A 113,892-nucleotide genomic window follows, 5' to 3' on the forward strand; every position below is an offset into this window, starting at 1 on the left:
GGCGGCGATCTCCGGATCGGTGACAGGCCGGGACTCGATCAGCATCGCCCCACGCTAGAACGGGTGGATTTCGCGGAGGTTTCCGGAAATCAACCCGGTCACAGAGCGCAACGAACTACTCGGCGTCGTCCTCGTCGTCGAGGTCGTCGAGGTCGTCGGACGCGTCCGCGCCGACCTCGTCGGCCGACCGCACCCGGCGGGCCTTACGGGCGGCGAGCCGGTCCGCCGCCGAGGCCCGGTTCGACTTCTCCTCCAGGCGGACGTCTGTGCCCCGGTTACCGGGTACGAAGTCCACGCCGGCGAACAGCGTCGGCTGCCAGTCGAACTCGCGCGCGCCGATCCGGACCAGGTCACCGGGCTGCGCGCCGGCCTTGGCCAGCTTGTCCTCCACCCCGAGCCGGGCCAGCCGATCGGCCAGGTAGCCGACCGCCTCGTCGTTGTCGAAGTTGGTCTGCTTGACCCAGCGCTCGGGCCGGACACCGCGCACGGTGAAGGAGCCGTCCGCCTCGGCCGTGATGGTGAAGCCGTCGTCGTCCACGGCCATCGGACGGATCACGATCCGGGTCGGCTCGGCGGGCGGCGCGGCCTTGCGCTCGGCCTCGACCAGGTCGGCCATCGCGTAGGTCAGCTCCTTGAGCCCCTCCCGGGTGGCCGCGGACACCTCGAACACCCGGTAGCCGCGCTCCTCCAGGTCGGGGCGCACGATCTCGGCGAGGTCCCGGCCGTCCGGCACGTCGACCTTGTTCACGGCCACGAGTCGCGGGCGGTCGGTGAGCCCGCCGTACTGGCTCAGCTCCGCCTCGATGGCGTCGATGTCGGCGACCGGGTCACGCCCGGGCTCCAGGGTCGCCGAGTCGATGACGTGCACCAGCACCGCGCAGCGCTCGATGTGCCGCAGGAACTCCAGGCCCAGGCCCTTGCCGGTCGCCGCACCCGGGATCAGACCCGGGACGTCAGCGACGGTGAAGGTGTGGTTGTCCATCCGGACCACACCGAGGTTGGGCACCAGGGTGGTGAACGGGTAGTCGGCGATCTTCGGCTTGGCCGCGGAGATCACCGAGATCAGCGACGACTTGCCGGCCGACGGGAAACCCACCAGGCCCACGTCGGCGACGCTCTTGAGCTCCAGCACGATGTCCAGCTGGTCGCCGGGCTCGCCCAGCTCGGCGAAGCCCGGAGCCTTGCGCTTGGCGTTGGCCAGCGAGGCGTTGCCCCGCCCGCCGCGCCCACCGCGGGCCACCTCGAAGGTGGTGCCGGCGCCGACCATGTCGGCCAGCACGGTGCCGTCGGTGGTCTGCACCACGGTGCCGTTGGGCACCTTGAGCACCAGGTTGTGACCGTTGGCCCCGTCCCGGTTCGACCCGGCGCCGCCCTTGCCGTTGTCGGCCTTGACGTGCGGGTGGAAGTGGAAGTCGAGCAGCGTGGTCACCTGCGGGTCGACCACCAGCGACACGCTGCCGCCGTGCCCGCCGTTGCCGCCGTCAGGCCCGCCGAAGGGCTTGAACTTCTCGCGGTGGATCGAGGCACAACCGTGCCCGCCATCGCCGGCCTGCAGATGCAGAACGACCCGGTCAACGAACGTTGCCACGGCGTCAATCCTTCCAGCGAGGTCCAACCCCGCACTTCGAAAAAAGCCAAACGGGCCGGGACCCGTAGGTCCGCGGCCCGCTTGGCTCGAGAACTACTGCTGCGGAACGATGCTGACGGTCTTGCGACCGCGCTTGGTGCCGAACAGGACCGCACCGGCCGACAGCGCGAACAGCGTGTCGTCGCCGCCACGGCCGACCAGGTCACCGGGGTGGAACTTGGTGCCACGCTGCCGGATGAGGATCTCACCGGCGCTGACAACCTGACCACCGAAGCGCTTCACGCCGAGTCGCTGGGCCGCGGAGTCACGGCCGTTACGCGAGCTGGACGCACCCTTTTTGTGAGCCATTGGAGGACGACCTACTTCCCGCTGGAGATGCCGGTCACCTTGACCTGGGTCAACGGCTGGCGGTGACCCTGGCGCTTGTGGTAGCCGGTCTTGTTCTTGAACTTGTGGATCCGGATCTTCGGGCCCTTGGTGTGCGCGGCGATTTCGCCGGACACCGCGACCTCGGCAAGCTTCGCCGCGTCGGTCACCAGGTCGTCACCGTCGACGAGGAGCACCGCGGTGAGCTTCACCGCGTCACCGGGGGCACCGGTGAGCTTCTCGACCTCGATCACGTCGCCCTCGGCGACCTTGTACTGCTTGCCGCCGGTCTTGACGATCGCGTACATCGGAGGCGGACTCCCTGTCGTTGAGGCTGCTGGCGGTCGTCCCCGCAGCGGCTCGCCGGGTAGCAGTGCACGGCGGCGCGGGCACACGGGAACTCGGCACACCAAAGGTGGGCCGCAGGCAAGAGTACGCCATTGCCGGCCCCGACCCCAAACCGGCCCGCCCTGGTCAGCGCGCGCAGAGCTGGTCGAGACGCTGCTGGAGCCGGTCCAACTCAGTCTCGTCGATCGACTCGACGTCGACGCTGAGCGCGGCCACCTCGGTGCCGAGGTCCGTGAGCAGAGTCTTGAGCTGCGGATCGGTGGCCTGTTCCGACTGCTCCCGCAGCTCGGTGCGCCAGCCGTCCAGTGCCGCCTCGGCCCGCCCACGGGCGGCCTCGGCCGTGCTGCTGTCCCCGGCGCCCACCGCCGCGACCATCCGGCCCAGCTCCGCCACGTACGTCCGTACGGCGGTGGTGCTGGCCTGCTGGGCGGCGACGCAGACCTTCGTGCCGCCGCCCGCCGCAGCACCGCTGGCCGGAACACCGCTCGGCCCGGAGGCCGAGCCACCGGTGGTCACGGCGGTCGGACCTGGCCCGACGCTCCCAGGCCGGTCGGCGGAGCAGCCAGCCAGCACGGTGACCAACGCGGTGACGGCGAACAGACGACGCATCTTCTTCTCCTGACCCGGGACGACCGATCCTGGACCGGGGTGGCCGCAACGGCGAGGTCCCTCCCCCGTCACATTGCCGGGGAAGGGACCTCGTCAAACACTTGGCCGGTCAGGCGGTCAGGGGCGCGTCCGCCGGCGGGCGCCACCCCGACGTGAACGGCGTCGGCCGGCGCCACCCTCGGTGGCGTCCTCGTCGCCGTCACCGTCGGCGAGCGCGTCCGGGTCGTCCGCCGCCGCCAACCGAGCCGACTCCCCCTGCTGGCTGTCGGAGATCGCCGGCGCGGCGGCGGTGTCCGACTCGTAGCGGGACAGGTCGTAGCCCATGGTGTCCTGGTAGTCGGCGTCCGGTTCGGCGCTGGTGTCGGTGTCGACGACCTCCACGACGGCCCGCTCGGCCGGGGCGTTCTTGCGCGCCCGGCGGCGGGACGAGGTGGTGGCCTGCTCGGCGGCCGGGGCGGGGGCGGCCACCGCGGAGGCGACCGCCTTGACCTTCTCCCCCGCGCCGGCAGGGCGCGGCTTCTCCGGCACCGGCTCGGTGTGCATGATGACGCCTCGACCCTTGCAGCACTCGCAGGTCTCGCTGAACGCCTCCAGCAGGCCCGCGCCGATCCGCTTACGGGTCATCTGCACCAGACCGAGCGAGGTGATCTCGGTGACCTGGTGCTTGGTCCGGTCCCGGCCCAGGCACTCGGTGAGACGGCGCAGCACCAGCTCACGGTTCGACTCCAACACCATGTCGATGAAGTCGATCACCACGATGCCGCCGATGTCGCGCAACCGGAGCTGGCGGACGATCTCCTCCGCCGCCTCCAGGTTGTTGCGGGTGACGGTCTCCTCCAGGTTGCCCCCGGAGCCGGTGTACTTACCGGTGTTGACGTCGACGACAGTCATCGCCTCGGTGCGGTCGATCACCAGCGAGCCACCGGAGGGCAGGAAGACCTTGCGGTCCAGGCCCTTGATGATCTGCTCGTCGATCCGGTACTCGGCGAAGACGTCGCTCGTCCCGACGTGCCGGCGCACCCGGTCCACCAGGTCCGGAGAGACGTGCGACAGGTACGACTCGACGATGTCGTACGACTGCTCGCCCTCGATCACCAGCTCGCGGAAGTCCTCGTTGAACAGGTCACGGACCACGCGGATGACCAGGTCCGGCTCCCCGTAGAGAAGCGCCGGGGCGCCACCCTCGGCGGCCTTGGCCTGGATGTCCTCCCACTGCGCCTGGAGCCGCTTGACGTCACGGGCCAGCTCGTCCTCGGTGGCGCCCTCGGCGGCGGTGCGGACGATGACGCCCGCGCCGTCCGGAACGAGCTTCTTGAGCACGTCGCGCAGCCGCTTGCGCTCGTTGTCCGGCAGCTTGCGGCTGATCCCGGACGCGTTGCCGTTGGGCACGTAGACCAGGTGCCGGCCGGAGAGCGCGATGTGGCTGGTCAGCCGAGCGCCCTTGTGCCCGATCGGGTCCTTGGTGACCTGGACCAGCACCGAGTCGCCGGAGCGCAGCGCCTGCTCGATCGAGCGGGCCCGCCCCTCCAGGCCGGACACGTCCCAGTTGACCTCGCCGGCGTACAGCACCGCGTTGCGGCCCCGGCCGACGTCGACGAACGCCGCCTCCATGCTCGGCAGCACGTTCTGCACCTTGCCCAGGTACACGTTGCCGGCCATGGTGCCGGAGGAGTTACGGGTGACGTAGTGCTCGACCAGCACGCCGTCCTCCAGGACGGCGATCTGAGTACGGTCGCCGCGCTGGCGGACCGCCATCACGCGATCGACGGCCTCCCGGCGCGCCAGGAACTCCGACTCGCTGAGGATCGGCGGTCGGGTACGCCGCTGCTCCCGGCCGTCGCGGCGGCGCTGACGCTTGGCCTCCAGGCGGGTCGAGCCGGAGACGCCCTGCACCTCGTCGACGGTCCGGCGCGGCTCGCGGATCTTGACCACGGTCGGCACACCGTCGTCCGCGGCACCCTCCGTGTCGCCCGCACCACGGCGGCGACGACGCCGGCGACGACGGGTCAGGCCATCGCCGCCCTCGGTCTCCTCGTCCTCGTCACTCTCGGCCTCGACCTCTGCGGTCTCTTCCTCGTCGGCCTGCGCCGCCTCCTCGGACTCCTCGTCCTCGGCGTCGTCGGCCCCGCCCTTGCCGCGGCCCCGGCCCCGGCGACCACGCCGGCGCCGACGGCGCGCGGCGGCGCTGTCCTCGTCGTCCTCATCCGTCTCGGCGGCCTCGTCGGCCTCCTCGACCGGCTCCTCCTCGGCTTCGATCGCCTCGACCGGCTCGACCGGCTCGATGTCGCGGCGACCACGCCGGCGGCGGCGGGACGGCTCGGCGGCCTCCTCCACAGCCGGCTCCTCGGCGACCGGGGCCAGCTCCACCGGCCGGGTCACCGGCACGGCGTCCGGCTGGGGTGCCATGAACAGCACTGTGGGCGCCGAGAGGGCGGCCCTCCGACGACGGGTACGCGGCTGCTCCGGCTCGGCCTCGGCCGGCTCGGTGGGCTCATCGGCCACAGCGGGGACGGCCACACCCGGCGGCACCTCGCCCGAGCGCTCCTGCGCGCCACTGGTCCAGGCCAACTCGGCGGCGCTCGCCCTCGGGAGGGTGTCGGTGTCGTTCAGCTCGGCCTCGGCCTCGCGCAGGTCGGACTCCGCCGGCTCCTCGTCGACAACCGGTTCCTCGGCGACGACCGGCTCCTCGATCGAGGGCTGCTCCTCGACGGCGGCCGGCTGCTCGGTGGCGGGCGGCTCCTCGACGGCAGCCGGGGTGGCCTTCTTGCGCCTGGTGCGGGTCACCTTGACCGGCGGGACAACCTCGGCCGAGGCCGCCTCTGCGGAGGCCGCGACCAGCGGCTCCTCGGCGGTGGTCTCGACGGGGGTGGCCTTGCGGCGGCGCCGGGGGGTCTTCGGTGCGACGTCCTGGTCACCGGAGACCGGGGCGAAGACCTCCGCCTGCGGCGACTCGACGCTGCCGGATCCACCCGTGGACGCCTCGATCGGCGCGTCGGTCTGCTCCGGCTGGTTGAGCGGGGCGGCCCGACGACGGGTCGTCCTCGCACGCCGCACCGGCGCGGCAGGCTCAGCCGTCTCCGCGCCTGCCGGTTCGACCGAGGCCGAGCCGACTGCCGTGGTGGGGGTCGCGACGGCGGCGCCGTCGGTCGTGGTGCTCTCGTCGGCGGTTTCACCGGCCGGCTGTGAACCGGTCCGTTCGCCGCCCTCGGGCTCGTTCTCGAGCATGGACGTTCTCCAGTTCTGGCTAGCCCGGGCGCGGGTGAGCGCTGCCACGCAGGGTCGCCGCAAAAGTGTTTCCGCCGGGCGCGCGTGGTGCGCGACCGCCGAAGTCTGCCTGCCAGAACACCGACCGTCGGTCAGTGCCCAACGATGGCTGCCCCGTCGCGGTCCGCATCCAACGGATCCACGATCGCACCCTGCGCGGTCAACGTGCCCTGAGCCAGCCGGGTCACCCTCGGCGAAACCGGCGGCTCCAGGTCGGCCACCACGCGGAGGCCGGAAAGGACGTCATCGGGCCGTACGGACGGGGTGACCTGCCGCACGACCAGTTCGAGTATCGCACACGGTACGGCCGGCGCCCCGGAAGGCGTCGGTGCCGGCGCCGGGGCATCGATGGATATCACGGCAGCGCGGGCGTCGAACGTGCGTCGGCCCTGCTTGGTCATCCGCTCCACCAGCACCTCGTCGGCCGCGACGAAGGCGTCCACCGCCGCGCGCAGCACCGTCGGGTCGACCTCGGGCATCTCGATGTACCAGCGCGACGCCTCGATCCGGTCCGGGAGACTGCCGCCCTCGGCGATCACGGCGTCCAGGACGTCCAGCCCCGGTGAGAGCGCGGCGTCCAACGCGGCGCGCAGCGCCTCCGGGTCGACCTCCGACTGGAGGGCGATCTCCAGGTATTCCGCCTCGCTCGCCACCCCGGTGGGGGCGGCGCTGGCGTAGGAAATCTTGGGGTGCGGGTGGAAACCCTGGGAGAAGGCGATCGGCACGGCGGCCCGGCGCAGCGCGCGTTCGAAGGCGCGGGCGAAGTCCCGGTGCGAGGTGAACCGCAGCGGGCCGCGCTTGGCGTATCGGATGCGGACGCGCTGGACGACCGGTGCCTGGCCGCCCTCGGGTTGAGGCTTCTTGGCGATCGTGGGCTCCTCGGGGGTACCTGCGTGTGCACCCATCCTGGCGCAGGGTCCGTGACGGTACGCAGCCGGGGCGGTCGCCTCGCTCCGGCGAACCGGGTGAAACCGGTCGACAGGGCCATGATCAGCCGTCCAGGACGCCGATGGCCGGCCGGTGACACGCAGGTCACCCGGCCGGCCATTGGCGATCAGGACCGGTTTTCGCGCCCCGGTGGAGCCGACGGGCCCCCGCCAGGCGGGCCGTAGCCCGGCGGCTGCGGCGCGTAGCCGGACGGTGGGGCGTACCCGGACGGTGGGGCGTAGCCCGGGGGTGCGGGGTAACCGGGCGGCGGGGCGTAACCAGCGCCGGGTGGGGCGTACCCGTCGGTGGCCACCTGGTCGAGCAGGTCGTCCGGCAGGTCGGCCGCCAGGGCCGCCTCACGGCGGTACCGACGTCGGTTCCAGATCAGGAACACCGCCAACCCCAGCAGCAGCACCAGCACCACGGCGATGCCGATGACGACCACCATGACCTGCTGGTCGGTGGGGCCACCGCGGTCGCCGTGCTGGGTGACGTCGAACTCCTCGGCCGCGTCCGCTGTCCGAGTGGGTGCCGGGTTGGCCGCGGCGGCCGGGTCGAGCAGCGGATTGGCGCTGACCGGCGGCACGTTCGCGCTCAGCGCGGTCACCGGGTCGATCAGGCCGAACCCGTACTGCGGATCCCGGCCGGCGGGGCCGGAGTCCCGGGCAGTCCGGATGATCCGGTTGATCACATTGGCGGCGTCGAGGTTCGGGTACTTCGATCGGATCAACGCGGCCACACCGGAGACGATCGCCGTGGAGTCGGAGGTGCCGTCACCCCAGCCGTAGCCCTTGTTGCGGCCGGCGTTGTAGATGTCATCGCCGGGTGCGGCGACCACCGCCTCGGGGCCCTGGACGGAGCCGGACCAGAATTTGCCGCCCCGGGTCGTCCCGGTCACGGCGATCACGCCGGGGACGCTGGCGGGAGCCTCGACCTTGACGCTGCCCTTGGCGGTGTTACCGGCGGCGACCACCACGACGACGTCGCGCTCCAGGGCGTACTGGATGGCGCTGACCTCTTCGGGGGTGACGGCCGACGGCTTGCCCAGTGACACGTTGATCACCTTGGCGCCACCGTCGACGGCCATCCGGATGCCGCGGCTGACCGTCACTTCGTCGTACGGCGCGTCATCCGCAGAGGCGTCGAGTCTGATGGGCAGGATCTTCGCGCCGGGGGCGATGCCGTCCACGCCGTCGGCGCTGGCGTTCGTCGCCGCGATGATGCCGGCCATGTGCGTGCCGTGCCCCTGCGCGTCGGCCCGTCCATCTCCGCTGCCGCCGTCGCTGCGGCCACCGGCCAGCACCTGGCCCTTGAGATCCGGGTGATTCGCGTCGACGCCGCTGTCGACCACGGCCACGATCACGCCCTGCCCGGTGGACAGCTTGTGTGCCTGCGCGATCCGGAGCTCATCCAGATACCACTGCTCGGCCCGCCGAGGCGCGGCGGCCGCCGGTTGGGCGGCTCCCAGCACCAGGAGACCCGCCAGCAGGGAGGCAGTCACCGGTCGGAGCGCTGCAGCATTCACCCTCATCCGTCCGTCCTCATCGAAGGACGCCCGGGGACGCCCCGTCACCAGGGCCCCACGGATCGTCATCCTCAGTCAACCACGACGAGTGTTCGGAGCCGGTGCCACCGCCGTGCCCGGCACCGCCCGCGCCGCCCATCATGCCGCCGCCCATCATCCCGGCGCCGCCCATCCCGGTGCCGCCACGCGTGCCGCCCGGCATGCCAGCACCACCGGCACCTGCGCCAGCGGCGGTACGCAGGGCGTTGGCCGCGCTCGTCACCGGCGGAATCTTTCCGTTGCCGCCACCCACCATGCCGGGGATACCGCCGACACCGATCCCGCTGGCGGCACCCAGACCACCGCCGGACCCGAGCCCGCCGCCCGCGCCGCCACCGAAACCACCGCCGGCTCCACCGAGACCGGCGCTGCCGACCCCGGTGCTGCCGAGGCCACCACCCACGCCACCAATGGTGGTGGGCGCGGCGCCGGCCAGGCCGGTGCTGTAGCCGCCGTCGCCGTCCGGGTAGCCGGAACCGGTGGTCGGCGGTGCGAATGGGCCGGGTCCTTCGAACGAGGGGCCGCCACCGGGGCCACCGGTCGTCGTCGGGTTGAACGGGGCCACAGTGGACGTGGGGCCCCCGTTGATGTCGCTGATGCCGGGCGGCCTGCTGCCGATGGACGGGCCACCGCCACCACCACCGCCACCGCCACCACCACCGCCGCCAATGCCGCCGGTCTCAGGCAGCCCCTTCGGAGGCACCCGATCGTCCGGTCGGTAGTCGTCGAAAGAGCGTCCTGGGTCGCCGACCACCAGCTTTGGACGCTCGGTGTACACCGCCGGGGGCAGCGGTGACATCGCCGTGTTCGCCGCCTGCTGATTGTCCCGGTACCAGTTGTCCAGATGGGCCTTGGTGTCCCAGAAGCCGCCCCGCTTCTGATCACCGGCCTGGCCGTCGACCTTCATTGTCGCTTCGAGGTCGTCGGCCTTGTCGCGGAAGGCCCCGTCGGCGTACGACGCGGGGTTGCTCTGGTAGTCCGCGCGCAGCGCGGCGAGGAAGCCCGACGAGCTCTCACCGTCGCGGGCGTCATCGAGCTCGGTGCCGTTGGGCAGGCTCCACTCGTTCCACCCGAAGTCGTCCCCCAACGGGATCGGGATCGTGGCCACCACCTTGCGGATGTCGCCCTCGATCCGCGTCAACGCGCCACTGACGTTGCTCGCGTCGGTGATCAGATCCTCGATCTGCTTGCCGATCTTGCCGAGGTGCTCGCGGTACGCGTCACCGCCGCTGCCCTTCCAGCCGGCGAGCATGCCGGGCAGACCACCCACGTGCGGGCGCTCCTGACCCGTCGCGATCGGGCCGACGAACGACCGACCGACGAGCGCGTCCCGCAGATGGCCCAGACCGGCGGAGAGGTTGCTCCACCCCATCCCGACCGAGCCGACCGTTTCCGGGTCCGCGGAGAGCGTCACCTCGCGGACGCACCGCTCCCAGGTTCCTCCAGCCATGACGTCCCCCTCAGGCCGTGTGCGGGTAGGTGGGCGTGCCGCCGGCAGGGGGCGGCGGAGCCGCCGACTCCAGCAGCCGCTCGATCTCCTTGCCGTTGGCGCCGTTGCGCGCCTCGGCGTCGCGGAACGCCTTGGCGATGTCCTCGGTGCCCTGCTTCAGCGCGGCGAGCTTCTGGGAGAGCGTCTTGAGGTGCATCTCCATGTTGGTCGTGGAGGTCTCCAGCGTCCGCCACTGCAGGCGGGCGTCCTCGAACGCGCCGAAGGGCGTGCCGTTCGGAACGGCCTGGGCGTTGTTGCTGTCGCCCTTCATCCGCTCCTTGATGCGCTCCATCTCGTAGCTGAGAGTGTCCTCGACATACTCCTTCAGCCGTTCGACGTACGCGGCGGCGGCGTCCAGGTCCTCGACGCTGACGTGCAGATCGCCGGTGTTCGGCGGCGGCAAGCTCCCCATGCGGTTCCTCCCCCGTTTCCGACCCTCGGGGTCGGTCCATGTCAGACGCAGCGTATCGAAGTCTGGCCACGTCGGGGCAGCCCTGGTCGCCGTCCGAACGAACCGACAGTTGTCGATCTCGTGTGCGGGGGGCGTCAGGAAGCCCGACCAACACCAACGGGTCCGCGAGGAGCGGACCCGTTGGGTGATGTCGGAAGTGGAGAGTAGTGGGTCAACGCCGCCCGGCGCTGCCCCGCAGGCGCCTCAGTGTGAGTGGCCGGAGGCCGGCACCTTCATACCGTTGCCGCCCAGCGGGGTCAGCGGCAGCAGCTTCTTACCGGTCGGGCCGATCTGGATCTCGGTGTCCATCGACGGGCAGACGCCGCAGTCGAAGCAGGGCGTCCACCGGCAGTCATCCTGCTCGAACTCGCTGACCGAGTCCTGCCAGTCCTGCCAGAGCCAGTCCTTGTCCAGGCCCGAGTCCAGGTGGTCCCAGGGCAGGACCTCCAGCTCCTCGCGCTGCCGGGTGGTGTACCAGTCGAGGTCCACCCCGAACGCCGGCAGCGTCTCGGCAGCCGCGTCGACCCAGCGCTGGTACGAGAAGTGCTCGCTCCAACCGTCGAACCGGCCGCCGCCCTCCCAGACCTTGCGGATCACCGAGCCGACCCGGCGGTCACCCCGGGAGAGCAGTCCCTCGATCAGCGACGGCTCGCCGTCGTGGTAGCGGTAGCCGATGGCGCGGCCCAGCGACCGGTCCGAGTTGATGGCCTGCTTGAGGATCTTGAGCCGGTGGTCGATGACCTCCGGACGCTCCATCGAGGCCCACTGGAACGGGGTGTGTGGCTTCGGCACGAACCCGCCGATCGAGACGGTGCACCGGATGTCCTTGGAACCGGTGGCGGCCCGCCCGGCCTTGATCACCTCGTGGGCCATCTCCGCGATCTCGAGGACGTCCTCGTCGGTCTCGGTGGGCAGGCCGCACATGAAGTAGAGCTTCACCTGCCGCCAGCCGTTGGTGTACGCGGTGACGACGGTGCGGATCAGGTCTTCCTTCGTCACCATCTTGTTGATGACCTTGCGGATCCGCTCCGAACCGCCCTCCGGAGCGAAGGTCAGGCCGGTCCGCCGCCCGTTGCGGGACAGCTCCTGGGCGAGGTCGATGTTGAAGGCGTCCACCCGGGTCGACGGCAGCGACAGCGACACGTTGGTGCCCTCGTACTGCTGGGCGAGGCCCGAGCACATGTCGCCGATCTCGGAGTGGTCGGCCGAGGAGAGCGACAGCAGGCCCACCTCGTTGAAGCCGGAGAACTCCAGGCCGTCGCGGACCATCTGCCCGACCGTGGTGATCGACCGTTCCCGGACCGGACGGGTGATCATGCCCGCCTGGCAGAACCGGCAGCCCCGGGTGCAACCCCGGAAGATCTCCACCGCGTACCGCTCGTGGACCGTCTCGGCCAGCGGCACGAGGGGCTTCTTCGGGTACGGCCAGGCGTCCAGGTCCATCGTCGTGCGCTTGTGCACCCGGAACGGCACGTCCGCCCGGTTCGGCACGACCCGCTGGATGCGCCCGTCCGGGAGGTAGTCGACGTCGTAGAAGCGCGGCACGTAGACGCTCTCGGTGCGGGCCAGCCGCAGCAGCAGCTCGTCGCGGCCGCCCGGGGAGCCCTCGGCCTTCCACTCCCGGACGATCGCGGTGATCTCCAGGACCGCCTCCTCGCCGTCGCCGAGCACTGCGGCGTCGATGAAGTCGGCGATCGGCTCCGGGTTGAACGCGGCGTGCCCGCCGGCCACGATCACCGGGTCGGCGTCGGTGCGGTCGGCGGCCAGCATCGGGATGCCGGCCAGGTCGATCGCGGTGAGCATGTTGGTGTAACCCAGCTCGGTGGAGAAGGAGATGCCGAACACGTCGAAGCTGCGTACCGCCCGGTGCGCGTCGACCGTGAACTGCGGCACGCCGTGCGTGCGCATCAGGTTCTCCAGGTCCGGCCAGACCGCGTACGTCCGCTCGGCGAGGGTGTCGGGCAGCTCGTTCAGCACCTCGTAGAGGATCTGCACGCCCTGGTTGGGCAGGCCCACCTCGTACGCGTCGGGATACATCAACGCCCAGCGCACGGCTGCGGCATCCCAGTCCTTAGTCACCGCACCCAGCTCGCCCCCGACGTACTGGATGGGCTTGGAGACCTGGGGCAGCAGTGGCTCGAGCTGGGGCCAGACCGAATTGGTCGCGGCCGCGCGCGGCGTCGTGGACGGGGCACTCATGATGGCCAAGGGTACGCGCCCGTCCGACGGTGGCGACGCGGTACTAACCTCGGACCGGCGCGAGAGGAGATTGCCGCGATGCCCGAGCCCCAGACGGGAGCAGGGCCGGCCGACGGGAACACCCCGGGCGCGGAGCCGGACCGGGATCCGGCGGCCGCCGACGAGCCGACCTCCCCACCCGTACCATCGGACCAGCCTGAGCCCTCGGCGCAGCCCCCAGCTGCGGACCAACCCGAGCCGTCGGGCCAGCCCGAGTCGACAGCCACCGCGGACGTTCCCGCGCCCCGGTGGAGCGGCTCGGCCCCGGTGCCGCCTCCGTCGCCGCGCCGACCCGCCTGGGGCGAGTCGGCCGAGCCGACGCCGCCGCAGGCCGTGCCCGTCGGGCCGCCGGAGCACCAGACCCCGGTCGACCCGTGGGCCGGCGTGGACACCGGCGGCTGGGACCTGCCGTCCGCCGAGCTGCCCCCGCTGCCTCCGACGATGCCCTACCCGTCGCCGCCGTCGACCCGGCAGTGGTCCGGTCCGCCCGCTCCCCCGGTCGGCCCGCACCCGCTGCCGCCGCAGGCCGCCCCGGTGCCGCCACAGGCCGCCGGGCCCACGATGCCGAGTCGGCCGATGTCGCCGCCCGCACCTCCCCCGACGCCGGCCCGACCGCCGAAGCAGCGCCGCGGCCGGCGGTCCGACCCGCCGCCACCGGCGCCACCGCCGGACTGGCAGGCCCCCAAGGGGTACGTTCCGGTGCCGGTCCGCCGACGTCGCCGCTGGCCGTGGCTGCTGCTGCTCACCCTGGCCTGCTGCTGCGGGTGCCCCGCCTACTACGGGTTCCCGATCTCGGCCCAGTACCCGGCCCGCGTGGCACTGCCCGTCCAGATCGAGGACCTCAGCCTGCGTCAGGACAGCCGCAGCGCGGAGACCGCCAAGCAGTTGGAGAACGAGGTACGCCAGGAGCACTGGCTGGCCGAGGACACCTTCGCCGGCGTCTACTCCACGAACAACGGCAAGCGGGTGACGGTCTTCGGCGGCACCGGCTTCCGGCTGAGCCCGGAGTCGGACGCGGAGGCGGAGATCAGCCGGCTCACCGACCGCTACGCGCTGAACGCCCCGGAGACGGTGGACACCGGCGTACGCGGCCGGCATGAGCGTTGCGCCGTCGGCCGGGCGGACGGCAGCGACGTGGTGGTCTGCACCTCTGTCGACCACGGCAGCATCGCCACCGGAGTGTTCACCCGGCTCTCCGTCGGTGACAGCGCCACCCTGCTGAACACGCTGCGCGCCCAGATCGTCCAACCCGAGCGGGGCTGAGTGCCCACCCACCCAGGTTGATCAAGAGACTTCTTGATCAACCTGGGGCGGGCCGGGGGTGCGGGGGGCGGTACGGGTCAGGCTTCGCGGGTCGGGTCCGGGTGGGCGCGCGGCGGGGCGTAGCGGGGCACGTACTCCTGGCCGGTGAGCTTCTGGATCTCACCCATCAGCTCATCCGTCATCTGCCGCAGCGAGGTGCGGTCGTCCGGCCGGCCGGTGAAGTCCAGCGGCTTGCCGAACCGGACGGTGATCTTGGCGGTGCCGGGACGCGGCACCCGGGCACCGATCGGCTGCGCCTTGTCCGTGCCGATCATGCCGACCGGGATGATCGGCACGCCGGCGGAGATCGCCAGTCGGGCCGCCCCGGTCCGCCCTCGGTAGAGCTTGCCGTCCGGCGAGCGGGTGCCCTCCGGGTAGACCACCACCAGGTCACCGCCCTTGAGCGCCGGGATCGCCGCGTCGAACGCGGACAGCGCGGCCCGACCGCCGGCCCGCTCGACCGGAATGGCGCCCAGACCGGTGAGCACGAACTTGGAGATCGCACCCTTCACACCGGCGCCCTTGAAATACTCCGACTTGGCCCAGAACGCGAGGTGGCGGGGCACGACCGTGCCGAGGAACAGCTCGTCGGCCACGGAGAGGTGGTTGCCGGCGAAGACCGCGCCGCCGGTCGCCGGCACGTGTTCCAGCCCCTCCACGGTCGGGCGGAACGCCAACCGCAGCGTCGGCGCCACGGTGAGCTTGCCGATGGTGTAGAGCAGGGGCACTGGTCCTCCGGCAGATGAGGTGCGAACAGGCGGTGTCACGGTAGCGGACGCCTCCACACTCCGCCGACGGAGGTGTGGAGGCGTCCGTACCGTGCCTACGAACGGCGGACGGTGACCGTCACCCGCTCGCCGTCGCCGACCTCACCGGCGAAGCCGTCGATGCCCTCGGCGAAGTCCACCGAGTCGGCCAGCACCTCCCGGGAGACGAAGTCGACGTACGCCGCCACTGCCGCACGCACCTCGTCGGACGCCGACACCGACACGACGATCCGGTCGGAGACGTCCAGGTCGGCGTCACGGCGGGCCTGCTGTACCACCCGCACCACGTCGCGGGCCAGCCCCTCGGCGGCCAACTCCGGCGTCACGTCGGTGTCCAGCACCACCACGCCCTCGCCGCCGGGCAGTGGCGCCGAGTGTTCGGCGTCGGCGGCGACCAGGCGCAGCTCGTACTCACCCTCGGCGAGGGTGACGCCGGCAGCCACCGGGGCGCCGTCGACCAGCTCCCAGTCCCCCGCCTTGACCGCCTTGATCACCTGCTGCACCTGCTTGCCGACCCGCGGGCCGAGCGCCCGGGGCACCACTGTCAACACCTGCTCGCAGTACGCGGACAGCTCCGCGCTGAACTCCACGGCCTTCACGTTGACCTCGTCGGTGAGCAGGTCGGCGAACGGCCGCAACTGCTCCGCCGCCGGCGAGGCCACTGTCAGCTTCGACAGCGGCAGCCGCACCCGCAGACCCTTGGCCTTGCGCAGCGACAGCGCCGCCGAGGCGACCGCCCGGGTGGCGTCCATCGCGGCGACCAGGTCGTGGTCGGCCGGGAACTCGGTCGCCTCCGGCCAGTCGGTCAGGTGCACCGACCGCTCCCCGGTCAGGCCACGCCAGATCTCCTCCGCGGTCAACGGCGCGAGCGGCGCCACCACCCGGCAGAGCGTCTCCAGCACGGTCCAGAGCGTGTCGAACGCGTCGGCGTCACCGGACCAGAACCGGTCCCGGGAGCGGCGCACGTACCAGTTGGTCAACGCGTCCAGGTAGGACCGGACGGTGGCGCAGGCGCCCGAGATGTCGTACGCGTCCATCTGCGCGCCGACCGTGGCCACCAGCTCGTTCGTCTTCGCCAGCACGTACCGGTCGAGCAGGTGCGTCGAGTCGGTACGTCGACGCGCCTGGTGCCCGTCGGCGTTGGCGTAGAGCGTGAAGAAGTACCAGACGTTCCACAGCGGCAGCAGCACCTGCCGGACGGCGTCACGGATGCCCGCCTCGGTGACCGCCATGTCACCGCCGCGCAGCACCGGCGAGGACATCAGCATCCACCGCATCGCGTCCGAGCCGTACGCGTCGAAGACGTGGTAGACGTCCGGGTAGTTGCGCAGGCTCTTGGACATCTTGCGCCCGTCCGAACCGAGCAGGATGCCGTGGCTCAGGCAGTTGCGGAACGCCGGCCGGTCGAACAGCGCGGTGGCCAGCACGTGCATCGTGTAGAACCAGCCGCGGGTCTGCCCGATGTACTCGACGATGAAGTCACCCGGGTAGTGGTGCTCGAACCAGTCCGCGTTCTCGAACGGGTAGTGCACCTGGGCGAACGGCATCGAACCGGACTCGAACCAGCAGTCCAGCACCTCCGGCACCCGGCGCATCATCGACTGACCGGTCGGGTCGTCCGGGTTCGGGCGGACCAGGTCGTCCACCGCCGGCCGGTGCAGGTCGGTGAGGCGTACGCCGAAGTCACGTTCGATGTCGGCGAGCGAACCGTAGACGTCGAGCCGGGGGTAGTTCGGGTCGTCGGACTTCCACGCCGGGATCGGCGAACCCCAGAACCGGTTCCGGCTGATCGACCAGTCCCGGGCGTTGGCCAGCCACTTGCCGAACGAGCCGTCCTTGATGTGGCCGGGCGTCCAGTTGATCTCCTGGTTCAGCTCGACCATCCGGTCCCGGAACTGCGTCACGGCGACGAACCACGACGACACCGCCTTGTAGACCAGCGGGGTGTCGCAGCGCCAGCAGTGCGGGTACGAGTGGGTGTAGGTGTCCTGCTTGAGCACCACCCCCCGCTCCTTCAGCTCCCGGATCACCGGCTTGTTGACGTCGAAGACCTGCTCACCCTGGTACGGCGGGACCAGCGCCGTGAACCGGGTGTGGTCGTCCACAGTGACGATGGTCGGGATGCCGGCGGCGTTGCAGACGTTCTGGTCGTCCTCACCGAAGGCCGGGGCGAGGTGCACGATCCCGGTGCCGTCCTCGGTGGTGACGAACTCCGCGCCGAGCACCTGGTAGGCGTTCTCCCCGGCCTGCTCGACGAGGAAGTCGAACAGCGGCGTGTAGCGGCGTCCGACCAGGTCACGGCCGTACACCGTGCCGACCTGCTCGAAACCGTCCAGCTCCTTGGCGTACGCGGCCAGCCGCGCCGCGCCGACCACGAACCGCTCCCCGTCGCGTTCCAGCACCGCGTACTCGATGTCGGGGCCGACGGCGAGCGCCAGGTTCGACGGCAGGGTCCACGGCGTGGTCGTCCAGACGCCCAGCTTGACCGGCCCGCGCAGCAGCTCCGGGGCGGACTCGTCGGCGGTCAGCCCGAACCACACCGACAGGGTGGGGTCGTGCCGGTCCCGGTAGACGTCGTCCATCCGGGTCTCGGTGTTCGACAGCGGCGTCTCGCAGCGCCAGCAGTACGCCAGCACCCGGAAACCCTCGTAGATCAGACCCTTGTCGTGCAGGGTCTTGAAGGCCCACATGACGCTTTCCATGTAGTCCAGGTCGAGGGTCTTGTAGTCGTTGGCGAAGTCGACCCAGCGGGCCTGCCGGTTGATGTACCGCTCCCAGTCCTGGGTGAACTCCAGCACCGAGGCACGACAGGCGTCGTTGAACCGGGCCACGCCCAGGTCGATGATCTCCGCCTTGCTGGTGATGCCGAGCTGCTTCTCGGCCACCACCTCGGCGGGCAGGCCGTGGCAGTCCCAGCCGAAGCGCCGCTCGACGTGCCGCCCCCGCATGGTCTGGTAGCGCGGCACCACGTCCTTGACGTACCCGGTGAACAGGTGGCCGTAGTGCGGCAGGCCGTTGGCGAACGGCGGACCGTCGTAGAAGACGTACTCGTTCTTACCGTCGTCGCCGGCCGGGCGGGCCTCGACGCTGGCCTCGAAGGTCTTGTCGGCCGTCCAGTGCTCCAGGACCCGGCGCTCGACCGCGGGCAGGTCCGGGCTCGCCGGGACACCGGCGGCGGTCGGGTCGTGCAACGGATAGGCCATCGGGGGTCGCTCTCCTCATGCAGCTCACTCAACGTGGGTCTGCGAGGACGAACCGTCCGGGGTACGCCTCGAACGGCGCTCCCGGGTGGTCCGCGGTACCACCCCGCTTGGCGGTCAGGATCGACCGCCCGCTCATTGCCGGCTGTGACGGGCCGCACCCGTCCGGTTCTACTGGGTCGGTTGCCCGACTGTTCTTCCGGAGGCTCACCGGTGATGGCCGGGTCATCGCCTTACAGCGCTCAACGATACAAGACCCAGCCGCCGCCCCGCCGCCGAGTAAACGCTCGCGCCGACACCTAGGCTTACCGCGTGATCCGGATCGAGTTGGATGAGTCGACGCTGGCCCGCACCCGGATCGCCACCAGTCCGCTCTGGGAGGTTCTGACCAGCCTGCTGGTGCTGCGCCGCCATCCGGGAGAGGCGCCCTGGCCATACACCGCCTGGGCGCGGCACGCCCGGCGGGTCCTCGACGAGGTGCCGGCGACCGCGCCGGTCCGGCTGCTGACCGCAGGCCTACCGGCACCGGATTTCCTCAGTCCGATTCCCCCGTCGGCCGCGTCGATCCTGGCCGAACAGCTCTCCGAGCTGCGCGCGACGCCGGCTGAGGTGATCGCCGAACAGATCCCCCGCTACTACCACCCGGACGACGTGCCGGGGTGGCTCGGCCCGTTCGTCACGGACCGGCGGGCGACCCTGGACCGGCTCGCCGACGGCATCGAGGCGTACTGGGACGCCGCCATCGCGCCGTGGTGGTCGGCGATGCGGGCGGCGCTGGACGAGGAGGTGCTGCACCGCGCGCGGGTGCTCGCCGCGCACGGTCCGGACGCGTTGCTGGCCGACCTGCACGAGCGGGTGCGCTGGGACAAGCCGGTGCTGACGCTGGTGAAGCCGTCGGAGCAGCAGTTCGCGGCGGTGAACCAGCGACTGCTGCTGATCCCACTGATCTTCGCGCAGGAAGCACTCGTCTGCGCCACCGACCATCCGGAGGTCATCGCCGTCTCCTATCAGGCGCGCGGGGCGGTGGTGCTCGCCGAGGGTGGGTCCGCCTCGGCGCCCCGGACGACACCGGCCACGGATCGGCTGGCGGTGCTGGTCGGGCGAGGTCGCGCCCAGGTGCTGCGGGCGCTGGCGAGACCGGCCACCACCGCTGGCCTCGCGGCCACCCTGGGGCTCGCCCCGAGCACCGTGTCGGAGCAGCTCTCCGCGCTGCTGGCCGCCGGGGTGGTGCACCGCCGCCGGGTGGGCCGGCGGGTGTTGTACGGCCTGGAACCGGCCGGCCTGGCACTGGTGCAGCTCGTCGGTGACGAGCCGGTGAGCGCCTCGGCCTGAGCATTCGGCTCGATCCGAATTCGTTTTCGACCGTCCCGGTCGCTCCTAGCCTGCGATCACGCGCGAACACGCGATCAAGGCGGTCGGGGGTGGGGCGCACGTACCGCAGCCGCAGGGAGGGCTACGACCGCGGCGTCAGGAGGCTAGGCAGTCCGCGGCGTCAACCTGGCGGTTGGCAACGGGGAGCTGTTCGGCCTGCCAGGGCCGAATGACGCCGGCAGAACCACAGCCATCAACCTGCGGAAGAGCTGCTCCATCCCGACCGCCGGAGGGGCCCGGATCTCGACCTGACCAGTCCGCCGCCCTCAGCCCCGTCGATCATGAAGTTGTTGCCCGCCGTGACGGCGTGTCGCGACAACAACTTCATGATCAACGCGCGCCGCAGGGTCAGGGGGCCGGGAGGGTTGTGGTCCAGAGGCAGGCGCCGTCGCGGTCGCGGAGGTGGACCGTGAGGGCCTCCGACTCACCGTCGATGGTGACCTCGCCGAAGTGCTGGAAGCCCTCGGCCGGGGAGGTGTTGGCGCGCGGTGGGGCGTGCACGAAGGCCGCCTGCGGGCCGAACGTGCCGTCCAACGCGTTGGGGCCGAACGCACCGGCGTGCGCCGGGCCGGAGACGAACTCCCAGAACGGGGTGAAATCGCCGACCGCCGCGCGGGACGGGTCGTACTGGTGCGCGGCGGAGTAGTGCACGTCGGCGGTGAGGAAGACCATGCCGGTCACCCCGGCCCGGTGCGTGGCCCGCAGCACCTCGGCGAACTCCAGCTCACGACCGAGCGGCGCACCGGGGTCGCCCTGCGCGACACCCTCCTGCGCACCCGGACCGTCCGGCACCACCACCCCGATCGGCAGGTCGTTGGCGACGACCTTCCAGGTGGCAGTGGAGCGCTTGAGTTCCCGGATCAGCCACTCCCGCTGCTCACGGCCGAGCAGACCGCGCTTCGGGTCGGCGTACGTGTTGCCGTCGTTCGGGTCCTTGTGTGTCCGCATGTCCAGCACGAACACGTCCAGCATCGGCCCGTACGACACACGCCGGTACATCGGCCCGTCGACCGGCACGGGCAGCCACTCGTTGAACGCCTGCCGCGCCCGGGCGGCGAGCACGTCCACCCGCTGCTCGGTGTAGCGCGGGTCGTCCAGGATCTCGCCCGGGTACCAGTTGTTCAGGACCTCGTGGTCGTCCCACTGGTTGATCTGTGGCACCTCGGCGGCGAACTCCCGCAGATGCCGGTCGAGCAGGTTGTACGCGAACTGTCCCCGGTACTCGGTCAGCGTCTCGGCGACCTTGCTCTTCTCCGGGGTGACCAGGTTGCGCCAGATCCGCCCGTCCGGCAGGGTCACCGACTCGACGAGGGGGCCGTCGGCGTACACGGTGTCGCCGCTGCACAGGAAGAAGTCCGGCCGGGTCTTCCGCATCGCCCGGAAGATCGACATCCCGCCGAAGTTCGGGTCGATCCCCCAGCCCTGCCCCACGACGTCGCCGGTCCACACGAACGACACGTCACGCCGCCGGTGGCGACCCGGCGCGGTGGTCAGTGACCCGGTCAGCGGCTCGCTGACCACCCCGTGCCGCTCCAGGCTCTCCACCCGGACCCGGTAGTGCAGCCGTTCGGCATCCGGCAGGCCGCGCAGCCGGACCTTGCCGGTGAAGTCCCCGCCTGGGCCGAGGACCGGGCCACGCAGTTGCCGCGCGCCCCGGAAATCGGGTCGGCGGCTCACCTCGACCAGCATCCGGCCCGGCCGGTCGGCCCGCGTCCAGACCAGTGCCGAGTCCGCGGTCACGTCACCGCTCTGCACGCCGTGGGTGAGCACCGGGCGTCCCGCGGGGCGCCAGGCCGGGGCGGCGAACGCGCCGGCACCGCCCAGCAGCGCGCCGCCGGCGGCTCCGGCGCCGGCCACCAGGCCGGCCCGCAGCAGGGTACGTCGATCAAGCTCGGTCATGCTTCCTCCCGTTCAGGGTTGACCCCGACGGTCTACCGGGCGGAGATGACCGTGATCGGCGGTCCGGGTGACGTGGGTCGGAACGCCGGTTGTCCGGACGGCACGCGCCGCCGGTTGCGAGTGGACGTGGCCGCTTGACGCCGGTGGGGCGTTCACGCAAACTTCGCCGGTGCGTTCGCTTCGGTACGACGAGTTCCAGGCCATGCGTCGGTTCCCCGCCCTGGACGGGCTGCGGGCGGTGGCCGCGATCATGGTCTTCGCCTTCCACTACGGCGGCCCGTCGTGGAAGTGGCTGACCGGCTGGATCGGCGTACACCTGTTCTTCGTCCTCTCCGGCTTCCTCATCACGACGCTGCTGCTGCGTGAGGAGCACCGCTACGGCAAGGTGTCGCTGCGGGCGTTCTATCTGCGGCGGTTCTTCCGGATCATGCCGGTCTACCTGCTGGTGCTGTTCCTGACCTGGGGGCTGGCCCGGCTGAGCGGCAGCGCCGAGACGATCGAACGCCTGATGAAGTACTACCTGCTCTTCCTCAACGAACTCCTGCCCGGGACCGCGCCGTACCTGCACTCCTGGACGATCGGAATCGAGCAGAAGTTCTACCTGTTCTGGCCGGCTATCGCGTTCGTCCTGGTGACCGCCGCCTTCCGCCGCCGGCTGGCGGTCACGGCCGGCCTGCTCGTGCTCTTCATCGCGATGATCCCGCCGGACATCGCCTGGCTGAGCTGGCCGATCCACTACGTCGCCATCCTGCTCGGTTGCCTCGTCGCGGTGGTCATGCACCACCCCCGGGGGTTCGCGCTGGTCCGACCCCTGACCCACCCGGTGACTGCCACCGCCGTGATCGTGGTCTTCATCGCGTTCCAGGCGTCCGTGCAGTACTGGCCGATCCGGTTCGGCCAGGAGGCGCTGATCGGCACCTACGCCGCCGCCGCCGCGCTGCTGCTGCCGCCCCTGCTCTCGCGCAGCGTGCTCGCCCGCGGCCTGGGGCTGCGTCCGCTGGTCTTCATCGGCGAGCGGTCGTACTCGATGTACCTGATCCAGTCCATCGCGGCACGTGTGGCGATCGGGCTGCTGCCGGCGCTGGGGCGGCGCAGCACCGGTGTCTTCCTGGGCGCGGTGGTGGTGGCGCTGATCGTCGCGGACGTGCTCTACCGCTGGGTCGAACTGCCGATGATCGAGGTGGGACGCCGGCTGGCCGCCCGGGTGACCCGGCGCGGGCCGAGCGGCGGCGACGGCACGACGCCCACCCCGCCCGCCGCCGAAGACGTCGAGAGCCCCCGCCCGCGTGAGGTGCTGGCCGACACCGTCCCGGCCGGGCGCGGCTGAGCCACCCGGCGCCACCCGCATGACCCGGATCACAGCCGGGGCTGTCACGGTTGGCCCCGGTCGGTCCGTCGTCACGGTGTCGGAACCGATCAGGGAGGTAGTCAGTCATGCAACGGATGAACACCGCCGAGGTCATGCCGCAGGGATATAGGGCTGTGCTGGGCCTGGAGAAGTACGTCCAGTCGAACGTCGACAGCACCGTCCTGGAGCTGGTGAAGCTGCGCGCGTCGATGCTGAACGGCTGTTCCTACTGCGTCGACATGCACAGCCGGGACGCGCTCGGCGCTGGCGAGTCGAGCCGTCGGCTCTTCGCGGTGGCCGCCTGGCGGGAGGCGCCCTTCTTCGACGAGCGGGAGCGGGCCGCGCTGGCGCTCACCGACGCGGTGACCCGCCTCGGCGACCACGGCGTACCGGACGACGTCTGGGACGCCGCCGCGAAGGTGTGGTCGGAGAAGGAGCTTGCCGACCTGGTACTCGCGATTGCCACAATCAACGTGTGGAACCGACTGGCGATCACCACTCGCACGGAGCCCCCGGCGCAGGTGTGACCACCGAGGCGGCGCAGGCGGCCGGTGCGCTCCAGGCGCACCGGCCGATGCTGCTCGGGCTGGCGTACCGCCTGCTCGGCAGCCGGCACGACGCCGAGGACGTGCTCCAGGAGGCATACCTGCGGTGGCTGGGTGTGGACCGCTCGACGGTGGCCGAGCCGCGCCGCTACCTGTCCCGGGTCGTCACCCGGCTGGCCCTGGACCGGCTGCGGGCCAGGCAGGCGACCCGGGAGACGTACGTCGGGCCGTGGCTGCCCGAGCCGGTGCCCACCGAGCCCTCGCCGTTCGGGCCGTTGGACCGCGCGGAGCTGCGCGACTCGCTGTCCACCGCCCTGCTGCACGTGCTGGAGCGCCTCACCCCGCCGGAGCGGGCGGTCTACGTCCTGCACACCGCGTTCGACCTGCCGTACGCCGAGATCGCCGAGATCCTGGACCGGACACCCGAGGACTGTCGGCAGCTGCACCACCGGGCGGCCGCCCGGGTACGCCAGGAGCAGCGACGGTTCACCGCCACCCGCTCGGAGCGGGAGCGGTTGCTCGACGCGTTTCTCGCCGCCGCCCGCGACGGTGACCTGGCGACGCTGACCGGGCTGGTCGCCAAGGACGCCACGGCGTGGAACGACGGCGGCGGCCGGGCGCGGGCCGCCCGCAACCCGGTCATCGGGGCAGACCGGATCGCCCGCTTCTTCGCCGGGATCTACGGTCCGGGAAGCCGGAGCTGGACGCTGCGTCGGCTGGAGTTGAACGGCGAACCCGGCGCCCTACTCGTCCGCGCGGACGGCAGCCGCTACACGTTGACCGTCACGGCGGCCGACGGCCGGATCACCGGGGTCTACGTGGTGGGTAACCCGGCGAAGCTGCCGTCGGTCGACTGAACCCGCCGCCCGCCAACCCCGTGTCGACGACCCCTGGTCAGCCGAGCTCGGGGAACCAGAGCGCGATCTCGCGCTTGGCGCTGTCCGTCGAGTCGGAGGCGTGCACCAGGTTCTCCCGGTTGGACAGCGACAGGTCACCCCGGATGGTGCCGGCGGCGGCCTTGCGCCCGTCGGTGGCGCCGACCAGACCGCGGACCACGTCGATGACCTGGTCGCCCGAGAGCACCAGGGCAACCAGCGGGCCGCCGGTCATGAAGTCCTTCAGCGGCGGGTAGAACGCCTTGTCGACGTGCTCGGCGTAGTGCTCGTCGGCGAGCGCCGCGTCCATCGTCCGGTGCGCCATCGCGTCGATCCGCAGCCCCTTGCGCTCGAAGCGGGAGAGAACCTCGCCGACCAGGCCGCGGCGGACCGCGTCGGGCTTGATCAGAACGAGGCTGCGCTCATCCGGGCTGTTGCTGGACACGCTGGGTTCCTCCTGTACGCGTTGAACGCTCGAGATCGGTACGGTCAGCGTAGCGACCCGGTCCCGGCGCCGGCGCGGCGGCCGGTCTTTCCCCCGGTGGCCGATCCGGCCTAGCCTGGCCCTGACCCCCGGGAGGTCCACTGTGGCGAATGGCGGGAGCCGGCCCATCGCGCCGGTACGCAAACTGATCGGCACGGTGCTGGGCACCGTGGCCACGTTCGTCGTCCTCTTCGGGCTGGGCATGACCAGTTGGGCCATCGTTGCCCTCGGCGTCGCCCTGCTGGTGCTGGCGATCGCGCTGGCGACCGTGCGCGGCGGCGGGCGCACCTGGGTGGTCGGCGTCGGGCACGTGCACAGCGCCTCCGAACCACCCACCCAGTACGCGTTCGGTCGCTGCGAGCTCCAACTGGTGATCGACGCGCCCGGCCTGCCACCGCGATCCAAGAAGATCATCGAACCACGGGTGCCGGTCTCGAAGTGGCCGTCGCTGGGCCAGACCCTGCCGATCCGGGTCGCGCTTGACGACCAGCGGCATGTCAAGGTCCTCTGGGACGAGGTGCCGACCCACGCCGAGACGGCCGCCGCCGTCGCCGACCTCCCGCCGGAGTTCGCCGACGTCGACGCGGTGGACGAGGTGTTGATCCAGCAGGACGCCCCGCCGTGGGCCGACCGTGGGCCGGACGACGATTTCCGGGACGACCTCCGCGACCCGCTCGGCGACCCGTTCCGCGACCCGCTCGGCCCCGACCCGGTACGCAGCGATCACCTGCGCACCGACCCCCTGCACGACGATCCGCTGCGCGACGACCCGGGCATCGTGCCCGAGGAGCGCGAGCCGGTGGTGATGCACCAGAGCCCGGGCGGCCCGGTGGTGTTGGAGGGCGTCCTCGTCGAGCAGCAGGCCAGTGGTGGGCTGCCCCGACGGGCCACCCCGGCGCCACGCTCACCCGTGGAGGAGCGCTTCGACGAGCCCGACGCCGACCGGTTCGACCTGCCGGAGGACGACCGGGCGACCCCACCTCCCGCTGACCCCGTCGACCCGTCCAGGGCGCAACGCGCCGACCCGCCGCCCGCGCAGCGCTCCGGGCCGGGCGCGACCGACCCACTGGACCCCCTCGACCTCCCGCTGGACGACCCCACCCCGGCCGGGGTGGGCCGCGAGACGGTCACCGACGAGGAGTTGGACCAGGCGATCTTCGGGTTCGACTCGGACGCGACCGCGGATCCGACCGCGCCGATCAGCGGGGTGGGTCTCACCCTGCTGGTGACCGACCTGTCCCGCTCGCTCGGCTTCTACCGCGACGTGCTCGGCTTCACCGAGGTCGACCAGGGCGCCCACAACGCCATCCTCGCCTCCGGCACGACCCGGCTCGTCCTGCGCGAGGTGACCGGGGCGGCGCCGATCAGCCGCCGACTGGTGCACGTCAACCTCGAGGTCAACGACATCGAAGCGGCGTACGAGCGGCTACGCGGGTCGGGCGTCCGCTTCACGTACGCGCCCCGGGTGGTAAACCGCGGCACGAAGCTGGAGGTGTGGGCGGCGGCGTTCCGTGACCCGGACGGCCACGGCATCGCCCTCACCCAGTGGCGTGAACGCGCCGACGCCTGACCCGGCCCGTCCCGCCTCGGGCTGACGGCCGACGGTCGGCCGTCAGCCGAGGATGACCCGGCGGACGTGCAGCGCGTACGCCCAGACCAGGGCGAAGATGATGCCCAGCCCGAGCAGCGACCAGTGCAGCAGACCGCCCAGCATCAGCAGGCCCTGGAGCACGGTGCCGGCATTCCACGCCCACGGGCGGCGCATCATGCCGGCGAGCACGATGGCAGCCACCGCCAGTGCCACCACGACACCGATCGCGGCGCCGCTCAGGTCACCGCCGACCACCCGGACCGGCTGGATCGCCAGCAACAGCACCAGCGCCTCCAACCCGAGGGTTCCCGCACCCAGGCCGCGTACCGCCGCCTCCGGGTTACGCAACCCGGAACGCCGCGGCTGCCCGGCGTCGGGCCCGTCCTCGGGTCGATCGGCCGGCGAGCCGGGTACGGCCTGACCAGCCGGGACGCCGGCCGCGGCCTGATCAGCCGGCGAGCCGGCCGGGGCCTGGTCGGTGGGGTCGTCGGTGACGTGCGGGTCCCGCTCCGGGCCGGTCATCGCTTCAGCAGCCGGCGGGCGTCGGCGACCGTCACCACCGAACCGGTGACCAGCACCCCGACCCCGCTGAGCTCACCGGGAACGTCCTCCTCGGCCAGCGCCACCGCCAGCTCGATCGCGTCCGGCATCTCCTCGGCCGTCGACACCCGCTCCTCACCGAAGATCTCGGCGGCCAGCGCGGCGAGGTCGTCGGTGGGCATCGCCCGTGGCGAGCTGTTGCGGGTGACCACCAGCTGGTCGATCACCGGCTCCAGCAGCTCCAACAGCCCTTCCGCGTCCTTGTCGGCGAGGACCCCGACTACCGCCACCAACTTGCTGAACGCGAACTCCTCCTGGAGCGCGGTGACGGTGGCGGCCATGCCGTGCGGGTTGTGCGCACCGTCCAGCAGGATGGTCGGGGCGTTGCGCACCCGCTCCAGCCGACCCGGGAGCTGGTCGAGGAGAAGCCCTCCCGGACCGTCTCGACGTCGAGCTGCCGCCGACTCCCGGCGCCGAGGAACGCCTCCACGGCGGCGAGCGCCACAGCGGCGTTCTGTGCCTGGTGGGCCCCGTGCAGCGGAATGAACACGTCGTCGTAGACGCCGCCCAGGCCCTGGAGGCTGAGTACCTGGCCGCCGACGGCGACCGCCCGGCTCAGTACGCCGAACTCGCCGCCCTCCCGCGCGATGGTGGCCCCGACCTCGGCGCACCGATCGAGGAGGGGGCCTGCCGCCTCCTCGTCCTGCGCCGCCGCGATGACTGTGGCGCCCGGGTGGATGATGCCGGCCTTGGCCAGCGCGATGTCCTGAATGGTGTCGCCGAGCCACTCGGTGTGGTCCAGGCCGATCGGGGTGATCACGCAGACCCCCGCCTGGATGACGTTGGTGGCGTCCTCGGCACCGCCGAGGCCCACCTCGACCACCGCGATGTCGACCGGCGCGTCGGCGAACGTGGCGAACGCCAGCGCGGTGGTCATGTCGAAGTACGTCAACGGCTCGTCGGACCGCGCGTCGATCAGCTCGGCCAGTGGCTTGATCTCCCGGTATACCGACGTGAACCGCTCCTCGCTGACCGGCTCACCGTCCAGGCTGATCCGCTCCCGGACGGTCTCCAGGTGCGGGCTGGTGTACCGCCCGGTGTGCAGCCCGTGCGCCCGCAACAGCGAGTCGATCATCCGCGCGGTGGAGGTCTTGCCGTTGGTGCCGGTCAGGTGGATCGCCGGGTAGGCCCGCTGTGGGCTGCCGAGCAGGTCGAGCAGTGACTCGATCCGGTCCAGCTCGAAGACCATGCGGGTGAAGCCACGGGCGTTCAGCTCGGCCTCGACGGCGGCGAATTCGGTACGGTCGGTCACGAGGAAAGTGTCTCCAGAGCAGCGTCGATCCGGACCAGGTCGGCCTCGGCGGTGGCGAGCCGGTCGCGGATCTTCGCGACCACCGGCTCGGGGGCCTTGCCGATGAAGGCGGGGTTGTCGAGCTTCGCCCGGGCCTGCGCGACCTCCTTCTCGGCGGCGGCGCGGTCCTTCGTCAGCCGGGCCCGCTCGGCGGCCAGGTCGATCGACCCCCGGGTGTCCAACGCGACACCGACCGCCCCGGGCATGGCCAGCGTGGCGCTGGCCTGGAAGTCGTCCCCGGCCGGGTCCAGCCGGACCAGCGAACGGATCAGGGGCTCGTGGGCGGCGATGCCCGCACCGGTCAGCCCGTCCAGCCGGGCGGCCACCCGCTGCGTCGGGCGCAGCCCCTGGTCGGAACGGAACCGGCGGATCTCGGTGACCACCCGCTGCACACTGATCAGCTCGGCCTCGGCGGCGTCGTCGATCAGCGCACGGTCGGCCACCGGCCAGGCGGCGTTCTGCACCGTCTCGCCGCCGGTCAGCGCGAGCCACAGCTCCTCGGTGACGAACGGGATGACCGGGTGCAGCAGCCGCAGCAGCTGGTCCAGCACGTGCCCGAGCACCCGGCGGCTCGCCTCGGCCCGCTCACCGCCCTCGCCGAGCACCGGCTTGCTCAGCTCGACGTACCAGTCGCAGACGTCGTCCCAGGCGAAGTGGTAGAGCAGGTCACACACCTTGGCGAACTCGTACGCCTCGAACTGTTCGTCGACCTCGGCGGTGACGTGCGCCAGCCGGGACAGGATCCACCGGTCGACGGTGGAGAGCTGCTCGGCGGGCGGCAGGTCGCCAGTGGTGTGCGCACCGTTCATCAGGGCGAAGCGGGTGGCGTTCCAGAGCTTGTTGCAGAAGTTGCGCGAGCCCTGGCACCACTCCTCGCTGACCGGGACGTCCTGCCCGGGGTTGGCGCCACGAGCCAGCGTGAACCGGGTGGCGTCGGCCCCGAACCGGTCGATCCAGTCCAGCGGGTCCACCACGTTGCCGAACGACTTGGACATCTTCTTGCCGTGCTCGTCGCGGACCATGCCGTGCAGGGCCACCACGTCGAACGGCTGCTTGCCGTCCATCGCGTACAGGCCGAACATCATCATCCGGGCGACCCAGAAGAAGAGGATGTCGTAGCCGGTGACCAGGACGCTGGTCGGGTAGAACTTGGCGAGGTCCGGGGTCTGCTCCGGCCAGCCGAGAGTGGAGAACGGCCAGAGCGCGCTGGAGAACCAGGTGTCCAGGACGTCCTCGTCCTGCCGCCAGCCGTCGCCGGTCGGCGGCTGCTCGTCCGGGCCGACGCAGACGATCTCGCCCTGCGGGCCATACCAGACCGGGATCCGGTGCCCCCACCAGAGCTGGCGGGAGATGCACCAGTCGTGCATGTTGTCGACCCAGGCGAAGTAGCGCTTGGACAGCTCGGCCGGCTCGATGCGCACCCGACCGTCGCGCACCGCGTCACCGGCGGCCTGGGCCAGCGGGGCGGTGTTGACGAACCACTGCAACGACAACCGCGGCTCGACTGTCGTCTTGCACCGCGAGCAGTGCCCGACCGCGTGCACGTACGGCCGCTTCTCGGCCACGATCCGGCCCTGCTCGCGCAGTGCGGCCACGATCGCGGGCCGCGCCTCGAACCGGTCCAGTCCCTCGAACGGGCCGGGCACGGTGATCACCCCACGCTCGTCCATCACGGTGAGCGCGGGCAGGTCGTGGCGCTGGCCGATCTCGAAGTCGTTGGGGTCGTGTGCCGGGGTCACCTTGACCATGCCGGTGCCGAACGACGGGTCGACGTGCGCGTCGGCGACGATCGGGATGCGACGGCCGGTGAGCGGCAGCTCGACCTCGGTGCCGATCAGGTGCTGGTAGCGCTCGTCGTCCGGGTGCACCGCCACGGCGGTGTCGCCCAACATAGTCTCGGCCCGGGTGGTGGCCACCACGACCTCGTGGCTGTAGCGGATCGAGATCAGCTCACCGTCGTCGTCGGTGTGCTCGACCTCGATGTCGGAGAGGGCGGTGAGGCAGCGTGGGCACCAGTTGATGATCCGGTTGGCCCGGTAGATGAGCCCCTCGTCGAAGAGCTTCTTGAAGATCGTCTGGACGGCGCGGGTCAGCCCCTCGTCCATGGTGAAGCGCTCACGGTCCCAGTCGACGGAGTCGCCGAGACGCCGCATCTGCCCGAGGATCGCTCCACCGGACTCGGCCTTCCACTGCCAGACCCGCTCGACGAACTTTTCCCGGCCGAGATCGTGCCGGGACAGGCCCTCGGCGGCGAGCTGGCGCTCCACCAGGTTCTGGGTGGCGATACCAGCGTGGTCCATGCCGGGCAGCCACAGCGCCTCGAAGCCCTGCATCCGCTTACGCCGGGTCAAGGCGTCCATCAGCGTGTGCTCGAACGCGTGGCCCATGTGCAGCGAGCCGGTGACGTTCGGCGGCGGGATGACGATCGTGAAGGGGGGCTTGTCGCTGTCGGCGGACGCCCGGAAGTGCCCGTCGGCTACCCACTGCTCGTACCGTCGCTGCTCTACCTCGCCGGGCTGGTACTGGCCGGCAAGGGTCGGGGCTGCGGGGCGGTGGGCATCCAGTCTCTCGGTCACCTGACAAGTCTACGGAGGGCTTCCGCAGACCTGACGTGCGCCACCTGTGGTTCGCGTACGGTGTCGGCTATGTCCGACGCACATCTCACCGAGCGTTCGCTCGACGGCGGTCGCGAGCCGGTCGAGCTGACCGAAGAACCGATCCAGCTGAGCACCCGCGACTCCGGTGGCGACCCGGACGAGCGGTCGGGCGGCTGGTCCCGCCGGCGCAAGATCGCTTGGACTGCCGCCCTGGTGGTCGGCCTCGCCGGCGCCGGGGTGCTGGGTGTCGGTGGGTGGCGGATCGCACAGCAGAAGGACACCCAACTGACGTCGCCCGACCAGGTGGCGGGTCTGGCCCGCGACGACAGTGAGCGGGCGAAGAGCACCGCCGACTACCTGCGCAGCGGTCTGGCGGCGGACATCGAACTGGACCGCAGCTTCGGCACCGTCTACCGGGACCCGGCCGACGACAAGCGCTCGGTCCTCATCTTCGGAGGCACCACGCTGCTGTGGCAGCCGGAACGCGACCTGGACAGTCTCTTCCGCCTCATGTCGGATGAGACCGGTGCGGTGAGCGGCCTCCGCGAGGTACCCGCCGGTGACCTGGGCGGCGTGATGAAGTGCGGCAGCACCAGCGGCGAGGGCGGCGACTTCGCGGTCTGCGGCTGGGCCGACCACGGCAGCGTGGTGATGGCGATGTTCCCGGGACGGTCGGTCGGCGACGCCGGCGGCCTGCTGCGTAACCTCCGCAACGGCATGCAGACCCGGGCCTGACGCGGCCCACCGGCCGCGCCATCGGTTTTCCTGGTGTCGGGCTGTCGAGTGGCCGCGGATCCCACGGTTTTCTGGGGAAACGCAGAAAGAGCCACCCGATAACGGGTGACCCTTTCTGGAAAGATTGTCCGGCGGCGTCCTACTCTCCCACACCCTCACGAGTGCAGTACCATCGGCGCTGGAGGGCTTAGCTTCCGGGTTCGGAATGTAACCGGGCGTTTCCCCTCCGCCATGACCGCCGTAACTCTATGAACATGTCAAACAACCCCGGCACAAAAATCACGGGTGTTCGCTTGTTCAGAGTTGCACAGTGGACGCGTAGCAGCTTAGTAGTCAAGTCCTCGGCCTATTAGTACCGGTCAACTGAACCCGTTACCGGGCTTACATTTCCGGCCTATCAACCCAGTCGTCTAGCTGGGGGCCTTACCCCACCAAGGTGGGTGGGATACCTCATCTTGAAGCAGGCTTCCCGCTTAGATGCTTTCAGCGGTTATCCCTTCCGAACGTAGCTAACCAGCCGTGCCCTTGGCAGGACAACTGGCACACCAGAGGTTCGTCCGTCCCGGTCCTCTCGTACTAGGGACAGCCCTTCTCAAGTATCCTACGCGCACGGCGGATAGGGACCGAACTGTCTCACGACGTTCTAAACCCAGCTCGCGTACCGCTTTAATGGGCGAACAGCCCAACCCTTGGGACCTGCTACAGCCCCAGGATGCGACGAGCCGACATCGAGGTGCCAAACCATCCCGTCGATATGGACTCTTGGGGAAGATCAGCCTGTTATCCCCGGGGTACCTTTTATCCGTTGAGCGACACCGCTTCCACTCGCAAGTGCCGGATCACTAGTCCCGACTTTCGTCCCTGCTCGACCTGTCAGTCTCACAGTCAAGCTCCCTTGTGTACTTGCACTCAACACCTGATTGCCAACCAGGCTGAGGGAACCTTTGGGCGCCTCCGTTACCTTTTAGGAGGCAACCGCCCCAGTTAAACTACCCACCAGACACTGTCCCTGAACCGGATAACGGTCCGAAGTTAGATACCCAAATCAACCAGAGTGGTATTTCAAGATTGCCTCCACCCATACTGGCGTATGGACTTCACCGGCTCCCACCTATCCTACACAAACTAATTCGAGTACCAATGTCAAGCTATAGTAAAGGTCCCGGGGTCTTTCCGTCCTGCCGCGCGTAACGAGCATCTTTACTCGTACTGCAATTTCGCCGGGCCTGTGGTTGAGACAGTGGGGAAGTCGTTACGCCATTCGTGCAGGTCGGAACTTACCCGACAAGGAATTTCGCTACCTTAGGATGGTTATAGTTACCACCGCCGTTTACTGGCGCTTAAGTTCTCCGCTTCGCCCCGAAGAGCTAACAGGTCCCCTTAACGTTCCAGCACCGGGCAGGCGTCAGTCCATATACATCGAATTACTTCTTCGCATGGACCTGTGTTTTTAGTAAACAGTCGCTTCCCCCTGCTCTCTGCGGCCATACAACGCTCCACCCGCGCGGGGCTTCACGTCTCCGGCCCCCCTTCTCCCTAAGTTACGGGGGCAATTTGCCGAGTTCCTTAACCACAGTTCGCCCGATCGCCTCGGTATTCTCTACCTGACCACCTGTGTCGGTTTGGGGTACGGGCCGCTAAGAACTCGCTAGAGGCTTTTCTCGGCAGCATAGGATCACTGACTTCACCTGAATCGGCTCGGCATCACGTCTCAGCCTTAAATGTGTTGCGGATTTGCCTACAACACGGCCTACACGCTTACCCCGGCACAACCACCGGCCGGGCTCAGCTACCTTCCTGCGTCACCCCATCGCTTGACTACTACCCATCAGGTTCCCAGCCTCCCCGACATCCGTCCGAAGACATCAGTCAGTTCAGGTGGTTAGCACAACGAGGTTCATCAGGGACGCTCTTTCGCGGGTACGGGAATATCAACCCGTTGTCCATCGACTACGCCTCTCGGCCTCGCCTTAGGTCCCGACTCACCCAGGGCGGATTAGCCTGGCCCTGGAACCCTTGGTCATCCGGCGGAAGGGTTTCTCACCCTTCTTTCGCTACTCATGCCTGCATTCTCACTCGTGCCGCGTCCACAACTGGGTCACCCCGCTGCTTCACTCGCGGCACGACGCTCCCCTACCCATCCACACACCTGCACAAGGAATCAAGTCCAAGCGAGGTTAAAATGTGAATGCCACAGCTTCGGCGGTGTGCTTGAGCCCCGCTACATTGTCGGCGCGGAACCACTTGACCAGTGAGCTATTACGCACTCTTTAAAGGGTGGCTGCTTCTAAGCCAACCTCCTGGTTGTCTATGCGACCCCACATCCTTTTCCACTTAGCACACGCTTAGGGGCCTTAGCTGGTGATCTGGGCTGTTTCCCTCTCGACTACGAAGCTTATCCCCCGCAGTCTCACTGCCGCGCTCTCACTTACCGGCATTCGGAGTTTGGCTGATTTCGGTAAGCTTGTGGGCCCCCTAGACCATCCAGTGCTCTACCTCCGGCAAGAAACACGCGACGCTGCACCTAAATGCATTTCGGGGAGAACCAGCTATCACGGAGTTTGATTGGCCTTTCACCCCTAACCACAGGTCATCCCCCAATTTTTCAACATTGGTGGGTTCGGCCCTCCACGCGGTCTTACCCGCGCTTCAGCCTGCCCATGGCTAGATCACTCCGCTTCGGGTCTAGGACACGCGACTGAATCGCCCTATTCAGACTCGCTTTCGCTACGGCTCCCCCACACGGGTTAACCTCGCCACATGCCACTAACTCGCAGGCTCATTCTTCAAAAGGCACGCCGTCACCCCGCAAGGCTCCGACGGATTGTAGGCGAACGGTTTCAGGTACTATTTCACTCCCCTCCCGGGGTACTTTTCACCATTCCCTCACGGTACTTGTCCGCTATCGGTCACCAGGAAGTATTTAGGCTTACCAGGTGGTCCTGGCAGATTCACGGCAGATTTCAGGGGTCCGCCGCTACTCGGGAACACCCACAGAAGGTCAGCAACTTTCACCTACCGGACTTTCACCGTCTACGGTCAGCCATTCCAGACTGTTCGACTAGCCACTAACTTTGTAACTTCTCGAACAAGTGTCAGCTTGTTCAGCAGGGTCCCACAACCCCGACCACGCAACCCCTGACAGGTATCACACGCAGCCGGTTTAGCCTCGATCCGCTTTCGCTCGCCACTACTCACGGAATCACTAAATTGTTTTCTCTTCCTACGGGTACTGAGATGTTTCACTTCCCCGCGTTCCCTCCACACACCCTATGTGTTCAGGTGTGGGTGACACCACATGACTGGTGCCAGGTTTCCCCATTCGGACACCCTGGGATCACAGCTTGGTTGACAGCTCCCCCAGGCCTATCGCGGCCTCCCACGTCCTTCATCGGCTCCTGGTGCCAAGGCATTCACCGTTCGCCCTTGACAACTTGACCACAAAGATGCTCGCGTCCACTGTGCAATTCTCAACAAACGACCAACCCACAACCCGATCCGCCCCACACCAAACCCAGCCCCTCAGGACCAGCGGTATGTGGAGCCAGGCCATGCCTGGCAGACTCCCAGCCCCCACACCGGAGGGCTGGCCAAGTCTCTGAAACAACAACCAATGGTTGTTCCTTCAGGACCCAACAGGGTGCTCACATCTCTTCTCAGCCGCACCAGAAGCATCCGTTCCCACCACCGAAGTGGCTGTACTAGGCGCCGCCGGCCGTTGCCAGGGCAAAACTTGCCAGTGTCTCCGCCATCTGAGCACCCCACCACCACAGTCGGGCAGTGCGGGCTCCTTACCGACTTTCGTCGGAAGGTGCTCCTTAGAAAGGAGGTGATCCAGCCGCACCTTCCGGTACGGCTACCTTGTTACGACTTCGTCCCAATCGCCAGCCCCACCTTCGACGGCTCCCTCCCACAAGGGGTTGGGCCACCGGCTTCGGGTGTTGCCGACTTTCGTGACGTGACGGGCGGTGTGTACAAGGCCCGGGAACGTATTCACCGCAGCGTTGCTGATCTGCGATTACTAGCGACTCCGACTTCACGGGGTCGAGTTGCAGACCCCGATCCGAACTGAGACCGGCTTTTTGGGATTCGCTCCACCTCGCGGTATCGCAGCCCATTGTACCGGCCATTGTAGCATGCGTGAAGCCCTGGACATAAGGGGCATGATGACTTGACGTCATCCCCACCTTCCTCCGAGTTGACCCCGGCAGTCTTCGATGAGTCCCCGCCATAACGCGCTGGCAACATCGAACGAGGGTTGCGCTCGTTGCGGGACTTAACCCAACATCTCACGACACGAGCTGACGACAGCCATGCACCACCTGTGACCGCCCCCGAAGGACCTCACATCTCTGTGAGTTTTGCGGCCATGTCAAACCCAGGTAAGGTTCTTCGCGTTGCATCGAATTAATCCGCATGCTCCGCCGCTTGTGCGGGCCCCCGTCAATTCCTTTGAGTTTTAGCCTTGCGGCCGTACTCCCCAGGCGGGGCGCTTAATGCGTTAGCTGCGGCACAGGAAACCGGAGAGGTCCCCCACACCTAGCGCCCAACGTTTACAGCGTGGACTACCAGGGTATCTAATCCTGTTCGCTCCCCACGCTTTCGCTCCTCAGCGTCAGTATCGGCCCAGAGACCCGCCTTCGCCACCGGTGTTCCTCCTGATATCTGCGCATTTCACCGCTACACCAGGAATTCCAGTCTCCCCTACCGAACTCTAGCCTGCCCGTATCGACCGCAGGCTTGGGGTTGAGCCCCAAGTTTTCACGGTCGACGCGACAAGCCGCCTACGAGCTCTTTACGCCCAATAAATCCGGACAACGCTCGCACCCTACGTCTTACCGCGGCTGCTGGCACGTAGTTGGCCGGTGCTTCTTCTGCAGGTACCGTCACTCTCGCTTCGTCCCTGCTGAAAGAGGTTTACAACCCGAAGGCCGTCATCCCTCACGCGGCGTCGCTGCATCAGGCTTCCGCCCATTGTGCAATATTCCCCACTGCTGCCTCCCGTAGGAGTCTGGGCCGTGTCTCAGTCCCAGTGTGGCCGGTCGCCCTCTCAGGCCGGCTACCCGTCGTCGCCTTGGTAGGCCATCACCCCACCAACAAGCTGATAGGCCGCGAGCCCATCCCAAGCCGAAAAACTTTCCACCCCCAGCCATGCGGCCGGAAGTCCTATTCGGTATTAGCCCCCGTTTCCGAGGGTTATCCCAAAGCTTGGGGCAGGTTGCTCACGTGTTACTCACCCGTTCGCCGCTCGAGTACCCCGAAGGGCCTTTCCGCTCGACTTGCATGTGTTAAGCACGCCGCCAGCGTTCGTCCTGAGCCAGGATCAAACTCTCCAACAAAAAATTAGTTGAACAGCATCCTGACAACAAACAAATGTTGCCAAAGGAATCCCAACCAGCCAGCAAAAACTGACCAGTCCGGGGTATAAATCATAATTGGCACTGGCTTTACAAGCACCCTGTTGAGTTCTCAAAGAACAACCACACACCGACCAGAAGCCCCACCTCAGTGGAACCCCGTTTCGGGGCAACCGCTCAAACTTACTTGGTCGAACTTTCGTTGTCAACCTCGTATCCGAGGCGATCAACCTGGTTCGTCCGGATCCACGATGACGCACGCCGTGACCGGCGGTCGTTACTGTCGTGGGAAGCCGCAGACCGGCCGATCGCCGCTTCGCGGCTCTCCGCCCGGCTCCTGCCGGCTTCAAAACTCTACCCGGTCGGCTTCGCGTTCGCAACCCCGTATCCGGAGTGTTCCGCACCGCCCGATCCTCGGTCTCGCTCGGCGTTCCCGCCACGAGCCCGGTGCCCGTTCTCCGCCGGTTTGTCCGGCGTTCCCCGTGCAGAGAGAAAGTTACGCGGACGGCCCGGAGAAGGCAAATCAGGGTCCATCACTGGTTCGACCGACCGGGGCGCGGCGGCAGCCGGCGCAGCCTCGGGACGCGGGCTGTCCCGACGTGCCAGAGTGTCAGACATGGATGAGTCCGGGCTGGGCACCAGGGTGTTCGCCGAGGAGGCACTACTGGGCCTCCTCCTGCCGTTCTGGCAGGTGGTGATCGGTGCGGTCGTGCTGGTCGTCCTGGTGCTCTCGGTGGGACGGCTGGCCCGACGGGGCAAATCCCGGATGACCACCGCGCTGCTGGTCACCGCCGCGGCCATCGCCGGGTTCGCGGTGATCGGCGTCCTGCTGGAAGGCTGAGACTGCCAGGGCCTGGCGTCAGAGCCGGCGGTTGGCGAGGCTGGGCAGCTCGGCCCGGATCACGGCAAGGCGGTCGAGGTCCAGGTCGACGACGGACACACCCGGGCCGTCCGGCACCTGGGCGAGGACCGTCCCCCACGGGTCGACCACCATGCTGCGCCCGAAGCAGGTGCGACCTGGCTCGTGGTCGCCGGTCTGGCCAGCCGCCGCCACGAAGCACTGGTTCTCGATCGCCCGGGCCCGCAGCAGGACCTCCCAGTGGTCCCGCCCGGTGTGCATCATGAACGCTGCGGGGACCACCAGCAGTTGTGCGCCGCCATCGGTGGCGAGCAGCCGGTAGAGCTCCGGGAAGCGCAGGTCGTAGCAGATCGACAGGCCGACCCGCAGGCCCTCGACGTCCACCACAACCGGTTGCACACCCGGCGCCACGCTCGCGGACTCCCGGTAGGAGACCCGACCGGGGATCTCCACGTCGTACAGATGGATTTTCCGGTAGCTCGCTGCCAGGGCGCCGGTGCGGTCGAAGACCAGCGACGTGTTCCAGGTGTGCTCCGGGTCCGGGCCGGCCTCGTGGAACGAGCCGGCCACCACCCAGATGCCGAGCCGTCGGGCGATCCCCGCGAAGAAGCTGCCGATCTCCCCGTCCACCGGCTCCGGCTCCGGCAATCCGGCGGCGGGGCCGAGGTAGTCGACGTACTCCGGCAGGACGGCAAGGTCCGCGCCGCCGGCGGCGGCGCGTTCCAGCAGGACCTCGGCGGCGGCCAGGTTGGCCTTGCGGTCGTCCCGGGCGTTCAGCTGGCAGACGGCGACACGCATGACCACAGGGTACGGCGGGAGGTGCCGGCGTGGACAGCGTCAGCGGCGGTCGGGGGCCAGGGCACCGACAGCACCTGTACGACCGGCAGCGGGACGCTGGGGAGCCGCGACACTGTGGACAGGGCGATCGAGTCGGCGCGACGGAACGCTTCCCGTCGGAGTCAGCGGCGGTCAGCGTGACGACAGCGGCGAACCGGCCCGGCTGATGATGGTGGTGGTCCCCCGGTCGGGCGAATGGGACCGCCGAACGCGATCACGCCGGCCGCGTCAGGACTGAGCGGCCGGCGTGACACGGGGAGGATCAGGCCGACTTCTCCTCGCGGTCCCGCCGGGCACGGCGCCCGGTGAACTCGCGCGGAACGATCGTCGGGTTGACGTTTTCCAGGACCACCTCGCGGGTGATCAACACCCGGGCGGCGTCGGGGTTGCTGGGCACCTCGAACATCGCGGAGAGCAGAACCTCCTCGATGATGGCGCGCAGACCACGGGCACCGGTGCCCCGCAGCATCGCCTGATCGGCGATCGCCTCCAGTGCCGGCTCGTCGAACTCCAGCTCGACCCCGTCCAGCTCGAACAGGCGCTGGTACTGCCGGACCAGCGCGTTGCGCGGCTCGGTGAGGATGCGAACCAGGGCGCTGCGGTCAAGGCTGCGCACGTTGGTGATCACCGGCAGCCGGCCCACGAACTCGGGGATCAACCCGAACTTGAGCATGTCTTCCGGCATGACCTGGCTGAAGATGTCGTCGGTCGACCGATCAGACACCGACCGGAGCCGGGCACCGAAGCCGGTGCCGCCCTGCCCGGTGCGGGACTCGATGATCTGATCCAGGCCGGCGAACGCACCGCCGCAGATGAACAGCACGTTGGTGGTGTCGATCTGGATGAACTCCTGGTGCGGGTGCTTACGACCACCCTGCGGCGGGACGTTCGCCACCGTGCCCTCGAGCATCTTGAGTAGAGCCTGCTGCACGCCCTCGCCGGAGACGTCGCGCGTGATCGACGGATTCTCCGACTTGCGGGCGATCTTGTCGACCTCGTCGATGTAGATGATGCCGGTCTCGGCGCGCTTGATGTCGTAGTCCGCGGCCTGGATCAGCTTGAGGAGGATGTTTTCCACATCCTCGCCGACGTAACCCGCCTCGGTCAGCGCCGTGGCGTCGGCGATGGCGAACGGGACGTTCAACATCCGGGCGAGGGTCTGCGCCAGGTGGGTCTTGCCGCACCCCGTCGGACCGAGCAGCAGGATGTTGGACTTCGCCAGCTCGACGGCATCATTGCCGGAGCCTGGCGCGTTGGCCGCCTCGGCCTGGATCCTCTTGTAGTGGTTGTAGACCGCGACCGCGAGCGCCTTCTTGGCCTGATCCTGCCCCACGACGTAGTTGTCGAGGAACTGGCAGATCTCCATCGGCTTGGGAAGCTCTTCCCACTTCACCTCGCCGGACTCGGCCAGCTCCTCTTCGATGATCTCGTTACAGAGATCGATGCACTCGTCGCAGATGTAGACCCCTGGGCCCGCGATGAGCTTCTTGACCTGCTTCTGCGACTTGCCGCAGAAGGAGCATTTCAGTAGGTCGCCGCCGTCACCGATCCGTGCCACCTACGTTCTCCCTGCACTCATCGGCCGGAGACCCGGCCCTGACCTGCGGACGCTGCGCGCCGTCCGGCTTGGTTCGCCCCGCCGATCGACCGGCGAAGCGGTACGGACCCGACGTTACCCGCTGGCGGGGCATTCTCCGACCCCCAAAACGGGTGTGTCAGAGGTCGGCCGGGAACGAAAGCCCCGGCCAACCTCTGACCCGGTGCTGCTCAGCTAGCGGCCTGGGCGGCCAGCAAGCCCTTCTTGCGGCTGGTCAGGATCGTGTCGACCAGCCCGTACTCCTTGGACTCCTCGGCCGTCATGATCTTGTCACGGTCGATGTCCTTGCGAACCTGCTCGATCGGGCGGTTGCAGTGGCGGGACAGCATGTCCTCCAGCTGCGTGCGCATCCGCAGGATCTCCCGGGCCTGGATCTCGATGTCCGAGCCCTGCCCGTAGCCGCCCTCGGTGGCCGGCTGGTGGATGATGATCCGCGAGTTCGGAAGAGCCATCCGCTTACCCGCGGTGCCCGCGGACAGCAGCACCGCAGCCGCGCTGGCGGCCTGACCGAGGCAGACCGTCTGGATGTCCGGACGGACGTACTGCATGGTGTCGTAGATCGCCGTCATCGCGGTGAACGAGCCACCCGGCGAGTTGATGTACATGATGATGTCGCGGTCCGGATCGGTGCCCTCGAGCGTCAGCAGCTGGGCCATCACGTCGTTGGCCGACGCGTCGTCCACCTGGACGCCGAGGAAGATGATCCGGTCCTCGAAGAGCTTGTTGTACGGGTTCGACTCCTTGACCCCGTACGACGTGCGCTCGACGAACGACGGCAGCACGTAGCGGTTGTGCACGGCCGCGAACTGGGGCGGCAGGCTCAGATCGGTCATCGTCAGCTCCTCAGCTCAGGGTCCCGGCGCCATCCGGAACCTGTGCGGCCCCGATGATCACCTTGTCGATGAAGCCGTAGTCCATGGCCTCCTGGGCGGTGAACCAACGGTCCCGGTCCGAGTCCGCCTCGATCTGCGACTGGTCTTGGCCGGTGTGGTGCGCGACCCGCTCCTGGAACATCCGCTTCGTGTAGAGCATCTGCTCCGCCTGGATGGCGATGTCGGACGCCGTGCCGCCCAGGCCACCGGACGGCTGGTGCATCATGATCCGGGCGTGGGGCAGGGCGTAGCGCTTGCCCTTGGTGCCCGCGCAGAGCAGCAGCTGACCCATCGAGGCAGCCATGCCCATCGCCACGGTCGACACGTCGTTGTCGATGAACTGCATGGTGTCGTAGATCGCCATGCCGGAGTAGACCGAGCCACCCGGCGAGTTGATCCACAGGTTGATGTCGCGGTCCGGGTCCTCCGCGGCGAGCAGCAGCAGCTGCGCGCAGATGCGGTTGGCGACCTGGTCGGTCACCTCACTGCCCAGGAAGATGATGCGCTCCTTGAGCAACCGGTTGTAGACCGAGTCGTCGAGGTTGCCAATGGAGTCGCCACCGCGCGCTTCAATCGCCCGGAGCGACTTCTTGGGGATGTGCATGTCGGTCATGGCAGCCCTTCGCTCTCCGTACCGTCTTTCCCGACACTAACCGCTGTGCGGGGCGGCAGAGTCCCGGTCGGGGCACTGTTCGCTCTCAGCGCAGCTGTGTCGGGCGTACCCGCGGCGCGGGCTTCCGGGCCGTACCCCGGAAAGGGAAACGGCCGCCATCCACCGCGCAGCGGCGGACGGCGGCCGCACCCGACGATCAGTGGTTGTGCTCGGCCTCGTTGGCGGCGCGCAGCGCGTCGAGGCTGACGGGGTTGCCGGCCTCGTCCTTGATCGTGATGCGCTCCATGACAGCGGCGAGCGCCTTGCCCCGCCGCACGTCGCCGAAGACCGCAGCGGCCGCGCCGGAGCGCACCAGCTGGTCGTAGTACTGCTGGGGAGCCATCCCGGCGCGCTGCGCCCGGTGCACGATCTCGTGACCGAACTCGTCGTCGGAGACCTGGACGTCCTCGGCGTCGGCCAGCGTGTCCAGCAGGAGCTGGACCTTGACGCCCTCGGTCGCCGCCTCGGTCAGCTCGGCGTCGATCTGCTCCTCGGTCTTGTCCTCGGCCGCGAGGTATTCCTCCATGGAGGCGCCGATCCGCTCGAGCTGGTCGACCATCGCCTGCTTGCGGCTCTCGACCTCCTCGCGGACGACGCCCTCCGGGGCCGGGATCTCGGCGGCCTCGACGAGCTGCGCCAGGGCCTTGTCCCGAGCGGCGTAGATCTGCTCGACCTGCTTGCCCTGGGTGACCCGCGCCCGCAGGTCGCCGCGCAGCTCCTCGATGGTGTCGAACTCGCTCGCCATCTGGGCGAACTCGTCGTTCAGCTCGGGCAGCTCCTTCTCCTTGACCGTGCGAACGGCCACCGCCACATCGGCGTCGCGACCGGCGAAGTCGCCGCCGACCAGCTGGGTGGTGAAGGTGGTTTCCTCGCCGGCGGAGAGGCCGACCACTGCCTCGTCCAGGCCCGGCAGGAGCTGCTTGCTGCCCACCTCGTGGGAGATGTTGCTCGCCTGGCCGCCCGGCACGTCCTCGCCGTCGACGGTGGCGTTCAGGTCGATCTGGACGAAGTCACCCTCGGCGGCGGCCCGCTCGACGGTCTTGAGGGTCGCGAAGCGCTCCCGCAGGTTCTTCACCTGCTCGTCGATCTCGCTGTCGTCGATCTGCAGCTCGTCGACAGTCACCTCGATGGTGCTCGTGTCCGGAATGGTGATCTCGGGCCGGACGTCGACCTCGGCGGTGAAGTTCAGCGAGTCACCGTCGTTGAACTCGGTGATCTCGACCTCGGGGCGCCCCAGCGTCTTGAGGTCGTGCTCACGCACGGCGGCGAGGATGTTCTCCGGGATGGCCTCCTGGACCGCCTCGTTGAGGACGGTGCCCCGGCCCACCCGCTGGTCGATCACCGCGGTCGGCACCTTGCCCCGGCGGAAGCCCGGGACCTGGACCTGCGAACCGATCTCCCGGTACGCCTTCTTGAGGCTCGGCTCGAGCTCGACGAACGGCACCTCGATGGCGAGCCGCACGCGCGTCGGGCTCAGAGTCTCGACGGTGCTCTTCACAGGCGTACTCCTTGACGGATCTCAGTTGAGTCTGGGCGTGATTCAGCCCATCGAGTGTAGGCGAGCCGGCCTGACGCTCCGGCATCGCCCGGGGACCGCACTGGGCGGCACCCGGGGCGGCCCGGCCGCGGACGACAGTCGGGGTGGCGGGATTTGAACCCACGGCCCCTCGCTCCCAAAGCGAGTGCGCTACCAAGCTGCGCCACACCCCGTGGCGACGAGCAGTCTATGCCGTCGCCGCGCCTCAGGCGGTGCCGGGGCATCCCCCACCCGGACACATCCCCCAAACCCGCCGAATCGCCCACTCTGCCGAGCACGGAGTGCCCGCCGCCCGGCCGTCGCCCAAGATCCGCACAACTTCCGGGTTGTAGTGGCCTCAGGGCGTGCGGAGACCACAACATCCCTGATGTTGTGCGGATCTTCGGGGCTGCCACGCGGGGCCGGGACGACGCGGCGCCGTCAGGTGGTGGCGTGGCTACGCGCCGGGCACAGCCATTGGGTACGCTGTCGGCGCGACCCGCTCAGGTGGGTGCACGCGGGCGTAGCTCAATGGTAGAGCTTCAGTCTTCCAAACTGACTACGCGGGTTCGATTCCCGTCGCCCGCTCCACCAGCCCTCCGGCCCAGGCCAGAGGCTCTCCCCCGGGGACACCGGCTCGGCCTGGAGGACGTCCAGCCATGATCCTCCCGAAGGTGCGGGACCCGCGCTTCGTCACGCTTCGCCGCGGTGGGAGCCTCAACGATCCGGATCACCACCTCCTCGCCCTGTGGGCCGCGTCCTGCGCGGAGCACGTCCTGCACCTGTTCGAGTCGGTTCGGCCGGACGACCCTCGACCGCGGGAAGCGATCGAGCACGCCCGAGCCTGGGTGCGGGGTGAGGTCACGATGACGCAGGCCCGCTCGGCGGGCGGGCACGCCATGGGCGCGGCCAGGGACCTGCGCGGGGCGGCACGGCACGCCGCGTACGCCGCCGGCCAGGCGGGGGTCGTCGCACACGTCGCCGCGCACGAACTGGGTGCGGCCGCCTATGCGATCAAGGCCGCACGTGCCGCCGCGCCGGCCGGCGACAGCGATCCCGCGGGGCGACTCGAGTGCCGGTGGCAGCGTGCACAGCTCCCGGAGGCGATCCGCGAGCTGGTGCTCGACGACCAGCGGCTGCGCAACGACATCTGCTGGTCTGTCTTCGACTGCTGAACGCGCGTGCGGCCGCGAGCCCAGCCACCGCTCACGAGACACGCGGTAACGCGAGCCAGTCCTGCCAGGCGATGTCGCGGCCCAGGTAACGCGGCTGCCGGAAGGGCCAGTCCGCGGCGATCCACTGCGGCACCAGCGCGTCGAGTGCGCGCTCCGCCTCGCCGCCGACGAGGTCGTCCACCACCCACCAGGAAACCTCGCCGTCCGAGCCGGTGCGCTCGGGCGGATCGACGTAGACGCAGCCCAGGATCGCCGTCTCGTCCGCGTCCAGCAGCGCGTAGTTGAACGACTGGTGCGCGGCTATCTCGACCTCGTGTCGCAGCAGGTCGATGCGGTCCTCTTCGTAGGTCATCTTCTCGTTCGGCCACGCCCAGGCCGGACCGAAGATCTCCCACAGGCGCTCGCGGGAGCCCATCACCGCGGGGTAGTCGAGCGCCGTGTCCGCCTCCCGGATCGGCCGCAGGTGAAGCGTGGTGCCGGGCACGGGCACGTGGACGGGGTGGACAAAATCGTCGGGCAGCCAGCTCATGGGCGCTGACGCTACAACCGCCTTACACCTGATGATCCACGCGGCGGGCTCTGACGCACAGCAAGGCCCAGGTGGACCGCACGGTCGCGGCACCTGGACCCGCTCGGCTCAGCCGAGTTGCCGTGTCACTTCAGGTGAAACCGTTCGTCGACGGCGAGGGCCGCCAGCTGCGGCACGGAGAACGGCAGCTTCGTCAACGCCGGCCGACTCTCGTCCAGCCGCACGCTCTGCGCCACGAAGACCACCACGCCGTCCGGGTGCCGGTACGCCGACCACTGGTCCAGCCGATCGTCGTCGCTCGGCCGGACCACCACGCCGACCCGCGTCGCACCGACGGTCTCGACCTGGCACTCGCCCCTCATGCCCCAGAACTTCTGGGCCAGGGCGCACGGCTCGGTCGGCAGCGGGTTGCCGGCGTCGTGCACCTCGACGATCACGCGCCCGGTGCCCTTGCCCTGGGCCACGGCCACCGAGGTCAGGTAGCTCCACACGTCGACGCCGTTCACCTTGTTCTCGAACTGCGCCTGCTGGGTCCGCAGAGTCGGATCGGACTGGCCCGGTGGATCCTCCGGTGCGGTGAAGCCGGCGGGCACGATCGAGACAGCCTCCCTGAGCAGGTGGATTCCCTGCTCGTACTTGGACCCGGCTCGCGCGGTCCGGTCCTCCTGCGGTCGACCGTCGGGCCCGGTCGGCCACGCCTGCTTGGTGTCCCCCGACGCGTCCGGAGATGCCAGTGGCCCGTTGCCCGCCGGCTGGTAGAGGCGGCCGTCCGGAGTGCTGACGGCCGCGAAGCCGGCGACCGCCAGCACGACAGCCGCCGATCCGAGGGACGCCCACACCGCTCGGCGGCGGAACTGCGTCCGCCGGGCCGCGCCGAGCGCTGCTCCCGTACTCAATGGTGGTGGCGGGGTAATGCCCGCCATCTCGCTGCGCAGGCCCTCGCGCAACTGTTCCTCGTTCATCGCTCCCCCATCTCGATCCCGCTGTACGTGGGTGCCAGGAGGCCGCGCAACGTGTCGAGCCCGCGTGCCGCCTGGCTCTTCACCGTCCCTGGAGAACACTCCAGCAGCGCCGCGACATCCTCGACGGACAGGTCCTCCCAGTAGCGCAGAACCAGCACGGCCCGCTGGCGCGGTGCCACGCGGGCCAGCGCCTGGAGCAGCACCAGTCGGCTCTCCGCCGAGTCGGGCGGGGCCACCTGGTCGGTGTCCTCGCCACCCACCCGTTCACGCCGCCACCAGCCGCGACGGCGCTCGTCGAGGAATGTCCGGATCAGGATCTGGCGCACGTAGCTGTCGAGCACCTCGTGCCGGGAGATCCGGTTCCAGACCCGGTAGAGCTTGACGAACGCGGTCTGGACCAGGTCTTCGGCGCGGTGCCAGTCGCCGCACAGCAGGTACGCGGTGCCGCGCATGGCACCGGACCGTGCCGCGAAGTACTCGGCGAACGCCTTGTCGCGATCGCTCATTCAGGCCTCCGATCCCCGTTTCGAGGTAGTCACGCGGGGTCTGGCCCGCCGGGTTGCTCCCGAACTCGCGGACATGTCACCCGATCAACGCCGAACGACGTCCGGAGGCTACAACCGATGCCACGTCACCTTGACAGGTGTCGATCTATGCACTGGTGTAAGGGCCAGGTACATCGATGTCCGTCAGGAGGGCACATGATCGTCCGACGACGGTGGACAGCTGCCGCCACCACAGCGATCCTGTTCAGCGCAGTGCTGTCCCACCCCGCTCCGGGAACCGCGGCACCCGCCGATCCCGCACCACCGATCACCCTGAGCGCCACCGAGACCGCCCTGGTCCGGGTACAGCTACGTGACCAGGCACAGCTCGACCGGCTCGTCGCCACGGGCGCGGACCTCGCCAACCGGCCCCGGGCGCGGGACGGGCGGATCCTCGCCGACCTCGTGCTCAGCGGCACGCAGCTCGCCGAGCTGACCGCCCAGGGCGCGAAGGCCGTACAGGTCGTGCAGCGTGCCGGGGACGGCAGCCGGCACCATGCCGAGAGCGTTCGCGCGGCGCAGGCCCGCACCGCCGCCGGGCTGCGCGCTCCGGCCGCCGGCCAGCGGACCACCGCCGCCGCGGCGGTGGACACCCTCCAGGTGCAGCAGGCGTACTGGTGGACCACGAGCGGCCAGACCTTCCTCCAGGCCCAGGTGGCCACCACCGCCACTGACGACCCGGACGTCGAGATCACCGTCAGTTGGCGGACGGCGGACGGCGCCACCGGGTCGTTCCCGCTGTACCGGTTCGAGGACTCCGGCGAGTACCAGTACCACTACAACCTTCCCCAGCCGGTGCCGAACCGGCCGGTCCAGTTGACCGCCACCTCCAGCCTCGGCGGGGCCAGCCGCGTGGTCACGCCGACGTTCTGGCCCAACGCCACCCCGCCGCCCCTGCCGGCCGGTTACCAGAAGGACTTCATCGACGCGTACCTGACGCCGACCGACATCCAGGCGCGGATCAAGCGGCTGGCCCGCCAGTACCGGGATCTGGTGGACGTCATCGACCTGCCGAACAAGACCCAGGGATACCGGCGCAACGCCGTCGCGTACCTGGGTGACCCGGCCGTGGCGGCCGTGGTGGTCGAGTCGGTCCGCTTCGGCGACCAGGGCATGAACGGCGTGCAGGTGCGGACGGTCGACCCGGGCCGGCGCAACCGACCGCTGACCGTCCGCTACCGCGATCGCGTGCTGACCGTGTCGCTGGCCACCGACACCGCCGGCAAGACGGTGAGCACCACCGACGAGGTCGCCGCGGCGATCAACGCCCGCCAACCGAACCGCTTCCGGGCCACCGTCGAGGACGGCTCGACCGGGCTGCCCATGCCGGTCGCCGGTCCGGCCCGGCTCGACGACGGGTTGCAGGGCACCGAGGTGCCAGCACGGCCGTGGACGGTGCAGGCGCTGCGCCTCGGCGTACACCGTGACGGCTCCCGGGTCGGCGTGCTCGCCTACTCCCAGGAACACGCCCGGGAGTGGGCCACGCCGCTGGTGACGCTGGAGTTCGCCGAGCGGATGCTGGCCAACGCCCGGACCGACCCGGCCACCCGCGAGCTGCTGGAGCAGGTCGACATCTTCGTCATCCCGACGGTCAACCCCGACGGCGCGAACTACTCGTTCAACGACTTCAACATGCAGCGCAAGAACCTGGTCAACCACTGCACCGGGGCGGCCCGCGACCCGAAGTACCGCACCTCGTGGGGCGTCGACATCAACCGCAACTACACCGTCGGGTCGTACTTCGACGGCTACGTGGGCGCCAGCGCCAACTGCCTCTCCGGCACCTACGCGGGCACCGCCGAGCTGTCCGAGGCGGAGAGCAGCAACGTGATCGCGCTCGCCCAGGCCCACTCGAACATCAAGTTCGCGATGAACGTGCACTCCTACGGCGGGTACTTCATGTGGCCGCCGGGGGCGTACCGGGCCGACGGCCGGGTCACCCTGCCGCGACCGTCGATCGACGAGTCGACGCTGTTCCTCAACAGCGCCCGGCGGATCGTCGGCGCCATCGCGCAGGAACGCGGCACCGTCACCTGGCCGTCGCAGACCGGGCCGGTCGCCGACGTGCTCTACTCCGCCGCCGGCAACTCGGCGGACCAGCTCTACTACGAGCTGGGCATCTTCGCCTGGGACTTCGAGGTCGGCAACGACCGGTGGAACCCGGCGACCAACCAGTGGGAGGGCGTCGGCTTCCAGCCGCCGTTCGACGAGGCACACGGCGAGTCCCAGGAGTACGCCGGCGGACTGGTGGAAATGGTCCGGGTGGCCCGCGACTACGCGGCGGCCCAGCCCGCCGCCTGATCTTCCGGGCGGTGCCGTGCCCGCACGCCGGGCACGGCACCGCCCGCCGACATTTCATCCGTTTCCGCCCAACGGCTCGCGGGTAGGGCTTGTTCATGGACACGAACAACACGGCCCACCTGATTGGCGGCCCCCGCGACGGCAGCACCCACGACACCGGCGGCGACGCGCTCGTCGAGCTGGAGATCGACGGCATGATGCACCGCTACATCAAGACCACCAAGCAGCACGACGACGGCCAGCCGCTCTACAACTACGACGGGATGGTGGCCCCCGACGGCGGCGAGCCCGGCGTCGAGGACCCGGCGGCCCGGGTCGTCTCGCCCCGCGCCGACGCCGAGGGGCACGGCGGCACCCACTGACCGCCAACACCGAGCGGATCGAGCCGCCCCGAACGGGGCACCAGTCGAACCGGCCGGCCACGGATGAACCGTGGCCGGCCGGGTAAGCGGCAGCCTTGCCTGGTGGGGAGACGACCGGCGTCGCGGCGTGCCGCGACCGGGCGTACGGGCGGGCGGCACAGAGCCGACCCGCCCGTACGCGCCCGCGATCAGTTCGAGGAGATCCAGTTCCAGGCCGAGACGACCCACTCGGTCTGCTGGAGCCAGGCCACGCCGAGGCCGACGAGGAACACCGCCGTCGCCAGGTGGGCGCCGCGCGCACCGCGCCGGACCCGACCGAGTTGCCGCTCCAACACCACCCGGCCGACCAACCGGAACAGGGCGAACAGGCCGACCGCCACCAGCAGGCTGAGCACCAGCACCAGCAGCGGACCGCTCAGGTCACCCTGGCCGGAGAGCGCCCAGATCCCCCAGCAGACGAACGCGAACAGCCCGGCCGCCGCGCTCCACTCACCGCCACGCCGGAGCTGCGACATCCGCGAGCTCAGCGACCGGCGCGGGGCCGGCTCGCCGGGCCAGCCGGTGCCGGTCGGCTCCTGCTCCACCACCGGGAACGGCTCGGTCCGCGGGCTGCGCGGCTGGCCCACCGGGGCCACGCCCCGGCGGAACCCGTCACGCTGCGGCGGCACCCCGACGCCGGCCTGCGGTGGCACCTCCACGGTCCGCTCCGCCCACGGCTGCGTCTGGTCTGCCATCTTGTCCTCCCCCTGACCGACGGCAACAACACCGCCTGATTCCGAGGGTAGCCAGCCGGCAAACTGGTCGCCGACCCCGCCCGAGACGCCGGCCGACGCGACAGTGCCGAATCCCACCCCGGGCAGGGTACGGTCGGCTGATGGGTGACCCCGACCGACGACGGCGACGGCTACGCCACCACCCCGACTCGGAGCCGGCCGGGCGCAGTGCCGACAGCCCGACGGTCAGCACCCCCGGGGTGCATGACGGTGACGACCCTCCGCCGCGCCGTCGAGGCCCGGGTGGCGACGAGCGCGACGGCGAGCGGGGGCTGCGGGGGCTGGTCGGCTCCGGCTCGTCCCAGGTGGGTCTGAGCGCCGCGCTGCGGGCCCGGGACGCCGCCCGGCCCACCGACGAGGATCTGGCCGAGGCGGAAGCCCGGGTGGTTGTCGTCCGCCGAAACTGGGTGCCCCGCGAGGAGTTGCCCCGCTCGCCGCGCTGACCTCAGGGCAGGACGGGCAGCTGCCGGGTCCGCTCATACTCGGCGACCTGGTTGATCCGACGGGCATGCCGCTCGTTGCCGGAGAACGGCGTGTTCAGGAACGCCTCGACGATGCCGGTGGCCTCGTCCAACGTGTGCTGCCGGGCACCGATCGCGACGACGTTCGCATCGTTGTGCTGGCGCGCCAACTGAGCGGTCTCGACGCTCCAGGCCAGCGCGGCGCGGACGCCGGCGACCTTGTTGGCGGCGATCTGCTCGCCGTTGCCGGACCCACCGATGACCACACCGAGGCCTGTCTCGTCGGCCACCACCTGGTCGCCGGTGTGCAGGCAGAACGTCGGGTAGTCGTCGTCCGGGTCGTAGCTGTGCGGGCCGACGTCGACGACGTCGTACCCCTGCTTGGCCAGGTGGTTGGCCAGGTGCACCTTCAACTCGAAACCGGCGTGGTCGGATCCCAGGTAGACGCGCATACCGGGCAGTCTGTCAGGCCGCGCTCTCCGACGTCGCGGGGGCGGCGTCGGAGAGCCGGGTTCGTCACACGGTCGTGCCGGGGAACGCTCAGCGCGGCAGCTCGGCGACGACCAGACCGCCCCGCGCCTTCGGGGTGAACCAGGTGCTCTTGCGGGGCATCTTCTCCCGAGCGAGGTTCACCGCGACGAAGTCGGCAACGGTCACCGGCGCGATGAGGATGGCCAGCTCGGCCCGCCCGGCGTCGACCTCACCGGTGAGCCAGCTCGCCGGGTAGTCACCGCCGACGTAGGTGATCCTCTTGTCGCCCGGGTCCAGACCGAGCGCGTCGCGCAGCAGCAGCCGCTCAACCAGGGCGTGGTCCAGGTTTTCCAGGCGGGCGGAGGCCGTCGCCGGCAGGCGCACCGCGTACCCCTGGCCGTCGAGGCGGAGGTGCACGGTGCCGCCACCCTGCGGGACCTCGACCGGGCCGTCGATCGGCTCGACCTCGGCGCCCGCGGCCCGCAGCCGGTCGAGCAGCTCGGCCGGTGTGGTGGTCAGCTCGCTGACCAGTCGGTTGTACGGCTGGATGGCCACCGACGCGGGGGTGGTGACCACGGCCAGGAAGCGCGACAGCCCGCCGGTCTGGGCAGCCAGGCTGCGGTGGTTGCCGTCCGCGACGACCAGCTCCCCGCCGCCGGCGAGAGCGGTCAACGCGGCCTGCTCCGGCCCGGGGCCGAGCAGCCAGATGGCGTGCGTGCGCCCCGCCTGGTCGGTGTCCGTCGCGGCGGGCGCGCCGGACATCTCGGTCGCCGACGCGAGCGCGGCGTGCAGCTCGTCGCCGCGCCCGGTCTGGAGCAGGAGTACGGGTGAGAGCAGGTGACCGAGCGCCTCGGCCAGTGCCACCCGCTCGCGCACCTTGGCGATGAAGACGTCCTCGTTGCGGATGACCAGACCGGGCTCGTCGGCCCGGGTGGAGATCTGGTCGGTGTCCACCATCGCGAACAGCCCGTACGCCGGCTCCTCACCGGGTGCGGTGATCCGGTAGAGCACCACCACCTGCTCGGCGGGGGTGTAGCTGCCGTCCGCCTTGGCCTCGGCGAGGCGGGCGACCGCGTCCGGCAATGCGTCCAGGAACGACCTGCCCAGGCTCTGCGGGGCTCGGTGCGGCATCTCGATGCCGAGGGCACTGTGCGGGTTCGCCTCGATGATCGCGGTGATTTCCGCGTCGTCGGCGAACTCGTCGTAGTTCTGCGCGCCGGTGCCACAAGTGGTGACCCACGCTCGGGAGATCGGATGCACGACCGTCATACCCGCTGACGCTACCGGCGACGGTGTCGCCGTCGACGGGGGACCCGCGGGGGTCCACCAGATGAAAGCGCCAGGCCGAGCGGAGTGGTCAGCCGGTGCGGTCGGACGCGCCCCGGCGGTGCCTGCCTGCGGTTGCCGGCCCACCGTTGCCCCGCCGGCCGGTGCCGACCGGCCCGGTGTTCACGGCACGGCGGGGTGACGCGGGCGGCCCCGGCACGGGCCGCTCGGGCGGCGGCGACGGGACGGGTCGCGGGCTCAGCGGCGGCGTGGGCACCGGACGTGAGGGGGCGGGCGCCGGCGGAGGCGGCGCGGGTTGGGCCGGTGCCGCCGCCGACGGGACGGGCGGCGCCGCGACGGGCGGCGCCGGGACCGGCAGCGCCGGCACGGGCGACGCCGCGGTGGACGCCACGAGGTCGGTCGGGCCGGAGTCGACGGCCGACGTCAGAGGGTCGGCCGACGTGGGCGGTGTGAGCCGGGAGGTCACCGGAACCCGGGCCACGCCCACCACGATGGGCGGCGCGAGCAGGTCGACCAGATGGGCGGGTAGGTCCGGGCGGACCGCCGGCCAGCGGGAGTCGTCAACGGACCAGTAGGCCGCGCCGGGAGTGTCGATCACCCCCTGCCGGGTCAGCTGATCGTCACCGGACGCACGGTGCTTGGCCATCGGGATTGCCTCCACGAACTGCGGGGTGCGGCCCTGCGGGTCGCTGCGGCGGACATGCAGGCCAACGAGCGCGGCGGTCTCCCGGTGACGGGGCGGGCATCGCCACGACGCGACACGCCGAGCGGGGCGCGCTGCGGAGGTGGTCGGCGATGGAAAGGACCCCCGATCGACGCCGGGCGTCGACCGGGGGCCCATAGGTACACCTCAGTCGAAGATCGGGCCCTGCTCCCGGGTGCGCTTGAGCTCGTAGAAGCCCGGCGTGCCGGCGACCAGCAGGACGCCATCCCAGAGCCGGCCCGCGGCCTCCCCCTTCGGAGCCGGGGTGATCACCGGGCCGAAGAACGCGACAGGGGTGCCGTCCGGACCGGGCGCGTGGACGACCGGCGTGCCGACGTCCTGTCCGACCGGGCGCATCCCGGTCTCGTGGCTGGCCCGCAGCGCCTCGTCGTAGTCGGTGCTGTCGGCGGCCGCGGCCAGCGCCGGGTCCAGACCGGCGTCGGTCAGCGCGGCGACGTAAAGCCCGTGACCCCGCTCCTCCTTGCCGAGGTGGATCCGGGTGCCGAGCGCGGTGTAGAGGGGACGCAGGGCGTCGTTGCCGTACCGCTGCTCGGCGGCGATGCAGACCCGCACCGGGCCCCAGGCGGTCTTCAGGAACTCCCTGTATTCCTCGGGCAGCTCGTCCCGGCCATCGTTGAGCACGGCGAGGCTCATCACGTGGAAACGGATGTCCACGTCACGGACCTGCTCGACCTCAAGCAGCCAGCGGGATGTGATCCACGCCCACGGGCAGGCCGGGTCGAACCACATGTCGGCGGTGACACGATCGGTCACGGTGAGGTCCCTTCGCGACGGGGGCGCCGGCAGTCCGGCGTCTCAGGGGAATCTTCACCCCGCACCCCGTCGAGCGGCACCCGAATGAGAGCGTGACCTCGGCCACCGCGGGCTGCTCGTACATGGAAGACTCGGTTCGGGCCGGCCGCCACGAGCGGTTGGCAGACGGGCGCCGCCGGGCGTACGGCGAGATGTTGGGATGGAGACGAACAGTGCCGGGAGTGCGCAACCTGACGCAGGTCGAGGCGACCGAGCGGGCCCGCCTGCTCAATGTGACGGGGTACGACATCAGTCTGGACCTGTCCACCGCCGTGCTGGCGGCGGACGGCCGCACGTTCCGGTCCACGACCGAGGTGCGTTTCCGCTGCTCGGAGCCGGGTGCGAGCACGTTCATCGAGCTGGCCGCCGAGTCGGTGCGTTCCGCGACGCTGAACGGCTCCCCCGTCGACCTCTCCGACTGGTCGGCCGAGAAGGGCCTGGTGCTGTCCTCCCTGGACAGCGACAACACGCTGGTCGTCGACGCCGACTTCGGTTACTCCAACAGCGGCCAGGGTCTGCACCGCACTGTCGACCCGGTGGACGGCGAGACGTACCTCTACAGCCAGTTCGAGACGGCCGACGCGCAGCGGGTGTTCGCCTGCTTCGACCAGCCCGACCTGAAGAGCGTCTACACCTGGCACGCCACGGTGCCGGCGCACTGGCGGGCCGTGTCCAACATGCCCGTGCAGCGCGAGGAGCCGGCGGGTGAGGGGCTCAAGACCCTGCACTTCACCGTGTCGCCCCGGATGAGCACCTACATCACCGCGATGTGCGCCGGCCCGTACCACGAGGTGCGGGACAGCCACGACGGCATCGACCTGGGGGTGTTCTGCCGCGCATCGATGGCGCGCTACCTGGACGCCGACGACCTGTTCCTGATCACCAAGCAGGGCTTCGACTTCTTCCACGAGAAGTTCGGCGTGCGCTACCCGCTGCCGAAGTACGACCAGCTCTGGGTGCCCGACTTCAACGCCGGCGCGATGGAGAACTTCGGCTGCGTCACGCACGCCGAGTCGCACTACCTGTTCCGCTCGCAGGTCACCGACTTCGAGTACGAGCAGCGGGCCAACACGATCCTGCACGAGCTGGCCCACATGTGGTTCGGCGACCTGGTCACCATGCGCTGGTGGAACGACCTGTGGCTCAACGAGTCGTTCGCCGAGTGGGCCAGCCACTGGTGCAACACCCACGCCACCCGGTTCACCGAGGCGTGGACGACGTTCCTGTCCATCCGCAAGAACTGGGGCTACCGGCAGGACCAGCTCTCCTCCACGCACCCGGTCTACACCGAGATGCCGGACATGGAGGCCGTCGAGGTCAACTTCGACGGCATCACCTACGCCAAGGGCGCGAGCGTCCTCAAGCAGCTCGTCGCGTACGTGGGTGAGGAGCCGTTCGTCGCCGGGCTGCGGGCCTACTTCGGCAAGCACGCCTGGGGCAACGCCACCTTCGACGACCTGCTCACCGAGCTGGAGGCGGCCTCCGGCCGGGAGCTGCGCAAGTTCGCGGCGCAGTGGCTGGAGACCGCACAGGTCAACACGCTCCGCCCGGAGGTGACCATCGGCGCGGACGGCACCTACGAGCAGGTGGCCGTCCTCCAGGAGGCGCCGACGGCATACCCGACGCTGCGGACGCACCGGATCGGCGTGGGCCTGTACGACATCACCGACGGGCGGCTGGTCCGTCGCGAGCGCTACGAGGTGGACGTGACCGGCGAGCGGACCGACCTCGCCGAGCTGCGCGGTGTCCGGGCGGCCGACGTGCTGCTGCTCAACGACGACGACCTGAGCTACACCAAGCTGCGCCTCGACGACCGGTCGATGGCCAACGTGGTGCAGCACATCGGTGGCTTCGAGTCGTCGCTGGCCCGGGCGCTGTGCTGGACCGCCGCGTGGGACATGATCCGCGACGCCGAGCTGTCGGCCCGTGACTACGTGGCGCTCACGCTGAGCGGGCTGCCCGCCGAGACCGACATCAACCTGGTCACCGCCACCCTGCGGCAGGCGACCACCGCGCTCACCCTGTACGCCGACCCGGCCTGGGCGCCGACCGGCTGGGCCGACCTGGCCCGTACCGCCCGGGACGCGCTCGCCAGCGCCGAGCCCGGCAGCGGCTTCCAGCTGGCCTGGGCCCGCGCGTTCGCCTCGGCGGCCCGCTCCGACGAGGACCTGGCGACCCTGCGCGGTTGGCTGGACGACACCGGCATTCCGGCCGGGCTGACCGTGGACACCGAGCTGCGCTGGTCGGTCCTCGCCGCGCTGGTGGCCAACGGCGCGGCCGGTGCCGCCGAGATCGAGGCGGAGCTGGCCGGCGACCGCACCGCGAGCGGTGAGCGGGAGGCCGCGTACGCCCAGGCGTTGTTGCCGACGGCCGAGAACAAGGCCGCCCTGTGGGCGCTGCTGACCGGCCCCGACGCGCTGCCCAACTGGCGGCACCGGGCGCTGTTGCAGGGCTTCGCGCACCCGACCCAGGTGGAGCTGATCGCCCCGTACCGGGAGCGGTACTTCGAGACGGTGGCTCAGGTCTGGGCCACCCGGGACAGCGAGCCGGCGCAGGAGTTCGCCCAATTGGCATACCCGGCCTACCTGGTGGAGGACGACACGGTGGCGGCCACCGACGCGTGGCTGGCCGGCGACGGGCACCCCGCCCCGCTGCGCCGGCTGGTCGCCGAGGGCCGCGACGGTGTCCTGCGGGCGCTCAAGGCCCGCGCGAAGGACGCCGAGCAGAGCTGATCAGGAGTACGCGGCCCGTGCCGGCGTGGGCGGGAGCCGACGCTGGCACGGGCCGTTATGGTTGCGAAAGGAGGTGGACGTGATGGCACAGCCGATCTACGAGTGGCGACCCCCTGCGCGCGAGTGGCGCGAGCAGGACCTGTTCAACCTTCCCGAGGATGGGAACCACTACGAGATCATCGACGGGAGCCTGCACGTGACCCCACCACCGGGTTTCGGCCACCAGGAACTGGCCGATGAGCTACGGGCAGCCCTGCGAGCGGCGACGCCGACCGGATGGCGGGTGATCCGGGAGGCGGGGCTTCGTGCCGCCGGAAGCAATCTCATTCCTGATGTCACCGTGCTGAAGCCGACGGCCCCTGCGGACGGCACCTGGATCGAAGCAGCGGATGTGGCGCTTGTCGTCGAGGTGGAATCACCGAGCAGCCGTCGGCATGACCGGTTCACCAAGCCTGCGCTCTACGCTGAGGTCGGCATTCCCGCCTACTGGCGGGTCGAGCGCGGCGACTTCGGCCCCGTGATATATCGCTACGAGCTGGTGAAGGGCGTTCACTACAACCTGCTCGGCACGGTCGGCCCAGACGACCCGGTGCAGATCGACGAGCCGTGGCCGATGCGCCTCGACCCCTCCGCCTGGCCCCGTTAAGGTCCGAAAGCCCGGCCCGCGAACAGCGGGCCGGGCTTCGTCGTACGAGGAGAGGCTCAGCCCTTGCCGGCGTGGCTGGAGAGCTGGTCGAGGCCGTTGATGATGCCGCCGGCCAGGTCACCGCCGCTGAACGCGCCGGCCATCGAGAGCGCGGCCAGCTTGGCGTACGTGTCGGGGATGCGCTTGCGCGCGTACCGGCCGGTGATGATCTCCAGCTGACGCTGGTTGGGCGACACCGCGATCAGCACCGACTTGTCCGGGTCGGCGAGCTGACGGTGCAGCCGCTGGGCGTGCTCCCGGACGGGCTCGTCGAGACCACCGACGAAGACCGAGAAGACCAGGCCGGTGCCCTGGTCGGCAAGGCGCAACGCCTCGTCGATGCGCAGCAGCTGGCGGGTCGAGAAGGGCCCGTCCAGCACCTCGGGCGGATTTTCCGACCCGGCGTGCTTTTCACCAACGGTCACTTGCGCCTCCGGTTCCACCGGCCGGCGCCTCGACGCTGGCCTGCTCAAGCTTGTGGCTGGTCAGCGCGGGCGCCTGCGCCCCCGCCGTCAGCGCGGTGCCGGCCGAGTCGGCCAACTGCTCCGGGCGGCCCAGGAACCAGACCGGAGTGAAGTCGAAGGGCCGGCCCGGGCGGTAGCGCTTGGCACCACGGCCACCGCCGGTGGCACCACCGCTGCTACCGGCATAGGTGAGGCCGGCGATGACCAGCACCGCGGCCAGCGGGATGCCGACGAAGACCAGCAACGTCTCGGTAACAGACAATCCCAACGCCCCCAGGCGGAAGAAGGACGACCTCGAACAAGCGGGTCGGATGGATGATCATGATGCTGGCCACCCGACGCCGTCACCATTCACGTTAGCGGAGTCGACGGCCCGCCAGATTGCGGGGTGCCGATCCCATCCGTCACTGGAGTTCTCCAGTTGCGCAGCGGTCGCGATGAGCCGCGCGTCGTCGCCGTACCGGCCGGTGAGCAGCACCCCGACGGGCAGGCCGTCGGTGGTGGTGCCGACCGGCAGGGAGACGGAGGGATCGCCGGTGACGTTGAAGATGGCGCAGTAGGGCGAGAAGCGGCGTTGCCGGTCGAAGTCGGCCGCCGGGTCATCATCGGCGGTGAACCAGCCGACGGGCGCCTGCGGCGCGGCCAGGGTGGGACAGAGCAGCAGGTCGACCCCGGCGGTGCGACGGGCGCCGAGGCGGACCTGAGCCTGCAACTCACCGAGGGTGGCGGCCAGCGTGCCGGCGGAGATCTCCGCACCCCGGGCGCGCATCAGCCGGGTCAACGGCAGCAGCTCCGCCTCCCGCTGCGGCGGCACCGGGGCGAGCGCCAGCACGTACCAGAGGATCTCGAACAGCGGCCACACCGCCGGCCCGAGCGGCGGCGGCACCTCGACCACCTCGTGGCCGGCCGCGGTGAGCAGCGCGGCGGCCCGGTCCACGGCGGCCACGCAGTCGGGGTGCACCGGCTCGTCGGCGAGCATCGGCGTGGTGAACCGGCCGATGCGCAGCGGGCCGGGCTCGGCCCGGCGTGCCACGGCCAGATATCCGCCGGGCGGCGCGGGCGGCGACAGGTAGGGCTCGCCGAGGACCGGCACGGCCATCACATCGAGCAGCGCGGCGACGTCGGCGACGGTCCGCCCGAGCGGGCCGCTGGTGGGCAGGCCGAACGCGCCGGAGCCGAGCGGCCCGCCGGAGACCACGCCACGGCTGGGCTTGTAGCCGACCAGGCCGCAGAGCGACGCCGGGATGCGCAGCGAGCCACCGCCGTCGGACCCCTGGGCGACCGGGACCAGCCCGGCAGCCACCGCCGCCGCCGCGCCGCCGCTGGACCCACCAGCGGTGTACGCCAGCTGCCACGGATTGCGGGCCGGCGGCGCGACCCGGCCCTCGGAGTAGAGCGAGCAGCCCAACTCGGAGGTGGTCGTCTTACCGAGGCTGACCAGGCCGGCGGCCTTGATGAACCGGACCACGTCGGCGTCGACCGGCGGGACGAAGTCGACGAAGGCGGCCGAACCGAAGGTGGTGCGCACGCCGGCGGTGAGGGTCAGGTCCTTGATCGCGGTCGGCACACCGTGCAGCGGGCCGCGCTCCTCGACCGGCACGGCGTCGGCGGCGCGTGCGGCCTGCCGGGCGAGGTCCTCGGTGACGGTGACGAACGCGCCCACGGTGTCGCCGAGCGCGGCCACCCGGCCCAGACAATGCTCGACCAGGTCGACGCTGGTCAGCTCGCCGCGGGCGATCGCGGCGGCCTGTTCCAACGCGGTCAGGTCGTGCGGCTCGGCCATTCCCTCATCCTGCACGCTGGGACGGGCCCCAGGCGTCCGACACACGCCGGACTCCCCACCCACTCGGCCCACCGGCCCACAGATGCGCTCAGCCGCGCAGGAAGCGCTGGGCGTTGGTGGAGAGGAGCTTGTCGCGCTGGGCGTCGGTGAGGAAGTCGGCGTCGCGGACCACCGCGCCGGCCGGGCGTTCCCCCAGCGGGTACGGGTAGTCGCTGCCGACCAGCACCCGGTCCTCCCCCATCGTGTCGACCAGCAGCCGCAGCGCGGGTGCCGCGAAGACCACCGAGTCGACGCTGAACCGGTCGACGTAGCTGCTGGGCGGGGCGACGGACGCGCCACGGACCAGGTCGCCACGGCGGTGCCAGGCGTTGTCGGCGCGGCCGAGCCAGAACGGGAAGCTGCCACCACCGTGTGCGAAGCAGATCCGCAACGTCTCGGGCACCCGGTCGAAGACGCCGCCCAGGATCATCGCCAGCACCGACAGGTGCGTCTCGGCGGGCATCCCGGTGAGCCACCGGGCCATCCAGCGGTCCAGGCGCGGGCCGTCCGGCATGTCCCACGGGTGGACGAAGACGGGTGCGCCCACCTCGGCACAGTGCTGGAGGAAGGTGACCACCCCGGCGTCGTCCAGGTCCCGGTCGCCGACGTGGTTGCCGATCTCCACACCCACGTGCCCGGCGGCCAGGCTGCGATCCAGCTCGGCGCACGCGGCGTCCGGGTCCTGGAGGGGCACCTGGCAGAACGGCACCAGTCGGTCGCCACCGGCGGCGGTGACCTCCAGGGTCAGGTCGTTGAAGATCCGGGCGACCTTCACCGCCTGGTCGGCCGGGCGGTCATAGCTGAAGAAGACCGGGGTGGGCGAGACCACCTGCACGTCCACGCCGTCGGCGTCCATGTCGGTCAGCCGGCGCGACGCGTCCCAGCACTCGGCTCCGACCGGGCGGAACTCCGTCTCCCCCACCATGATCATCGCGGCTCGCTCGGAGTCGACCCGCAGCCACGGCCAGCCGGATCCACCGCACGCCGCGCCGAGGTCCGGCCACCCCTTCGGTACGACGTGTGTGTGCACGTCGACGACGCCTGCGGGCATCAGCCCTTGCCCGGGTGCAGGGTGCCGCAGTTGGCGCAGGTGCGTGCCTGCTCGTCGGCGTAGAACGACTGGAACACCGGCGGTAGGTCGGCGGCGATGTCGCGGACCTGCAACTCCACCTCGTGCACCTTGTTGCCGCACTCCGGGCAGTACCACTGGAACGTCTCCAGCGTGCCCTCCTCACGGACCCGCTCGACGACCATGCCGATCGAGCCGGCCTCCGGCCGCTGCGGCGAGTGCGGGGTGTTGCGCGGCAGCATCCACATCTGACCCTCGCGCACGTGCACCGTACGCGGCCCCTCGGGGGTGACCAGGTTGATGTGCATGTTGCCCTTGACCTGGTAGAAGAACTCCTCGTACGGGTCCACGTGGAAGTCGGTGCGCTGGTTGGGCCCGCCCACCACCATCACGATGAAGTCGTCCCCGCCGGGGAACATCTCCTTGTTGCCCACCGGCGGCTTCAACAGGTGCTGGTTGTCCGCGATCCACCCGGGAAAGCTGAACGGTTCGGCGATCTCACTCACGACTGACCTCCCGAGGGAAGAAGGGCCACGGCCTGGATCTCGATGAGCAGGTGTGGATGGGGCAACTGGTGCACGGCCACCGTGGTGCGGGTCGGCCCGGACGCGTCGAAGAACTCCGCCCACACCTCGTTGTAACCACCGAAGTCGTTCATGTTGACCAGGTACGACGTCACCTGGACGAGGTCGGTGAGGTCCGCGCCGACCGAGCGCAGCAGATCGCCGATGTTCTCGATCACGGCTCGCGTCTGCACCCGGATGTCGAGGTTGGTGGTGCCGAACTCGTCCACCTCGACACCGGCGAAGCTGTTGTCCGCCCGCCGCGACGACGTACCCGAGACGAAGACGAACCCACCCGCCACCTTGACGTGCGGAAAGGCCCCCCGAGGCACAGCCTTGCCGGCCACCACCCGCGCGGTCACGACGACGCCCGCAGCGACGCGGTGCCGAGCTTCTCCACGACCGCACGGACGTGCGCGCCGGGACGCAGCGGCACAGCCGCGGTGGCGGCGCCGGCCAGGAAGATCCACCCCGACTCCAGCCGCACACCGTGCCGGCCGGCCAGCCGGATGCCCTCGTCGAGGGCCCGGCGTGGATCGCCGAGGATCGCCGCCGTCGAACCGACCTGCGCCACCCGCCCGTCGACCTCCAGCAGCACACCCAGGTTGTCCAGACCCGCCGGCACCGGCGACCACGGCCCGATCACGAACGCGGCGGCCGAGGTGTTGTCGGCGATCACGTCCGGCAGCGAGAAGCGGAAGTCCGCGTACCGGGAGTCGATCAGCTCGATGGCCGGGGCGACCGCGCGGACGGCGCTGGCGAAGTCGCCGACCGGCTCACCCGGCTCGGGCAGCCGGTCCAGCAGGAACGCCACCTCCGGCTCGACCCGGGGATGGATGTACGCGGCCCGGTCCACCACGCCACCGTCGGGGACCCGCATCGTGTTGGTGAGCCGCCCCCAGATCACCTCGTCCACGCCGACCTGGGCCATCTTCGCCCTGCTGGTCAGCCCCATCTTCAGCCCGACGAGCCGCTCACCGGCGTCCACCCGGCGTTGGAGCAGTGCGGCCTGCACGCCGTACGCGGCATCCACGTCGAGGCCGGTCTCGGCGGCGAGTTGCGGGATCGCGGTGGCCGTGGCCGCTGCCACGCCCAGCTTCTCGGCGATCCCGGCGATGTCCGGTCCGATCATGAGGGCTCCTTGCCGGCCAGGTCGAGTGCGACGTCCACGATCATGTCCTCCTGGCCGCCGACCATCCGGCGCCGGCCCAGCTCGACCAGGATCGACCGGACGTCCACGCCGTACCTGGTGGAGGCCCGCTCGGCGTGCCGCAGGAAGCTGGAGTAGACCCCCGCGTACCCCAGGGAGAGCGTCTCCCGGTCCACCTGGACCGGTCGGTCCTGCAACGGGCGGACGATGTCGTCGGCCGCGTCCATCAGCGCGAACACGTCGCAGCCGTGCTTCCAGCCGTGCAGCTCGGCGACCGCCACGAAGACCTCCAGCGGTGCGTTGCCGGCGCCCGCGCCCATACCGGCGAGGGAGGCGTCGACGCGGACGGTCCGGCCGTGGGGTGCGTCCGGGCCGACCGGCGCGGACCCGGTGACCCGACCGTGTTCGACGGCGAGCACGCTGTTGGCGACCCCGAGCGACAGGTTGTGGTGCGCGTGGATGCCGATCTGCGTCTCCGGGGCGAGGACCTGCCGGTACGCGTCGACGCGCTGCGCCACGTCGGACATCAGCAGCCGGCCGCCGGAGTCGGTGACGTAGACGCAGTGCGCGCCGTAGGACTCCATGAGCCTGGCCTGAGAGGCTAGCCCGGCCGGGTCGTTCATGTGCGACATCATCAGGAACCCGGCTACGTCCATGCCGTTCTCCCGCGCCCAGGAGATGTGCTGGGCGGAGATGTCCGCCTCGGTGCAGTGGGTGGCGATCCGGACGCTTGTCACCCCGAGGGCCTTCGCGGCCTTCAGGTCGGCGATCGTGCCGATGCCCGGCAGCAGCAGCGTGGTCAGCTTCGCCGTGGTGAGCACCTCGGCTGCCGCGGAGATCCACTCGGCGTCGCTGGCCGCGCCGTGGCCGTAGTTGACGCTGGAACCGGCGAGCCCGTCCCCGTGCGCCACCTCGATCGCGGCCACCCCGGCGGCGTCCAGCGCGGCGGCGATGGTGCGGACCTGCTCGACGCTGTACTGGTGGGCGATGGCGTGCATGCCGTCGCGCAGCGTCACGTCCTGGATGTACAGGTCGGTCATGGCGCGGCCACCTCCGAAGAACGCAGGGCGATCAGCCGCTCCGCGGTACGCAGAGCGGCAGAGGTCATGATGTCCAGGTTCCCGGCGTACGCCGGCAGGTAGTGCCCGGCACCGGAGACCTCCAGGAAGACCGACACCTGCAACGCGGTGAGCTGCCGCCCGAGCGTCGGCACGTAAGCCCGCACCCGGTCGAACTGCACGTCCTGCTTGAGCCGGTAGCCGGGGACGTACTCCTGCACCGCCGCCACCATGTCTGCCACCGAGGCGGCGATGGCGTCGGTGTCGGCGTCGGCGTCCGGGCAGAGGCAGTAGACGGTGTCCCGCATGAGCAGTGGCGGGTCCGCCGGGTTCAGAACGATGATCGCCTTGCCCCGCTCGGCCCCACCGACCACCTCGATGGCCCGAGCGGTGGTCTCGGTGAACTCGTCGATGTTGGCCCGGGTGCCCGGGCCGGCCGACCGGGAGGCGATCGAGGCGACGATCTCCCCGTACGCCACCGGGGTGACCCGGCGCACCGCGGCGACGATCGGCACTGTCGCCTGCCCACCGCAGGTCACCATGTTGACGTTCGACTCGTGCAGGTGCTCGTCGAGGTTGACCGGCGGCACGACGTACGGGCCGAGCGCGGCCGGGGTCAGGTCGACCACCGTGCGGCCGTGCGCGCGCAGCACCTCGTCGTGGTGTCGGTGCGCTCCCGCCGAGGTGGCGTCGAAGACCAGCTCGACGTCGGCGAATTCGGGCATCGCCACCAGCCCGTCCACGCCGTCGGCGGTGGTGGCGACGCCGAGCCGGCGAGCGCGCGCCAGGCCGTCGGAGGCCGGGTCGATGCCGGCCATCGCCACCATCTTCAGGCTGTCACTCAGCCGGAGCACTTTGATCATCAGATCGGTGCCGATGTTTCCCGATCCCAGCACCGCCACGTTAGTGGTCACTGGCCGCCCCTGTCGCTGAAGGATGTGCGCACCGAGCCGAGCCCGGAGATCCGTGCCTCGTACGCGGCTCCCGGGGTGACCGGGACCATCGGGCCGAGCGCCCCGGAGAGCACCACGTCCCCGGCGCGCAGCGGGTCACCGGCGCGGGCGAGCGTGCTGGCCAACCAGTGCAGGGCGTGCAGTGGGTTGCCCAGGCAGGCCGCGCCAGCGCCGACCGAGACCGGCTCGCCGGCGTGTTCCAGCACCATTCCGCACAGCCGCAGGTCGACGTCGGCGAGGCGGCGAGGCGTGGTGCCGAGGACGAAGAGCCCGCTGGAGGCGTTGTCGGCGACGGTGTCCACGATGGAGATGTCCCAGCCGGCGATCCGCGAGTCGACGATCTCGATCGCCGGCAGCACATAATCCACCGCGCGGATCAGGTCGACAGTGGTGATCTGCGGGTCGGCGAGATCCTTGTCGAGCACGAACGCGATCTCCGCTTCGACCCGCGGCTGGAGCAGCCGGTCGATGGGCACCTCCACCCCGTCGCCGACCGCCATGGCGTCGGTCAGCATGCCGAAGTCCGGTTGGAACACCCCGAAGGTCTCCTGCACCGCCCGGGAGGTCAGCCCGATCTTCGCGCCGACCCGGCGTTCGCCGCGGCCCTGCCAGGCCCGTGCCTGGAGCTGCTGCACGTGGTACGCGGACTCGACGTCGCCCTCCGGCAGCAGCCGGCCCCGAAGTGGTGCACACGGCTTGCCGGTGCTGCGGGCGTCGGCCAGCTCCCGGTTGGCGGCCTCGATGTCAGCTTCCATGCCCGCTCCCTCGCTAAGGCTCACGACAGGTCCACGCTCGCTACGGCTCACGACAGGTCGACGCAGACGTTGGTGAGTTCGGAGTAGAAGTTCAGCGAGTGCACGCCGCCCTCCCGGCCGATGCCGGACGCCTTCACCCCGCCGAACGGGGTGCGCAGGTCACGCAGAAACCACGTGTTGACCCACACGATGCCGGCGTCGAGCCGGGCGCCGGCCCGGTGCGCGACGCCCACGTCCCGGGTCCAGACGGTCGCCGCGAGGCCGTACTCGGTGCCGTTGGCCAGCGCGTACGCCTCGTCCTCGGTGTCGAACGGCGCGACGTGCACCACCGGCCCGAAGATCTCTTCGCGGTTGGTGCGCGCCTGCGGGCCGAGCCCGGTGAGCACTGTCGGCTGCACGTACGACCCGCCGTCGCGGGTGTCACCGAAGGTGGGCGTGCCGCCACCGGTGAGCACCTCGGCGCCCTCGGTTCGGGCCAGCTCGTACGCGCCGAGCACCTTCGACCGGTGCTGGTGGGAGATCAGCGGCATGGTGGCGGTGGCCTCGTCGGTCGGCCAGCCGTATGCCAGCTCACCGGCCCGCTTCGCCAGCCGGGCCGTGAACTCCTCGAAGACCGGTCGCTGCACGTAGATGCGTTCGGTGCAGAGGCACACCTGCCCACCGTTGGTGAAGCTGGACCGCACCGAGCCGGCCACGGCGGCGTCCAGGTCGGCGTCGGCGAAGACCAGGCCGGCGTTCTTGCCGCCCAACTCGAAGCTGACCGCCTTCACGCCGTCGGCGGCGGCCCGCATGATCGCGCCACCGGTGGCCGACTCGCCGGTGAAGGTGATCGCGTCCACGCCGGGGTGGCGGGTGAGGAACTCACCCGCCGAGTCCGGCCCGAACCCGTGCACCAGGTTGAACACCCCGGCCGGTACGCCCGCGGCGGCCATCACCTCGGCGAGCACCGTCGCCGAGGCGGGTGTTTCCTCGCTGGGCTTGACCACCACGGCGTTGCCGCAGGCCAGCGCCGGGGCGACCTTCCAGGTGAGCAGCAGCAGCGGCAGGTTCCACGGCACGATGACCGCGACCACGCCAACCGGCTTGCGCAGCGCGTAGTTGAGCGCCCGGCCGCCGGTCGGGGTGACCGTCGTGAACGACTCGGTGGGCGCGGTCGCGACGATCTCCGCGAACGCCCGGAAGTTCGCCGCGCCACGAGGAATGTCCAGCGTGCGGGCCTGGGCGATGGACTTGCCGGTGTCGGCGACCTCGGCGGTGACCAGATCGTCGAAGCGGCGCTCCAACTCGTCGGCGACCCGGCGCAGCACCTCGGCGCGTTCCCGTTCGCCCATCCGGCCCCACGGCCCGCGCAGCGCCGCCCGGGCGGCGGCCACCGCGTCGTCCACGGTGGACTGCGACGCCTCGTCCACCTCGAAGACCTGGTCCCCGGTGACCGGGCTGGCCTTGGTGAACGTCGACCCGCCGTCGACGAACTCGCCGGCGACGAAGTTGCGCAACCGCTGCGGCCCACCTGGCGCGTGGCCGGCCATCAGTCGCGGGTCCCACAGGCCGGTCATTCCTGCCTCCCTCGGCTCAGTGCCGCGCCGATCGCGCCGACCAGCAGCAACGCGGCCCCGCCGACGACCGCCCCCAGCACCCGGTGCTGTCGGCGCACCCGGCGGCGCACCTCCGCGTACGGGGTGGTGGAGAACGACACCAGCTCGTACTGCGAAACGTACCGGCCGGGGAGGGCCCGCTCCAGGGCGTGCTCCACCCGCCGCCGCGTCTGGAAGACCGGGGAGGCGACCTTGTCCCGCATCTCCACGAAGTTGGTCAGCGCCATCGTGGCGATGGCCTCGGCGTTCTCCTGCCGGCGTCGCTGAAAGAGGGGCAGCGCCGCCAGCCAATCGTCGGCGCACTCGTCCAGGCAGCGGTCCAACTCGACCACGTCCTCGAAGGCGCAGTTCGCGCCCTGCCCGTAGAAGGGCACGATCGCGTGCGCCGCGTCACCGAGCAGGCCGACGCTCCCGTTGACCTGCCAGGGCGTGCAGCGAACAGTGCCGAGCACGCCCACCGGGTTGTGCTGGTAGTCGTCGACGAGGTTCGGGGCCAGCGGGATGACGTCCGGGTAGTGCTCGGCGAAGTGCCGCTCGATGTCAGCCGGGCTGGTCAACGAGGCGAAGCTGCCGGCGCCGTCGTTGGGCCAGAACAACGTGCAGGTGAAGGAGCGGTCCGGGTTCGGCAGCGCGATCATCATCGAGGTGCCACGCGGCCAGATGTGCAGGGCGTCCGGGTCCAGGGCGAAGTCCCCGCCCAGCGGCGGGATCGTCAACTCCTTGTAGCCGTAGTCGAGGAAGTCCACGCTCTCGTTCAGCAACCCGTACGCGAGCAACTGCCCCCGCACCGCGGAGCCGGCGCCGTCGGCACCCAGCACGACCGACGCCTTGGCGGCGACAGTGCCCTGCGGTGTCTCGAAGCTCAGCGAGCCGTCGGTCGGGTCCAGCCCGACCAACCGGTGGTCGAAGACGACCCGCACCCCGGGCAGCGCGGTGGCCTCGTCCAGCAGGGCGTTGTTCAGCGCGCCCCGACTGATCGAGTTGATCGCCCGGTCGCCGGCCGCGCTGTACGACTGGAACTGCTGCTCCCCCTCGACCGGGTGGATCATCCGGCCCCGCATCGGCAGCGCGTCGGTCATCACCTGCTCGGCGAGCCCGATCCTGCGCAACGCGTCCAGGCCGCGCTCGGAGAGCGCCAGGTTGATCGAACGCCCCCGCTCGGCCGTGCCGGCCCGCGGGTCGGAGCGGCGCTCGTAGAGCGCCACCGGGTAGCCGCGCCGGGCCAGGAAGCAGGCGGCCAGGCAACCAGCCAGGCCGGCACCGATGATCGCGACCTCGTCGCGCCGCGCGGTCACGAGTTCACCTGCCCCATCGTCGCGGCGAGCGCCGCCGCGGCCCGCCAACAGTCGAGGTACGTGGAGTAGAGCGGCACCGGGGCGAACCGGATGACGTCCGGTTCGCGGGCGTCGGCGATGACGCCGTGCTCGTGTCTAAGGCGTTTGGTCAGCTCCGCCGCGCTGCCGTGGCCGATGCGCACCGAAAGCTGGCAGCCCCGCCGAGCCGGGTCGCGCGGGGTGACCACGCGCAACGGCCGGTCGACGACGACCTCGTCGAGCAGCGACTCCAACCAGCCGGTGAGTCGCTGGCTGCGGGCGCGCAACGCCGTCATGCCGACCGCGTCGAACACCTCCAGCGAGGTGCGCACCGGGCCCATCGCGAAGATCGGCGGGTTGGAGATCTGCCAGGCCTCCACTGTTGCGGGTGGCCGCGACACCGGGGTCATCTCGAAGCGGGTGGCCGCCGCGGTGCTCCACCAACCCTCGAAGCGGGGCACTGTCTCGTCGCCGAGATGCCGCTCGTGCACGAAGACGCCGGCCAGGGCACCCGGACCCGCGTTCAGATACTTGTAGGAGCACCACGCGGCGAAGTCGACATCCCAGTCGTGCAGGGCCAGTGGCACGTTGCCGACCGCGTGGGCCAGGTCCCAACCGACCACCGCGCCAGCTGCCCGGCCGGCGGCCGTGATCGCCGGGATGTCCAGCAGCTCACCGGTGAGGTAGTTGACCCCGCCGAGCAGCACCAGCGCCACCCGGTCGCCCTCGGCGGCCAGGTAGGCGGTCACGTCCTCGGTGCGCAGGGCGTCCTCACCGTCGCGCGGGCGCAACCGGACCACGGTTTCGTCCGGGTCCAGGCCGTGGAACCGGGCCTGGCTGCGCACCGCGTAGCTGTCCGACGGAAAAGCCGCGTCCTCGATGACGATGCGGGTGCGCGCGCCGGCCGGGCGGTAGAAGCTCACCATCAGCAGGTGCAGGTTGACCGTGAGCGAGTTCATCACCACGGTCTCCGCGGGGTGGGCGCCGACCAGTCGCGCGGCCGGCGCGGTCAACAACTCGTGGTACGGCAGCCACGCGCGCGCCGCCTCGACGTGCCCCTCGACGCCGAGCCGCGCCCAGGCGTCCAGGTCGGCGAGGAGTTCGTCGCGGGTGGCCCGGGGTTGCAGGCCCAGCGAGTTGCCGGCGAGGTACGCCGACTCGGGGTGGTCGCCGCCGTCGGCCGGGGGCACGTGGAACAGGTGCCGGTGACCCGGGTCGGCTTCGTCGAGGCGGTGCGCCTCTCGTTCTGGGGTGTGCACAGGGGTGTCTCGCTCTCCGGTCACATCGCGGTGCGGGCCGACCACAGCTCCGGGAAAACCACCCGGGCCATGCTGCGCTGCAGCCACGCCAGGCCGGCGGAGCCTCCGCTGCCGACCTTGGCGCCCATCGTCCGCTGCACCGCCTTGACGTGGTTCCACCGCCAGTCGCCGAACTCCTCCGCGACCGAACTCAGCGCCTCACCGAGCAGTCGCACGTGGTTGTCCGGGCCGCCGTCGTCGTAGATCCGTACCCAGGCCGCCTCGACCGACGGATGCGGATCATGTTCGACGGCAACGTCCCGGTCGAGCAGGTCGGCGGGCAGATCGAAGCCACGCCGGGCGAGCAGCGCGAGCACATCGTCCCAGAGGCTCGGCGTGGCCAGCGCGGCGGTCAGCGCGGCGTACACGTCGGTCTGTCGACGGAACGGGCGGATCAGCGTCGGGTCACGCAGCCCGAGCAGGAACTCCAACTGCCGGTACATGGCCGACTGGAAGCCGCTGGCCTCGCCGAGCAGGTTGCGGAACCGATTGAAGTCGGCCGGGCTCATCCAGCGCAGCCCCTGCCAGGCGGCGTTGAGCCCCTCCAGGTGCAGTTTGGCTCGACGCAACGGCGCCAACGCCTCCCAGACCTGGTCGGCGCGGATCAGCCGCTGGGTCTCCCGCAACTCGTGGCAGGTCAGCCCGAAGTACAGCTCCATGATCTGGCTGACCATCAGGAAGGACATCTCGCCCGGGTCGCTGCTGAGCGGGTGCTGCATCCGGTGCAGGGCGCTGGCCTGCACGTACGCGTCGTACGGCACCATGTCGGCGAACTCCAGCGTGGGCTCGCCACCGGTGCGCTCCGCCTGGGCGGCCCGCTGCCCCGGGGTCACCGGTCGCACCGTGGCGGGGCGGTTCGGCGCCCGCCGCTCCGTCTGATCCACCATCTCGTCTCCCTCCCCCGGACTCGCCGACGTCATGATCCCTCGGTCGGATCGGCCTACGGAATGCCGGATCAACGGCTCTCGCCGCCTTCTCCTGGCGAACCAAAGGCAACTAGGCGAAGTCGGTTCACGAAAGTAAGGTCTGAGCGTGGACGACATGGACTGGGCGCTGCTGCGCGAGTTGCAGGCCGACGCGCGGCTGTCCTTCAGCGAGTTGTCCCGGCGGGTGCACCTGTCGCCACCTGCGGTGGCCGAGCGGGTTCGCCGGCTGGAGGAGTCCGGAGTCATCACCGGCTACCACGCCCATGTCGACCTGAGCCGAGCCGGCCGCACCGTGATCGCGCTGATCCGGATGTCCTGCTACGGCGCGCGATGCATCCTGCACGACCCGGCGGTGGCGGGCTGGCCGGAGATCCTGGAGATCCACCGGATCACCGGGGACGCGTGCAGCGTGCTGAAGGTGGCCGCCGGCTCGATCGGCGCGTTCGAGGGCGTCATCGACCGACTCGCCCCGTACGGCCAGCCGTCGAGCACGATGGTCCTGTCGTCCCCGCTGGGCTGGCAGCCGATCACGCCGCTCCCCTCGACCGGGGTCGCCCCGCGTCAGCGCTGACCCACCCCACCCTCAACGCCTGCGGGTTTGCTCCCGCGCCAGCGGGAAAGCAGGCCGCGTGCCCAGGGGAGGGTTCCGGCGGTCGTCGTCGGTTGGGGGGAAACCATGCAGGGAATCCGCACGATCAACCGCGCGCTCTCGTCCGCACTGACACTGGTCGGGCTGGTCGGGGCGTTCGTCCTGATGTCTGTCGCTCCGGCCCGTGCCGGCGAGAACACCTTCGTCGAGGTGACGCCGAACAGCACCCAGGCCGGTAGCCGGGTCTCCATCAAGGCGAGCTGCGACAACGACAACAACAACCGCCAGTCCAGCGTGCACTCCGATGCGTTCGGGCACGTGACGCTCAGACCGGACAACGGCTTCCTGACCGCGCAGGCCAGCATTCCGCGTGACAAGCAGGCCGGCGATTACGCGGTGGACCTGCGCTGCCAGAACGGCCAGACGGCCACGACCACCCTGACCGTGCTGAACATGGCGTCGCCCAGCAAGGGACCGGCGACCGGGGGCGGCGGGACGGCCGGCGGTCGCGGCACCGGCTCACTGCTGGTGCTCGGCGGCGTGGCGCTGGTGGCCACTGCGATCGCGCTCGGCATGGCGGGCGGCCGACGTCGGACCGGAGCCGGCTCCTGAGCCGGACGACCCATGACCCGCAGATCCGCGCGTGCGCGGCCGGACCGCCGCGCCCGCCTCCGGGCCGGACCGGCGCTGCGCGCCTCCGGCCGGCTGGTGGCCCGCGCCTCCCGCCGGCTGGGCCGCGTCGCCGGTCAGGCCGGGTCGGCCAGCATCGCCACCACCGATCCGACCGCCCAGCCGCTGCCACCGAGGCGTCCGGCCGGGTCGCCGTTGGCCGGACGCCTGATCGGTGCGGGACCAGGGTTGCCGGTCCTGGCCGTCGCCGCGCTGATGGTGCTGATCGTGGCGATGCTCGGCGTCGAGCAGGTGACCGGCATGAGCCTGTTGCCGGACCAGCTCAGCGCCGGCTTCCGACCGCCACCGAAGAAGTTCCCGGTGCTGTCGTCCAGCCGTCCGACCAACCTTGCCATTGACACGATCGACGTCGAGGCGCCGGTGCACGACGTGGGCATCGCCCCGGACGGCACAATCGCCGTGCCGGACGCGGCCCGCGCCCAGGAGGCCGGCTGGTACGACCAGGGGCCCACCCCAGGTCAGTACGGCCCGGCCGTGATCGTCGGGCACGTCGACACCACCAGCGGGCCGGCGGTCTTCCACAAGCTTCGCGAACTGCGCTCCGGTGACCAGATCGAGGTCACCCGCACCGACCGGAGCGTGGCGATCTTCGAGGTGGATTCGGTGGAGCGGTTCGACAAGGGGCGGCTGCCGGTGGACGAGGTGTACGGCGACTTCAGCCGTCCCAGCCTGCGACTGATCACCTGCGGCGGCCAGTGGGTCGGCGGCGAGACGGGCTATTCGGACAACGTGGTGGTCTTCGCCTCGCTGACGAAGGCACGTACAGGTGGTTGACCCGGGTGAAGCGGAATCTGGGTCAGTTCTGACCGGGGCTTGCCACGGGTAACCCCGCAACCTTGGCGCTCTCGAGCAGTCGCCGGTCATAGCTGACGAAGGCGATGAGTGCCGTTCCGGACTCGTTGGTCAGAACCTGAGCGGTGGCAAGGTGAATGGCGTCGAGGCTGCGTAACGTCGGCTCGGCAAACGCGGCAGCGGTCGCACGGATCGTGCCGTCGATCTCCAGTCGAAAGAGCCGTCCGACGGCCGCCGGCACGCCGACCAACGCCTGCGGGGCTGATCGGCGTAACGCTCTGGGCACTTCGACCTCGACCAGCGCGGAGGAGACCAGGGGGACGTCTCCGTGGGTGTTGAGCCAGGAGACAAGCTCAGCGCTGCACGCCTCCTGCCGAACCAACTTGACCACGGCGGCGGAGTCCAGATAGATCACCAGCGCTCCTCGTCCCGCATCTCGGCGAGCGTGGCGGCCACGTCCACATCCTCGTCACCCAGCTTCGGGGGAAGCGGCACAGAGCCGCCGCCGGTCGGAGCGACGGCCCGCCCCGCAGCTACGAGCTTGGCCAGTATCGACCTGTCGTCACTCACCGGAACCAGTCTGGCGATCGGATGCCCACGATCGGTGATCTCGACGGTTTCGCCGCCACTCACCCGAGCCAGCACCTGACTCGTGTTCTGGTTCAGCTCTCGGACCCCGATGCGTTCCACAGACCGAGTGTAGAACCAGATGTTCTACATTGCCAGATGTTCGCGGTCAGACACCGAAGGTCAGGCCGCTGCTTCGGGCTCGCGCAGGTCCAGCCAGTCGGCCCAGCGGGGGTCTGGGGCCCGGTGCCCGAGCACCCGCCAGGCGGTGCCCTTCGGCGCGGCCGGCAGCGCGTGCAACCGCCACCCCATCTCGGCCGGAGTCTTGTCACCCTTGGTGTGGTTGCACCGCGCGCAGGCGGCGACCACGTTCTCCCAGGCGTGCCGGCCACCGCGGCTGCGCGGAAAGACGTGGTCGATGGTCTCGGCCGGGCCCCGGCAGTAGGCGCACCGCCACCCGTCCCGCGCGAAGATCGCCCGCCGGGACAGCCCGACGTGCGTCCGGTAGGGCACCCGGACGAAGCGCGTCAGCCGGACCACGGACGGCACCGGGAGCGCGTCCCGGGCGCTGTGCAGGATGCCGTCACCGTCGGCGACGCAGACAGCCTTGGCGGAGAGGACGAGGATCGCGGCGCGGCGCACCGACACGACACACAGCGGCTCGTAGGTGGCGTTGAGGACCAACGCGCCGGAGCCCACCGTGGGTCGTATGTCAGGCATCGCGCTCACCCTCCCGGTTCAGCGGCTGCTGCGAACCGCCGCCGACCGGGGTCGGGCACGCCGGCCCACCCGGTCGACGCCGGGCCGATCACCGACGTCCGTTGCGCCAATAGTCCCTGATCGGACCCCGGATTGCACGTACTAATCCGGGGTCGGACGTGAAGCTCTCTCTCGCACCTGTCACGATGGCCGGTTCGCCCCGTTCCGGTCGTGCCCTCTGCGGCAGTTCACCCGCCGGTGGGTCGGCGGCGGACTGTCGGGTCCCTTGCGGTACGAAGACAGGGTGAGTGCCGCCAGCGTGACGCCCCTTGCCCTGTCCACCGCCGATTCGGTGAGCTGCCAGGGCAGCACCTCCTGCGAGTGGATCTACGACATCACGAGATCGGCCTGGTTCGCCGAGGGCAGTTACTGGATCCTGCTCAAGCCGCTGCGGGTGCTGGTGATCCTGGCGCTGGCGATGGTGGCCCGCTGGGCGCTGCACCGGACCATCAACCGGTTGGTCCGGACGACCACCGAGGGCGCGGTGCCGACGATGCTGCGCCCGCTGCGCGAGCGGGTGCCCAGCACGGCGGGTGACCCGGCCGAGTTCGTGCCCGAGCGGCGACGGCAGCGGGCTGAGGCGATCGGCTCCGTGCTGCGCAGCCTGACCACCGCCTTCGTCTTCGGCATCGCACTGCTGATGATCCTGCGCGAGTTCAGCTTCGACCTGGCTCCACTGCTGGCCAGCGCGGGGATCGCCGGCGTGGCACTGGGTTTCGGCGCGCAGAGCCTGGTCAAGGACCTGATCGCCGGCCTCTTCATGCTGATCGAGGATCAGTACGGCGTGGGCGACAACGTCGACCTGGGCGAGGCGATGGGCGTGGTCGAGTCGGTCGGGCTGCGGGTCACCACGGTGCGCGACGGTCGCGGCGTGCTCTGGTACATCCGCAACGGCGAGATCATCCGGGTGGGCAACAAGAGCCAGGGTTGGGCCCTCGTGGTGGTGGACCTGCCGATCGGTTTCAACAGCACCGAGGAGGCCACCGCCGTCCTGCGGACCGCGGCCGCCTCGATCGCGGTCGACCCGGAGCTGTCGCTGGAGATCGTCGAGGCGCCGGAGGTGCTGGGCGTCGAGCAGGTGACGGTGGACGGCGCGGTCATCCGGACGGTGGTGAAGACCACCGCGGACGGGCAGTTCGCGGTGGGTCGGGAGCTGCGCCGGCGGCTCGCCGAGGCGCTGGAGAACTCGGGGATCACCGCGCAGATCGCGGCTGCTCGTATCTATCCCGGGCTGCCGACCCGGCCGCTGCCCGACAGCGAGACCGGTCAGGGCGGCGCCACCTGACCCAGGCGAAAATGTCCGCCGATGCAGGGTCGCCAGCCACCCGGCCCCTCAGGTATCGTCCGTTCGTTCAGTCGGGGAAGCGACGATCGATCCGTTCGCCCTAGCTAGTTGTCAGACGATCGGGCAGAATCCGGAACACGCGTTCCCGCCGGAGCGTGATCACATACTCGCTGATCCGCAGATCTGACGAGGGCTTCCGGCCTGGCTGCCACGAGCGGCCGAACCGGAGCCGATGGAGGCGACGGTGCCCGACGAGCGACCTTCCGCGGAAGGCCCCGCCACCTTTCGCGAAGTGTTCGCCCAGCACGAGTTTCGGGCCGTGTTCGTGGCTGGTGCTCTCTCCTGGGTCGGTGACTACGTCGCGAAGGCGGCCGTCACCCTGCTCGTCTACCAGCAGACCCGGTCCGTCGCGCTCTCCGCGGCAGCCTTCGCGGTCAGCTTCCTGCCCTGGCTGCTCGGTGGTCCCGTGCTCGCCGCCCTGGCGGAGCGGTACCCGTACCGCAAGGTGATGGTGTCGTGTGACGTCATCCGCATGATGCTGATGCTGCTCATCGCCATCCCGAACCTGCCGTACCAGGCGGTGCTGGTGCTGATCTTCGCTGCCACACTGGCCAACCCGCCCAGCCAGGCGGCGAAGTCCGCGCTGATGCCGCAGATGCTCACCGGGGACCGGCTGGTGCTCGGGCTGTCGCTGAACAGCAGCATCGGGCAGGCCGCCCAGGTCATCGGGTACGTGTTCGGTGCGGCGGTCGCCTCGATCGACCCGGTGGTCGCGTTGCTGTTCAACGCGGCGACGTTCGGCCTGTCCGCGCTGCTGGTCCGCCTCGGCGTGCGCCACCGCCCGGCGTCCATGAACCCCGCGCACCGCAGCCATCTGCTGCGGGAGACGCGCGAGGGGTTCGCCATCGTGTTCCGCACGCCGGTGTTGCGGGCGATCGCGGTGCTGGTCTTCAGCGCCATGCTCTTCTCGATCGTCCCGGAGGGGCTCGCCGCCGCCTGGGCCAACGAGGGCGCCAAGGGCGACCTGAGCAGGGGCGCGGCGCAGGCGGTGATCATGGTGGCCAACCCCGTCGGCTTCATCCTGGGCGGGTTGCTGGTGAGCCGGCTGTTCGGGCCGGCCCGCCGGATGAAGCTGATGCGGCCACTCGCGGTGCTCGCCCCGCTGGTGCTGGTGCCTGCGCTGTTCGACCCGTCCCCGTTGGTGGTGGCGTTGCTGGCCGCCCTCTGCGGGTTCGCGGTCGCCGGCATGCTGCCGATGGCCAACGGGTTGTTCGTCCAGGCACTGCCCAACGGCTTCCGCGCCCGTGCCTTCGGCGTGATGGCCACCGGTGTCCAGGTCATCCAGGGTGTCGCGGTGCTGGTCACCGGGCTGCTCGCCGAGCGGTTCCCCATCCCGGTGGTGGTCGGGTTGTGGAGCGCGGCCGGAGTGGTGCTCATGGGGGTGGCCGCGCTGCGCTGGCCGGACCGGCAGACCATGGACGACGCGATCGCCGCAGCCACAGCGGCCAACGCCGAGCCGCCGCAGGAACCTGCCAGCCCTGCCAAGGACGACACGGAGGCGGGCACTCCCGAGCCGCGCTCCGGCGACGGGCACCGCCGCCACGCGGTCACCTGATCCCCGGCGTGATCCGACGCACGCCGCACGGGTCGGGCCGGCACGGAGCGCACCTGGCAGGATGGAACGGTGAACCCCGCAGGTGAATCCGACCGTCCTGGTGCGTCGATGACCCTCTTCGAAGCGGTCGGCGGCGAGCCCACCTTCCGCAAGCTGGTCGACGAGTTCTACGCCGGCGTCGCCACCGATCCCCTGCTGCGGCCCATGTACCCGGAGGAAGACCTGGGGCCGGCCGCGGATCGGATGACCCTGTTCCTCATGCAGTACTGGGGCGGCCCCAACACCTACTCCGCCCAGCGCGGCCACCCGCGGCTGCGGATGCGGCACGCGCCCTTCCGGATCGGCGCCGCCGAGCGGGACGCCTGGCTGCGGAACATGCGCCGCGCCGTGGACCGGCTCGACCTCGAGCCGGAGATCGCCGCCACACTCTGGGACTACCTGGAGCGCGCCGCATACTTCATGGTCAACGCCGAGGAGGACCCGGCCAACGGCGGCTGATCGCCGGGCCGAGGTTGCGTCAGAGCAGCGCGCCCTCGTCGTGCAGCCAGTCCACGAAGCTGGTGGCCACCGCCGCGCCGCAGTCGAGCATCTCGACCAGGAGCGCGTCGTGGGTGCCGGCGCCGAGTGGCACCTGGAGCTCGGCGTAGATCGGTAGCTGCCCACGCTCGGTCGGGTCGCCGATGTACGCCTTGCAGAACCGGCGGGTGTGGTTCCACTCGTTGACCACCCGGTATGCCCGGTCGGCCCAGTCCGGCGGGACGGTGGCATGTGGGCGTGCCCGCATGACCAGGATCTCGTCCTCCGGCCCTTCGAGGGTGACCAGCACCGCGTGCCGTTCCCACATGGCCAGCAGATTGCCGTCACCGTCGGCCAGGTAGCGCACGTCGAGCAGGTCGAGTGCGTCACAGACCCGGCGCAGACTCACCGGCTCGACGTTGGCGGGCATCTCGGACAGCACCGGCCGCTCATTGGCCGGGCAGTCGTCCCCCGGCTGGCGAGGGCTGGGCGGCCCGACCCGGACCGCGCTCTCCACTGTGATCCCGCTTCGGGTTTCCGGATCGCCGCCGTCGGCGGGACCGGGGCGCCATGACCACCACGGCATCGCTCGCGCACCTCACTCCCCAGCGGATCCAGCCGCCTACGGTGCGTTGGATCCGAGGATGGACGGTACCCGGACAGCCGAGTTGAAGCACCCCCCCAACGACCGCCCCAGCCCAGAAGAACGAGCCGGGGTCAGCCGTTCGGACGAGTACTCAGGGGTGTCACGGCAAGATCCGTGGCCTTCTGCGACCATGCCGCTCCGTATGGTCCCACCAGGCCAACCCAACGACCCGCCGCCCGCACCTGAACGTCGGGACCACCGTGGCCGGCGACCGGGCCGTCAGCGGCGCCGAGGAAGCCCATCCGGACCACCGCCTGCACCAGCCGCTGGGACACCTCGACCGGCTCGGCGGGCGGCCCGTCCGGAGTGACCAGCACCGCCACGTGGTCGAGCAACGCGTCGCGCAGGGCACGCTGACCCACCGCGCGGCCGGCCACCCCCTGCTCGCTCGCCGTCCGCAGGGTGCCCGCCGCCGCCTGCGCGATCCGTCGCAGCTCGGCGACCGGCAGCGCCTCCACCTGCCGGCTGCGCGCCGGCGGCAGCGGCCACCGCCACTGCGCGTCCCGGCGGGTCGGCAGTGCCGCACCGCCACGCTCCAACTCGGCCAGCAGCTCGGCGGCGGCCACCGTGACGTCCTCGGCCGGCCCACCGGCCACCGTGCGGACCACGAGGACCTGCCACGGCAGCCGGGCCCAGAGGGCGACCCGGCCGGGCCCACCGGCCGGCCGCAGCCGGACCGGTGCGACCGGATCCAGCCGGACCAGCCGGGCCAGGAAGGCACCCGCGTCCGCCACCCCGGCGACACCGTGCGTCGGGGTCGACGCGGCCGTCCGTCCCGGCTCGGCCGTACCCGGCCGGGTCATGCCGCCCCGCCCTGTGGGGCGTACGTGAGAAGGAAGTCCCGCTCCTCAGGTGTGATCCGTCGGGGCACCTGGCGGGTCAGGTCGAACGGCACCAGCACCGAACGGGCGCGGCTGGCCAGCACCTCGCCGTCGTACAGCTCGTACGCGACAGTGAACCGGGAGGCCCGGATCTCCTCCACCCACAGCTCGATCCGAACGGTGGGCGCCGCCTCCGCGGTGGCCCGGCCCAGCGCGTAGTCGACCGGGCGCAGGTAGTCGACCTCGTGCCGACGGATCACCACCCCGTCGGCGAACGAGCCGACCCCCCAGGCCCGGCCGCCGGCGAACATCAACGCCACCCGCGCCTCCTCGTACAGGGTGAGGAAGCGCGAGTTGTTGACGTGGCCGTACGCGTCCAGGTCGGACCAGCGCAGCGTGCAGTGGTAGACGAACCGGTCAGACACCTTCTCGGCCCGGTCAGTCGCGGGTCAGCTTGCGGTAGGTCACCCGGTGCGGCCGGGCAGCCTCCGCGCCGAGGCGGTCGATCTTGTTCTTCTCGTACGCCTCGAAGTTGCCCTCGAACCAGAACCACCGGGTCGGGTCCTGGTCGTCGCCCTCCCAGGCCAGGATGTGCGTGGAGACGCGGTCCAGGAACATCCGGTCGTGCGAGATGACCACGGCGCAGCCGGGGAACTCCAGCAGGGCGTTCTCCAGGCTGGACAGCGTCTCCACGTCCAGGTCGTTCGTCGGCTCGTCGAGCAGGATGACGTTGCCGCCGATCTTCAGGGTCAGCGCCAGGTTGAGGCGGTTGCGCTCACCGCCGGAGAGCACCTTCGTCGGCTTCTGCTGGTCCGGTCCCTTGAAGCCGAACGCGGCGATGTACGCCCGCGACGGCATCTCGACCTTGCCCACCATCAGGTAGTCCAGCCCATCGGAGACGACCTCCCAGACGGTCTTGTCGCCGTTGAGGCCTTCGCGGTTCTGGTCGACGTACGACAGCGAGACGGTGGGGCCGACCCGGACCTGGCCGCCGGTCGGCTCCTCCAGCCCGACGATGGTCTTGAACAGGGTGGTCTTGCCGACGCCGTTGGGGCCGATGATGCCGACGATGCCGTTGCGCGGCAGCGAGAACGACAGGTTGTCGATCAGCAGCCGGTCGCCGAAGCCCTTGCTGAGGTTGACCGCCTCGATCACCGTGCTGCCCAGACGCGGGCCCGGCGGGATCTGAATCTCCTCGAAGTCGAGCTTGCGGGTCTTCTCCGCCTCGTTGGCCATCTCGTCGTACCGGTCCAGGCGGGCCTTGGACTTGGTCTGGCGGGCCTTGGCGTTGGAGCGGACCCACTCCAGTTCCTCGGTGAGGCGCTTCTTCATCTTGGCGTCGCGGCGACCCTCGACGGCCAGGCGGGCGGCCTTCTTCTCCAGGTAGGTGGAGTAGTTGCCCTCGTAACCGATGGCCCGGCCGCGGTCCAGCTCCAGGATCCAGCCGGCCACGTTGTCGAGGAAGTACCGGTCGTGGGTGATCGCCATGACGGTGCCGGCGTACTTGGCGAGGTGCTGCTCCAGCCAGGAGACGCTCTCCGCGTCCAGGTGGTTGGTGGGCTCGTCGAGCAGCAGCAGGTCGGGCGCTTCCAGCAGCAGCTTGCAGAGCGCGACGCGGCGGCGCTCACCACCGGAGAGCTGGGTCACGTCGGCGTCCGGCGGGGGGCAGCGCAGCGCGTCCATGGCCAGTTCGAGCTTGGAGTCGACATCCCAGGCGTCGAGGTGGTCCAGCTCCTCCTGGAGCTTGCCCATCTCCTCCATCAGCTCGTCGGAGTAGTCGGTCGCCATCTGCTCGGCGATCTTGTTGAAGCGCTCCAGCTTGGCCTTGGTCTCGGCGACCGCCTCCTCGACGTTGCCGAGCACGGTCTTGGCCTCGTTGAGCGGGGGCTCCTGGGCGAGCATGCCGACGGTGTAGCCGGGCATCAGCCGAGCCTCGCCGTTGCTCGGCTTGTCCAGCCCTGCCATGATCTTGAGGAGGCTGGACTTACCGGCGCCGTTCGGACCGAGCACACCGATCTTGGCTCCCGGCAGGAAGCTCAACGTCACGTTGTCGAGCACGACCTTGTCGCCGTGCGCCTTGCGGGCCTTTTCCAGGACGTAGATGTACTGGGCCACGGTGCGGGCTACCTCCGTCGGTTGCTTTCGCTGATCGGCGGCGCGGGCGCGGGCTGCGAAGACCGCCCGCCGCCGCCGGCCGGTGACCGGCCGCGCGCACGCCATCGTCAATCCTGACAGGTACGACGCGGTTCGCCCACATCACCCCGCCTCAGGAGTACGCGGGCGAGCCGCGTTGCCCGGTCCGGTATCACCCGCTAGCGTCTTCGGTATGACTAAAAAGATCGCCATTAGTGTCCCGGACGACGTGGCGGAGCGATTGGCCACCGAGCCCAACGTGTCCGCATTCGTGACGGAGAGCATCCGCCAACGCATGGTCGGTGAACGAACACGACGGACCCTGGAGCAGCTCGGCTTCAAGATCACCGACGAGGGTCTTGAGGAGGCCGGGCGCAAGTTGGATCAGGCACGCCAGGCAATAACTCCCGAGTTGCGCGCCAAGGCCGCAGCGCTGCTCAACGAGGCGTCCCGAGGACGGATGCAGGTCTGTGACTGACGCAGGACTCGTGCTCGACACGACCGCATTGCTGGCCTACTCCGAAGGAGTGCCGGCCGTTGGCATCCAGATCGCCAAAGTGGCCTACCGCCGGGAGTCGGTGATCATTCCGGCTATGTGCCTCACGGCCGCGTATCGCCGGGTGTCCAACGACGGCTGGCCACTGCTGGACATTGTCGCCGATCTCGAAGCTGTACTCGTCACGCCGGTCGATCACAACATGTGCACCATCCTGGGCGGCTGGTCTCGCTTACTGGGCAGCATCGATCTCGCCCAGGTTGCGATCGAAGCAGCAGCCCGAGCGGTCGTACCGATCATGACGGATCGGCGGGAGTTGCTCGGCGAGGTGCTGCCCAAGGAATGGCCGATCATCGACCTCTGACCCACGGTCTGTCGACAAGATCACCTCTAGGATTCGGTCGGACCGAGGCGGGTAGGAGACTCCGGCACGGGGCACCAGACGCCGCAGCTACGCTCAGTACGCTCATCGCGGTGGACCCGTCAGTACCCGGAGGTGGCCGATCGTGACCGTCCGAAGCTCCTTTGTCGTAGTGGCGAACCGTCTGCCGGTCGACGAGGTGAGCACACCCGAGGGGCGGCAGTGGCGACGTAGCCCCGGTGGGCTGGTCACCGCGCTGCATCCCGTGCTCGCCGAACACCAGGGCACCTGGGTCGGCTGGGCTGGTGGCACCGGCGCGGCTCCCGAGCCGTTCGACCTGGAGGGGATCCGGCTGCATCCGGTCCCGCTCAGCGCCGAGGAGCTGGAGCGCTACTACGAGGGCCAGTCCAACGCGACGATCTGGCCGCTCTACCACGACGCGGTCGAGACGCCGGCCTACAAGCGCCGGTGGCGGGAGGCGTACCGCCTGGTCAACGCGCGGTTCGCGGAGGCCGCGGCGGACGTCGCGGCCGAGGGTGCCACGGTCTGGGTGCAGGACTACCAGTTGCAGTTGGTCCCGGCGATGCTCCGTGAGCTACGTCCGGACCTGCGGATCGGGTTCTTCCTGCACATCCCGTTCCCGCCGATCGAGCTGTTCATGCAGATGCCGTTCCGCACCGAGATCCTGCGCGGTCTGCTCGGCGCCGACCTGGTCGGTTTCCAGCAGCGGCTGGCCGCGCAGAACTTCGTCCGGCTGGCACGGCACCTGCTCGGGCTGCGCTACGAGGGGCAGATGATCCAGGTCGAAGGTCGGCAGGTGAAGGCGGGCGCCTTCCCCATCTCGATCGACACCCAGGAGATGGAGCGGATGGCCGCCGACCCGGCGATCCAGGCCCGGGCGAAGCAGATCCGTGCCGAGTTGGGCGACCCGAAGACGATAATCCTCGGCGTGGACCGGCTGGATTACACCAAGGGCATCGAGTTGCGACTCAAGGCCTTCCGCGAGCTCCTTGCTGACGGAAAGTTGACAGTCCCCGACGCGGTTATGGTGCAGGTGGCCACGCCCAGCCGAGAGCGCGTCGAGCACTACCAGGCACTACGGGTCAAGGTGGAGCGCGAGGTTGGTCGGATTAATGGCGAATTCGGCCGGGTCGGCGTGCCGGCGGTGCATTACCTGCATCAGTCGTACAGTCGCAGTGAACTCGCCGCGATGTACGTTGCCGCCGATGTGATGATGGTGACACCGCTGCGAGACGGAATGAATCTGGTAGCCAAGGAGTACGTCGCGTCTCGCGCCGACCAGGGTGGCGCGCTCGTGCTCAGTGAATTCGCCGGCGCCGCAACGGAGCTGCGCCAGGCCTTTTTGTGTAACCCGCACGACCCGGACGCGGTCAAGGACGCCCTGCTCCGGGCAGTGCACGTGGAGAAAACCGAGGCACGCCGCCGGATGCGGACAATGCAACGTCACCTGCGTACCCACGACGTGGGCCACTGGGCCAAGTCTTTCCTCTCCGAGCTTGGAGTTTCCGAGGCGGAGGCCGAGTGAACACGACCGTCAACGATGGAGCGGCGATGGCCACCGGGGTGATGGACCCCGAGCTGCGCTCCGCCATCGGCCGGATCGCCCGGGTTCCCCAGCTCCTGGTCGCCTGCGACTATGACGGCACACTGGCGCCGATCGTGGAGGACCCGAGCACGGCCGTGCCGCTGCCCGAGTCGGTCGCCGCGGTCCGCGCGCTCGCCGCGCTGCCGCAGACCACAGTGGCGGTCGTCTCCGGCCGGGCGCTGCGCGACCTGGCCGCACTGTCCCGACTGCCCAGCGAGGTGCACCTCGTCGGCAGCCACGGCTCCGAGTTCGACATCGGCTTCGTGGAGCGGCTCTCCCCCGAGCTGGTCGCGGTGCGTCAGAAGGTGCGCAACGCGCTGCGCGACATCGCCTCCGCGCACCCGGGCATCCGGCTGGAACGCAAGCCGGCCAGCGTCGCCGTGCACACCCGAGGGGTCGACCCGGAGGTCGCCGCAGCCGCCATCGAGGCGGTCCGCAACGGCCCGGCGACCTTCGACGGCGTCACCGTGACCCAGGGCAAGGAGGTCATCGAGCTCTCCGTCGTGGCCACCCACAAGGGCACCGCACTCGACCAGCTGCGGACCCAGCTCGCCTCCAGCGCGGTGCTGTTCATCGGTGACGACATCACCGACGAGAACGGGTTCGCCCACCTGCACGGTCCCGACCTCGGCATCAAGATCGGCCCCGGGGACACCCAGGCCAGCTACCGGGTCGCCGACCCGCTGGAGGCCGCCCGCGCGCTGGCGCTGCTGCTGGAGACCCGTCGACACTGGCTGTTCGGCGAGCGGGCGGTGCCGATCGAGCGCCACTCCATGCTGGCCAACGGTCGTACCGTCGCTCTACTCACCCCCGAAGCCAAGGTGAGCTGGCTCTGCCACCCCAAGCCGGACTCGGCGGCGATCTTCGCCGACCTGGTGGGTGGCAGCCCGGCCGGTCACTTCAGCGTCGCCCCGGAACGCGGCGGCATCCCGCTGGGCCAGCGCTACCGCTCCGGCACGATGACAGTGGAGACCCGGTGGTCCGGGCTCACCGTCACCGACTGGCTGGACAAGCCGGCTCGGGAGACCACTCCGGACGACAGCCCCGCGGTCATCACCGGCGACTCGACCCTGATCCGGGTGCTCACCGGCAGCGGCAAGGCCCGGGTGGAGTTCGCGCCGAGGCCCGAGTTCGGTCAGGTCGCCGTGCAGTTGCAGCCGATCGGCGACGGCCTGCTGGTGCTCGGCTCCAACGAGCCTGTCGCGCTCTACGCCCCCGGCGTGGAGTGGGAGGTCGGCAACGACGGCGGGTACGAGACCGCCAAGGCGATCGTCGACCTCTCCGCCGCTGGCGGGCAGGTAGTGCTGGAGTTGCGCTTCGGCACGCACAGCCTTGAGCACCACCGGGTGCCGATCCACGAGCGGCAGGCCGCCGCCGAGCAGCCGTGGAAGGACTGGGTGGCCTCACTTCGGCTGCCGTCCACCAGTCGCGACCTGGTCGCCCGCAGCGCGCTCACCCTCCGTGGGCTCTGCCACGAGGCCACCGGCTCGATCCTGGCCGCGGCGACCACCTCGCTCCCCGAAGAGCTGGGCGGCGTCCGCAACTGGGACTACCGCTACTGCTGGCTGCGCGACGCGGCGTTGACCGCCCGCGCGCTGGTCGACCTCGGTTCCATCGAGGAAGCCGAGGCACTGCTGCGCTGGGTGGACGGCTGCATCGAGCGCACCGGCGGCCACCCGGAACGCCTGCACCCGCTCTACACCATCGACGGGTACGAGCTGGGCGCCGAAGCGGTCATCGACACGCTGCCCGGCTACGCCGGCTCCCGGCCGGTCCGCGTCGGCAACCTCGCCAACCACCAGTTGCAGCTGGACGTCTTCGGCCCGATCGCCGACCTGATCGCGGCCGTCGCCGACGCGCGCGGCTCGGTCCGCGACGACGAGTGGCGGGTCCTGGAGAACATGGTCGAGGCGGTTCGGCGCCGCTGGCACGAGCCCGACCACGGCATCTGGGAGGCCCGGCTGCCACCACGGCACCACGTGTTCTCCAAGGTGATGTGCTGGATGACAGTGGACCGCGCCCTGCACGTGATGCGGGAGCACGGCGGCGAGGACCGGCCCGAGTGGAAGGACCTGCGCGACCGGATCGGCTCCAACGTGCTGGAGCACGGCTGGCACGCCGACGTCGAGGCGTACAGCGTCGCGTACGGCGACGAGGACATGGACGCCTCGTCGCTCTGGATCGGGCTCTCCGGCCTGCTTGCCGGTGACGACCCGCGCTTCCTGTCCACCGTCCTGCGCATCGAGGCGGATCTGCGCAGCGGCCCGGTCGTCTACCGCTACCACTGGGACGACGGCCTGCCCGGCCGTGAGGGCGGTTTCCACATCTGCACGGCGTGGCTGATCGAGGCGTACCTGCGCACCGGTCGCCGCACCGACGCCGAGGAGCTGTTCGCGCAGATGGTGCTCACCGCCGGGCCGACCGGGCTGCTCCCCGAGCAGTACGACCCGCTCGCCGAGCGCGGCCTGGGCAACCACCCGCAGGCGTACAGCCACCTCGGGCTGATCCGCTGCGCGCTGCTGCTGGACAACATGCTCAAGCAGTAGTTCGACCGCACGTAGGACGGGCCGGAGTGCTAGCGCTCCGGCCCGTCGCACTATCCGGGACGCGCAGTCCATGCCTCTGGTCGATCAAGCAGTTACGGTGCCCGATTTCGAGCTACAACGGCTGCTTTGTCACCCACCACAACTCCATGATCGACGGAGTGGGGGGCGGGAGTGGGGGGGCGGGGGCGGGGCGTTCAGGCGTCCAGCGTGCCCACCACGTCGCCCACCACGACGACCGCGGGCGGACGCAGGTCGGCGGCGAGCGCCTCGGCGGCCACCGCGTCGAGCGTCGACCGCAGCACCCGCTGGGCACCTGTGGTGGCCTCCTGGACGACGGCGGCCGGCGTCTGTGGCGGCCGGCCGTGCGCGATCAGGGTGGCCGTGATGGCGGCGAGGTTCTTCAGCCCCATCAGGATCACCAGGGTGCCGCGCAGACCCGCGAGGGCGTCCCAGCGCACCAGGGAAGCTGGCGAGTCGGGCGCCAGGTGCCCGGAGACCACTGTGAACTCGTGGGCCACCCCACGATGGGTGACCGGGATGCCGGCCGCGGCCGGCGCGGCGATCGAGCTGGTCACCCCCGGCACGACGGTCACCGGCACGCCGGCCTCCGCGCACGCCAGCAGTTCCTCGCCGCCCCGCCCGAAGACGTACGGATCACCGCCCTTGAGGCGCACCACGAAGGCACCGGCCAGGGCGCGGTCGACCAGGATCTGATTGATCTCCTCCTGCGCCCGGGACGGGCCGTAGGGGATCTTCGAGGCGTCCACCAGCTCGACGTCGGGGCGCAACTCGTCCAGGAGCAGCCCCGGCACCAGGCGGTCGGCGACCACAACGTCCGCCTCGGTGAGCAGCCGCCAGCCTCGGACGGTGATCAGCTCGGGGTCACCCGGCCCGGCCCCGACCAGCGCCACCCGCCCGGCGGTCGTCCCGCTGGAAGCATCGGAACGGCCGGCGATCCCGTCCGGTGCCAGGCGGACGGCGAGCAGGTCGCGGATCGCGTCGCGGACCGTCATCGCCCGGCGCGGATCGCCGCCGCCGAGCACCGCGACGGTGACCGGGCCGTGCCGGGTCACCGCCGGGGTCCAGGCGGTGGCGGCCGTGCGGTCGTCGGCCCGGACGCAGAAGATCCGCCGCTCGGCGGCGACGGCGCTCACCGAGGCCGCCGCCAGCGGGTCGTCGATCGCGACCTGGACCAGCCACGCGCCGTCCAGGTCCTCGGGCACGAACCGGCGCGGTACCCAGTGCAGCCGTCCCGCGTCGACCCGGGCGCGCAACGCCGGGGTCAGCTCCGGTGCCACCAGCAGGACGTCCGCACCGGCGTCCAGCAGCGCGGGCACGCGCCGGGTGGCGACCGCGCCACCGCCCACCACGACCACCCGCCGCCCGTCGAGCCGCAGACCCAGGGGGTACGGATTGGAGGTCACGCCGCACCACCGGGGCGGACGACTCGCTCGCTGCGTGTGGTCACTTCTCGGCCACGCCGGCGGAGTCGAAGGTGGCTACCTCGTGCAGCACCCGGACGGCACCGGTGACCACGGGCAACGCCAGCAGCGCGCCGGTGCCCTCGCCGAGGCGCAGCCCCAGGTCGATCAGCGGGTCGAGGCCGAGGTGTCGCAGTGCCACAGTGGCGCCGGGCTCGGCCGAACGGTGACCGGCGACCATGGCACCGACCGCTGCCGGGGCGAACGCGGCGGCGGCCAGCGCGGCCGAGACCGCGATCACGCCGTCCAGCAGCACCGGCGTCCGGCGGGCCGCGGCACCCAGGATCAGCCCGGCCAGCGCGGCGTGCTCCAGGCCACCGACGGCGGCCAGCACACCCAGCGGGTCGGCCGGGTCGGGCGAGTGCCGGGCCAGCGCGGAGCGCACCACGGCGACCTTGTGGGCGTACGTCGGGTCGTCGATCCCGGTGCCCCGGCCGGTGGCGTCGAGCGGGTCGGCACCGGTGAAGGCGGCGATCAGCGCGGCGGCCGGGGTGGTGTTGCCGAGGCCCATGTCACCGGTGAGCAGGATGCCGGCCCCGGCGTCGATCAGCTCGTCGGCGATCCGGATGCCGGTCTGCAGCGCCGCCAGCGCCTCGTCCCGGGTCAGCGCGGCGGTCACCGTGAAGTCGCGGGTGCCCCGGCGGACGGACGCGACAACCAGTCGGGGCACCGCCGGGTCGAGCACCGCCGGCTCGGACCCAGCCGGCTCGGGCCCAGCCGGATTGAGCCCAGCTCGGTCGGGCCCAGCCGGCTCGGACCCAGCCCGGTCGGCCCCAGCCGGATCGTCGACCGGTCCGGTGGGCAGCGGGGTGGCCACACCGACGTCGACAACGGTGACCGACGCGCCGGCCTGTCGGGCGAACGCGTTGACCACCGCCCCGCCGGCCAGGAAGTTGCCGATCATCTGCCCGGTGACCTCCTGCGGCCACGGGCTGACCCCCTGGGCGTGCACCCCGTGGTCGCCGGCGAAGATCGCCACGGCGGCCGGCTCGGGCAGCGGCGGTGGGCAGGCCCCGGCCAGCCCGGCGAGGCGTACCGAAAGTTCTTCCAGAGCGCCCAGCGAGCCCGCCGGCTTGGTCAGCCGGCCGTGCAGCTCGCGGGCGTCGGCCATGGCCGCTTCGTCCGCCGGTCGGATCGCCGCGATCGTGGTCTCCAGCATCATGCCTCCATGGTCTCGCGCAGCACCTCGATGAACGCGTCGGTGGTGTTACGGTCGCGCACCGCCACCCGCAGCCAGTCCGGGCCGAGGCCGGGAAACGTGTCGCCTCGGCGTACCGCCCAGCCCCGCTCCCGCAGGGCGGCTCGGATCGCGCTCGCGCCCGGCAGGTGCAGCAGGACGAATGCGCTGGCGGGGCGGCCGACGACGCGTACACCGGGCAGGTCGGTCAGGCGGGCGACCAGGTGGTCGCGGTCGGTGGCGAGGTCGGCGGCGATCGCGCGTTCGGCCTGCACCGCGACGGCGGTGGCGCAGGCGGACGCGGCGGCCAACGCGGGTGTGGAGACGGCCCAGAGCGGCTGGACGGCGGCCAGCCGGGTCAGCAGCTCCGGAGCGCCGAGCAGGTAGCCGATCCGGAGACCGGCCAGGCCCCAGGTCTTGGTGAGGCTGCGCAGCACGAGCAGCCCCGGAACGTCGCGCCGCTCGGCCAGCGACTCCGGTTCGCCGGGATGGCCGGGGGCGATGGTGGTGTCGGCGAACGCCTCGTCGACCACCAGCACCCGGCCGGGACGGGCCAGCGCGGCCAGCGTCTGCGCCGGGTGCAGCACCGACGTGGGGTTCGTCGGGTTGCCGATCATCACCAGGTCGGCGTCGGCGGGCACCCGGGACGGGTCGAGCCGGAAATCGTCGGCGGGGTCCAGCAGCACCCGCCCGACCGCATGTCCGGCGGCCCGCAGCGCCGCCTCCGGCTCGGTGAACTGGGGGTGCACCACCACCGGTCGGCGCACCCCGCGCAGCGCCTGGGCGATCAGCACGAAGCCCTCGGCCGCGCCTGCGGTGAGCAGCACCTCGTTCGGGTGACGGCGGTGTCGGGCGGCGACCGCCGCCCGGGCCGCCGTCGGGTCCGGATAGCGCGCCAGGTCGGTCAGGGTCGCGGCGATCGGGCCGGCCAGCCAGGCGGGAGGCGCTGCCTGGCGGACGTTGACGGCGAGGTCGATCAGGCCTTCGGTCGCCTCCGCGTCGCCGTGGTGCGCGAGGTCCGGCTCGGCCCCGGCGGTCGGGACCATCCCACTCGGCTGATCAGACATGTCCGCGATCCTGCCGGGAAGGTGGCCGGTGGGACAGTCGATCTCGGCGTAAGCCACGTCACCACCCGCCGGTTTAAGAGTTCTTCTCAGGTATGAATCGGAAATGTCATAACTTGGCCATGTGAGTAACCGACCCCTTGCTGCCGCTGGTCGACTCGTCCCTCTACTTCGCGCCGGGCTGATCGCCGGAATCGTGATCGCCGCCGCCGCGTACCCACTGGTCGCCGTCACCGGGCTCGGCGCGAAGGCCACCGCGCACGCCACGGAGCAGAAGACCAGACTGCTGACCACCGCGTTGCCCGCCGAGACCTCGTACGTCTACGCCCCGGACGGCAAGACCGTGCTGACCATGTTCTACGAGGAGTACCGGCAGTACACCAAGCTGTCGGACATGTCGCCGAACATCCAGCAGGCGATCGTCGCCGCCGAGGACTCACGGTTCTACCAGCACCACGGCGTCGACCCGAAGGGCGTGGCCCGCGCCTTCGTGTCCAATGCCCGCTCCGGCGGCTCCCAGGGTGCGTCGACGCTGACCATGCAGTACGTCCGGATGGCCCTGCGGGACAGCGCGACCACGCCCAAGGAGGTCCAGGAAGCCACCCAGCAGACCAGCCTTCGCAAGGTCAAGGAGATGCGGATGGCGCTGGACCTGGAGAAGGAGATGAGCAAGGAGCAGATCCTGGAGCGCTACCTGAACTCGGCGTACTTCGGGCACCGGGCGTACGGCATCTACGCGGCCAGCGAGATCTTCTTCTCCAAGACCCCGAAGAACCTCACCCCGGTCGAGGCCGCCACCCTCGCCGGGCTGGTCAAGTCCCCGTCGGAGTACGACCCGGCCGACTCCGACCAGAAGGAGGCCACCGGGCGGCGTGACTACGTGCTGGACCGGATGAGCCAGCTCGGTTACCTCTCCCCCGACTCGGCCGCCGCCGCCAAGTCCGAGCCGATCCGGCTGAAGCTGACGACCCCGCCGCACGACTGTGCCGCGGTGGCGGAGAAGTACAACAGCTGGGGCTTCGCCTGCGACTACCTGAAGAACTGGTGGAGCGCGCAGCCCGCGTTCGGGGCGAACCGGCTGGAACGCATGGACAAGCTGCGCCGGGGCGGCTACCGGATCGTGCTCAGCATCGACCCGAAGATCCAGGAGGCGGCGGAGAAGAACGTCGGTTCCAAGGAGGCCACCGGCAGTCCGTTCGCCAACGGAATCGTGGTCTCCGAGCCGGGCACCGGGCGGGTCAAGGCGATGGCGGTGAACCGGACGTACTCGCTGGATCTCAGCGAGAACCCGCAGAGTTCCAATCCCGAGGCCGGGCCGAAGGTGAAGGCCAACTACCCGAACACTGTGGCGCCGCTGCTCGGCGGCGGTGACCTGGCGGGCTACCAGGCCGGGTCGACGTTCAAGATGTTCCCGATGCTGGCCGCGCTGGACTCGGGGATGACGCTCTCCACCTCGTTCAACGCGCCCTACCGCTACCGGTCGTCCGTCTACGACGGGTGGGCGCCCTCCAACGCCAGCGGCGCGATGACGGGTCAACAGACCATGTGGTCCGGTTTCGGCAAATCGGTCAACACGTACTTCGTCTGGTTGGAGGAGAAGGTCGGCGCTGACCGGGCGGTCCGGTTGGCCGAGCAGCTCGGGCTGCGGTGGCGCACCGACGTCGACCGGGACCACGCGTCCCCGGACAAGGCGAAGCAGTGGGGCGCGTTCACCCTGGGGGTCTCCGACGCCACCCCGCTGGAGATGGCGAACGCCTACGCCGCCATCGCCGCCGACGGTCGCTACTGCGAGGCGATCCCGGTGCAGTCGATCATGAACCGGGACGGCACGCCGACCACGTACGCCACCCCGGGCGGCATCCATCGCGAGGTGGCCAAGCCTCGCTGCCGGCAGGTGGTCAGCGCGGACGCCGCTCGGGCGGCCACCGACGCGGCCCGCTGCCCCACCGGCGACACCCCGGCGCGCGGAAGCTGCGGCGGCTGGTCCACCGCCGACAGCGTGCGGGGCACAGTCGGACGCCCGGTGGCCGGCAAGACCGGTACCACCGACAGCACACGATCCGCCTGGTTCGTCGGCTACACACCGGAGTTGGCCGCGGCGAGCTTCATCTCCGACCCGGACAATCCGTTCAACGCGGTCGGTGACGGGCAGTCCCAGATCCCGATCAAGGCGGTGTCGGAGACGCTGCGCGACGGCCTGAAGGGCACACCGACCCGCCAGTTCACCCCACCGTCGGACGCGATCGTCGGCTGACCAGCCGGCGGGTCAGCGCAGGTCGGCGGCGACGAACGACCAGAGTTCGAGATCCACCCGGCCGCCGCCGACCAGCCCGGCGTTGCGCAGCAGGCCCTCGTAGCTGAACCCCGCCTTCTCGGCGACCCGGCGCGAGGCCAGGTTGCCGGGTGCCACCCGCAGCTCGACCCGTTGGAAGCCGTGCTCCAGGATCAGCGCGATGGCCACCGCGTCGACGGCCTCGGCGGCGAAGCCGAAGCCCCGCGCGTGTGGCGCCATCGCGTAGGAGACCTCGGTGAGACGGGCACCCCAGTCGGTGCGCCGCGTCCACAGCGAGCCCACCACCTGGTCGTCCTCGCGTCGGACCACCGCATAGTGGTCACCCTCGCCGCTGTCCCGCCGCTGCCGGGCCAGCTCCGTGCACCAGGCGTGCCCGTCGATCGGGCCGGAGTCGTCGGGCAACGGCAGCCAGCGCCGGGTCAACTTGTCGGCGAAGATCTCACCGGCCGCCTCCGCGTCCGCCGCGGTGAGTCGCCGCACCTCCGTACGCGGGGTGGAGACGGTCAACGCCGGGAAGCGGCGCACCGCCACCTGACCGATCACGCCGGCACCCCGCCGGGCTGCACCGGCACCCCCTCGTTCGTCGGCTCGGCCGCCGCGGCGACCAAGCGAGCCGCCGTCGCCGGATGACCGGCCCAGTGCAGGGTGAGCTGCGAGGCGTGCACGTTGCGCCAGACGAACCCCTCCGGCGTGCCGCCCTCCCAGCTCCACGCCGGCCGCTGACCAGCGCGGGGGGTGAGCACCGCACGGTGCGCCTTGTGGCCGACCAGCACCGTACCCTGGGCGGCGACCACGCTGTCGGTCTGAGCGGTCGCCTCCCGGTAGCCGGCCACCAGACCGTCCCGGCTGACACCGATCGCGTCCAGGACACCGCACATCGGCAGCCCGTCCAACTCCCGGGCCAGCCAGAGCAGCCCGGCGCCCTCGGCGACCACCGGACGCCCGGTCCGCGCCAGCTCGGCCACCGCGATGCAGAGCCGCCGGTTGGCCGACAACTGCTCGGCGTACGCCTCGGGCAGCGCGCCACCGATGACCAGCGCGCGGGTGCCGACCGGCAGCGCCTCGTCGCGCAGCGGATCGACGGTGACGATCTCGGCGCCGGCGGCGCGCAGCAACTCGGCGGTCTCCGGGTGGCTGAAGCTGCCGCCCGGCCCGCCGGCCAGCGCCACCAGCGGGCGGTCCGCCGGGGCGGTGAACGCGCCGAGGGCCTCCTCGGGAGACCAGGCGGGGGCGGGCAGCTCTGGGGCGGAGCGGGCCAGCCCGAGCAGTCGTTCCAGGTCGACAGTGGCGGCGACGGCCTCGCCCAGCCGACGGACCGCGCGGACGGCGTCGGCGGAGCCGTCGACCACCGGTGCCACACCGTGCCGCCGCGACGGCAGCACCGCCGGCAGGTCCTGGCGACGCAGCGCACCGTAGACCGGCACACCCACGTCGTCCAACGCCTCGCGCAGCATCGCCTCGTGCCGCGACGACGCCACCCGGTTGAGGATCACCCCGCCGAGCCACAACTGCTCGTCGTACGAGCGGAAACCGTGCACCAGGGCCGCCACCGACTGACCCATCGCGGCCACGTCGACGACGAGCACCACCGGGCTGCGCAGCGCCGCGGCCGCGGCGGCCGTCGACTCCTGCTCCGGGCGACCACCGACCGCGTCGTACAGACCCATGCTGCCCTGCACCACGGCGAGCCCGGCACCGGCGGCACCGTGCGCCACCAGCGGGGCGAGCCGGTCCATGCCGACCAGCCGGGGATCGATCACCCGACCCGGCCGACCGGAGGCGAGGCCCAGGTAGGCGGCGTCGACGTGGTCCGGCCCGAGCTTGAACCCGGCGACGTCCACCCCCCGCTCGGCGAGCGCAGCGAGCAGCCCGATCGCCAGCGCGTTCTTACCGTGCCCGGAGGACGGTGCGCTGAGCACCAGGCGCGGCACGACGGTCATCATCGACTCCTCGCGAGCGGTGGCGGGTACGCGACGGGACGACCGGGGCCGATCCGTCGGCGTGACGATACCCGTCCGGCTGGAGAGGTGAGCACCGCCAACCGGGGCCACCGGACCGGTTCCTGGCACGGCTCCGGCCCGGTCCAGGTCAGTGGCGCCGGTCATACGAGTAGCCTCGGTGCCGTGTACCGGTTCCTGCTGAGCCCACGCTGGCTGGGCGCTCTCGCGCTGACCCTGGTTGCCGCCGCCGTCATGGTGTTCCTCGGCAACTGGCAGCTGGACCGCTACCGGGGGCGTACCGAGGTCAACGAGCGGATCGACGCGGGCCAGCGGATGGCCCCGACGCCACTGGCCGACGCGCTGCGCGCTCCCACCGGCGGCGCGGGCACGACAGGCCCGGCCCCCGCCGAGGACAAGGTCTGGACGCGGGTGACAGTCACCGGCCGGTACGACCCGACGAACACCGTGCTGGTCCGTGGTCGGACGGTGGACAGCCGGGTCGGCTTCGAGGTGCTCACCCCGCTGGTGCTCGCGGATGGCACGGCGCTGCTGGTGGACCGGGGCTGGATCCCGCCGGCGCCGGGTGGGGCAACCGCCCAGCCGCAGGTGCCGGCCGTGCCGACCGGCGATGTGACAGTCGTCGGGCGTGTGCATGAGACCGAGAGCGGCGCCGGCGCGGTGGCCCGGCGCGACGGGCGGCTGGAGATCCGACGGATCGGGGTGTCACGCCTGGCGGGCGAACTGCCCTACCCGGTCTACGGCGCCTATCTGCTGCTGGACGAGCAGACCCCGGCGGCCGACCCGGTCTTCAAGGCGGTGCCGGTCGGGCACGCCAACAACTGGCAGAACTTCGGCTACGTCGTGCAGTGGTGGCTCTTCGCGGTGATGGCCCTGTTCGGCTACGGCTGGGTGGCGCGCCGCGAGGCACGCCGCGCCGCCGGCCTCGGCACCACCCCGGCTCCGCTGGACCGGGCGGCCGAGCCCACACCGAGCGCGTCCGCCTGACCGGCCCGGCCCGACCCGGTCCGGTCCGCTGACTCAACCGGACACTCGGGGGCACCGGGCACACCACGGCAGCCGGTAGTCTCCGCCGGGTGTTCACCTCACGTTGGGGGTCCCGATGAGCGTGGATCCCACGGCACCGCTGCCCGAGCCCGTTCCGGAGACCCGGGCGCACCCGCCGATCGACCCGTGGGCCGCCGAACCACCGACCGCGCCACTGCCGACCAGCGCACCTGCCGCGCCGTTTCCGACGACGGCACCCCCGGAAGCCGCGGCTTCCGGCCTACCGCCGACGACACCATTCCCGGTCACGCCGGCACCAGCGCAGTTCTCCGGGCCTCCGGCACAGTTCTCGGCACCACCCGCGCAGTTCTCCGCACCGCCCGCTCCCTTCTCCGGGCCGCCATCCCAGCCGGCCGGGGCATGGGGACCGGCCCAGCCGGCCGAGGGATGGACGCCGGCCCAGCCGGCCGGGGCGTGGCCGGCGGTCGGGCCGTACCCGCCGACCCCGATGGCGGTGCCCCCGGCCCTGGCCGGCTACCCCAGCGGGCCGGAGGTGGTCGCGGTGCAGATCGCCGAGATCGCGGTCAGCCCACCCGTCATCCGTACGCCGGCCGGAGTGCTGCCGCTGGCCGGGGCGACCTGGCACGTGGCCGACTACTGGCAGCGCGAGGAGAAGGTGGCCACCTGGGCACTGGTCTGCGCCATCGTCGGTTTCTTCTGCCTGTTCGTCTTGAGTTTGCTCTTCCTGCTGGTCAAGGAGACCCGGCACCACGGCACCGTCCAGGTGACGGTGACCAACGGCGCGCAGCAGTACGTGGCCCGGATCCCGGTCGCCGATCAGGCTCAGGTGGCGCACATCAACAACCAGGTGAACTACGCGAGGTCGCTGTCCAGCAGGTGACCCGGGCCCGTCAACCGGTGGGACGCCCGGCGTGGATGGCGCGGACGGCGTCGATGGTGTCCGCCTCGGCGGCGGACTTGTCATCGCGATACCGCACCACCCGGGCGAACCGCAGCGCCATCCCCCCGGGATAGCGGGAGCTGGTCTGCACCCCGTCGAAGGCGATCTCCACCACCTGCTCAGGCCGGACGCGGACCACCCAGTCGCCGCGCTCGACCGCGAGGTCGAGGAACCGCTCGGTCTGCCACCGCAGCAGCTCGTCGGTGAGCCCCTTGAACGTCTTGCCGAGCATGACGAAGTCGCCGGTGTGCGGGTCGCGCGCGCCCAGATGCAGGTTGGACAGCCAACCCTTGCGCCGGCCACTGCCCCACTCGACGGCGAGCACCACCAGGTCGAGGGTGTGCCGGGGCTTGACCTTGACCCAGGCGGCACCGCGCCGGCCGGCGTCGTAGGGGGCGTCCGGCGCCTTGACCACCACGCCCTCCTGCCCGGCGTCGAGCGCGGCGGCGAACGCGGCGGCGGCCTGCTCGGGGCCGTCGACCTCCATCCGACCGACCAGCAGCGACGAGTCGACCGCGCCGGCGAGGGCGGCCCACCGCTCCCGGCCGGGCAGGTCGATCAGGTCCTCGCCGTCGAGGTGCAGCAGATCGAAGAAGTACGGAGTGAGCACTGTCGCGCCGGTGCTGGCGGCTGCCGCGAGCACCGCCGGGGCGACCGGAGTGCGGCCGGTGGTGCTGGGGGTGGTGCGTCGGGCGGCCCGACTGGAGGTCTGCTGGAACGGCAACGGACGGCCCGTCTCGTCCAGGCCGATCGCCTCGCCGTCGAGCACCAACTCGCGGCCCGGCAGGGCCCGGACCGCGGCGACCACCTCGGGAACCCGGGCGGTGATCTCGTCGAGGCTGCGGGTGAAGACGGCGATGTCGGCGCCCGAGCGGTGCACCTGGATGCGGATGCCGTCGAGCTTCACGTCGACCACCGCCGGCGTGCCGGTCGCGGCGAGCGCCTCGTCGACAGAGGGGGCGCTCTGCGCCAGCATCGGCGCCAGCGGCCGGCCGACCTGAAGGCCGAACCCGGCCAACTCGGCGGCCCCGCCGGACAGCGCGGCCACCGCCACGGCACGCAGGTCACCGGCGAGCAGCAGGGCCCGTCGGACCGTCGCCACCGGCACCTCGGCGGCCCGGGCGACCGCGTCGGCGAGCAACCCCGCCTGGGCGCCCTGGCGCAGCTCGCCGCTGAACAGGCCGGTGAGCAGACGCTGCTCCTCGGCGGTCGCCGCCGCGTAGAGGGCACCGAGCAGCGCCCGCCGGCGGGCCTGCGAACCCGTGCCCGCCACGGCGGCGATCTGCTCGATGGCCGCGTCCACGGACGCCACCGTCAACGTCGGCTCGGCGGCCGGTGGCGGCAGGTCACGCAGGCTCGCGTAGCCCACCCCGGTCTGTCGTTGGCGCAGCTCACCGGCCAGATAGCCGGCACCGGGCTCGACCTCGCCCGGGTCGAGCCGGCGCAACGCGTCAGCCAGCAGCTCCACCTTGGCCCGCCGGCCGCTGGTGGCGCTGACGGCAGCGGAGGTGGCTGCCAGGTCGAGGAACCGCACGCAGCTCATCCTGCCAGTCACCTCCGACACCGCCCGGGCATTGCCGTGCCCGGGCGGTGTCGGCAGGTTGCCGCCCACCAACGCGGACGACGATCAGGCGGAGACGGGCTCCTCGATGCGCAACCCCCGGGCACGGACCTCGCCAGCGACACGGGAGAGCACCGAGTCGAGGGCGACCAGTGCGGCGGAGAGCTCACCGAGCTGTTCGTTGAGCGTGTCCTCGGACCACGCGGAGACGTCGACGTCCCCCAGCGCGCTGACAGCGGCCCCCAACCGGGCCATCACCTCGTTCGTACTCATGTACGAAAGGCTATAACAGCTGACCATCCGACACGCCGTAAACTCGCAGATCAGGCCCGAAATCGCCGTCCGTGACCTAACTACGCGCAGCGGCGACATTGCCGAGCAGCAACGCCTCGGCGAGGCAGACCTTGGCGAACTCACCCAGGTGCAGACTCTCGTTCGGGCCGTGCGCACGGGCGTGCGGGTCCTCCACGCCGGTCACCAGGATCGCCGCATCCGGGAACATCTCCTGGAAGGTGGCGATGAACGGGATCGAACCGCCGATGCCGACGTCCACCGGGTCGGTGCCGTCCCAGGCAGCCCGGAAGGCCGACCGGGCGGCGTCGAACATCGGCCCGGACGCGTCGATCACGCACGGGTTGCCGTCGTGCTCCAGGCTGACGGTCACCTGGGCACCCCACGGAGCGTGCTTCTCCAGGTGCGCGCGAATCGCCGCGTACGCCCGCTTGGGGTCGTCACCGGGAGCGAGGCGGACGTTGAGCTTCGCCTTCGCGGCCGGGACCAGGGCGTTCGGCGCCTCACTGGTGGACGGCGCGTCGATGCCGAGCACCGCCACCGCGGGCTTGGTCCAGAGCCGGTCGGTGATCCGGCCGGTGCCGATGAACTGGACGCCGTCGGCCAGCCCGGCCTCGTTCCGGATCCGGTCCTCGGGGTAGTCGACGGTGGCGCCCTCCCGGCCGACCAGCCCTTCCACCGCCACGTCGCCGGCGTCGTCGTGCAGCGTCGACAGCAGGCGGACCAGCGCGGTGAGCGCGTCCGGCACGGCACCGCCGAACATGCCGCTGTGCACCGCGTGGTCCAGCGTGCGCACCTCGACGAAACAGTTGACGACGCCGCGCAGCGAGGTGGTCAACGCCGGTACGCCGATGTCCCAGTTGCCGGAGTCAGCGATCACGATGACGTCCGAGGTGATCTCGTCGCGGTGCTCGATCAGCAGCTGCTCCAGCGAGTCGGAGCCGTACTCCTCCTCGCCCTCGATGAAGAGCACCACACCGACCGGCAGCGCGTCCCCGTACGCCCGCAGCGCCGCGACGTGCGCCATGATGCCGGCCTTGTCGTCAGCCGCGCCCCGGGCGTAGAGCCGGCCGTCGCGCTCCACCGGCTCGAACGGGTCAGACTCCCACAGCGACCGGTCGCCGACCGGCTGCACGTCGTGGTGGGCGTAGAGCAGCACGGTGGGCGCACCGGGCGGAGCCGCCCGACGGCCGATCACCGCGGGCTGACCGCCGGAACGCACGATGTCGACGTCCAGGCTGCAGCCGCGCAGCAGTTCGGCGACCGCCTCGGCGGAACGTTCCACGTGTGAGTGGTCGAAGCCCTCGAAGGCGATGCCGGGGATGCGGACGAGACGTTCCAGGTCGGCGCGTACGCCGGGCATCTCCCGCTCGACGGCGGCCCGCACCTCGGACTCGGACATGATCGGTGAGGTCATGACCGGCATCGTATGCCGGCCTTACCCCGACGTGCTGGCCGAGCCCGTACCGTCACCGCCGCCCGACGGCCCGGTGCCCGCCCGCGCACCGGGTGCGGCCCGGCCGGCGCGCTGGGCGCGGCCGGCTGCCTCGGTGGCGGCGTCCATCCAGGAGCGGGCCCGACCGGCGGTGCCGCCGACCCACTCGCCCACGTCGCTGGCGCCGTCGCCGAGCCGGCGCAGCAACCCGACCAACGGGTCGCTGGACCGGCTGAACTCCTCCCGGTACGAATCGGCAGCGGCCTTGATCTCCTCCGACACGCTGGTCGAGCTGTCGTCGTCGCGGCGCGGATAGTCACCGGCCAGCACCTGCCCGTACGCCCCGGAGTCGATCCACTGGCGGAGCTGCGCCGCCCGGGCCACCGGGGCCGGATGGGTGCTCCACGCCGTCATTCTGATCTTGTGCAGGCTGTCGCGCAGGTCGCCGCCGCCGGCGTACTCGGCGGCCTGCTCCAGGAACGCGGCGGTGTCGATCTGGGACAGGTCACCGCCGCCCGCGAGCTTCATGAGCAGACGCAGCGCGGCCGCCGGGTCCTGCCCGGCGAGCAGACCGGCCCGGTCGGCGGACAACTCGGCCTTGCGCCACCACTCCAGCATCGCCGCGATGATCGCCCGCAGCGCGATCGCTCCCACCGGCAACCAGCTCAGGTTGGCCGCCCACCGGGTGAGGATCATGAGCATCGTCTTGTAGACCGCGTGCCCACTGCCCACATGCCCCAGCTCGTGGCCGAGCAGGCAGCGCAGCTCGTCCTCGTCGAGGTGCTGCACGCAGGCGGAGTTGAGCACGATGAACGGCCGTTCCAGGCCCACGGCCTCGGCGCCCAACCAGGGCGACTGGGTCACGTACAGCTCGGGCAGTTCCGCCACGTCGAGCGCCGCCGCGGCCTCGGCGTAGCGCTGCCACACCGCCGGGTACTGCCGGTGGTCGACCCGGATCCCCGAGGCGAGCACGGACAGCCGGAAACCACGCTCGTTCCACATGCCGAAGAACGACCGCACCACGTCGTCGAACCCGCGCAGCTCCCGCAGGGCGACCAGAGCGCCCCGGTCGGCCGGATGCTCCCAGGCCCGCGAGCTGATGCCGGTGAGGGTGATCCGGCGCCGCGCGGGCGTGTCCGTTGCCGACATGATGAGTCCCCCGATCGCCGCGCCCTGGGTGCTTCGCGTCGTGCCGTTGGCCGCCGTCCCGCCCAGTGCCCTGCCGGTGGCGGCCCTCTCGCATCGTGCCGTAGCCGCTGGCGGACGTCCATGCCCCCGCTCAACCGATGCGAAGGTAGTACCGGTCCGAGTCGTGCGGCAGCGTCGGCGCGCCATCCACCAGCAGGTCCGCGTGGTCGGCAGTGTCGTCGGCCGCGAAGTGCGCCTGCTCACCGACGTGCCAGCGACGCAGCTCGGGCAGGATCTCCGGCCCGTCCCGGGCGACCGCGCGCTCCAACCGCAACGAGGCAGGCGCGGTGACGAACACGGCCAGGGTCAGCTCCGGCCGGACGACCGCACGGGCCGCGGTGACCCCCTCCAACACCAGCACCGGCGCGACCGGAACCGGAACCGGCCGAGGCAGGAAGCTCTGCCGCACCCAGCTGTAGCGCCGGTAGGCGCCCGGCCTCCCCTCCCGCAGCGGACCGAGCACCCCCTCGTCGAGTCGGGGCCAGAAGGTGACCTGGTCGTCCCAACCGTCGAGCAGGTCGTCGGTGTGCACCACGGGCGGCCGGCCGCCGGACAGCGCCGCCAGGGCATCCGCGAGGCGCGCGGCGAACCGGCTCTTGCCCGCGCCACTCGGCCCGTCGACCGCGACCAGCCGGGTCCGCCCCAACCGCGCCGGGCCCGCGAGCACCCGACGGGCCAGTTCGGCGTACGCCTCGACCACTGCCACTGACGACCTGCCAGTCCGACGACCGGCCGGTCCCCCGACGTCATCGGCCGTTCCGGTGATGTCCACGGCCCTCCGCTGCGGTGCCGGCCGTCCGGTCTCGGGACTCCGCGCGGCCTCGCTGTGTGGTGCCGGCCGTCCGGCCTCGGGGCTCAGCCCAGCCTCGCGTGGTGCATGACCGAAAGTATGCCGCCGGCGCCGCCCGCCCGGGTGATCGACTCCGATTCATTGAAATAGGGGCATCCCGGTCGACCGGACACCGCGATTTCCGCAAACCCGGGTGGATCACGCCGTATCAGCGGCCTGACCGGGCCGGCTGACACGTCCGACTGACCGCCCCTGGCCGGCCGTCGTCACGTCCGGGGGAATTGGGGCGGCCACGGGTGACGGGCGGCCCGTTCGCCGCCCCGGGGTGCCACCGAATCGGCATCATCGGGTGGTGCTCCGAGATGTGATGAGCCCCGGTATCGACGCCCTGCTCGAACAGGCCCGTGCCGGGCTGCACCGACTGACTCCGCAGCAGACCGTCGAGGCGGTCCGCGGCGGTGCGCTGCTGGTCGACACCCGCACCGATCTGCAACGCCGCGAACAGGGCGACCTGCCGGGCGCGGTCGTCATCGACCGTACCGTGCTGGAATGGCGGCTCGATCCAGCCAGCGCCTGGCGGATCCCGGAGGCGACCGGGTACGACCGGGAGATCGTGCTGGTGTGCCGGCAGGGCTACAGCTCCAGCCTGGCCGCCGCCAGTTTGCAGACCCTCGGGCTGCGTCGGGCCACCGACATGATCGGCGGCGTCGACGCCTGGCTCGCCGCCGGCCTGCCGACAACCGACCGCCCCGCCGACATCCGCCCCTAGTCCTCCATCACCCCGCCCAGGTGCACCACCGGGCGTCGCCGCGCACTGCGCACCAGCCGCACGGGCCCCGCCCCGTCTCGCCCCGCCCTCGCCCCGTCGATCATGGAATTGTGGTGGGGGATGAAAGGGGTTGGTCGGAGCACAACGGGCACCACAAGTGCATGATCGACCACGGCCAGCGAGTCCACGGCGGACGGAGGTGCGCCGGCGGTGGAGGCTGGGGGGCTAGTTCTGAGGCGGCGTGGTGGTTGGTGGGGGGCCGGGCGGGATGAAGGGGAGGCCCGCCGGTGGCCCGGTTTCGATGAGACGCCAGAGGGCGTCGGTGTCCAGGTGTTCCTCGACGAGGTCACCGAGCAGATCGAGCGAGCGTTCCCGGGCGGCCGCGAAGCTGGTGGCCGGTGCGACCCGGAAGCCGGTACGGCCGGCCAGGCGAGCCGCCTCGGTGAGGAACCACCGGCGGAACCCGTCGGACTCGAACGCCCCGTGCCAGTGCGTGCCGTGCACCGCGCCGAGTACGGCTCCCTCGCCGACACCGTCGTCGCCGATCAGCAGCGGGGCCAGGGTGGGGTCGGTGTGCGAGACGTACCCGTGGTGGATCTCGTAGCCGCGCACCGGAAGGCCACCGTGGGCGGTGCCCACCGACTGCCGGACGGTCTTGCGCGGATCGAACGTGATCTCGATGGGTAGCAGGCCCAGCCCCGGCACGCTGCCCTGCCGGCTCTCCACCGCGTCATGGATGGCGCGGCCGAGCATCTGGAAGCCGCCGCAGAGGCCGAGCAGTGGCTTGCCGCCCGCCACGTGTGCGGCAACCGCGTCGGCGAGGCCCGTTTCGCGCAGCCAGGCGAGGTCGGCGACGGTTGACTTGGAGCCGGGGAGGACGACCAGGTCGGCGGCGGCCAGCTCGGCTGGTTCGATGGTGAGGCGTACGCGGACACCCGGCTCGGTGGCCAGCGCCTCCACGTCGGTGGCATTGCTGATCCGGGGCAGGCGGACGACGGCCACGTCCAGCCATTCGGTGCCGTGTGGGGCGGCGGGGCGGCCGAGCACACGGCCGTAGGCGAGTGAGTCCTCCGCGTCGAGCCACAGGTCCAGTGCCCAGGGCAGCACCCCGTACGTGGGACGGCCGGTGACGTGACGCAGCATGTCCAGCCCCGGCTGGAGCAGCCCGAGGTCACCTCGGAACTTGTTGATCACGAAGCCGGCGATCAGGGCCTGGTCGGCGGGGTCGAGCAGCGCCACGGTGCCGAACATGGAGGCGAAGACGCCACCCCGGTCGATGTCGCCGACCACGATGGTGGGCAGGTTGGCGTGCCGGGCCAGCCCCATGTTGACGTAGTCACCAGCCCGCAGGTTGATCTCGGCAGGGCTGCCGGCACCCTCGCAGATCACCACGTCGTACGTCTCCCGCAGCTCGGCCAGCGCCGCGTACGCGGTCTCGGCGAGCCGGGGACGCAGGTGCCGGAAGGTGCCGGCGGTGATGGTGTCGACGGCCTCGCCGAGCAGCACCACCTGACTCGCCAGGTCACTGCCCGGCTTGAGCAGCACCGGGTTGAACCGCAGATCGGGCGCGAGCCCACAGGCTGCGGCCTGCATGGCCTGGGCTCGTCCGATCTCGCCACCACGCCCGTCCGGCCCGACGACCACCGCGGAGTTGTTCGACATGTTCTGTGCCTTGTACGGCGCCACCTTCACGCCCTGCCGGTGCAGCCACCGGCAGATCCCGGCGGTGAGCACGCTCTTGCCGGCGTCGGAGGTCGTGCCGGCGACCAGCAGCCCGCCGCTCACCGCCCACGCCCACCGGTCACGGCGGCCAACCCGCGCCGGCCCACGGCGCCAACCAGACGGCCGAGGGTCACCGGGTACGCGGCCGCCAACCCCACGGCCGCCAACCCGACAGCGCCGGAGATCCGGGCGGCACGCTTCAGGTGCCGCGCCTCCGGGCGGGGGCCGTCGCCGAGGAACGGCCGCACCTCGGAGCGCCCGAAGTAGATGTTGCGGCCACCGAGGCGGACGCCGAGCGCGCCGGCCATGGCCGCCTCGCACTGGCCGGCGTTGGGGCTCGGGTGGTCGTTGCGGTCACGCCGCCACACCTGCCAGGCCCGTTGCCGATCCCCGTGGGCGACGGGCGCGACAGCGATGGTGAGCAGCCCGGTCAGCCGGGACGGCACCAGGTTGAGCACGTCGTCCAGCCGCGCGGCCGGAGTGCCGAACCGTGCGTAGCGCGCCGACCGGTGCCCGACCATCGCGTCGAGGGTGTTCGCCGCGCGGTAGCCCAGCAGCCCGGGCAGACCGGCGACCGCGCCCCAGACCAGCGGGGCGACGACCGCGTCGGACGTGTTCTCGGCGACCGATTCGACAGTGGCGCGGGCCAACTCGGACTCGCCCAGCGTCGACGGGTCCCGTCCGCAGAGGTGACCGAGACGTTGACGGGCTGCGGGAAGGTCACCGGCGCGCAGCGTCCGACCCATGACTGTGGCCTCGTGCCGCAGCGTGCGACCGCCCAGGACGGTCCACGTGCTGGCGGCCACGAGCACCGCCCGGGCCACCGGTCGGTGCCGGGTGGCCGCCGTGGCGACGGCCCCGAGCAGCACCGGCCCGCCCACGGCCAGCGCGGTGAACGCCACACCCGCCGTACGGTCCGGCCGGTAGAGGCGGCGCTCCAACGCTCCGGCGGCCTGACCGAAGCCGGCCACCGGATGCCACCGGCGCGGGTCACCGAGCAGCCTGTCGAGCGCGTACCCGGCCAGCAGCCCCACCGCGTTCGCCACCGGCGCTGTCCGTCGCACCCGCACCACCTCCGGCCGGCCAGCCTAGACGAGCAACCCGTGAACCAGCCCGGCCCACGGTGCTTCACCAGTGAAGGACGCTTCGTGGCACGCCAGGCGGGCCGGCCCTTCAGTTGTTGTCACGCGGGGTGACGACGCTGATCGCATCGCCACCCCGCCCCCGTCGTGCCGTTACGTCCGGTGCGGTGCTGCCGAACCGCCGACCGACGAGCCGCCACCGAGCGGTGACGATCGGCGTGGCGCCCGACCGGCACGGGATCGTCAGGCGCCCGGCCCGCGAGGGCCGGACCGATGGGTCATGCCGGCTGCGGGACCCGGCCCCGGCCACGCCGCCCCCGACCGGACTGCGCGGGCTCCGGCTGACCCTCGTCCGGCACCGGCTCCAGCTCGTCGTCCAGGTCAGCGTTGTCCTCGTCCTCCTCGGGTGGGAGGGGCAGGTCGTCGTCGAGGTCGGGCAGGACGTCGACCGGCCCGATCCGCCCGCCGCTCGGGACGAGATCACCATCCACCGGGCCGTCGGCGAACGGGCTGGTGCGCAGCGCGGCGTAGTCGGGCAGCTCGAAGTCATCGTCCAGCGGGCGGTCGTCGGGCAGCACGGGCGCCTGCCCGGCCGGGACCGGCTCGGTGGGCTCGCCGTGCACGCGGCTCTCGGCCTCCGCGTCCTCCACCGTGCTGGTCGTGACACTGGGCCGGTTACGTAGGAACCGGGCCCGCCCTCGGGACAGGTCGTGGCCGAGGGCGACCGCCTCCAACTCGTAGAGGGTGCGGTGGTTGCCGGCGTCGTCGGTCCAGTCGCGGGTGTAGAGCCGCCCGCAGACCACCACCGGATCGCCGACCATGACCGATGCCGCCACGCCCTCGGCGAGCTTGCGCCAGCAGTTGACGCGGACGCGCAGTGAGTTGCCGTCGACCCACCGACCGCTGTCGCGGTCGAGCCGTCGGGCGGTCGAGGCGACCTTGAAGTTGGCCACCAGGGTGTTGCTCTGGGTGGTACGCCGCCACTCGGGCGTTGTCAGCACATTGCCGACGATTGTCACGTAGGTGTCGAACATCGTCCCTCCAGGGGGATTGGGGCCTGCCAGCGCGAGTCGACTCGACAACGAGCCTCTGCGCTGGGGGCGGCCATCACCAGCGCCCCACCCCCGACCTGTGGACAACGAGGGCACCTGTGGATAACGCCCTGATCACGCGCTCGTGTGGTACGCCCGACCCGCCCGACTCGACGTCGGCGGTTTCCGGGGCTGCCCGAACTGGGTATGCACTTGATCAACGCACCACCGACAGCTCCACGTCGACGAGAGGTCAGCGCCATGATGATCACCGAAATCGGCTCCGCAAACGTCTCCGAGGCGCAGCGATGAGCGCCGTGGCGAACCCGGCCACCGTTGCGGAGTGCCTGCGGGTGGGTGCCGGGTTCTCGCAGGGCGACCGCAACTGGATCGCCGAGCAGTTCGCCACCCTCGACGCCCGGTTGGCCAGTTTCCACGCCGACGCCACCGAGCTCGAGGTGTCGGTGAAGGACCGGGAGGCCCGCGGCCAGAAGGTCACCCTGGAGTGCTGGATCGCCGGCCGACAGAAGATCGTCACCACCTCCGCCGAGGAGGACCTGCACGCCGCGCTCAACGACGTCCGCGACGACCTGCGCCGCCGGCTCAACGACGCCAAGACCCGCCAGGAGCCCCGGCACAACAAGCACCTGCGCGACGTCCCGCAGCCGCAGAGTGAGCTGGACCCCGCCGACGGCCAGGAGCAACTGCCCGCCGCCGACCCGAGCCGCGCCGACGCGGAAACGGTCTGACCCACGCCTCGTCCCCGCGATCCTGCACCTTCGGGCCGCGCACGCAGCTCGCAGAGGCTGCGCCACGGCAACAGGAGCAGGATCGCGGGGCAGGCGAGGATCGCGGGAGCCAGCCAGAGCGCGGGCTACCGCTGGGTAGGTTCGCGGCGTAGCGTCGCGTCCGTGGAACCGGACGTGTTGGGGCCGCCGTACGAGCGGCAGACGATCGACCTGGGCACCGACGACGAGGGACCGGTCGTCGCGACTCTGGTCCGGCGGCGCGCCGAGCGCCCCAGCGGGCGGGCCGTCCTCTACGTGCACGGCTTCGTCGACTACTTCTTCCAGACCCACCTGGCCGACTTCTTCGCCGAACGGGGCTGGGACTTCTACGCGCTCGACCTGCGCAAATACGGTCGCAGTCTGCTCCCGGGCCAGACCCCGAACTTCTGCCGCGACATCAGCGACTACTTTCCCGAGCTGGACGCCGCCGCCGAGATCATCCGCTCCGACGACGGGCACGACACCCTGCTGGCGATGGGCCACTCCACCGGCGGCCTGATCCTCTCGCTCTGGGCGGACGCCCGCCGCGACACCGGCACCGTCGACGGCCTGGTGCTCAACAGCCCGTTCTTCGACCTGAACGCCCCCTGGGCGGTGCGCCGACCCCTCGCGGCCGCCGTCTCCCGCCTGGGCCGCAGGGCGCCGCACCGCATCCTGCCGTTCGGGCTGGGCACGGTGTACGGCGAGAGCATCCACTCCGACCACCGCGGCGAGTGGACCTATGACCTGGCGTGGAAGCCGCTGGCCGGGTTCCCGGTCCGGGCCGGCTGGCTGAACGCGATCCGCACTGGTCAACGCCGGCTGCGCGCCGGCCTGGACATCCAGGTGCCGGTGCTGCTGGCCTGCTCGACCCGCTCCTTCCGGGGCACCAGGTGGCACGACAACGCGACTCTGGCCGACGCCGTGCTGGACGTCGAGCACATGGTCCGGTACGCGCCCCGCCTCGGCCGGCACGTCACCCTGGCCCGTTTCGACGGCGGGCTGCACGACCTCACGCTCTCCGGCCCGGCCGTCCGGAAGAAGGTCTTCGACGAGGTGGGCCGCTGGGCCGAGGCGTTCCTCGCCGCCGGCCCCACCGCCCCGGCCGATCCGGCCACCGCCGATCCCGGGTCGACCGACGTGGCGCCGGCCGCCCCGGCTACCGCCGACCCCGCACCGGCCGACCCTGCGGCAGGCGGCGGGCCACCGAGCATCAAGGCCTCCACCGGCACCGACTCGACCACCGGCGAGGCCGGGCTCCCGGAGAGCCGACGGTCCACGGCCGACACGGCAGGTGCCGCGCCGGCCGGCGGCTGACCAGTCGGGAGGGCGACGCGAGGCACGGGTGACGTCAGTGGGCGCGGCTCAGACGTTGCGCTGGGCGTGGCTCAGACGGTGCCGCGTGGCTCAGATGTCGCCGGGCGTCGCCGGAAGGACGGCTCGGATCCGGTCGAAGGTCGCCACCGGGTGCTCGCCGACGCCGGGCAGCACCAGGCCAAGGCAGTACGGCGACAGCTCCCCGCTGGAGTCGAGCTGGACGACGAAGACCGGCGCGCCGACGTACCCCTGCGGCAGCTCCGTGGTGATCCGCACGGCGTCCCCGTCGCGGACCACCCGCTCGATCGCGACCTCCAGCGGACGCGACCCGTCTTCGCGTACCCCATGGGCCAGCACGAAAGCGGAACCGGCGTCGGCGCCGAGGCGGGCGACCACCTCGGGCCCGGCGGCGATCCCCGCAGGGACCGGCTGAACGCGCCACCGCCAGCCGCCGTCACCGGCCAACCGGTGCAGGCCCGCGGTCGGCAGCACCGCGACCCCGTCGCCCGGAAAACGGGCCCAGCCGGGCACGATCCCGACCTCGGACACGGCTGCCGGGGCGACGCCGGCCGGCTCGGTGACGCTCGTCCGCAGCCCCAGCTCACCACCCGGCGTGCCGACCAGGTCGGCCGCCGTCAACAGCGACTCCCCCACCGGGTCGTCGCCGCCCTGGAAGAAGAACGCGGTGCCGTGGTGCTGGTCGTCGTCCGACGACCGGTACGGCAGGATGGCGCGACCGACGACCTGGCACAGCTCGTAGGCGACGTCGCTCTCGGCGTCGGAATCCAGCAACACCAGCCAAAGGTACGGTCCGGGGCCAGGTCGGTCCGCGGGAACCCGGATGCCCACCAGGCCGCTGACATGAGACCCTGCTCGACAACGTGGACGCGGGCACCCTTTTCGCCGCCGGGCAGCAGGACGGCGGTACCCTCTGGGCGCGACATCCACGTCACGCGCGCCCGTAGCTCAGCGGATAGAGCAGGGGACTTCTAATCCCAAGGCCGCAGGTTCGAATCCTGCCGGGCGCACCACCATCGTCCCAGGTCAGCGACCTGCCTTTCCCGGTCGAGTCGATCACAACGGCCCCCGTACGGCCATTCATTCAGCCGGCGGCGGTCGATCGCCTGGTCCGTGGCCCCGGAATCGCGGTTGCCGACCCAGATCACTCCGTTACGGGCAGGCACTCGGCGAGCAGGTCGACGACGTCACGCCAGGCTCGCTGCGCGTGTCGTGGGTGGTAGCCGACGCCGGGCACCGTGGGGTGGTCGACCGGCGGGTGGTGGAAGGCGTGCAAGGCGCCGCCGTAGACCACGAGGCGCCAGTCGACGCCCTCGGCCTGCATCTCGGCGGTGAACGCGTCCCGTTGCGCGGGCGGCATGATGGGGTCTTCCGACCCGACCCCGGCCCACACCGGGCAGCGAATGCGCGCCGCCTCGCCGGGTCGGCCCGTGATCAGTCCGTTGACTGTCCCGATCGCGCGCAGGTTGACGCCGTCGCGCCCAAGTTCCAGCCCGATGGCGCCCCCGGTGCCGTAGCCGATGGCGGCGATCCGGTCGGGGTCGGTCCGCGGTTCGGCGCGCAACACGTCGAGCGCCGCGTGGCCGATGCCCCGCATCCGGTCGGGGTCGGCGAGCAGCGGCATGCAACGGGCCAGCATCTCCTCGGGGTCGCCCAAATAGCGCCCGCCGTGAAGGTCGAAGGCCAGCGCCACGTACCCCAGCTCAGCCAGGGTGTCGGCTCGGCGGCGCTCGACGTCGCTGAGCCCCGTGCCCTCTGGTCCGAGCAGCACCGCGGGCCGGCGGTCGACACCGGCCGGGAGCGCGAGGTGCCCGACCATCGTCAAACCGTCGGCCGGATACTCGACCGTACGCGTTGTAACCGTCGTCATGAGACCGGACTGTAGCGACCGTCGAGCCCGGTCGGGCCGGTCTTAGCCGCTGGCAGAACAGTGCTGTGCCTGGCATCTGCCGCGGGCTGGCAGCATCGCTCCGGCGTCAACTCCGCTGCGCTGATAGCGTCGGGATGTGTCGATGTTCCGCACTCCGCAGGTGATCCTCTTCTCTGAGGACGTTCTGCGCGCGGCCGAGTTCTACGCCGGTCTCGGCTTCACCGAGACCTTCCGGGTGCCAGTCGAGGGCGAGCCGATCCACATCGATCTCGTGCTCGACGGCTACAAGATCGGCATCGCCTCGGTGGCCTCCACCCGCGACGATCACGGGCTCGACCCGGTGCCCCAGGGCCAGCGGGCCGCGGTGATCCTCTGGACCGACGACACCGCCGCCGCGTACGCCGCACTTACGGCGAGCGGCGCCCCGCACTGGCCGCACCGCACCGGTGGCTCGATCGCCTGCTGATCGCCTGGACGGCTGACCCGGACGGCAACCCGATCCAGATCGTCCAGCAGCTCTGAGCTGGGCGGCACCGGACCGAGACCCTTCCGCAGACGACGAACGGTCCCTGCCCTGGTGGGAGGGACCGTGTGCGGTCGGCGTCACCTGCGCGGGAGGCGCAGCGTGGGGTGTTTTCAGCCCTGCTGGTAGCGCTCGTTGCGTCGAAGGGCCTCTTCGAGCTGGTCCTCAAGAATGATGATCCGGCAGGCCGAGGCGATGTCGGTGCCCTGGTCGCACATCTCCCGGGCTCGTGCGGCAAGGCGGAGCTGGTAGCGGGAGTAGCGGCGGTGCCCGCCGCTGGAGCGCTGCGGGTCGAAAAGTTTGGCGTCACCGAGCCGACGGAGGAAGTCCTGCGAGCAGCCGATGATCTCGGCGGCGCGGCCCATCGTGTACGCGGGGTAGTCCTCGTCGTCAAGCATGTCGTCGGATTGGGTCATCAAACCTCCATCACGAGGGCCCCGGTGCTCGGAAGCACCGGGGCCCAAGGGTTGTGGGTCAGGAACACCATCTGCCGACAGAACGTCGGCTTGTCTTGTCCACACCGGCCGTCAATGACGGCATCGGGTGCGAGGATCGCGTATGCGTGACCGGAGACCACCTTTCGTTCGATGGATACTGCGGTGTCCGCGCCCAGCCCATGTCCACGGGTGGCAGCGGGCGATCCAACGGTGTTACGCCCTCCCTTGCCTCTGATTTCCTCTGTCGTTCCTCTTGCTGTCCGTCGGTGTCCGAGCCCCACGCGACTTCATGGCCCTGACACGTGCGACGAACCCTGCTTGCCTCGGGTGAAGCCCTGAACGAGCCTCGGCCTCACCCGCAACTTCTGAGCGGGCCCACGAACTTCCTGGCCCCACTCCTTCGTCCTCGTGCGGGACGGTTACGTCAGCGTCTTTACTTGCTCCGTCTTCGACTTGAGAAACGTTAGCCGACAGCCGCAAGAAAATCTAGCTCTTTGCACAAAGATTTTCTCTGCCGACGTGAGTAGTCCCGTCGGCCGTGCAGCTGAGAACGTCGCCGGCGGGTCGAGCAGGCGCTGCGCGGCCGACAGAAACACCCGGCGGGTGTCCACGGGCCGGCCGACCTACCGCGCTAATAAGGGCGTGACGTTCGAGGAGTACGCGTTCGCTCGCACATCGGCGCTGATCCGGCTCGTCCGACTGCTGACCGATGACGAGCACCTAGCCGAGGGCCTGGTTCAGGAGGACGGCCTGGTGGTCCTCGGCGGCTACCAGCCGACCGGCGACCTGGACCGCCCGGACACCTGGTGACAGTCGCCGCGGGCGTGAGACGTCACCCGAACAGGTTGGCGGGCGGCAGGAACCGCCCTTCCTTGGCATGGGAGTAGTCGCGGGCCTCGGTCACCAGGCCCGCGTCGTCGAAGCGCAACAGGGTGCAGCCGGAGATGGTGAACGGCCGGTCGTTCGGGTAGGTGACCGCCCAGTATTCGACGCTCGCCGTGTCGCCGTCGACCTGCGGGTCGCCAAACCAGACCTCGGCCGGGCGGGTCTCCTCGTCGAAGCACTCCCGCAGGTACGCGCGGAGCCCCCCACGCCCCCGGTACGGCCGGAACATCGACGCCCAGTGATCGCCGTCCTCGGCTTGCAGCCCGGCGATGCCGTCGACGTCCTTGGCGGGCCATCCGTGCGCCCACACGGTCGCCCACCGCTTGGCCGCGTCCCGAATCTCCACGCTCGACCCCCTCACGACAATGCTTGTGCTCCTTCTACCAGCGACCTCCGACATGGCGAGCCTGCAGCTCGTCCGGTCGCACGGATCGGCGGTTCTCAGCCGCGTTCACCGTCGAAGAGCAGAGGCTCCACGCCGGTGATCCGCAACACGCGCAGGGTGACTCCGCTGGCGCCTCGGACCGAGAAGCGAGACCCGACCTGTTCCGCCCGGTCGCGCGCCAGCAGGAGGACGTGCACACCCGCAGCGCTGAAGAACCCGACGCCGCTCAGGTCGCAACAGACCTCGGGATGGCTGTCGACCGCGTTGAACAGTGCCGTCGCCAGGCGTGGCGCGGTGTCCATGTCGACGTAACCCATCGGGGCGACGACCATCCGGTCGGCGGAGATGGACGCGGACAGGTCGGTGGGCTCGGTGAAGCGAGCCACGTGGAACGACAACTCGGAGGACTCCACCTCAGGGGCCGCCTGGCGGATGGCGAGCGTCGCTGGTGTGACCAGCCCCTGGCTGACTGCCGGCGGGGACCGATCGAAGTGGGTCTGGAGGAGCCAGGAACGCTCAGTCATAGGGGCTTGCGCCTCCTGTCGAGATTCGTAACAGGAAGGGCGCGTGTCTTGACCCGAACCCAACGGTAATAGGAACGGCCGCCGACCGCCAGTCAACCCGTACGCTGTTGCCGAGTTCAGCCGGCAGCACGCTGGCGGGCCGCCCCAGCGTTCCGTAGCCGAGCGCTCACGGCAGGTGGCCTGCGTCACCGCGATCCCGTTTGAGGCTCGACGGTCGGGCGGCCCTTTCGACCAGCGCGGCGGCGACGTCCCGCAGTTTGCGGTTGGAGTCCTGGGAGACCTTCGCGAGGACGGCGAACGCCTCGTCCGGGGTGCAGCGGCGTTCGCCCATGATGATGCCCTTCGCCTGCTCGATGACCGCTCGACTCTGCATGGCCGACTGCATCTGCGCGGCCAGGGTGGCTGTGGTGTCGTACAGGTGGGCGTTGGCGAGGGCGACGGCGGCGTACCCGGCGAACGTCTGCGCGAGGGTGACCGCGTCGTCGTCGAAGGCGCCCGGTTTGACCCCGTAGATGTTCAGTGCCCCGAGCACGGTCTCCTGGATCGGGAACCCGATCGACAGTGAGCTGAGCGCTCCCCCCTGCACGGCTTGGGCCGCCCACTCCGGCCAACGAACCTCTTCGGACATATCCGGGACGGACACGACGGCGGCTTCCTTCGCCGCCTCCAGACACGGCCCCTGCTCATACTCGTACTGCAGTTCGTCGAGTCGTAGCGCCATCTCGCCGCTGAACGCGGCGGTGTGCGCCCCCTCCTGCTTCAGCAAGGTCACCGACACCTCTTCCGCGCCGGGAATCGTTCGGCGTGCCAGCTCGGAGACCTGGCTCAACACTCCGGACAGGTCGGTCTCGCCAAATTTGATCTGGCCGAGTTCGGAGATCGCCGCATTGGGATCAATGGGCTGCTGTGCCATGACGTCAAAGGTCCTCGTGCCCGGGGCGCGTACCAGTTGCAGGAAGGCGACGGCAGCGCGCGTGGTGATGGCGCACCGCGAACACGGGGCGCCGCACAGGCTCGCCAACCGAGCCCGGCGCCCGCTGCTGGACGCTGACTGGCCGACGCACAGGCGTCGGCTGCGGCAACAACTATACGACGCCGCTCGGAGGGGTTCAGAACGTGCAGCCGGATCGGGTCCAGCGCGCGGTCCGAGACGGCCGACCCTGCTCCGTCGCGTCTACTGCCTGGGGGCGACGGTCGGGCAAGCAGGTCCCCAGCACTCGTTTGACCTCTGTGGTGACTGGGCATCGTGGCCCAGAAGCGTGAGCGCGACGCCCCGGCCTGGGATGCCTCGATCGCACGTCGGAGTGTGCGAGCCGGGTCTCGACCTCACCCGACAGCGGCTGCGGGAGGCACCGATGCCAGCAGGATCAAGCCCCAAGAGGGAGCGGCAGTACGAGCACATCAAGGAGAGCGCGCAGGAGCGGGGCGCCTCCGCCGGCCGGGCCAAGGAGATCGCGGCCCGTACGGTGAACAAGGAACGGGCCCGCTCGGGTGAGGCGCGCACGTCGAGCCGGTCGTCGCGCAACGACGTGTCGTCCGGGCACCGCGGCGGTAAGCGCTCCCACAGCGGCGCGAAGGGTCGCACCAAGGAGCAGCTCTACAACGAGGCGAAGCAGCGCGGCATCAAGGGGCGCTCGTCGATGTCGAAGGCGGAGCTGGAGCGCGCCCTGTCGAGGTAGCGAGCCTTCCGCGTGAGCGGTGCCGACGCCCCTCGGCGCCCGGCACCGCGCGCCGCGGTCAGCTCATCGTGGCCAGCAGGTCCCGACAGGCCCGCTCGCAGGCCCGGCAGGCGTCCGCACAGATCCGGCAGTGCTCGTGCATGTCGGCGTGCCGGGCACACTCGTCACCGCACGACTTGCACGCCGTGGCGCACGCCTCCAGGAGGCTCCGGCTGAGGTTCGCGTCGTAGCCGGTGTGCCGAGACAGCACCCGGGCCGTGGTGGTGCAGATGTCCGCGCAGTCCAGGTCTGTCCGGATGCACTTGGTCAGGTCGGCGACCATGTCCTCGCTGAGGCAGGCGTCAGCGCACGCCGTACACGCCTGGGCGCAG

104 protein-coding genes, 3 tRNA genes, 3 rRNA genes and 1 pseudogene (2 of these 111 only partly in view) are annotated in these 113,892 nt (G+C 70.7%); 35 read left to right on the plus strand and 76 right to left on the minus strand.

Annotated features, from left to right (window positions below; genetic code table 11):
• The 11 genes from AC3CF1_RS12675 to AC3CF1_RS12725 form a co-directional block, all read right to left on the minus strand.
• On the minus strand, positions 1-45 hold the 5' end (the start) of the coding sequence (locus tag AC3CF1_RS12675) for a GNAT family N-acetyltransferase (protein WP_088951956.1). 405 nt of this gene lie to the left of the window's left edge; 45 of the gene's 450 nt are visible here — the first part of the coding sequence; its start codon is at positions 43-45; the stop codon falls past the left edge of the window.
• 70 nt (positions 46-115) lie between these two features.
• Complete coding sequence (obgE, locus tag AC3CF1_RS12680; RefSeq protein WP_396685735.1) at positions 116-1,588, minus strand: GTPase ObgE; 1,473 nt, start codon at positions 1,586-1,588, stop codon at positions 116-118.
• Between the two features lie 93 nt (positions 1,589-1,681).
• On the minus strand, positions 1,682-1,936 hold the full coding sequence (rpmA, locus tag AC3CF1_RS12685) for a 50S ribosomal protein L27 (RefSeq protein ID WP_074313740.1): 255 nt from the start codon (positions 1,934-1,936) through the stop codon (positions 1,682-1,684).
• 11 nt (positions 1,937-1,947) lie between these two features.
• On the minus strand, positions 1,948-2,262 hold the full coding sequence (rplU, locus tag AC3CF1_RS12690; protein WP_007464063.1) for a 50S ribosomal protein L21: 315 nt from the start codon (positions 2,260-2,262) through the stop codon (positions 1,948-1,950).
• A 166-nt stretch (positions 2,263-2,428) separates the two neighbouring features.
• The gene (locus AC3CF1_RS12695; RefSeq protein ID WP_488450539.1) at positions 2,429-2,911 is read right to left on the minus strand and encodes a hypothetical protein; all 483 of its coding nucleotides are present in this window, start codon (positions 2,909-2,911) and stop codon (positions 2,429-2,431) included.
• A 117-nt stretch (positions 2,912-3,028) separates the two neighbouring features.
• Complete coding sequence (locus tag AC3CF1_RS12700) at positions 3,029-6,136, minus strand: Rne/Rng family ribonuclease (protein WP_488450540.1); 3,108 nt, start codon at positions 6,134-6,136, stop codon at positions 3,029-3,031.
• Positions 6,137-6,267: 131 nt separating this feature from the next.
• Positions 6,268-7,080, minus strand: coding sequence for a TIGR03936 family radical SAM-associated protein (locus tag AC3CF1_RS12705; RefSeq protein WP_354983360.1), 813 nt, complete (start codon positions 7,078-7,080; stop codon positions 6,268-6,270).
• A 149-nt stretch (positions 7,081-7,229) separates the two neighbouring features.
• Positions 7,230-8,633, minus strand: coding sequence for a type VII secretion-associated serine protease mycosin (gene mycP, locus AC3CF1_RS12710; protein WP_488450541.1), 1,404 nt, complete (start codon positions 8,631-8,633; stop codon positions 7,230-7,232).
• Between the two features lie 10 nt (positions 8,634-8,643).
• Positions 8,644-10,116: a hypothetical protein gene (locus AC3CF1_RS12715; protein ID WP_354983358.1), complete on the minus strand. Its 1,473-nt coding sequence runs from the start codon at positions 10,114-10,116 to the stop codon at positions 8,644-8,646.
• Between the two features lie 10 nt (positions 10,117-10,126).
• Positions 10,127-10,567: a hypothetical protein gene (locus AC3CF1_RS12720; RefSeq protein WP_488450542.1), complete on the minus strand. Its 441-nt coding sequence runs from the start codon at positions 10,565-10,567 to the stop codon at positions 10,127-10,129.
• A 243-nt stretch (positions 10,568-10,810) separates the two neighbouring features.
• Positions 10,811-12,805, minus strand: coding sequence for a TIGR03960 family B12-binding radical SAM protein (locus tag AC3CF1_RS12725; RefSeq protein WP_355160529.1), 1,995 nt, complete (start codon positions 12,803-12,805; stop codon positions 10,811-10,813).
• Between the two features lie 78 nt (positions 12,806-12,883).
• Between AC3CF1_RS12725 and AC3CF1_RS12730 the strand changes: the two genes are divergently transcribed.
• Entirely contained in the window at positions 12,884-14,107 is a 1,224-nt protein-coding gene (locus AC3CF1_RS12730; RefSeq protein WP_354983355.1) for a hypothetical protein, read from the plus strand.
• Between the two features lie 77 nt (positions 14,108-14,184).
• On the opposite strand, the gene AC3CF1_RS12735 is transcribed toward AC3CF1_RS12730, so the two are convergent.
• Positions 14,185-14,874 carry a lysophospholipid acyltransferase family protein gene (locus AC3CF1_RS12735; protein WP_088949739.1) on the minus strand — a complete coding sequence of 230 codons (690 nt, stop codon included), beginning with the start codon at positions 14,872-14,874 and terminating at the stop codon, positions 14,185-14,187.
• Between the two features lie 95 nt (positions 14,875-14,969).
• Positions 14,970-18,116 (minus strand): isoleucine--tRNA ligase, encoded by a 3,147-nt coding sequence (ileS, locus tag AC3CF1_RS12740; RefSeq protein ID WP_354983354.1) that lies wholly within the window; start codon positions 18,114-18,116, stop codon positions 14,970-14,972.
• 309 nt (positions 18,117-18,425) lie between these two features.
• Here ileS and AC3CF1_RS12745 point away from each other — a divergent pair, with 309 nt between their 5' ends.
• Positions 18,426-19,445, plus strand: a complete 1,020-nt coding sequence (locus AC3CF1_RS12745) for a helix-turn-helix domain-containing protein (protein WP_488450543.1) — start codon at positions 18,426-18,428, stop codon at positions 19,443-19,445.
• A gap of 387 nt (positions 19,446-19,832) precedes the next feature.
• On the opposite strand, the gene AC3CF1_RS12750 is transcribed toward AC3CF1_RS12745, so the two are convergent.
• On the minus strand, positions 19,833-21,383 hold the full coding sequence (locus tag AC3CF1_RS12750; protein ID WP_488450544.1) for an alkaline phosphatase D family protein: 1,551 nt from the start codon (positions 21,381-21,383) through the stop codon (positions 19,833-19,835).
• A gap of 169 nt (positions 21,384-21,552) precedes the next feature.
• On the opposite strand from AC3CF1_RS12750, the gene AC3CF1_RS12755 reads away from it, so the two are divergent.
• The 3 genes from AC3CF1_RS12755 to sigJ all read left to right on the plus strand — a co-directional run bounded on the left by AC3CF1_RS12755 (position 21,553) and on the right by sigJ (position 24,133).
• A complete protein-coding gene (locus AC3CF1_RS12755; RefSeq protein ID WP_355160531.1) occupies positions 21,553-22,710 on the plus strand; it encodes an acyltransferase family protein in 1,158 nt (385 codons plus the stop codon).
• 107 nt (positions 22,711-22,817) lie between these two features.
• Complete coding sequence (locus AC3CF1_RS12760) at positions 22,818-23,258, plus strand: carboxymuconolactone decarboxylase family protein (protein ID WP_141910816.1); 441 nt, start codon at positions 22,818-22,820, stop codon at positions 23,256-23,258.
• Entirely contained in the window at positions 23,255-24,133 is an 879-nt protein-coding gene (gene sigJ / locus AC3CF1_RS12765) for an RNA polymerase sigma factor SigJ (protein ID WP_488450545.1), read from the plus strand. The genes AC3CF1_RS12760 and sigJ overlap by 4 nt, the downstream gene beginning before the upstream one ends.
• Before the next feature lie 37 nt (positions 24,134-24,170).
• Here sigJ and ndk read toward each other — a convergent pair whose 3' ends face one another.
• Entirely contained in the window at positions 24,171-24,596 is a 426-nt protein-coding gene (gene ndk / locus AC3CF1_RS12770) for a nucleoside-diphosphate kinase (RefSeq protein WP_088949743.1), read from the minus strand.
• Between the two features lie 142 nt (positions 24,597-24,738).
• Between ndk and AC3CF1_RS12775 the strand changes: the two genes are divergently transcribed.
• Positions 24,739-26,205, plus strand: a complete 1,467-nt coding sequence (locus tag AC3CF1_RS12775) for a VOC family protein (RefSeq protein ID WP_354983349.1) — start codon at positions 24,739-24,741, stop codon at positions 26,203-26,205.
• A 42-nt stretch (positions 26,206-26,247) separates the two neighbouring features.
• On the opposite strand, the gene AC3CF1_RS12780 is transcribed toward AC3CF1_RS12775, so the two are convergent.
• The 3 genes and pseudogenes from AC3CF1_RS12780 to AC3CF1_RS12790 form a co-directional block, all read right to left on the minus strand.
• On the minus strand, positions 26,248-26,748 hold the full coding sequence (locus tag AC3CF1_RS12780; RefSeq protein ID WP_355160534.1) for a DUF4233 domain-containing protein: 501 nt from the start codon (positions 26,746-26,748) through the stop codon (positions 26,248-26,250).
• A pseudogene (locus tag AC3CF1_RS12785) lies at positions 26,745-28,078 on the minus strand (bifunctional folylpolyglutamate synthase/dihydrofolate synthase). Before AC3CF1_RS12785 ends, AC3CF1_RS12780 begins: the two are co-directional and overlap by 4 nt.
• Positions 28,075-30,693 carry a valine--tRNA ligase gene (locus AC3CF1_RS12790; RefSeq protein WP_354983347.1) on the minus strand — a complete coding sequence of 873 codons (2,619 nt, stop codon included), beginning with the start codon at positions 30,691-30,693 and terminating at the stop codon, positions 28,075-28,077. The pseudogene AC3CF1_RS12785 and the gene AC3CF1_RS12790 overlap by 4 nt, the downstream one beginning before the upstream one ends.
• A 69-nt stretch (positions 30,694-30,762) precedes the next feature.
• Between AC3CF1_RS12790 and AC3CF1_RS12795 the strand changes: the two genes are divergently transcribed.
• Positions 30,763-31,449 (plus strand): hypothetical protein, encoded by a 687-nt coding sequence (locus tag AC3CF1_RS12795; protein ID WP_355160535.1) that lies wholly within the window; start codon positions 30,763-30,765, stop codon positions 31,447-31,449.
• A 126-nt stretch (positions 31,450-31,575) separates the two neighbouring features.
• On the opposite strand, the gene rrf is transcribed toward AC3CF1_RS12795, so the two are convergent.
• The 3 genes from rrf to AC3CF1_RS12810 form a co-directional block, all read right to left on the minus strand.
• A 5S ribosomal RNA gene (gene rrf / locus AC3CF1_RS12800) occupies positions 31,576-31,692 on the minus strand.
• An 86-nt stretch (positions 31,693-31,778) separates the two neighbouring features.
• Positions 31,779-34,889 (minus strand): 23S ribosomal RNA (locus tag AC3CF1_RS12805).
• A gap of 382 nt (positions 34,890-35,271) precedes the next feature.
• Positions 35,272-36,788: ribosomal RNA gene (locus AC3CF1_RS12810) — 16S ribosomal RNA — on the minus strand.
• The 16S, 23S and 5S rRNA genes sit together here, the layout of an rRNA operon.
• 634 nt (positions 36,789-37,422) lie before the next feature.
• Between AC3CF1_RS12810 and AC3CF1_RS12815 the strand changes: the two genes are divergently transcribed.
• Positions 37,423-37,647, plus strand: a complete 225-nt coding sequence (locus tag AC3CF1_RS12815) for a hypothetical protein (protein ID WP_088949748.1) — start codon at positions 37,423-37,425, stop codon at positions 37,645-37,647.
• An 18-nt stretch (positions 37,648-37,665) separates the two neighbouring features.
• Here AC3CF1_RS12815 and AC3CF1_RS12820 read toward each other — a convergent pair whose 3' ends face one another.
• The 6 genes from AC3CF1_RS12820 to AC3CF1_RS12845 form a co-directional block, all read right to left on the minus strand.
• Positions 37,666-38,463: a carbon-nitrogen hydrolase family protein gene (locus tag AC3CF1_RS12820; protein ID WP_354984000.1), complete on the minus strand. Its 798-nt coding sequence runs from the start codon at positions 38,461-38,463 to the stop codon at positions 37,666-37,668.
• A gap of 301 nt (positions 38,464-38,764) precedes the next feature.
• Positions 38,765-40,060, minus strand: coding sequence for an ATP-dependent Clp protease ATP-binding subunit ClpX (gene clpX, locus AC3CF1_RS12825; RefSeq protein WP_088949750.1), 1,296 nt, complete (start codon positions 40,058-40,060; stop codon positions 38,765-38,767).
• 209 nt (positions 40,061-40,269) lie between these two features.
• Complete coding sequence (locus tag AC3CF1_RS12830; RefSeq protein ID WP_088949751.1) at positions 40,270-40,932, minus strand: ATP-dependent Clp protease proteolytic subunit; 663 nt, start codon at positions 40,930-40,932, stop codon at positions 40,270-40,272.
• A 10-nt stretch (positions 40,933-40,942) separates the two neighbouring features.
• The gene (locus AC3CF1_RS12835) at positions 40,943-41,584 is read right to left on the minus strand and encodes an ATP-dependent Clp protease proteolytic subunit (RefSeq protein ID WP_088949752.1); all 642 of its coding nucleotides are present in this window, start codon (positions 41,582-41,584) and stop codon (positions 40,943-40,945) included.
• A 196-nt stretch (positions 41,585-41,780) separates the two neighbouring features.
• Positions 41,781-43,121, minus strand: coding sequence for a trigger factor (tig, locus tag AC3CF1_RS12840; RefSeq protein ID WP_488450546.1), 1,341 nt, complete (start codon positions 43,119-43,121; stop codon positions 41,781-41,783).
• 138 nt (positions 43,122-43,259) lie between these two features.
• Positions 43,260-43,333, minus strand: a tRNA-Pro gene (locus AC3CF1_RS12845).
• A 323-nt stretch (positions 43,334-43,656) separates the two neighbouring features.
• Here AC3CF1_RS12845 and AC3CF1_RS12850 point away from each other — a divergent pair.
• Both AC3CF1_RS12850 and AC3CF1_RS12855 read left to right on the plus strand, forming a co-directional pair.
• Positions 43,657-43,730: transfer RNA gene (locus AC3CF1_RS12850), tRNA-Gly, on the plus strand.
• A 68-nt stretch (positions 43,731-43,798) separates the two neighbouring features.
• Positions 43,799-44,314 (plus strand): putative immunity protein, encoded by a 516-nt coding sequence (locus AC3CF1_RS12855; protein ID WP_488450547.1) that lies wholly within the window; start codon positions 43,799-43,801, stop codon positions 44,312-44,314.
• Positions 44,315-44,345: 31 nt separating this feature from the next.
• Here the strand turns inward: AC3CF1_RS12855 and AC3CF1_RS12860 are convergent, their stop codons facing one another.
• The 3 genes from AC3CF1_RS12860 to AC3CF1_RS12870 all read right to left on the minus strand — a co-directional run bounded on the left by AC3CF1_RS12860 (position 44,346) and on the right by AC3CF1_RS12870 (position 46,311).
• The gene (locus tag AC3CF1_RS12860; RefSeq protein ID WP_488450548.1) at positions 44,346-44,843 is read right to left on the minus strand and encodes a GNAT family N-acetyltransferase; all 498 of its coding nucleotides are present in this window, start codon (positions 44,841-44,843) and stop codon (positions 44,346-44,348) included.
• Between the two features lie 125 nt (positions 44,844-44,968).
• Positions 44,969-45,805, minus strand: a complete 837-nt coding sequence (locus AC3CF1_RS12865) for a hypothetical protein (RefSeq protein ID WP_354984003.1) — start codon at positions 45,803-45,805, stop codon at positions 44,969-44,971.
• Entirely contained in the window at positions 45,802-46,311 is a 510-nt protein-coding gene (locus tag AC3CF1_RS12870) for a SigE family RNA polymerase sigma factor (protein WP_088949757.1), read from the minus strand. The genes AC3CF1_RS12865 and AC3CF1_RS12870 overlap by 4 nt, the downstream gene beginning before the upstream one ends.
• Before the next feature lie 195 nt (positions 46,312-46,506).
• Between AC3CF1_RS12870 and AC3CF1_RS12875 the strand changes: the two genes are divergently transcribed.
• Complete coding sequence (locus tag AC3CF1_RS12875; protein WP_488450549.1) at positions 46,507-48,651, plus strand: M14 family zinc carboxypeptidase; 2,145 nt, start codon at positions 46,507-46,509, stop codon at positions 48,649-48,651.
• Positions 48,652-48,746: 95 nt separating this feature from the next.
• Positions 48,747-49,013, plus strand: coding sequence for a hypothetical protein (locus AC3CF1_RS12880; RefSeq protein ID WP_354984005.1), 267 nt, complete (start codon positions 48,747-48,749; stop codon positions 49,011-49,013).
• 188 nt (positions 49,014-49,201) lie between these two features.
• Here AC3CF1_RS12880 and AC3CF1_RS12885 read toward each other — a convergent pair whose 3' ends face one another.
• Positions 49,202-49,747, minus strand: coding sequence for a hypothetical protein (locus AC3CF1_RS12885; RefSeq protein ID WP_088949760.1), 546 nt, complete (start codon positions 49,745-49,747; stop codon positions 49,202-49,204).
• A gap of 140 nt (positions 49,748-49,887) precedes the next feature.
• Between AC3CF1_RS12885 and AC3CF1_RS12890 the strand changes: the two genes are divergently transcribed.
• Positions 49,888-50,229, plus strand: a complete 342-nt coding sequence (locus AC3CF1_RS12890; RefSeq protein ID WP_099847967.1) for a hypothetical protein — start codon at positions 49,888-49,890, stop codon at positions 50,227-50,229.
• Between the two features lie 2 nt (positions 50,230-50,231).
• Here the strand turns inward: AC3CF1_RS12890 and AC3CF1_RS12895 are convergent, their stop codons facing one another.
• The 4 genes from AC3CF1_RS12895 to AC3CF1_RS12910 all read right to left on the minus strand — a co-directional run bounded on the left by AC3CF1_RS12895 (position 50,232) and on the right by AC3CF1_RS12910 (position 53,482).
• A complete protein-coding gene (locus AC3CF1_RS12895) occupies positions 50,232-50,699 on the minus strand; it encodes a ribose-5-phosphate isomerase (protein ID WP_088949762.1) in 468 nt (155 codons plus the stop codon).
• 88 nt (positions 50,700-50,787) lie between these two features.
• Positions 50,788-51,987, minus strand: coding sequence for a DUF1015 family protein (locus tag AC3CF1_RS12900; protein ID WP_488450550.1), 1,200 nt, complete (start codon positions 51,985-51,987; stop codon positions 50,788-50,790).
• Positions 51,988-52,075: 88 nt separating this feature from the next.
• Positions 52,076-52,651 carry a hypothetical protein gene (locus AC3CF1_RS12905; protein ID WP_406083255.1) on the minus strand — a complete coding sequence of 192 codons (576 nt, stop codon included), beginning with the start codon at positions 52,649-52,651 and terminating at the stop codon, positions 52,076-52,078.
• Positions 52,652-52,855: 204 nt separating this feature from the next.
• Positions 52,856-53,482, minus strand: coding sequence for a mycothiol-dependent nitroreductase Rv2466c family protein (locus AC3CF1_RS12910; protein WP_488450551.1), 627 nt, complete (start codon positions 53,480-53,482; stop codon positions 52,856-52,858).
• Between the two features lie 221 nt (positions 53,483-53,703).
• On the opposite strand from AC3CF1_RS12910, the gene pepN reads away from it, so the two are divergent.
• Complete coding sequence (gene pepN / locus AC3CF1_RS12915) at positions 53,704-56,253, plus strand: aminopeptidase N (RefSeq protein WP_488452074.1); 2,550 nt, start codon at positions 53,704-53,706, stop codon at positions 56,251-56,253.
• 82 nt (positions 56,254-56,335) lie between these two features.
• The gene (locus AC3CF1_RS12920) at positions 56,336-56,899 is read left to right on the plus strand and encodes a Uma2 family endonuclease (RefSeq protein ID WP_185755400.1); all 564 of its coding nucleotides are present in this window, start codon (positions 56,336-56,338) and stop codon (positions 56,897-56,899) included.
• Between the two features lie 56 nt (positions 56,900-56,955).
• On the opposite strand, the gene AC3CF1_RS12925 is transcribed toward AC3CF1_RS12920, so the two are convergent.
• From AC3CF1_RS12925 to AC3CF1_RS12990, 14 genes are all read right to left on the minus strand, one after another.
• Positions 56,956-57,363, minus strand: a complete 408-nt coding sequence (locus AC3CF1_RS12925) for a DUF5130 family protein (protein ID WP_088949767.1) — start codon at positions 57,361-57,363, stop codon at positions 56,956-56,958.
• A complete protein-coding gene (gene ctaJ / locus AC3CF1_RS12930; RefSeq protein WP_435794572.1) occupies positions 57,350-57,664 on the minus strand; it encodes an aa3-type cytochrome oxidase subunit CtaJ in 315 nt (104 codons plus the stop codon). The genes AC3CF1_RS12925 and ctaJ overlap by 14 nt, the downstream gene beginning before the upstream one ends.
• 57 nt (positions 57,665-57,721) lie before the next feature.
• Positions 57,722-59,185 carry an amidase gene (locus tag AC3CF1_RS12935; protein WP_488450552.1) on the minus strand — a complete coding sequence of 488 codons (1,464 nt, stop codon included), beginning with the start codon at positions 59,183-59,185 and terminating at the stop codon, positions 57,722-57,724.
• 88 nt (positions 59,186-59,273) lie between these two features.
• Positions 59,274-60,275 carry an amidohydrolase family protein gene (locus AC3CF1_RS12940; protein ID WP_488450553.1) on the minus strand — a complete coding sequence of 334 codons (1,002 nt, stop codon included), beginning with the start codon at positions 60,273-60,275 and terminating at the stop codon, positions 59,274-59,276.
• Positions 60,275-60,799, minus strand: a complete 525-nt coding sequence (locus tag AC3CF1_RS12945; RefSeq protein WP_354983992.1) for a 3-hydroxyanthranilate 3,4-dioxygenase — start codon at positions 60,797-60,799, stop codon at positions 60,275-60,277. The genes AC3CF1_RS12940 and AC3CF1_RS12945 overlap by 1 nt, the downstream gene beginning before the upstream one ends.
• Complete coding sequence (locus AC3CF1_RS12950; RefSeq protein WP_488450554.1) at positions 60,796-61,218, minus strand: RidA family protein; 423 nt, start codon at positions 61,216-61,218, stop codon at positions 60,796-60,798. Before AC3CF1_RS12950 ends, AC3CF1_RS12945 begins: the two co-directional genes overlap by 4 nt.
• Positions 61,215-61,988 (minus strand): 2-keto-4-pentenoate hydratase, encoded by a 774-nt coding sequence (locus AC3CF1_RS12955; RefSeq protein ID WP_488450555.1) that lies wholly within the window; start codon positions 61,986-61,988, stop codon positions 61,215-61,217. The genes AC3CF1_RS12950 and AC3CF1_RS12955 overlap by 4 nt, the downstream gene beginning before the upstream one ends.
• Complete coding sequence (dmpG, locus tag AC3CF1_RS12960) at positions 61,985-63,046, minus strand: 4-hydroxy-2-oxovalerate aldolase (RefSeq protein ID WP_488450556.1); 1,062 nt, start codon at positions 63,044-63,046, stop codon at positions 61,985-61,987. The genes AC3CF1_RS12955 and dmpG overlap by 4 nt, the downstream gene beginning before the upstream one ends.
• Positions 63,043-63,978, minus strand: a complete 936-nt coding sequence (locus AC3CF1_RS12965; protein WP_330465680.1) for an acetaldehyde dehydrogenase (acetylating) — start codon at positions 63,976-63,978, stop codon at positions 63,043-63,045. Before AC3CF1_RS12965 ends, dmpG begins: the two co-directional genes overlap by 4 nt.
• Positions 63,975-64,772 (minus strand): 2-keto-4-pentenoate hydratase, encoded by a 798-nt coding sequence (locus tag AC3CF1_RS12970; RefSeq protein ID WP_210795448.1) that lies wholly within the window; start codon positions 64,770-64,772, stop codon positions 63,975-63,977. The genes AC3CF1_RS12965 and AC3CF1_RS12970 overlap by 4 nt, the downstream gene beginning before the upstream one ends.
• A 47-nt stretch (positions 64,773-64,819) precedes the next feature.
• Positions 64,820-66,301 (minus strand): 2-hydroxymuconic semialdehyde dehydrogenase, encoded by a 1,482-nt coding sequence (locus tag AC3CF1_RS12975; protein ID WP_354983997.1) that lies wholly within the window; start codon positions 66,299-66,301, stop codon positions 64,820-64,822.
• A gap of 23 nt (positions 66,302-66,324) precedes the next feature.
• Positions 66,325-67,662: an FAD-dependent oxidoreductase gene (locus AC3CF1_RS12980; protein ID WP_354983995.1), complete on the minus strand. Its 1,338-nt coding sequence runs from the start codon at positions 67,660-67,662 to the stop codon at positions 66,325-66,327.
• Complete coding sequence (gene kynU / locus AC3CF1_RS12985; protein WP_354983998.1) at positions 67,659-68,984, minus strand: kynureninase; 1,326 nt, start codon at positions 68,982-68,984, stop codon at positions 67,659-67,661. Before kynU ends, AC3CF1_RS12980 begins: the two co-directional genes overlap by 4 nt.
• The gene (locus AC3CF1_RS12990; protein WP_088951966.1) at positions 68,960-69,862 is read right to left on the minus strand and encodes a tryptophan 2,3-dioxygenase; all 903 of its coding nucleotides are present in this window, start codon (positions 69,860-69,862) and stop codon (positions 68,960-68,962) included. Before AC3CF1_RS12990 ends, kynU begins: the two co-directional genes overlap by 25 nt.
• Before the next feature lie 148 nt (positions 69,863-70,010).
• Between AC3CF1_RS12990 and AC3CF1_RS12995 the strand changes: the two genes are divergently transcribed.
• The 3 genes from AC3CF1_RS12995 to AC3CF1_RS13005 all read left to right on the plus strand — a co-directional run bounded on the left by AC3CF1_RS12995 (position 70,011) and on the right by AC3CF1_RS13005 (position 71,957).
• Positions 70,011-70,475, plus strand: a complete 465-nt coding sequence (locus AC3CF1_RS12995; RefSeq protein WP_088949776.1) for an Lrp/AsnC family transcriptional regulator — start codon at positions 70,011-70,013, stop codon at positions 70,473-70,475.
• 105 nt (positions 70,476-70,580) lie between these two features.
• On the plus strand, positions 70,581-71,105 hold the full coding sequence (locus AC3CF1_RS13000; protein ID WP_354983996.1) for a hypothetical protein: 525 nt from the start codon (positions 70,581-70,583) through the stop codon (positions 71,103-71,105).
• A 12-nt stretch (positions 71,106-71,117) separates the two neighbouring features.
• Positions 71,118-71,957 carry a class F sortase gene (locus AC3CF1_RS13005; protein WP_488450557.1) on the plus strand — a complete coding sequence of 280 codons (840 nt, stop codon included), beginning with the start codon at positions 71,118-71,120 and terminating at the stop codon, positions 71,955-71,957.
• A gap of 22 nt (positions 71,958-71,979) precedes the next feature.
• Here AC3CF1_RS13005 and AC3CF1_RS13010 read toward each other — a convergent pair whose 3' ends face one another.
• Genes AC3CF1_RS13010 through AC3CF1_RS13020 form a run of 3 tightly spaced genes read right to left on the minus strand, consistent with a single transcriptional unit; the run spans position 71,980 to position 73,262 of the window.
• Positions 71,980-72,390 carry a type II toxin-antitoxin system VapC family toxin gene (locus AC3CF1_RS13010; RefSeq protein ID WP_088949779.1) on the minus strand — a complete coding sequence of 137 codons (411 nt, stop codon included), beginning with the start codon at positions 72,388-72,390 and terminating at the stop codon, positions 71,980-71,982.
• Complete coding sequence (locus AC3CF1_RS13015) at positions 72,387-72,665, minus strand: type II toxin-antitoxin system Phd/YefM family antitoxin (protein WP_354982233.1); 279 nt, start codon at positions 72,663-72,665, stop codon at positions 72,387-72,389. Before AC3CF1_RS13015 ends, AC3CF1_RS13010 begins: the two co-directional genes overlap by 4 nt.
• A 60-nt stretch (positions 72,666-72,725) precedes the next feature.
• The gene (locus AC3CF1_RS13020; protein ID WP_030333470.1) at positions 72,726-73,262 is read right to left on the minus strand and encodes an HNH endonuclease; all 537 of its coding nucleotides are present in this window, start codon (positions 73,260-73,262) and stop codon (positions 72,726-72,728) included.
• Positions 73,263-73,545: 283 nt separating this feature from the next.
• Between AC3CF1_RS13020 and AC3CF1_RS13025 the strand changes: the two genes are divergently transcribed.
• From AC3CF1_RS13025 to AC3CF1_RS13035, 3 genes are all read left to right on the plus strand, one after another.
• Entirely contained in the window at positions 73,546-74,586 is a 1,041-nt protein-coding gene (locus tag AC3CF1_RS13025; RefSeq protein WP_488450558.1) for a mechanosensitive ion channel family protein, read from the plus strand.
• Positions 74,587-74,818: 232 nt separating this feature from the next.
• Positions 74,819-76,201 carry an MFS transporter gene (locus AC3CF1_RS13030; RefSeq protein ID WP_355160562.1) on the plus strand — a complete coding sequence of 461 codons (1,383 nt, stop codon included), beginning with the start codon at positions 74,819-74,821 and terminating at the stop codon, positions 76,199-76,201.
• A gap of 69 nt (positions 76,202-76,270) precedes the next feature.
• Positions 76,271-76,699, plus strand: coding sequence for a globin (locus tag AC3CF1_RS13035; protein WP_088949784.1), 429 nt, complete (start codon positions 76,271-76,273; stop codon positions 76,697-76,699).
• A gap of 19 nt (positions 76,700-76,718) precedes the next feature.
• Here AC3CF1_RS13035 and AC3CF1_RS13040 read toward each other — a convergent pair whose 3' ends face one another.
• The 4 genes from AC3CF1_RS13040 to ettA all read right to left on the minus strand — a co-directional run bounded on the left by AC3CF1_RS13040 (position 76,719) and on the right by ettA (position 80,299).
• Entirely contained in the window at positions 76,719-77,303 is a 585-nt protein-coding gene (locus AC3CF1_RS13040; protein WP_088949785.1) for a type III secretion system chaperone family protein, read from the minus strand.
• Between the two features lie 131 nt (positions 77,304-77,434).
• Entirely contained in the window at positions 77,435-78,166 is a 732-nt protein-coding gene (locus AC3CF1_RS13045; protein WP_488450559.1) for a DUF8185 domain-containing protein, read from the minus strand.
• The gene (locus tag AC3CF1_RS13050) at positions 78,163-78,609 is read right to left on the minus strand and encodes an acyl-CoA thioesterase (protein WP_327645929.1); all 447 of its coding nucleotides are present in this window, start codon (positions 78,607-78,609) and stop codon (positions 78,163-78,165) included. The genes AC3CF1_RS13045 and AC3CF1_RS13050 overlap by 4 nt, the downstream gene beginning before the upstream one ends.
• Before the next feature lie 13 nt (positions 78,610-78,622).
• Positions 78,623-80,299: an energy-dependent translational throttle protein EttA gene (ettA, locus tag AC3CF1_RS13055; RefSeq protein ID WP_088951967.1), complete on the minus strand. Its 1,677-nt coding sequence runs from the start codon at positions 80,297-80,299 to the stop codon at positions 78,623-78,625.
• 277 nt (positions 80,300-80,576) lie between these two features.
• Here ettA and AC3CF1_RS13060 point away from each other — a divergent pair, with 277 nt between their 5' ends.
• From AC3CF1_RS13060 to otsB, 4 genes are all read left to right on the plus strand, one after another.
• Positions 80,577-80,795, plus strand: coding sequence for a hypothetical protein (locus AC3CF1_RS13060; protein WP_355160564.1), 219 nt, complete (start codon positions 80,577-80,579; stop codon positions 80,793-80,795).
• Positions 80,796-80,805: 10 nt separating this feature from the next.
• On the plus strand, positions 80,806-81,177 hold the full coding sequence (locus tag AC3CF1_RS13065; RefSeq protein ID WP_354982237.1) for a PIN domain-containing protein: 372 nt from the start codon (positions 80,806-80,808) through the stop codon (positions 81,175-81,177).
• A 142-nt stretch (positions 81,178-81,319) separates the two neighbouring features.
• Complete coding sequence (locus AC3CF1_RS13070; protein ID WP_088949790.1) at positions 81,320-82,720, plus strand: alpha,alpha-trehalose-phosphate synthase (UDP-forming); 1,401 nt, start codon at positions 81,320-81,322, stop codon at positions 82,718-82,720.
• Positions 82,721-82,746: 26 nt separating this feature from the next.
• A complete protein-coding gene (gene otsB / locus AC3CF1_RS13075) occupies positions 82,747-85,326 on the plus strand; it encodes a trehalose-phosphatase (RefSeq protein ID WP_088949791.1) in 2,580 nt (859 codons plus the stop codon).
• 194 nt (positions 85,327-85,520) lie between these two features.
• Here otsB and cobA read toward each other — a convergent pair whose 3' ends face one another.
• Genes cobA through cobC form a run of 3 tightly spaced genes read right to left on the minus strand, consistent with a single transcriptional unit; the run spans position 85,521 to position 89,051 of the window.
• A complete protein-coding gene (gene cobA / locus AC3CF1_RS13080; RefSeq protein WP_488450560.1) occupies positions 85,521-86,750 on the minus strand; it encodes a uroporphyrinogen-III C-methyltransferase in 1,230 nt (409 codons plus the stop codon).
• A gap of 40 nt (positions 86,751-86,790) precedes the next feature.
• Positions 86,791-87,966: a nicotinate-nucleotide--dimethylbenzimidazole phosphoribosyltransferase gene (locus AC3CF1_RS13085; protein ID WP_488452075.1), complete on the minus strand. Its 1,176-nt coding sequence runs from the start codon at positions 87,964-87,966 to the stop codon at positions 86,791-86,793.
• Complete coding sequence (gene cobC / locus AC3CF1_RS13090; protein WP_488450561.1) at positions 87,966-89,051, minus strand: Rv2231c family histidinol phosphate aminotransferase CobC; 1,086 nt, start codon at positions 89,049-89,051, stop codon at positions 87,966-87,968. Before cobC ends, AC3CF1_RS13085 begins: the two co-directional genes overlap by 1 nt.
• A gap of 121 nt (positions 89,052-89,172) precedes the next feature.
• Here cobC and AC3CF1_RS13095 point away from each other — a divergent pair, with 121 nt between their 5' ends.
• On the plus strand, positions 89,173-91,302 hold the full coding sequence (locus AC3CF1_RS13095; RefSeq protein WP_354982240.1) for a transglycosylase domain-containing protein: 2,130 nt from the start codon (positions 89,173-89,175) through the stop codon (positions 91,300-91,302).
• Between the two features lie 12 nt (positions 91,303-91,314).
• Here the strand turns inward: AC3CF1_RS13095 and AC3CF1_RS13100 are convergent, their stop codons facing one another.
• Positions 91,315-91,884, minus strand: a complete 570-nt coding sequence (locus tag AC3CF1_RS13100) for a GNAT family N-acetyltransferase (RefSeq protein WP_354982241.1) — start codon at positions 91,882-91,884, stop codon at positions 91,315-91,317.
• Entirely contained in the window at positions 91,881-93,281 is a 1,401-nt protein-coding gene (locus tag AC3CF1_RS13105) for a cobyrinic acid a,c-diamide synthase CobB (protein ID WP_488450562.1), read from the minus strand. The genes AC3CF1_RS13100 and AC3CF1_RS13105 overlap by 4 nt, the downstream gene beginning before the upstream one ends.
• Before the next feature lie 183 nt (positions 93,282-93,464).
• On the opposite strand from AC3CF1_RS13105, the gene AC3CF1_RS13110 reads away from it, so the two are divergent.
• Together AC3CF1_RS13110 and AC3CF1_RS13115 are read left to right on the plus strand one after the other, a co-directional pair.
• Positions 93,465-94,286: an SURF1 family cytochrome oxidase biogenesis protein gene (locus AC3CF1_RS13110; protein WP_328371075.1), complete on the plus strand. Its 822-nt coding sequence runs from the start codon at positions 93,465-93,467 to the stop codon at positions 94,284-94,286.
• Between the two features lie 115 nt (positions 94,287-94,401).
• Positions 94,402-95,187 carry a hypothetical protein gene (locus tag AC3CF1_RS13115; RefSeq protein ID WP_488450563.1) on the plus strand — a complete coding sequence of 262 codons (786 nt, stop codon included), beginning with the start codon at positions 94,402-94,404 and terminating at the stop codon, positions 95,185-95,187.
• A gap of 10 nt (positions 95,188-95,197) precedes the next feature.
• Here AC3CF1_RS13115 and AC3CF1_RS13120 read toward each other — a convergent pair whose 3' ends face one another.
• The 5 genes from AC3CF1_RS13120 to AC3CF1_RS13140 all read right to left on the minus strand — a co-directional run bounded on the left by AC3CF1_RS13120 (position 95,198) and on the right by AC3CF1_RS13140 (position 100,488).
• Entirely contained in the window at positions 95,198-96,790 is a 1,593-nt protein-coding gene (locus AC3CF1_RS13120; protein WP_354982245.1) for an ATP-dependent DNA ligase, read from the minus strand.
• 84 nt (positions 96,791-96,874) lie between these two features.
• Positions 96,875-97,081, minus strand: a complete 207-nt coding sequence (locus tag AC3CF1_RS13125; RefSeq protein ID WP_030333429.1) for a hypothetical protein — start codon at positions 97,079-97,081, stop codon at positions 96,875-96,877.
• Positions 97,082-97,157: 76 nt separating this feature from the next.
• Entirely contained in the window at positions 97,158-98,501 is a 1,344-nt protein-coding gene (locus AC3CF1_RS13130; RefSeq protein WP_488452076.1) for a M20/M25/M40 family metallo-hydrolase, read from the minus strand.
• A 36-nt stretch (positions 98,502-98,537) separates the two neighbouring features.
• Entirely contained in the window at positions 98,538-99,683 is a 1,146-nt protein-coding gene (locus tag AC3CF1_RS13135; RefSeq protein ID WP_354982246.1) for a M48 family metallopeptidase, read from the minus strand.
• 130 nt (positions 99,684-99,813) lie between these two features.
• On the minus strand, positions 99,814-100,488 hold the full coding sequence (locus AC3CF1_RS13140) for a uridine kinase family protein (RefSeq protein ID WP_435794787.1): 675 nt from the start codon (positions 100,486-100,488) through the stop codon (positions 99,814-99,816).
• A gap of 391 nt (positions 100,489-100,879) precedes the next feature.
• On the opposite strand from AC3CF1_RS13140, the gene AC3CF1_RS13145 reads away from it, so the two are divergent.
• Complete coding sequence (locus tag AC3CF1_RS13145; protein ID WP_088949799.1) at positions 100,880-101,281, plus strand: rhodanese-like domain-containing protein; 402 nt, start codon at positions 100,880-100,882, stop codon at positions 101,279-101,281.
• A gap of 225 nt (positions 101,282-101,506) precedes the next feature.
• Here the strand turns inward: AC3CF1_RS13145 and AC3CF1_RS13150 are convergent, their stop codons facing one another.
• From AC3CF1_RS13150 to AC3CF1_RS13160, 3 genes are all read right to left on the minus strand, one after another.
• On the minus strand, positions 101,507-103,066 hold the full coding sequence (locus tag AC3CF1_RS13150; protein ID WP_488450564.1) for a cobyric acid synthase: 1,560 nt from the start codon (positions 103,064-103,066) through the stop codon (positions 101,507-101,509).
• Complete coding sequence (locus AC3CF1_RS13155) at positions 103,063-104,067, minus strand: cobalamin biosynthesis protein (RefSeq protein WP_488450565.1); 1,005 nt, start codon at positions 104,065-104,067, stop codon at positions 103,063-103,065. The genes AC3CF1_RS13150 and AC3CF1_RS13155 overlap by 4 nt, the downstream gene beginning before the upstream one ends.
• A 296-nt stretch (positions 104,068-104,363) precedes the next feature.
• The gene (locus AC3CF1_RS13160; protein WP_354982250.1) at positions 104,364-105,119 is read right to left on the minus strand and encodes a single-stranded DNA-binding protein; all 756 of its coding nucleotides are present in this window, start codon (positions 105,117-105,119) and stop codon (positions 104,364-104,366) included.
• Positions 105,120-105,424: 305 nt separating this feature from the next.
• Here AC3CF1_RS13160 and AC3CF1_RS13165 point away from each other — a divergent pair, with 305 nt between their 5' ends.
• Together AC3CF1_RS13165 and AC3CF1_RS13170 are read left to right on the plus strand one after the other, a co-directional pair.
• Positions 105,425-105,865: an HPF/RaiA family ribosome-associated protein gene (locus AC3CF1_RS13165; RefSeq protein WP_099848037.1), complete on the plus strand. Its 441-nt coding sequence runs from the start codon at positions 105,425-105,427 to the stop codon at positions 105,863-105,865.
• Positions 105,866-106,027: 162 nt separating this feature from the next.
• Entirely contained in the window at positions 106,028-107,200 is a 1,173-nt protein-coding gene (locus tag AC3CF1_RS13170; protein WP_488450566.1) for an alpha/beta hydrolase, read from the plus strand.
• A 90-nt stretch (positions 107,201-107,290) separates the two neighbouring features.
• Here AC3CF1_RS13170 and AC3CF1_RS13175 read toward each other — a convergent pair whose 3' ends face one another.
• Entirely contained in the window at positions 107,291-107,995 is a 705-nt protein-coding gene (locus AC3CF1_RS13175; protein ID WP_488450567.1) for a hypothetical protein, read from the minus strand.
• A gap of 160 nt (positions 107,996-108,155) precedes the next feature.
• On the opposite strand from AC3CF1_RS13175, the gene AC3CF1_RS13180 reads away from it, so the two are divergent.
• Positions 108,156-108,231: transfer RNA gene (locus AC3CF1_RS13180), tRNA-Arg, on the plus strand.
• Positions 108,232-108,362: 131 nt separating this feature from the next.
• On the opposite strand, the gene AC3CF1_RS13185 is transcribed toward AC3CF1_RS13180, so the two are convergent.
• Positions 108,363-109,088 carry a dienelactone hydrolase family protein gene (locus AC3CF1_RS13185; protein ID WP_488450568.1) on the minus strand — a complete coding sequence of 242 codons (726 nt, stop codon included), beginning with the start codon at positions 109,086-109,088 and terminating at the stop codon, positions 108,363-108,365.
• Between the two features lie 142 nt (positions 109,089-109,230).
• On the opposite strand from AC3CF1_RS13185, the gene AC3CF1_RS13190 reads away from it, so the two are divergent.
• The gene (locus tag AC3CF1_RS13190) at positions 109,231-109,554 is read left to right on the plus strand and encodes a VOC family protein (RefSeq protein WP_488450569.1); all 324 of its coding nucleotides are present in this window, start codon (positions 109,231-109,233) and stop codon (positions 109,552-109,554) included.
• A gap of 170 nt (positions 109,555-109,724) precedes the next feature.
• Here AC3CF1_RS13190 and AC3CF1_RS13195 read toward each other — a convergent pair whose 3' ends face one another.
• Positions 109,725-110,027, minus strand: coding sequence for a MerR family transcriptional regulator (locus AC3CF1_RS13195; RefSeq protein WP_099848045.1), 303 nt, complete (start codon positions 110,025-110,027; stop codon positions 109,725-109,727).
• Between the two features lie 624 nt (positions 110,028-110,651).
• Here AC3CF1_RS13195 and AC3CF1_RS13200 point away from each other — a divergent pair.
• A complete protein-coding gene (locus AC3CF1_RS13200) occupies positions 110,652-110,858 on the plus strand; it encodes a hypothetical protein (protein ID WP_488450570.1) in 207 nt (68 codons plus the stop codon).
• A gap of 22 nt (positions 110,859-110,880) precedes the next feature.
• On the opposite strand, the gene AC3CF1_RS13205 is transcribed toward AC3CF1_RS13200, so the two are convergent.
• The 3 genes from AC3CF1_RS13205 to AC3CF1_RS13215 all read right to left on the minus strand — a co-directional run bounded on the left by AC3CF1_RS13205 (position 110,881) and on the right by AC3CF1_RS13215 (position 112,755).
• A complete protein-coding gene (locus tag AC3CF1_RS13205; protein WP_488450571.1) occupies positions 110,881-111,279 on the minus strand; it encodes a nuclear transport factor 2 family protein in 399 nt (132 codons plus the stop codon).
• 95 nt (positions 111,280-111,374) lie between these two features.
• Complete coding sequence (locus AC3CF1_RS13210) at positions 111,375-111,842, minus strand: STAS domain-containing protein (protein WP_488450572.1); 468 nt, start codon at positions 111,840-111,842, stop codon at positions 111,375-111,377.
• A 166-nt stretch (positions 111,843-112,008) separates the two neighbouring features.
• Positions 112,009-112,755, minus strand: coding sequence for a GAF and ANTAR domain-containing protein (locus AC3CF1_RS13215; RefSeq protein WP_488450573.1), 747 nt, complete (start codon positions 112,753-112,755; stop codon positions 112,009-112,011).
• 442 nt (positions 112,756-113,197) lie between these two features.
• Between AC3CF1_RS13215 and AC3CF1_RS13220 the strand changes: the two genes are divergently transcribed.
• Positions 113,198-113,521 carry a plasmid stabilization protein gene (locus AC3CF1_RS13220; protein ID WP_354982274.1) on the plus strand — a complete coding sequence of 108 codons (324 nt, stop codon included), beginning with the start codon at positions 113,198-113,200 and terminating at the stop codon, positions 113,519-113,521.
• Between the two features lie 58 nt (positions 113,522-113,579).
• Here the strand turns inward: AC3CF1_RS13220 and AC3CF1_RS13225 are convergent, their stop codons facing one another.
• Positions 113,580-113,892, minus strand: partial view of a four-helix bundle copper-binding protein gene (locus AC3CF1_RS13225; RefSeq protein ID WP_099848054.1) — the 3' portion only. It continues 95 nt past the right edge of the window; the window shows 313 of its 408 coding nt (coding positions 96-408); its start codon lies beyond the right edge, outside the window; the stop codon is at positions 113,580-113,582.

The sequence above is a fragment of the Micromonospora sp. MGP-C2 genome (assembly GCF_057766525.1).

Coding starts and splice junctions, on each gene's coding strand:
- rpmA (WP_074313740.1), bottom strand. CDS start 1,936: ATGGCTCACAAAAAGGGTGCGTCCAGCTCGCGTAACGGCCGTGACTCC.
- rplU (WP_007464063.1), bottom strand. CDS start 2,262: ATGTACGCGATCGTCAAGACCGGCGGCAAGCAGTACAAGGTCGCCGAG.
- AC3CF1_RS12695 (WP_488450539.1), bottom strand. CDS start 2,911: ATGCGTCGTCTGTTCGCCGTCACCGCGTTGGTCACCGTGCTGGCTGGC.
- AC3CF1_RS12700 (WP_488450540.1), bottom strand. CDS start 6,136: ATGCTCGAGAACGAGCCCGAGGGCGGCGAACGGACCGGTTCACAGCCG.
- AC3CF1_RS12705 (WP_354983360.1), bottom strand. CDS start 7,080: ATGGGTGCACACGCAGGTACCCCCGAGGAGCCCACGATCGCCAAGAAG.
- mycP (WP_488450541.1), bottom strand. CDS start 8,633: ATGAGGGTGAATGCTGCAGCGCTCCGACCGGTGACTGCCTCCCTGCTG.
- AC3CF1_RS12715 (WP_354983358.1), bottom strand. CDS start 10,116: ATGGCTGGAGGAACCTGGGAGCGGTGCGTCCGCGAGGTGACGCTCTCC.
- AC3CF1_RS12720 (WP_488450542.1), bottom strand. CDS start 10,567: ATGGGGAGCTTGCCGCCGCCGAACACCGGCGATCTGCACGTCAGCGTC.
- AC3CF1_RS12725 (WP_355160529.1), bottom strand. CDS start 12,805: ATGAGTGCCCCGTCCACGACGCCGCGCGCGGCCGCGACCAATTCGGTC.
- AC3CF1_RS12730 (WP_354983355.1), top strand. CDS start 12,884: ATGCCCGAGCCCCAGACGGGAGCAGGGCCGGCCGACGGGAACACCCCG.
- ileS (WP_354983354.1), bottom strand. CDS start 18,116: ATGGCCTATCCGTTGCACGACCCGACCGCCGCCGGTGTCCCGGCGAGC.
- AC3CF1_RS12750 (WP_488450544.1), bottom strand. CDS start 21,383: ATGACCGAGCTTGATCGACGTACCCTGCTGCGGGCCGGCCTGGTGGCC.
- AC3CF1_RS12760 (WP_141910816.1), top strand. CDS start 22,818: ATGCAACGGATGAACACCGCCGAGGTCATGCCGCAGGGATATAGGGCT.
- AC3CF1_RS12780 (WP_355160534.1), bottom strand. CDS start 26,748: ATGACCGGCCCGGAGCGGGACCCGCACGTCACCGACGACCCCACCGAC.
- AC3CF1_RS12795 (WP_355160535.1), top strand. CDS start 30,763: ATGTCCGACGCACATCTCACCGAGCGTTCGCTCGACGGCGGTCGCGAG.
- AC3CF1_RS12815 (WP_088949748.1), top strand. CDS start 37,423: ATGGATGAGTCCGGGCTGGGCACCAGGGTGTTCGCCGAGGAGGCACTA.
- AC3CF1_RS12820 (WP_354984000.1), bottom strand. CDS start 38,463: ATGCGTGTCGCCGTCTGCCAGCTGAACGCCCGGGACGACCGCAAGGCC.
- AC3CF1_RS12830 (WP_088949751.1), bottom strand. CDS start 40,932: ATGACCGATCTGAGCCTGCCGCCCCAGTTCGCGGCCGTGCACAACCGC.
- AC3CF1_RS12835 (WP_088949752.1), bottom strand. CDS start 41,584: ATGACCGACATGCACATCCCCAAGAAGTCGCTCCGGGCGATTGAAGCG.
- AC3CF1_RS12855 (WP_488450547.1), top strand. CDS start 43,799: ATGATCCTCCCGAAGGTGCGGGACCCGCGCTTCGTCACGCTTCGCCGC.
- AC3CF1_RS12860 (WP_488450548.1), bottom strand. CDS start 44,843: ATGAGCTGGCTGCCCGACGATTTTGTCCACCCCGTCCACGTGCCCGTG.
- AC3CF1_RS12865 (WP_354984003.1), bottom strand. CDS start 45,805: ATGAACGAGGAACAGTTGCGCGAGGGCCTGCGCAGCGAGATGGCGGGC.
- AC3CF1_RS12870 (WP_088949757.1), bottom strand. CDS start 46,311: ATGAGCGATCGCGACAAGGCGTTCGCCGAGTACTTCGCGGCACGGTCC.
- AC3CF1_RS12875 (WP_488450549.1), top strand. CDS start 46,507: ATGATCGTCCGACGACGGTGGACAGCTGCCGCCACCACAGCGATCCTG.
- AC3CF1_RS12880 (WP_354984005.1), top strand. CDS start 48,747: ATGGACACGAACAACACGGCCCACCTGATTGGCGGCCCCCGCGACGGC.
- AC3CF1_RS12885 (WP_088949760.1), bottom strand. CDS start 49,747: ATGGCAGACCAGACGCAGCCGTGGGCGGAGCGGACCGTGGAGGTGCCA.
- AC3CF1_RS12890 (WP_099847967.1), top strand. CDS start 49,888: ATGGGTGACCCCGACCGACGACGGCGACGGCTACGCCACCACCCCGAC.
- AC3CF1_RS12895 (WP_088949762.1), bottom strand. CDS start 50,699: ATGCGCGTCTACCTGGGATCCGACCACGCCGGTTTCGAGTTGAAGGTG.
- AC3CF1_RS12900 (WP_488450550.1), bottom strand. CDS start 51,987: ATGACGGTCGTGCATCCGATCTCCCGAGCGTGGGTCACCACTTGTGGC.
- AC3CF1_RS12905 (WP_406083255.1), bottom strand. CDS start 52,651: ATGGCCAAGCACCGTGCGTCCGGTGACGATCAGCTGACCCGGCAGGGG.
- AC3CF1_RS12920 (WP_185755400.1), top strand. CDS start 56,336: ATGGCACAGCCGATCTACGAGTGGCGACCCCCTGCGCGCGAGTGGCGC.
- AC3CF1_RS12935 (WP_488450552.1), bottom strand. CDS start 59,185: ATGGCCGAGCCGCACGACCTGACCGCGTTGGAACAGGCCGCCGCGATC.
- AC3CF1_RS12940 (WP_488450553.1), bottom strand. CDS start 60,275: ATGCCCGCAGGCGTCGTCGACGTGCACACACACGTCGTACCGAAGGGG.
- AC3CF1_RS12955 (WP_488450555.1), bottom strand. CDS start 61,988: ATGATCGGACCGGACATCGCCGGGATCGCCGAGAAGCTGGGCGTGGCA.
- dmpG (WP_488450556.1), bottom strand. CDS start 63,046: ATGACCGACCTGTACATCCAGGACGTGACGCTGCGCGACGGCATGCAC.
- AC3CF1_RS12970 (WP_210795448.1), bottom strand. CDS start 64,772: ATGGAAGCTGACATCGAGGCCGCCAACCGGGAGCTGGCCGACGCCCGC.
- AC3CF1_RS12975 (WP_354983997.1), bottom strand. CDS start 66,301: ATGGCCGGCCACGCGCCAGGTGGGCCGCAGCGGTTGCGCAACTTCGTC.
- AC3CF1_RS13000 (WP_354983996.1), top strand. CDS start 70,581: ATGCAGGGAATCCGCACGATCAACCGCGCGCTCTCGTCCGCACTGACA.
- AC3CF1_RS13005 (WP_488450557.1), top strand. CDS start 71,118: ATGACCCGCAGATCCGCGCGTGCGCGGCCGGACCGCCGCGCCCGCCTC.
- AC3CF1_RS13020 (WP_030333470.1), bottom strand. CDS start 73,262: ATGCCTGACATACGACCCACGGTGGGCTCCGGCGCGTTGGTCCTCAAC.
- AC3CF1_RS13030 (WP_355160562.1), top strand. CDS start 74,819: ATGGAGGCGACGGTGCCCGACGAGCGACCTTCCGCGGAAGGCCCCGCC.
- AC3CF1_RS13040 (WP_088949785.1), bottom strand. CDS start 77,303: ATGCCGTGGTGGTCATGGCGCCCCGGTCCCGCCGACGGCGGCGATCCG.
- AC3CF1_RS13045 (WP_488450559.1), bottom strand. CDS start 78,166: ATGACCCGGCCGGGTACGGCCGAGCCGGGACGGACGGCCGCGTCGACC.
- otsB (WP_088949791.1), top strand. CDS start 82,747: ATGGCCACCGGGGTGATGGACCCCGAGCTGCGCTCCGCCATCGGCCGG.
- AC3CF1_RS13085 (WP_488452075.1), bottom strand. CDS start 87,966: ATGCTGGAGACCACGATCGCGGCGATCCGACCGGCGGACGAAGCGGCC.
- cobC (WP_488450561.1), bottom strand. CDS start 89,051: ATGTCTGATCAGCCGAGTGGGATGGTCCCGACCGCCGGGGCCGAGCCG.
- AC3CF1_RS13105 (WP_488450562.1), bottom strand. CDS start 93,281: ATGACCGTCGTGCCGCGCCTGGTGCTCAGCGCACCGTCCTCCGGGCAC.
- AC3CF1_RS13115 (WP_488450563.1), top strand. CDS start 94,402: ATGAGCGTGGATCCCACGGCACCGCTGCCCGAGCCCGTTCCGGAGACC.
- AC3CF1_RS13120 (WP_354982245.1), bottom strand. CDS start 96,790: ATGAGCTGCGTGCGGTTCCTCGACCTGGCAGCCACCTCCGCTGCCGTC.
- AC3CF1_RS13125 (WP_030333429.1), bottom strand. CDS start 97,081: ATGAGTACGAACGAGGTGATGGCCCGGTTGGGGGCCGCTGTCAGCGCG.
- AC3CF1_RS13130 (WP_488452076.1), bottom strand. CDS start 98,501: ATGTCCGAGTCCGAGGTGCGGGCCGCCGTCGAGCGGGAGATGCCCGGC.
- AC3CF1_RS13135 (WP_354982246.1), bottom strand. CDS start 99,683: ATGTCGGCAACGGACACGCCCGCGCGGCGCCGGATCACCCTCACCGGC.
- AC3CF1_RS13145 (WP_088949799.1), top strand. CDS start 100,880: ATGAGCCCCGGTATCGACGCCCTGCTCGAACAGGCCCGTGCCGGGCTG.
- AC3CF1_RS13160 (WP_354982250.1), bottom strand. CDS start 105,119: ATGTTCGACACCTACGTGACAATCGTCGGCAATGTGCTGACAACGCCC.
- AC3CF1_RS13165 (WP_099848037.1), top strand. CDS start 105,425: ATGAGCGCCGTGGCGAACCCGGCCACCGTTGCGGAGTGCCTGCGGGTG.
- AC3CF1_RS13185 (WP_488450568.1), bottom strand. CDS start 109,088: ATGACGACGGTTACAACGCGTACGGTCGAGTATCCGGCCGACGGTTTG.
- AC3CF1_RS13190 (WP_488450569.1), top strand. CDS start 109,231: ATGTTCCGCACTCCGCAGGTGATCCTCTTCTCTGAGGACGTTCTGCGC.
- AC3CF1_RS13195 (WP_099848045.1), bottom strand. CDS start 110,027: ATGACCCAATCCGACGACATGCTTGACGACGAGGACTACCCCGCGTAC.
- AC3CF1_RS13210 (WP_488450572.1), bottom strand. CDS start 111,842: ATGACTGAGCGTTCCTGGCTCCTCCAGACCCACTTCGATCGGTCCCCG.
- AC3CF1_RS13215 (WP_488450573.1), bottom strand. CDS start 112,755: ATGGCACAGCAGCCCATTGATCCCAATGCGGCGATCTCCGAACTCGGC.
- AC3CF1_RS13220 (WP_354982274.1), top strand. CDS start 113,198: ATGCCAGCAGGATCAAGCCCCAAGAGGGAGCGGCAGTACGAGCACATC.